Source organism: Telluria sp. RT2P19 (assembly GCF_059685725.1).
The window spans coordinates 259,018-372,133 of the sequence record NZ_JCASIL010000004.1 but is presented as its reverse complement, the minus strand read 5'-3'; the positions used below and the strand labels follow the sequence as shown (position 1 = coordinate 372,133).

Annotated in this window: 105 protein-coding genes and 1 riboswitch (1 of these 106 cut by a window edge); of the genes, 62 read left to right on the top strand and 43 right to left on the bottom strand. The window is 65.9% G+C overall.

All coding sequences use genetic code 11. The features are described from left to right. Together gatA and gatC are read right to left on the bottom strand one after the other, a co-directional pair. Positions 1-397, bottom strand: the 5' end (the start) of a protein-coding gene (gatA, locus tag AC56KW_RS07975) for an Asp-tRNA(Asn)/Glu-tRNA(Gln) amidotransferase subunit GatA (RefSeq protein ID WP_497170191.1). Its footprint begins 1,079 nt before the window's first position; only the first 397 of its 1,476 coding nucleotides appear in the window; it begins with the start codon at positions 395-397; its stop codon lies beyond the left edge, outside the window. Between the two features lie 43 nt (positions 398-440). Next, positions 441-740, bottom strand: a complete 300-nt coding sequence (gene gatC / locus AC56KW_RS07970) for an Asp-tRNA(Asn)/Glu-tRNA(Gln) amidotransferase subunit GatC (protein WP_497170190.1) — start codon at positions 738-740, stop codon at positions 441-443. A 315-nt stretch (positions 741-1,055) separates the two neighbouring features. Between gatC and AC56KW_RS07965 the strand changes: the two genes are divergently transcribed. The 7 genes from AC56KW_RS07965 to AC56KW_RS07935 all read left to right on the top strand — a co-directional run bounded on the left by AC56KW_RS07965 (position 1,056) and on the right by AC56KW_RS07935 (position 12,369). Then, positions 1,056-2,099, top strand: coding sequence for a rod shape-determining protein (locus AC56KW_RS07965; protein WP_005667820.1), 1,044 nt, complete (start codon positions 1,056-1,058; stop codon positions 2,097-2,099). Between the two features lie 100 nt (positions 2,100-2,199). Beyond that, positions 2,200-3,282 (top strand): rod shape-determining protein MreC, encoded by a 1,083-nt coding sequence (gene mreC, locus AC56KW_RS07960; RefSeq protein ID WP_497170189.1) that lies wholly within the window; start codon positions 2,200-2,202, stop codon positions 3,280-3,282. 6 nt (positions 3,283-3,288) lie between these two features. Continuing rightward, positions 3,289-3,807, top strand: a complete 519-nt coding sequence (mreD, locus tag AC56KW_RS07955; RefSeq protein ID WP_497170188.1) for a rod shape-determining protein MreD — start codon at positions 3,289-3,291, stop codon at positions 3,805-3,807. 15 nt (positions 3,808-3,822) lie between these two features. Further along, complete coding sequence (mrdA, locus tag AC56KW_RS07950; protein WP_497170187.1) at positions 3,823-5,808, top strand: penicillin-binding protein 2; 1,986 nt, start codon at positions 3,823-3,825, stop codon at positions 5,806-5,808. Between the two features lie 3 nt (positions 5,809-5,811). Continuing rightward, positions 5,812-6,930 carry a rod shape-determining protein RodA gene (gene rodA / locus AC56KW_RS07945; RefSeq protein ID WP_497170186.1) on the top strand — a complete coding sequence of 373 codons (1,119 nt, stop codon included), beginning with the start codon at positions 5,812-5,814 and terminating at the stop codon, positions 6,928-6,930. 19 nt (positions 6,931-6,949) lie between these two features. Further along, positions 6,950-7,981 (top strand): septal ring lytic transglycosylase RlpA family protein, encoded by a 1,032-nt coding sequence (locus tag AC56KW_RS07940; protein WP_497170185.1) that lies wholly within the window; start codon positions 6,950-6,952, stop codon positions 7,979-7,981. Between the two features lie 119 nt (positions 7,982-8,100). Continuing rightward, a complete protein-coding gene (locus AC56KW_RS07935; RefSeq protein WP_497170184.1) occupies positions 8,101-12,369 on the top strand; it encodes a DUF3857 domain-containing protein in 4,269 nt (1,422 codons plus the stop codon). A 189-nt stretch (positions 12,370-12,558) separates the two neighbouring features. Here the strand turns inward: AC56KW_RS07935 and AC56KW_RS07930 are convergent, their stop codons facing one another. From AC56KW_RS07930 to argS, 6 genes are read right to left on the bottom strand one after another with little or no spacing between them, the layout of a single operon-like run. After that, complete coding sequence (locus AC56KW_RS07930; RefSeq protein WP_497170183.1) at positions 12,559-13,284, bottom strand: SPOR domain-containing protein; 726 nt, start codon at positions 13,282-13,284, stop codon at positions 12,559-12,561. Further along, complete coding sequence (locus AC56KW_RS07925) at positions 13,278-14,021, bottom strand: type III pantothenate kinase (protein WP_497170182.1); 744 nt, start codon at positions 14,019-14,021, stop codon at positions 13,278-13,280. Before AC56KW_RS07925 ends, AC56KW_RS07930 begins: the two co-directional genes overlap by 7 nt. Beyond that, the gene (locus AC56KW_RS07920; RefSeq protein ID WP_497170181.1) at positions 14,018-14,782 is read right to left on the bottom strand and encodes a biotin--[acetyl-CoA-carboxylase] ligase; all 765 of its coding nucleotides are present in this window, start codon (positions 14,780-14,782) and stop codon (positions 14,018-14,020) included. The genes AC56KW_RS07925 and AC56KW_RS07920 overlap by 4 nt, the downstream gene beginning before the upstream one ends. After that, a complete protein-coding gene (locus AC56KW_RS07915) occupies positions 14,779-15,561 on the bottom strand; it encodes an SDR family oxidoreductase (RefSeq protein ID WP_497170180.1) in 783 nt (260 codons plus the stop codon). The genes AC56KW_RS07920 and AC56KW_RS07915 overlap by 4 nt, the downstream gene beginning before the upstream one ends. Before the next feature lie 7 nt (positions 15,562-15,568). Continuing rightward, complete coding sequence (locus tag AC56KW_RS07910) at positions 15,569-16,234, bottom strand: SPOR domain-containing protein (protein ID WP_497170179.1); 666 nt, start codon at positions 16,232-16,234, stop codon at positions 15,569-15,571. A 42-nt stretch (positions 16,235-16,276) separates the two neighbouring features. After that, positions 16,277-17,989, bottom strand: coding sequence for an arginine--tRNA ligase (argS, locus tag AC56KW_RS07905; RefSeq protein ID WP_497170178.1), 1,713 nt, complete (start codon positions 17,987-17,989; stop codon positions 16,277-16,279). A gap of 522 nt (positions 17,990-18,511) precedes the next feature. Here argS and rsmB point away from each other — a divergent pair. The 8 genes from rsmB to AC56KW_RS07865 all read left to right on the top strand — a co-directional run bounded on the left by rsmB (position 18,512) and on the right by AC56KW_RS07865 (position 26,657). After that, positions 18,512-19,861: a 16S rRNA (cytosine(967)-C(5))-methyltransferase RsmB gene (gene rsmB, locus AC56KW_RS07900; RefSeq protein ID WP_497170239.1), complete on the top strand. Its 1,350-nt coding sequence runs from the start codon at positions 18,512-18,514 to the stop codon at positions 19,859-19,861. Between the two features lie 43 nt (positions 19,862-19,904). Continuing rightward, positions 19,905-20,471, top strand: coding sequence for a DUF4390 domain-containing protein (locus tag AC56KW_RS07895; protein WP_497170177.1), 567 nt, complete (start codon positions 19,905-19,907; stop codon positions 20,469-20,471). Next, a complete protein-coding gene (locus AC56KW_RS07890; RefSeq protein WP_497170176.1) occupies positions 20,461-22,782 on the top strand; it encodes a sensor histidine kinase in 2,322 nt (773 codons plus the stop codon). Before AC56KW_RS07895 ends, AC56KW_RS07890 begins: the two co-directional genes overlap by 11 nt. A gap of 60 nt (positions 22,783-22,842) precedes the next feature. Beyond that, complete coding sequence (locus AC56KW_RS07885) at positions 22,843-23,613, top strand: response regulator (protein WP_497170175.1); 771 nt, start codon at positions 22,843-22,845, stop codon at positions 23,611-23,613. After that, positions 23,610-24,038 carry a GTPase gene (locus AC56KW_RS07880; RefSeq protein WP_497170174.1) on the top strand — a complete coding sequence of 143 codons (429 nt, stop codon included), beginning with the start codon at positions 23,610-23,612 and terminating at the stop codon, positions 24,036-24,038. The genes AC56KW_RS07885 and AC56KW_RS07880 overlap by 4 nt, the downstream gene beginning before the upstream one ends. A gap of 116 nt (positions 24,039-24,154) precedes the next feature. Then, the gene (locus AC56KW_RS07875; RefSeq protein ID WP_005667861.1) at positions 24,155-24,412 is read left to right on the top strand and encodes a BTH_I0359 family protein; all 258 of its coding nucleotides are present in this window, start codon (positions 24,155-24,157) and stop codon (positions 24,410-24,412) included. 71 nt (positions 24,413-24,483) lie between these two features. After that, positions 24,484-25,248 (top strand): class II glutamine amidotransferase, encoded by a 765-nt coding sequence (locus tag AC56KW_RS07870; RefSeq protein ID WP_497170173.1) that lies wholly within the window; start codon positions 24,484-24,486, stop codon positions 25,246-25,248. Between the two features lie 131 nt (positions 25,249-25,379). Beyond that, positions 25,380-26,657 carry an EAL and HDOD domain-containing protein gene (locus AC56KW_RS07865; protein WP_497170172.1) on the top strand — a complete coding sequence of 426 codons (1,278 nt, stop codon included), beginning with the start codon at positions 25,380-25,382 and terminating at the stop codon, positions 26,655-26,657. A 58-nt stretch (positions 26,658-26,715) separates the two neighbouring features. On the opposite strand, the gene metH is transcribed toward AC56KW_RS07865, so the two are convergent. Next, on the bottom strand, positions 26,716-30,483 hold the full coding sequence (gene metH, locus AC56KW_RS07860; protein WP_497170171.1) for a methionine synthase: 3,768 nt from the start codon (positions 30,481-30,483) through the stop codon (positions 26,716-26,718). A gap of 240 nt (positions 30,484-30,723) precedes the next feature. On the opposite strand from metH, the gene AC56KW_RS07855 reads away from it, so the two are divergent. Further along, a complete protein-coding gene (locus tag AC56KW_RS07855; protein ID WP_497170170.1) occupies positions 30,724-30,957 on the top strand; it encodes a BrnA antitoxin family protein in 234 nt (77 codons plus the stop codon). A 102-nt stretch (positions 30,958-31,059) separates the two neighbouring features. Here the strand turns inward: AC56KW_RS07855 and fmt are convergent, their stop codons facing one another. Both fmt and def read right to left on the bottom strand, forming a co-directional pair. Beyond that, a complete protein-coding gene (gene fmt, locus AC56KW_RS07850; protein WP_497170169.1) occupies positions 31,060-32,007 on the bottom strand; it encodes a methionyl-tRNA formyltransferase in 948 nt (315 codons plus the stop codon). Between the two features lie 5 nt (positions 32,008-32,012). Continuing rightward, entirely contained in the window at positions 32,013-32,552 is a 540-nt protein-coding gene (def, locus tag AC56KW_RS07845; RefSeq protein ID WP_497170168.1) for a peptide deformylase, read from the bottom strand. Positions 32,553-32,866: 314 nt separating this feature from the next. Between def and AC56KW_RS07840 the strand changes: the two genes are divergently transcribed. The 3 genes from AC56KW_RS07840 to AC56KW_RS07830 all read left to right on the top strand — a co-directional run bounded on the left by AC56KW_RS07840 (position 32,867) and on the right by AC56KW_RS07830 (position 35,807). Next, positions 32,867-33,991 carry a LysM peptidoglycan-binding domain-containing protein gene (locus tag AC56KW_RS07840; RefSeq protein WP_497170167.1) on the top strand — a complete coding sequence of 375 codons (1,125 nt, stop codon included), beginning with the start codon at positions 32,867-32,869 and terminating at the stop codon, positions 33,989-33,991. A gap of 8 nt (positions 33,992-33,999) precedes the next feature. After that, on the top strand, positions 34,000-35,136 hold the full coding sequence (dprA, locus tag AC56KW_RS07835) for a DNA-processing protein DprA (RefSeq protein ID WP_497170166.1): 1,137 nt from the start codon (positions 34,000-34,002) through the stop codon (positions 35,134-35,136). Between the two features lie 212 nt (positions 35,137-35,348). Then, entirely contained in the window at positions 35,349-35,807 is a 459-nt protein-coding gene (locus AC56KW_RS07830; protein ID WP_137171601.1) for a Smg family protein, read from the top strand. 47 nt (positions 35,808-35,854) lie between these two features. Here the strand turns inward: AC56KW_RS07830 and leuD are convergent, their stop codons facing one another. Both leuD and leuC read right to left on the bottom strand, forming a co-directional pair. Further along, positions 35,855-36,505, bottom strand: a complete 651-nt coding sequence (gene leuD, locus AC56KW_RS07825) for a 3-isopropylmalate dehydratase small subunit (protein WP_497170238.1) — start codon at positions 36,503-36,505, stop codon at positions 35,855-35,857. 2 nt (positions 36,506-36,507) lie between these two features. Beyond that, a complete protein-coding gene (gene leuC / locus AC56KW_RS07820; protein WP_497170165.1) occupies positions 36,508-37,944 on the bottom strand; it encodes a 3-isopropylmalate dehydratase large subunit in 1,437 nt (478 codons plus the stop codon). Positions 37,945-38,022: 78 nt separating this feature from the next. Between leuC and AC56KW_RS07815 the strand changes: the two genes are divergently transcribed. After that, positions 38,023-38,691 carry a TetR/AcrR family transcriptional regulator gene (locus tag AC56KW_RS07815; protein ID WP_497170164.1) on the top strand — a complete coding sequence of 223 codons (669 nt, stop codon included), beginning with the start codon at positions 38,023-38,025 and terminating at the stop codon, positions 38,689-38,691. A gap of 25 nt (positions 38,692-38,716) precedes the next feature. Here AC56KW_RS07815 and AC56KW_RS07810 read toward each other — a convergent pair whose 3' ends face one another. The 5 genes from AC56KW_RS07810 to AC56KW_RS07790 form a co-directional block, all read right to left on the bottom strand. Further along, entirely contained in the window at positions 38,717-40,081 is a 1,365-nt protein-coding gene (locus AC56KW_RS07810) for an MFS transporter (protein WP_497170163.1), read from the bottom strand. 22 nt (positions 40,082-40,103) lie between these two features. Beyond that, positions 40,104-41,213, bottom strand: a complete 1,110-nt coding sequence (locus AC56KW_RS07805; RefSeq protein WP_497170162.1) for a porin — start codon at positions 41,211-41,213, stop codon at positions 40,104-40,106. A 75-nt stretch (positions 41,214-41,288) separates the two neighbouring features. Then, entirely contained in the window at positions 41,289-42,491 is a 1,203-nt protein-coding gene (locus AC56KW_RS07800; protein ID WP_497170161.1) for an FAD-dependent oxidoreductase, read from the bottom strand. Further along, a complete protein-coding gene (gene gtdA, locus AC56KW_RS07795) occupies positions 42,488-43,546 on the bottom strand; it encodes a gentisate 1,2-dioxygenase (RefSeq protein WP_497170160.1) in 1,059 nt (352 codons plus the stop codon). Before gtdA ends, AC56KW_RS07800 begins: the two co-directional genes overlap by 4 nt. A gap of 8 nt (positions 43,547-43,554) precedes the next feature. After that, the gene (locus AC56KW_RS07790; RefSeq protein WP_497170159.1) at positions 43,555-44,430 is read right to left on the bottom strand and encodes a fumarylacetoacetate hydrolase family protein; all 876 of its coding nucleotides are present in this window, start codon (positions 44,428-44,430) and stop codon (positions 43,555-43,557) included. 345 nt (positions 44,431-44,775) lie between these two features. Between AC56KW_RS07790 and AC56KW_RS07785 the strand changes: the two genes are divergently transcribed. Then, entirely contained in the window at positions 44,776-47,433 is a 2,658-nt protein-coding gene (locus tag AC56KW_RS07785; RefSeq protein WP_497170158.1) for a DNA topoisomerase III, read from the top strand. 128 nt (positions 47,434-47,561) lie between these two features. On the opposite strand, the gene AC56KW_RS07780 is transcribed toward AC56KW_RS07785, so the two are convergent. The 3 genes from AC56KW_RS07780 to AC56KW_RS07770 are packed head-to-tail and all read right to left on the bottom strand — an operon-like array spanning position 47,562 to position 52,287. Beyond that, the gene (locus AC56KW_RS07780) at positions 47,562-47,768 is read right to left on the bottom strand and encodes an addiction module protein (RefSeq protein WP_497170157.1); all 207 of its coding nucleotides are present in this window, start codon (positions 47,766-47,768) and stop codon (positions 47,562-47,564) included. Between the two features lie 41 nt (positions 47,769-47,809). Beyond that, a complete protein-coding gene (locus AC56KW_RS07775; protein WP_497170156.1) occupies positions 47,810-51,391 on the bottom strand; it encodes an ABC transporter permease/M1 family aminopeptidase in 3,582 nt (1,193 codons plus the stop codon). Between the two features lie 2 nt (positions 51,392-51,393). Then, complete coding sequence (locus AC56KW_RS07770; protein ID WP_497170155.1) at positions 51,394-52,287, bottom strand: ABC transporter ATP-binding protein; 894 nt, start codon at positions 52,285-52,287, stop codon at positions 51,394-51,396. Between the two features lie 237 nt (positions 52,288-52,524). Here AC56KW_RS07770 and AC56KW_RS07765 point away from each other — a divergent pair, with 237 nt between their 5' ends. Together AC56KW_RS07765 and coq7 are read left to right on the top strand one after the other, a co-directional pair. Beyond that, positions 52,525-53,001 carry a hypothetical protein gene (locus tag AC56KW_RS07765; RefSeq protein ID WP_497170154.1) on the top strand — a complete coding sequence of 159 codons (477 nt, stop codon included), beginning with the start codon at positions 52,525-52,527 and terminating at the stop codon, positions 52,999-53,001. Positions 53,002-53,035: 34 nt separating this feature from the next. Beyond that, a complete protein-coding gene (coq7, locus tag AC56KW_RS07760) occupies positions 53,036-53,680 on the top strand; it encodes a 2-polyprenyl-3-methyl-6-methoxy-1,4-benzoquinone monooxygenase (RefSeq protein WP_497170153.1) in 645 nt (214 codons plus the stop codon). Positions 53,681-53,771: 91 nt separating this feature from the next. On the opposite strand, the gene AC56KW_RS07755 is transcribed toward coq7, so the two are convergent. The 4 genes from AC56KW_RS07755 to AC56KW_RS07740 all read right to left on the bottom strand — a co-directional run bounded on the left by AC56KW_RS07755 (position 53,772) and on the right by AC56KW_RS07740 (position 57,670). After that, positions 53,772-54,194, bottom strand: a complete 423-nt coding sequence (locus AC56KW_RS07755; protein ID WP_497170152.1) for an OsmC family protein — start codon at positions 54,192-54,194, stop codon at positions 53,772-53,774. 107 nt (positions 54,195-54,301) lie between these two features. Continuing rightward, positions 54,302-55,486 carry an ABC transporter permease gene (locus tag AC56KW_RS07750; RefSeq protein WP_497170151.1) on the bottom strand — a complete coding sequence of 395 codons (1,185 nt, stop codon included), beginning with the start codon at positions 55,484-55,486 and terminating at the stop codon, positions 54,302-54,304. Continuing rightward, positions 55,483-56,214, bottom strand: a complete 732-nt coding sequence (locus tag AC56KW_RS07745; protein ID WP_497170150.1) for an ABC transporter ATP-binding protein — start codon at positions 56,212-56,214, stop codon at positions 55,483-55,485. The genes AC56KW_RS07750 and AC56KW_RS07745 overlap by 4 nt, the downstream gene beginning before the upstream one ends. 13 nt (positions 56,215-56,227) lie before the next feature. Beyond that, complete coding sequence (locus tag AC56KW_RS07740; protein WP_497170149.1) at positions 56,228-57,670, bottom strand: alpha/beta fold hydrolase; 1,443 nt, start codon at positions 57,668-57,670, stop codon at positions 56,228-56,230. A 270-nt stretch (positions 57,671-57,940) separates the two neighbouring features. On the opposite strand from AC56KW_RS07740, the gene rplM reads away from it, so the two are divergent. From rplM to AC56KW_RS07700, 8 genes are all read left to right on the top strand, one after another. After that, positions 57,941-58,369 (top strand): 50S ribosomal protein L13, encoded by a 429-nt coding sequence (rplM, locus tag AC56KW_RS07735; protein WP_123069984.1) that lies wholly within the window; start codon positions 57,941-57,943, stop codon positions 58,367-58,369. A 9-nt stretch (positions 58,370-58,378) separates the two neighbouring features. Further along, on the top strand, positions 58,379-58,771 hold the full coding sequence (rpsI, locus tag AC56KW_RS07730; RefSeq protein WP_005667904.1) for a 30S ribosomal protein S9: 393 nt from the start codon (positions 58,379-58,381) through the stop codon (positions 58,769-58,771). Between the two features lie 205 nt (positions 58,772-58,976). Continuing rightward, positions 58,977-59,711, top strand: a complete 735-nt coding sequence (locus AC56KW_RS07725; protein WP_497170148.1) for a helix-turn-helix domain-containing protein — start codon at positions 58,977-58,979, stop codon at positions 59,709-59,711. A 112-nt stretch (positions 59,712-59,823) separates the two neighbouring features. After that, on the top strand, positions 59,824-60,861 hold the full coding sequence (argC, locus tag AC56KW_RS07720) for an N-acetyl-gamma-glutamyl-phosphate reductase (RefSeq protein WP_497170147.1): 1,038 nt from the start codon (positions 59,824-59,826) through the stop codon (positions 60,859-60,861). A 122-nt stretch (positions 60,862-60,983) separates the two neighbouring features. Beyond that, positions 60,984-61,385, top strand: a complete 402-nt coding sequence (locus AC56KW_RS07715; RefSeq protein ID WP_497170146.1) for a bactofilin family protein — start codon at positions 60,984-60,986, stop codon at positions 61,383-61,385. Positions 61,386-61,437: 52 nt separating this feature from the next. Next, a complete protein-coding gene (gene erpA / locus AC56KW_RS07710; RefSeq protein ID WP_137175602.1) occupies positions 61,438-61,806 on the top strand; it encodes an iron-sulfur cluster insertion protein ErpA in 369 nt (122 codons plus the stop codon). A gap of 124 nt (positions 61,807-61,930) precedes the next feature. Further along, on the top strand, positions 61,931-62,158 hold the full coding sequence (locus tag AC56KW_RS07705; protein ID WP_497170145.1) for a hypothetical protein: 228 nt from the start codon (positions 61,931-61,933) through the stop codon (positions 62,156-62,158). A 34-nt stretch (positions 62,159-62,192) separates the two neighbouring features. Next, positions 62,193-62,459 carry a hypothetical protein gene (locus AC56KW_RS07700; protein WP_497170144.1) on the top strand — a complete coding sequence of 89 codons (267 nt, stop codon included), beginning with the start codon at positions 62,193-62,195 and terminating at the stop codon, positions 62,457-62,459. A 76-nt stretch (positions 62,460-62,535) separates the two neighbouring features. Here AC56KW_RS07700 and AC56KW_RS07695 read toward each other — a convergent pair whose 3' ends face one another. From AC56KW_RS07695 to AC56KW_RS07685, 3 genes are all read right to left on the bottom strand, one after another. Further along, positions 62,536-63,669, bottom strand: coding sequence for an extracellular catalytic domain type 1 short-chain-length polyhydroxyalkanoate depolymerase (locus AC56KW_RS07695; RefSeq protein ID WP_497170143.1), 1,134 nt, complete (start codon positions 63,667-63,669; stop codon positions 62,536-62,538). 77 nt (positions 63,670-63,746) lie between these two features. Next, positions 63,747-64,844 (bottom strand): anhydro-N-acetylmuramic acid kinase, encoded by a 1,098-nt coding sequence (locus AC56KW_RS07690; RefSeq protein WP_497170142.1) that lies wholly within the window; start codon positions 64,842-64,844, stop codon positions 63,747-63,749. A 136-nt stretch (positions 64,845-64,980) separates the two neighbouring features. After that, a complete protein-coding gene (locus AC56KW_RS07685; protein WP_497170141.1) occupies positions 64,981-66,345 on the bottom strand; it encodes a M23 family metallopeptidase in 1,365 nt (454 codons plus the stop codon). Between the two features lie 147 nt (positions 66,346-66,492). Between AC56KW_RS07685 and tyrS the strand changes: the two genes are divergently transcribed. The 10 genes from tyrS (at position 66,493) to ruvB (ending at position 75,315) form a co-directional block, all read left to right on the top strand. Beyond that, positions 66,493-67,755: a tyrosine--tRNA ligase gene (gene tyrS / locus AC56KW_RS07680; protein ID WP_497170237.1), complete on the top strand. Its 1,263-nt coding sequence runs from the start codon at positions 66,493-66,495 to the stop codon at positions 67,753-67,755. After that, entirely contained in the window at positions 67,752-68,210 is a 459-nt protein-coding gene (gene dtd, locus AC56KW_RS07675; RefSeq protein WP_497170140.1) for a D-aminoacyl-tRNA deacylase, read from the top strand. Before tyrS ends, dtd begins: the two co-directional genes overlap by 4 nt. A gap of 47 nt (positions 68,211-68,257) precedes the next feature. Then, on the top strand, positions 68,258-68,923 hold the full coding sequence (locus AC56KW_RS07670; RefSeq protein WP_497170139.1) for a YbhB/YbcL family Raf kinase inhibitor-like protein: 666 nt from the start codon (positions 68,258-68,260) through the stop codon (positions 68,921-68,923). A gap of 73 nt (positions 68,924-68,996) precedes the next feature. Beyond that, complete coding sequence (locus AC56KW_RS07665; protein ID WP_497170138.1) at positions 68,997-69,662, top strand: histidine phosphatase family protein; 666 nt, start codon at positions 68,997-68,999, stop codon at positions 69,660-69,662. A 280-nt stretch (positions 69,663-69,942) separates the two neighbouring features. Next, complete coding sequence (gene dusB, locus AC56KW_RS07660) at positions 69,943-70,968, top strand: tRNA dihydrouridine synthase DusB (RefSeq protein ID WP_497170137.1); 1,026 nt, start codon at positions 69,943-69,945, stop codon at positions 70,966-70,968. A gap of 81 nt (positions 70,969-71,049) precedes the next feature. Beyond that, positions 71,050-71,283, top strand: a complete 234-nt coding sequence (locus AC56KW_RS07655) for a helix-turn-helix domain-containing protein (RefSeq protein ID WP_005667930.1) — start codon at positions 71,050-71,052, stop codon at positions 71,281-71,283. A 93-nt stretch (positions 71,284-71,376) separates the two neighbouring features. Beyond that, positions 71,377-72,963, top strand: coding sequence for a bifunctional phosphoribosylaminoimidazolecarboxamide formyltransferase/IMP cyclohydrolase (gene purH / locus AC56KW_RS07650; RefSeq protein WP_497170136.1), 1,587 nt, complete (start codon positions 71,377-71,379; stop codon positions 72,961-72,963). A 120-nt stretch (positions 72,964-73,083) separates the two neighbouring features. Then, complete coding sequence (gene ruvC / locus AC56KW_RS07645; protein ID WP_497170135.1) at positions 73,084-73,623, top strand: crossover junction endodeoxyribonuclease RuvC; 540 nt, start codon at positions 73,084-73,086, stop codon at positions 73,621-73,623. 18 nt (positions 73,624-73,641) lie between these two features. Then, positions 73,642-74,220, top strand: coding sequence for a Holliday junction branch migration protein RuvA (gene ruvA / locus AC56KW_RS07640; protein ID WP_497170134.1), 579 nt, complete (start codon positions 73,642-73,644; stop codon positions 74,218-74,220). Positions 74,221-74,247: 27 nt separating this feature from the next. Continuing rightward, a complete protein-coding gene (ruvB, locus tag AC56KW_RS07635) occupies positions 74,248-75,315 on the top strand; it encodes a Holliday junction branch migration DNA helicase RuvB (protein WP_497170133.1) in 1,068 nt (355 codons plus the stop codon). Between the two features lie 9 nt (positions 75,316-75,324). Here the strand turns inward: ruvB and AC56KW_RS07630 are convergent, their stop codons facing one another. Further along, positions 75,325-75,726 carry a hypothetical protein gene (locus AC56KW_RS07630; protein ID WP_497170132.1) on the bottom strand — a complete coding sequence of 134 codons (402 nt, stop codon included), beginning with the start codon at positions 75,724-75,726 and terminating at the stop codon, positions 75,325-75,327. A 228-nt stretch (positions 75,727-75,954) separates the two neighbouring features. Between AC56KW_RS07630 and AC56KW_RS07625 the strand changes: the two genes are divergently transcribed. The 3 genes from AC56KW_RS07625 to AC56KW_RS07615 are packed head-to-tail and all read left to right on the top strand — an operon-like array spanning position 75,955 to position 79,487. Further along, a complete protein-coding gene (locus AC56KW_RS07625) occupies positions 75,955-77,766 on the top strand; it encodes an amidohydrolase family protein (RefSeq protein ID WP_497170131.1) in 1,812 nt (603 codons plus the stop codon). 18 nt (positions 77,767-77,784) lie between these two features. After that, on the top strand, positions 77,785-78,885 hold the full coding sequence (locus AC56KW_RS07620; protein ID WP_497170130.1) for a sensor histidine kinase: 1,101 nt from the start codon (positions 77,785-77,787) through the stop codon (positions 78,883-78,885). Continuing rightward, positions 78,882-79,487 carry a response regulator transcription factor gene (locus tag AC56KW_RS07615; protein WP_497170129.1) on the top strand — a complete coding sequence of 202 codons (606 nt, stop codon included), beginning with the start codon at positions 78,882-78,884 and terminating at the stop codon, positions 79,485-79,487. The genes AC56KW_RS07620 and AC56KW_RS07615 overlap by 4 nt, the downstream gene beginning before the upstream one ends. Before the next feature lie 13 nt (positions 79,488-79,500). Here the strand turns inward: AC56KW_RS07615 and AC56KW_RS07610 are convergent, their stop codons facing one another. The 4 genes from AC56KW_RS07610 to AC56KW_RS07595 all read right to left on the bottom strand — a co-directional run bounded on the left by AC56KW_RS07610 (position 79,501) and on the right by AC56KW_RS07595 (position 81,282). After that, entirely contained in the window at positions 79,501-79,968 is a 468-nt protein-coding gene (locus AC56KW_RS07610; RefSeq protein ID WP_497170128.1) for a hypothetical protein, read from the bottom strand. A gap of 178 nt (positions 79,969-80,146) precedes the next feature. Next, the gene (locus tag AC56KW_RS07605) at positions 80,147-80,488 is read right to left on the bottom strand and encodes an SMR family transporter (RefSeq protein WP_147937361.1); all 342 of its coding nucleotides are present in this window, start codon (positions 80,486-80,488) and stop codon (positions 80,147-80,149) included. 39 nt (positions 80,489-80,527) lie between these two features. After that, positions 80,528-80,980: a DUF2147 domain-containing protein gene (locus AC56KW_RS07600; RefSeq protein WP_497170127.1), complete on the bottom strand. Its 453-nt coding sequence runs from the start codon at positions 80,978-80,980 to the stop codon at positions 80,528-80,530. Positions 80,981-81,084: 104 nt separating this feature from the next. Further along, complete coding sequence (locus tag AC56KW_RS07595; protein WP_497170126.1) at positions 81,085-81,282, bottom strand: hypothetical protein; 198 nt, start codon at positions 81,280-81,282, stop codon at positions 81,085-81,087. Positions 81,283-81,469: 187 nt separating this feature from the next. On the opposite strand from AC56KW_RS07595, the gene AC56KW_RS07590 reads away from it, so the two are divergent. After that, positions 81,470-82,957, top strand: a complete 1,488-nt coding sequence (locus tag AC56KW_RS07590) for an alanine/glycine:cation symporter family protein (protein ID WP_497170125.1) — start codon at positions 81,470-81,472, stop codon at positions 82,955-82,957. Between the two features lie 4 nt (positions 82,958-82,961). On the opposite strand, the gene AC56KW_RS07585 is transcribed toward AC56KW_RS07590, so the two are convergent. Genes AC56KW_RS07585 through AC56KW_RS07575 form a run of 3 tightly spaced genes read right to left on the bottom strand, consistent with a single transcriptional unit; the run spans position 82,962 to position 87,386 of the window. Continuing rightward, positions 82,962-85,370 (bottom strand): ABC transporter permease, encoded by a 2,409-nt coding sequence (locus AC56KW_RS07585; RefSeq protein ID WP_497170124.1) that lies wholly within the window; start codon positions 85,368-85,370, stop codon positions 82,962-82,964. A 10-nt stretch (positions 85,371-85,380) separates the two neighbouring features. Beyond that, the gene (locus AC56KW_RS07580) at positions 85,381-86,061 is read right to left on the bottom strand and encodes an ABC transporter ATP-binding protein (RefSeq protein WP_497170123.1); all 681 of its coding nucleotides are present in this window, start codon (positions 86,059-86,061) and stop codon (positions 85,381-85,383) included. A gap of 41 nt (positions 86,062-86,102) precedes the next feature. Continuing rightward, positions 86,103-87,386, bottom strand: coding sequence for an efflux RND transporter periplasmic adaptor subunit (locus AC56KW_RS07575; protein WP_497170122.1), 1,284 nt, complete (start codon positions 87,384-87,386; stop codon positions 86,103-86,105). 192 nt (positions 87,387-87,578) lie between these two features. On the opposite strand from AC56KW_RS07575, the gene AC56KW_RS07570 reads away from it, so the two are divergent. The 3 genes from AC56KW_RS07570 to AC56KW_RS07560 all read left to right on the top strand — a co-directional run bounded on the left by AC56KW_RS07570 (position 87,579) and on the right by AC56KW_RS07560 (position 90,760). Further along, a complete protein-coding gene (locus AC56KW_RS07570) occupies positions 87,579-88,937 on the top strand; it encodes a sigma-54-dependent transcriptional regulator (protein WP_497170121.1) in 1,359 nt (452 codons plus the stop codon). Then, positions 88,927-90,138 (top strand): sensor histidine kinase, encoded by a 1,212-nt coding sequence (locus AC56KW_RS07565; protein ID WP_497170120.1) that lies wholly within the window; start codon positions 88,927-88,929, stop codon positions 90,136-90,138. Before AC56KW_RS07570 ends, AC56KW_RS07565 begins: the two co-directional genes overlap by 11 nt. Positions 90,139-90,286: 148 nt before the next feature. Next, a complete protein-coding gene (locus tag AC56KW_RS07560) occupies positions 90,287-90,760 on the top strand; it encodes a hypothetical protein (protein WP_497170119.1) in 474 nt (157 codons plus the stop codon). 12 nt (positions 90,761-90,772) lie between these two features. On the opposite strand, the gene AC56KW_RS07555 is transcribed toward AC56KW_RS07560, so the two are convergent. Next, entirely contained in the window at positions 90,773-91,390 is a 618-nt protein-coding gene (locus AC56KW_RS07555) for a TetR/AcrR family transcriptional regulator (RefSeq protein WP_497170118.1), read from the bottom strand. A gap of 129 nt (positions 91,391-91,519) precedes the next feature. On the opposite strand from AC56KW_RS07555, the gene AC56KW_RS07550 reads away from it, so the two are divergent. After that, a complete protein-coding gene (locus AC56KW_RS07550; RefSeq protein ID WP_497170117.1) occupies positions 91,520-92,545 on the top strand; it encodes an MBL fold metallo-hydrolase in 1,026 nt (341 codons plus the stop codon). A gap of 147 nt (positions 92,546-92,692) precedes the next feature. Further along, on the top strand, positions 92,693-94,153 hold the full coding sequence (locus AC56KW_RS07545) for a cytochrome P450 (RefSeq protein ID WP_497170116.1): 1,461 nt from the start codon (positions 92,693-92,695) through the stop codon (positions 94,151-94,153). Positions 94,154-94,261: 108 nt separating this feature from the next. Here the strand turns inward: AC56KW_RS07545 and AC56KW_RS07540 are convergent, their stop codons facing one another. Continuing rightward, on the bottom strand, positions 94,262-97,060 hold the full coding sequence (locus AC56KW_RS07540; RefSeq protein ID WP_497170115.1) for a valine--tRNA ligase: 2,799 nt from the start codon (positions 97,058-97,060) through the stop codon (positions 94,262-94,264). Positions 97,061-97,367: 307 nt separating this feature from the next. On the opposite strand from AC56KW_RS07540, the gene AC56KW_RS07535 reads away from it, so the two are divergent. The 8 genes from AC56KW_RS07535 (at position 97,368) to AC56KW_RS07500 (ending at position 105,253) form a co-directional block, all read left to right on the top strand. Beyond that, positions 97,368-99,506: a hypothetical protein gene (locus tag AC56KW_RS07535; RefSeq protein ID WP_497170114.1), complete on the top strand. Its 2,139-nt coding sequence runs from the start codon at positions 97,368-97,370 to the stop codon at positions 99,504-99,506. Continuing rightward, positions 99,503-99,910 carry a hypothetical protein gene (locus AC56KW_RS07530; protein ID WP_497170113.1) on the top strand — a complete coding sequence of 136 codons (408 nt, stop codon included), beginning with the start codon at positions 99,503-99,505 and terminating at the stop codon, positions 99,908-99,910. Before AC56KW_RS07535 ends, AC56KW_RS07530 begins: the two co-directional genes overlap by 4 nt. 81 nt (positions 99,911-99,991) lie before the next feature. Next, a riboswitch (TPP riboswitch) is annotated at positions 99,992-100,097 on the top strand. Positions 100,098-100,171: 74 nt separating this feature from the next. Continuing rightward, positions 100,172-102,097, top strand: a complete 1,926-nt coding sequence (gene thiC / locus AC56KW_RS07525) for a phosphomethylpyrimidine synthase ThiC (protein WP_497170112.1) — start codon at positions 100,172-100,174, stop codon at positions 102,095-102,097. Further along, positions 102,098-102,301, top strand: a complete 204-nt coding sequence (thiS, locus tag AC56KW_RS07520) for a sulfur carrier protein ThiS (RefSeq protein ID WP_497170111.1) — start codon at positions 102,098-102,100, stop codon at positions 102,299-102,301. It abuts the gene before it with no gap. 13 nt (positions 102,302-102,314) lie between these two features. Then, on the top strand, positions 102,315-103,133 hold the full coding sequence (locus AC56KW_RS07515; protein ID WP_497170110.1) for a thiazole synthase: 819 nt from the start codon (positions 102,315-102,317) through the stop codon (positions 103,131-103,133). Beyond that, entirely contained in the window at positions 103,130-103,876 is a 747-nt protein-coding gene (gene thiD / locus AC56KW_RS07510; RefSeq protein ID WP_497170109.1) for a bifunctional hydroxymethylpyrimidine kinase/phosphomethylpyrimidine kinase, read from the top strand. The genes AC56KW_RS07515 and thiD overlap by 4 nt, the downstream gene beginning before the upstream one ends. A gap of 11 nt (positions 103,877-103,887) precedes the next feature. After that, complete coding sequence (gene thiE, locus AC56KW_RS07505; RefSeq protein WP_497170108.1) at positions 103,888-104,502, top strand: thiamine phosphate synthase; 615 nt, start codon at positions 103,888-103,890, stop codon at positions 104,500-104,502. Positions 104,503-104,539: 37 nt separating this feature from the next. Beyond that, positions 104,540-105,253, top strand: coding sequence for an ion channel (locus AC56KW_RS07500; RefSeq protein ID WP_497170107.1), 714 nt, complete (start codon positions 104,540-104,542; stop codon positions 105,251-105,253). Positions 105,254-105,291: 38 nt separating this feature from the next. Here AC56KW_RS07500 and AC56KW_RS07495 read toward each other — a convergent pair whose 3' ends face one another. Next, entirely contained in the window at positions 105,292-105,891 is a 600-nt protein-coding gene (locus AC56KW_RS07495; RefSeq protein ID WP_497170106.1) for a class I SAM-dependent methyltransferase, read from the bottom strand. Positions 105,892-105,923: 32 nt separating this feature from the next. After that, a complete protein-coding gene (locus AC56KW_RS07490) occupies positions 105,924-106,277 on the bottom strand; it encodes a nuclear transport factor 2 family protein (RefSeq protein WP_497170105.1) in 354 nt (117 codons plus the stop codon). 118 nt (positions 106,278-106,395) lie between these two features. Between AC56KW_RS07490 and AC56KW_RS07485 the strand changes: the two genes are divergently transcribed. Continuing rightward, positions 106,396-106,938 (top strand): GNAT family N-acetyltransferase, encoded by a 543-nt coding sequence (locus tag AC56KW_RS07485; RefSeq protein WP_497170104.1) that lies wholly within the window; start codon positions 106,396-106,398, stop codon positions 106,936-106,938. Here AC56KW_RS07485 and AC56KW_RS07480 read toward each other — a convergent pair. After that, positions 106,901-107,518 (bottom strand): hypothetical protein, encoded by a 618-nt coding sequence (locus AC56KW_RS07480; RefSeq protein WP_497170103.1) that lies wholly within the window; start codon positions 107,516-107,518, stop codon positions 106,901-106,903. The two genes, AC56KW_RS07485 and AC56KW_RS07480, sit on opposite strands and share 38 nt — an antisense overlap. 185 nt (positions 107,519-107,703) lie before the next feature. Here AC56KW_RS07480 and AC56KW_RS07475 point away from each other — a divergent pair, with 185 nt between their 5' ends. Both AC56KW_RS07475 and AC56KW_RS07470 read left to right on the top strand, forming a co-directional pair. Then, positions 107,704-108,810 (top strand): S-(hydroxymethyl)glutathione dehydrogenase/class III alcohol dehydrogenase, encoded by a 1,107-nt coding sequence (locus tag AC56KW_RS07475; RefSeq protein ID WP_497170102.1) that lies wholly within the window; start codon positions 107,704-107,706, stop codon positions 108,808-108,810. A gap of 203 nt (positions 108,811-109,013) precedes the next feature. Continuing rightward, positions 109,014-109,853 carry a hypothetical protein gene (locus tag AC56KW_RS07470; RefSeq protein ID WP_497170101.1) on the top strand — a complete coding sequence of 280 codons (840 nt, stop codon included), beginning with the start codon at positions 109,014-109,016 and terminating at the stop codon, positions 109,851-109,853. A 2-nt stretch (positions 109,854-109,855) separates the two neighbouring features. Here AC56KW_RS07470 and scpC read toward each other — a convergent pair whose 3' ends face one another. Both scpC and AC56KW_RS07460 read right to left on the bottom strand, forming a co-directional pair. Beyond that, positions 109,856-111,373: a succinyl-CoA:acetate CoA-transferase ScpC gene (gene scpC / locus AC56KW_RS07465; RefSeq protein WP_497170100.1), complete on the bottom strand. Its 1,518-nt coding sequence runs from the start codon at positions 111,371-111,373 to the stop codon at positions 109,856-109,858. Positions 111,374-111,432: 59 nt separating this feature from the next. Continuing rightward, positions 111,433-112,374 carry a bestrophin family protein gene (locus AC56KW_RS07460; protein WP_497170099.1) on the bottom strand — a complete coding sequence of 314 codons (942 nt, stop codon included), beginning with the start codon at positions 112,372-112,374 and terminating at the stop codon, positions 111,433-111,435. 147 nt (positions 112,375-112,521) lie between these two features. On the opposite strand from AC56KW_RS07460, the gene hpaR reads away from it, so the two are divergent. Then, positions 112,522-113,010 carry a homoprotocatechuate degradation operon regulator HpaR gene (gene hpaR / locus AC56KW_RS07455; protein WP_497170098.1) on the top strand — a complete coding sequence of 163 codons (489 nt, stop codon included), beginning with the start codon at positions 112,522-112,524 and terminating at the stop codon, positions 113,008-113,010. Positions 113,011-113,116: the final 106 nt, after the last annotated feature.

Below are 113,116 nucleotides of genomic sequence, written 5' to 3'. Positions count from 1 at the left end.
AGGCCGAGTTCTCGTTGGCCGAACCCATCGCGAATTCATCGAGGTTGACCTTGCCCAGGGTGACCATGCCGGCCGCCTGGAAGCGGTCGACGACGGTCGCGTCGAACGGGCTGACGTAACCGTCCAGCATCTTCGAGCCAGCCGTGGTGCGCCAGCCGCGGGTGACGAAAATGTCCTTGTGCGCGATCGGCACGCCGGTCAGCGGGCCGGCCGTGCCCTGTGCGAAGCGGGCGTCGGCTTGCGCGGCCTGGGCCAGCGTCAGTTCGTGGTCCACGTGCAGGAAGGCGTTATGCCCGCTCGCGTCGATGCGGCCGAGGTAGTGGCGCGCCAGTTCGGTCGCGGACACCTGTTTCGAGTGCAGGAGCGTGGACAGCTCCTTGATGGTCTTGTTATGCATGTGCGGTTCGATTCTTGAGCGATTCGTGAAAACGGCGGGCGGGTTACTCGATGACCTTCGGCACCAGGTACAGGCCATCCTGCGCCTTCGGCGCCGGCGCCTGGTAATCGTCGCGGCGGTTCTCTTCGGTGACCGCGTCGTCGCGCAGGCGCAGGGGCAGGGCCAGGATGGCCGACAGCGGCTGGGCCAGCGGCGCCACGCCAGTGGTGTCGACCGCCTGCATCTGCTCGGCCAGCGCGAAGATACCGTTCAGCTCCGCCAGCGCGGTTTCGGCATGGGCCTCGTCCATGTCGAGCTGGGCCAGGTTGGCAATGCGTTTTACGTCGGAAAGGGTCAGGGACATGGCAGTAGGGCGCGGCCAGGGCTACGCAAAAAATGATTCGACGAGTAATGAATGTTGGCAAGTTGTCAGTGAACGGCCGCTTAATGGCGATAAAACCATTCAAACACCGTCCAAATCGCTTGCAATTCGGTGGTCAAAACCACCTGTATTCAGCGTGTAAACGACAAATTATAAGGTAGAATGGCGGGCTAATGCGTTGTCGTGCCGAAAGCCTGGCACCGGCGTACACGAAGCCCGCGATGCCCTCGGTCGGCAGGCGCGGCACAGAATCCCCGATCAATGTTTAGGCGCACATTGATGCGCATCAGGACACCCATGTTTGGTTTTTTACGCAGCTACTTCTCGAATGACCTGGCGATCGACCTCGGCACCGCCAATACGCTGATCTACGTCCGCGGCCTGGGCATCGTCCTGGATGAGCCGTCGGTGGTCGCGATCCGCCAGGAAGGTGGCCCGAACGGCAAGAAGACCATCCAGGCAGTCGGCAAGGAAGCCAAGCAGATGCTGGGCAAAGTGCCCGGCAATATCGAAGCGATCCGCCCGATGAAGGATGGCGTGATCGCCGACTTCACCGTCACCGAGCAGATGCTCAAGCAGTTCATCCGCATGGTGCACGACTCGAAATTCTTCCGTCCGTCGCCGCGCATCATCATCTGCGTGCCGTGCGGCTCGACCCAGGTCGAGCGCCGCGCGATCCGCGAATCGGCGCTCGGCGCCGGCGCCTCGCAGGTGTACCTGATCGAAGAGCCGATGGCGGCCGCGATCGGCGCCGGCCTGCCGGTCTCGGAAGCGACCGGCTCGATGGTGGTCGACATCGGCGGCGGCACCACCGAAGTGGGCATCATCTCGCTGGGCGGCATGGTCTATAAAGGCTCGGTGCGCGTGGGCGGCGACAAGTTTGACGAAGCCATCGTCAACTACATCCGCCGCAACTACGGCATGCTGATCGGCGAACAGACCGCCGAAGCGATCAAGAAAGCCATCGGCTCGGCCTTCCCGGGTTCCGAAGTCAAGGAAATGGAAGTCAAGGGCCGCAACCTGTCGGAAGGCATCCCGCGTTCGTTCACCATCTCGAGCAACGAGATCCTGGAAGCGCTCACCGATCCGTTGAACCAGATCGTGTCGGCCGTGAAGAACGCGCTGGAACAGGCGCCGCCGGAACTGGGCGCCGACATCGCCGAAAAAGGCATGATGCTGACCGGCGGCGGCGCGCTGCTGCGCGACCTCGATCGTTTGCTGATGGAAGAAACCGGCCTGCCGGTTCTGGCAGCCGAAGACCCGCTGACCTGCGTGGTGCGCGGCTCGGGCATGGCTCTCGAGCGCATGGATAAACTTGGCTCGATTTTCTCGTACGAATAAGACGCGCGCGGTCAACCGGGGCGGGCAGGGCGTGCGGTCACAAGCCGCGCGCAACTGCCCGTCTTGGTATTGACCGCCCGCGTTATCACCAACGGACGTCATGGAATACAGTCCCCCGCCGCTGTTCAAACAGGGCGCCCCTGCACGAGTCAAGGCGATGGTCTGCGCGCTGATCGCCATCGTGCTGCTGTTCGTCGACGCCCGCATGGGATTACTGTCCGGGGTGCGCCAGGTGGCAGCCACGGTGCTCTATCCGATGCAGATGGCGGCCCTGATGCCACGCGAGGCGCTGGCCAATATGGGCAACTACTTCTCGTCGCTGTCGACGCTGCAGAAGGAAGTGCAAGCCCTCAAGCGCCAGGAGCTGGTACGTGCCCAGTTGCTGCAGCAAGCCCAGTTCCAGATGGCCGAGAATGCCCACCTGCGGCGCCTGATGGCCGGCAAGGAGCAGCTGCCGGTGCAGTCGCAGATGGCCGAGATCCTGTACGACGCGCGCGACCCGTCCACGCGCCGCATCGTGATCAACCGCGGTTCGCGCGACGACGTGACCCTCGGCCTGCCGGTGATCGACCATGCCGGCGTGGTCGGCCAGGTCACGCGCGTGTTCCCGTTCACCTCCGAAGTCACGCTCCTGACCGACAAGGACCAGGCGATCCCGGTGCAGGTGCTGCGCAGCGGCTTGCGCAGCATCGTCTATGGCCGGGGCAATACCGGCCTGCTCGACCTGCGCTTCGTGGCCCAGGATGCCGACATCCAGGTCGGCGACGTGCTGGTGACCTCGGGCCTGGACGGAATGTACCCGGCCGGCCTGGCGGTGGCGCGCGTGACCCAGGTCGAGAAGGCCACCGGTTCGTTCGGCCGCGTGGTCGGCCAGCCGCTGGCCGGCATCGACCGCAACCGCCAGGTGCTGGTCATCATGTCGCACAACGGATTGCCGCCACGCCCGGCGCCGGAACCGTCGCCCGAAGCCGGCCGGCGCAAGATGCCGGACATGGCCCCGGTGCCGCAACCGCCGCTGCCGGCGACGCCGCTGCCGGCGGCTGGCGCGCCCGCGCCGTCCAGCCAGCCAGCCGCCGCGCCAGCCATGCAGCCAGCCCAGGTGGCGCCGCGCGTCGCCGCGCCATCGACCACGCCACCCGCAACGACCGCGACCGCCCCCGCGCCGGCCGCCCGAACGGAGTAAGCCGCCATGCCCGGTAGCCGTCCGCATTACATCCTGCTGCCCGTCAGCCCGCTGTTCATCGCCTTCAGCCTGGTGTGCGCCTTCATGCTCAACCTGATGCCCTGGGGGCGTTGGGTCGGCGCCCCCGACTTCGTCGCGCTGGTGCTGGTGTTCTGGGGCATCCACCAGCCGCGAAAGGTCGGCATCGGCGTCGCCTTCTGCATGGGCCTGTTAATGGACGTGCACGACGCCAGCCTGCTGGGCGAGAACGCGTTGTCGTACACGCTGCTGTCCTACCTGGCCATCATGATCCATCGCCGCGTGCTGTGGTTCCCGGTGATGACCCAGGCCATGCATGTGTTCCCGCTGCTGCTGCTGGCCCAGGCCATCCAGCTGGTGGTTCATTTCGTGGTGTCCGGCCGCTTTCCTGGCCTGTTGCAGTTCGTCGAGAGCGTGGTGGCGGTGGCCATGTGGCCGGTGATCACCTGGCTTCTGCTGGCGCCGCAGCGCCGCGCCGTCGACCGCGACCACACCCGCCCGATCTGACAGGTTCGAGCCAGAATGACCGAATTCAAGGACAGCGACCGCGAGATCCACCAGTTCCGCATGCGCCTCACTGCGCTGGTGGGCCTCGTCTTCATCTGCTTCGGCCTCCTGGTCGCGCGCGTGGTCTGGCTGCAGGTGCTGCACCATGACCAGTACGCGGCCCAGGCCGAGGACAACCGCATCGCGCTGGTGCCGATCGTGCCCAACCGAGGCCTGATCGTCGACCGCAACGGCGTGGTCCTGGCGCGCAACTATTCCGCCTACACGCTCGAGATCACGCCTTCCAAGCTGCAGGCCAACATGGAATCGGTGATCGACGAGCTGGCCAAACTGGTCGAGATCGACGCGCGCGACCGGCGCCGTTTCAAGCGTCTGCGCGAAGAGTCGCGCAGCTTCGCCAGCATCCCGCTGCGCACCCGCTTGACCGACGACGAGGTGGCGCGCTTCACCGCCCAGCGTTTCCGATTCCCCGGTGTCGAAGTGCAGGCGCGCCTGTTCCGCCAGTATCCGATGGGCGAGGTGGCCTCGCACGTGATCGGCTACATCGGCCGCATCAACGCCAAGGAATCCGCCGCGCTCGAAGAGAGCGACGATGCCGCCAACTATAACGGCACGGACCATATCGGCAAGGAAGGCGTCGAGAAGCGCTACGAGCGCCAGCTGCACGGCGTGACCGGCTACGAGCAGGTCGAGCGCTCGGCCGGCGGCCGCGCGATCCGCACGCTCAAGCGTACGGCGCCGGTCCCGGGCAGCAACCTGATCCTGTCGATCGACATCGAGCTGCAAAAGGTGGCCGAGGAAGCCTTCGGCGACCATCGCGGCGCGCTGGTGGCGATCGAGCCGTCGACCGGCGACGTGCTGGCCTATGTCTCGCGCCCCGGCTTCGACCCCAATCTGTTCGTCGACGGCATCGACACCCAGAGCTGGAATGAACTCAATACCTCGCTTGATCGCCCGCTGATGAACCGGCCGCTGTCGGGCACCTATCCGCCCGGCTCGACCTTCAAGCCCTTCATGTCGCTGGCGGCGCTCGAGATGGGCTATCGTCGTCCGCAGGATGCGATCCGCGACCCTGGCTTCTTCATGCTGGGCGGGCACCGCTTCAACGACGACAAGCCGGGCGGCCACGGCATCGTCAACATGTACCACTCGATCGCCCACTCCTGCGACACCTATTACTACCAGCTCGGCAACGAGATGGGCATCGATAACATCTCGAAGTTCATGCGCGAATTCGGCTTCGGCCAGCCGACCGGAATCGACCTCGATCATGAAAAGGTCGGCGTGCTGCCGTCCAAGGAATGGAAGGCCGAGCGCTTCAAGCGCAACCGCGCGGCCCAGAAGTGGGTGGGCGGCGACACCATCTCGATCTCGATCGGCCAGGGCTTCAACCACTACACCATGCTGCAACTGGCGCATGCGACCGCGATCCTGGCCAATGACGGCGTGGTGATGAAGCCGCACCTGGTCAAGATGGTCGAGGATGGCGTCACCCGCGAGCGCACCCTGACCGTGCCCACGGAAACCCGGCGCCTGGCGATGAAGCAGGAGCACCTGAACTTCATCAAGGATGCGATGGCCGGCGTGATGCGCGAAGGCACCGGGCAGCGCGCCTTCTCCAGCGCCACGTATACGTCGGCCGGCAAGACCGGCACCGCGCAGGTGATCGGCCTGCGCGGCAAGAAGTACGATGCCAACGCGATCGACGAACGGCATCGCGACAACGCGCTGTTCACCGCCTTCGCGCCGGTCGAACAGCCGCGCATCGCGCTGGCGATGGTGGTCGAGAACGCCGGCTTCGGCGGCGTCGTGGCGGCGCCGATCGCGCGCAAGGTGCTCGACTACGCCCTGCTCGGCAAGCGCCCGGCGCCGCCGCCCGAGCCAAAGAACGGCGCCCGTCCCGTCACCGTCAAAACGGCGCCGCCGGCCGCGGCACCTGCGCCGGCCGCGGCGCCGGTCCAGGTGGCCAGCGCGCCCGCCACCGCCACCCGAACCGAATAAGCCATGGCCCATATTCCAGAACGGCGCTCGCTGCGCCGCCGCCTGCGCCCCTACTTCACGGTGTTCGACCTGCCGCTGACCCTGATCCTGGGCATCCTGGTCACGATCAGCATGGTCACCATGATGTCGGCCGGCGCCACCTTCCCGGACCGGGTCGAACACCAGATCCGCAACTTCCTGCTGTCCTTCGCCGTCATGTGGATCGCCGCGAACATCGCGCCCCAGACGCTGATGCGCCTGGCGGTGCCGGTCTACACGATCGGCGTCTCGCTATTGATCGCGGTGGCCCTGTTCGGCCTGATCAAGAAGGGCGCGCGGCGCTGGCTGCACATCGGCGTGATCGACATCCAGCCCTCCGAGATCATGAAGATCGGCTTGCCGCTGATGCTGGCCTGGTATTTCCAGACCCGGGCCCAGGTGGCCGAGTGGAAGCACTACATCATCGCGGCCGTGATCCTGTTCATCCCGGTCGCCTTCATCATGGAGCAGCCCGACCTTGGCACCTCGCTGCTGGTCGCGTCCTCGGGTCTGTACGTGATCTTCCTGGCAGGCCTGTCGTGGAAGGCGATCGCCGCGGTGGCGGCCAGCGTCCTGGCGTTCTTGCCGATCGGCTGGTCGATGATGCACGACTACCAGCGCGAGCGGGTGATGACGCTGATCGACCCTACCTCGGACCCGCTGGGAAAAGGCTTCCATATCATCCAGTCGGTCATCGCGATCGGCTCGGGCGGCGTGACCGGCAAGGGCTATATGCAGGGCACCCAGGGTTACCTCGAGTTCGTCCCGGAGCGCACCACAGACTTCGTGTTCTCGGTGTATTCCGAGGAATTTGGCCTGGTCGGCAACCTGTTCCTGCTGTTCGTCTACCTGTTGCTGATCGGGCGCGGCCTGATGATCGCGGCCAATGCGCCGAACGCCTTCGGCCGCTTGCTGGCCGGGTCGATCTCGATGATTTTCTTTACGTATGCTTTCGTCAACATGGGCATGGTGGCGGGCATCCTGCCCGTCGTCGGGGTGCCGCTGCCCTTCATGAGCTACGGCGGGACGGCCTTCATTACGCTCGGTCTTGGCGCCGGCATATTGATGAGTATTCAAAGACATCGTAAACTGGTGCAGACCTAGACTTCATAAAGGACAGCCAATGGGCGTTCGTACAAGCTTCCTGGCGGTCATACCGGTTGCCATTTTCGTATCGGCCTGCAGCAGCACGGGGGAACACAAGAAACTCAATCCATTCCCCTGGCCGCACAAGCCGGCCGCCAAGCACGGCAAGGCTCCCCAGCTGCCGCCGGCCAATTCGGGCCGCGGCGGCTACTACAAGGACGACGGCCCGGGCGACAATATCCCCGATGGCCTGCTCCAGGTGCCGGATGCCGTGGTCAAGACCGAGCCGTTCAACAAGTGGACCAGCCGTCCCTATACGGTGCTCGGCAAGACCTATACCCCGCTGGGCAACGATGAACCTTATACCGCGCGCGGCGTCAGCACCTGGTATGGCGTGAAATTCCACGGCCAGCGCACGGCCTCCGGTGAACTGTACGATATGTACAAGATGACGGCCGCCCATCCGACCCTGCCGATTCCGTCGTACGTCCGCGTGACGAGCCTCGACACCGGCAATTCTGTGGTGGTGCGCATCAATGACCGCGGCCCGTTCCATTCGAGCCGCGTGATCGACGTCTCGTACACGGCGGCGCTCAAGCTCGGCCTGCTGGGAAAGGGCAGCCACGAAGTCGAGATCGAGCGCCTGTTCCCGGGCGACCCGATCGTCCCGCCGGCGCGGATCGCGGCTGCGCGGCGCGAAGTCGCGTCGATCGCGCAGTCGGCGCCGCCCGAGATCGAGGCGCTGATGCTCGAAGACCGGATCCATTCCGACAGCGCGGCGCTGGTGAGCCAGGCCGAGCCTGTTCCCACGTTGACGCCCGCGCCGGCGCAGGCAGCGGATGGACGCTTCTTCATCCAGCTCGGCGCCTATGGCCGGCCCGGCACCGCCGAGGCGATGAGCGAAAAGATCGCCAATGCCGGCGTCGAACTGGGCAAGCTCGAAGTGGTGAAGGTGGGAACCCTGAACCGCCTGTATGGCGGTCCGTATGCGAGCCGCGCCGAGGCTACCGAGGCCATGCGCGCGCTGCCATCTGGCCTCGGTTTCAAGCCGATCGTCGTGCAGCGCTGAACGCGCCGCCGCGCGCAGCGGCGGTGTCATTTTTGCGACAAGCGCGCGTTGATCGGAGCGGCGTCCTTGCATGTCCGGATTTCCATCGCTACGCTGCATGCATTCTGGAAACTACGATCATGCTCATGCGTTACGCTCCCATCGCCCTCGCCACTTTGCTGGCATGCGCGCACGTCCCGGCGGTTGCCGCTTCCTCCGGGCCGGCCACCCCTGCGCAGGCGGGCAAGGCGGGCTGGCATCGCGCCGCCCCTTTGCCGGGCTGGGTCCAGCCGCTGGCCGAGATCCCGCGCAGCGAGCGCCTTGACGCCGTGGTTCTGCGCCTCGACGAGACGCAGGCCCTTGTTGGCGACCAGAGCGCCTACCTCGTCAACCGCGCGATCCAGGTCAACGACCGCAGCGCGCTGGCGGCGATCGGGCAGGTGAGCCTGAGCTATCAGGGAGACTACCAGACCTTGAGCCTGCACCGCGTCGCTATCCTGCGCGACGGCAAGGTGCTGGAGCGCACCGCGAGCGTCGACGTGCGCGTCCTGCAGCGCGAGGCGGCGCTTGGACAGGGCATGTATGGCGGCGCCAGCACCGTCCAGCTGTTGCTGGACGATGTGCGGGTGGGCGACACCTTGTGGCTGACCTATAGCGTGGCGGGCGCCAACCCGGTATTCGGGAAGCAGTGGTTCGACGAGTATGCGTGGGACCGCCTGTCTCCGGTCGAGCAGCGCCGCCTGACCGTGCTCTACCCCAAAGGGCGCAAGCCGGCCTGGCGCCAGCTGGGCGACTACCGCGCCGGCGCGATCACGCCGCGCAGCGCCCAGGCCGGGACCCATGAGATGCTGGTGTTCGAGGGCAGGGGCATCGATGCGATCGAGGCCGAGCCGGCCATCGCGCGCGACTACCTCGCGGCCAGGATGCTGCAGTTTTCCGAGTTTCCCGACTGGGCCTCGGTGGCGCGCTGGGCCAGCGGCCTGTTCCCACCGGCTGCCGCCAGTCCCGCCATCAAGGCGCTGGCCGAGGAGTTCCGCGGCCGCGGCGCGCCCGCCGCCCAGGCGACGGCGGCGCTGCACTGGGTGCAGGACGAGATCCGCTATTTTAGCGTCGCCATCGGCGAGAACTCACACAAGCCGCAGGAGCCCGCCACGGTGCTCCAGCGCCGCTTCGGGGACTGTAAGGACAAGAGCTACCTGCTGGTCACGCTGCTGCGCGAGCTGGGGATCAAGGCGCGGCAGGTGCTGCTGTCGGCCAGCGCGCCGTCGCTGCCGGCCAAGGGAGTGCCTTCGCCGGGCTGGTTCGACCACGTCATCGTCGAACTGCAGGTCGACGGCAAGCTCTATTACGTCGACCCGACCGCCACCGGCCAGCAGGCGCCGCTCGCGACGCTGTCGGCGCCATTCCCCGGCGCCGCCGCCCTGCCGGCCGATCCGGGCGCCACCGCGCTGATCGTGCTGCCGGAGCAGGACCGGCTGGCGCCCGACTACGAAGTCGTCGAAACCATGACGGTCGCCGATTATGGAGGAAAAGCGGCGCTGGCCACGCGCGAGATCTTCCGCGCCGGGATGGCCGAGCGCGCGCGCCCGGAATTTGGCGCGCTCTCGCCGCTGGAGCTGAAAAAAACCGCGCTCAGGGATTACGAGAAGCGCTATCCCGGCGTCGTCCTGCTCGAGGCGCCCGCGATCGTCGACGACAAACAAGCCAACCAGCTGGAGCTGCGCGCACGCTTTCGCCTGCCGAAGGCGGTCAAGGCGGTCGATGGCGGCCATGCGATCGATTACCGGGTGCGGCCGCTGGAAGGGGTGATGAACCTGCCCGACAACCTGGCGCGGCAATTCCCGCTCGAGATGCCGGCGGCGCGCTTCCATGGCCGCTATCGCCTGGACATCGTGTGGCCGGACGACGTGCGCGCCGCCCAGGCGCCCTGGACGCGCCAGATCGACAATCCCTACTTCCAGGCGCAGGAAAGCTATGTCTTTCGTGGCAACCACGTCAACCACATGGTCGATTATCGCGCCAGGGCCACAGCTGTCCCTGCTGCCGAGGTGCCGGCGCTGCATGCGCACGGCAAGCAGCTCGACGAGCTGGCCTATGGCCGCTACAGCCTGCGCGACACCGACAAGATCGGCAAGCAGGCACTCGGCTACAGCGCGCGCGACGTCGACCTGGTGCGCATGGCGGCGGATGCCGCCGCGCTGGCGCAAGCGATGGACCAGCGCGACGACGCCAGGATCGGCCGTGCCGATGCCTGCCTGCTGATCAAGGCTGCGCGTGACACCAGGGGCCTCCTGGATCAGCCCACCCTGGACGCGCTGGCCCGTGCCCAGCGCGTCGTCAAGAGTGATGCCCGCGACCCGGCCGCTCGCGCCTGCCGCGCGGGGTTGAGCTTCGAGGCCGGCGACCATGCGGCCAGCGTGCGCCTGTACCGCGAGCTCGGCGGCGAGCTGGCCGCCACGGACGTCACCGGCTTGCGCAACCTGGGCTGGGCGTTGTTGGAGGAGGGCGAGGTGGATGCGGCGCTGGCGGCCATGCAGCGCTACCTGGAGGCGCAGGCCAAGGCCGATCCATCCACCGGCGCCGAACTCGACATCATCGACCAGGTCGCGCTGCTGCAGCGCGGCCGGCGCCCGCTGCCGCCCGGCGCCGTGCAGCGCGCCGCGGCAGCGCCCGATGCGCCGTGGCCGCGACCGCTGCTGGCGATGCAGGCCGGCCTGATCGCCCAGAATGCGCTGCTGGCCCAGGTCGAGGTCTTGCCCGAGCAGGCGCGCGCCCATGCCCTGACCGAAGCGCTGTTCTATATCGGGCAGCAGCGGCTGGCGGCCGGCGACCAGGCCGGCGCGCTGGCGGCGTTCAGGCGGCTGGAAGAAGCGGGCATCCGCAGCTCGCGCCTTTATTTCCAGGCCATGGCCGCGCTGAGGAAGCAGTTCACTGCGACCAGCGCGGGGCAGGAGCCGCTGGGGGCCGCCATGCCCGACCTGCGCCATCTGGCCGAGCGCGCCGACCGTGGCAGTGTCGAGGCCCAGTCGAGGATGGGATGGGTGTATGAAAACGGCCGCGGCGTCGCCGCCGATCCGGCCCTGGCGGCGCAGTGGTACCGGAAGGCCGCCGACAACGGCGACGATCGGGCCGCCCTGGCGCTGTCCGAGTTGTACCGCCTCGGACAAGGGGTGCCGAAGGACGAGGCGAAGGCGGTGGCGCTGCTGCGTACCAGCGCGGAACGCGGCAATCCCTACGCGATGGCCCTGGTGGGCTGGCGCTACTTCGACGGCGAAGGCTATCCCAAAGATCCCGCCTATGCGATTTTCTGGTACCAGCGCGCGGCGGCGCGCGGTGTGGCCGACGCCAGCTATGCGCTGGGACGCGCGCTGTACGAGGGACGCGGCGTGGAGCGCGACCTGGCCAGGGCGGCGCAGCTGTACCGCGTCGCGGCGGAGCAGGGCAGCGCTTCCGCCCAGCTCGACCTCGGCTATATGTACGAGCACGGCGAGGGACTGGCCAAAGACATGAAACAGGCGGTGGCCTGGTATTGCAAGTCCGCCGAACAGGGCAATGCGATCGCCCAGCACAATATCGGCCTGCGCTACGAGTTTGGCGGCGGGGTCGCGGCGGACGAAAAGACCGCGATGACCTGGTATCGCAAGTCGGCGGAGCAGGGCCACCTCATGGCGATGACCAAGTACGGCTATATGCTGGAAAGCGCGAAGACGGTCGCGCGCGACCCCGTGCAGGCACATGGCTGGTACCTGAAGGCCGCGCAGATGGACGACCCCATCGCGTTCTACAACCTGGGCCAGCAGTACAAGCACGGGCGCGGCGTGAAGGCCGATCCGGCCGAGGCCTACAAGTGGTACCTGAAGGCGGCGCAGAAAGGCGACGTCGACGCGATGACCCAGGTCGCCACGGCCTTGCAGGACGGCGAGGGCGTGCCCAGGGATATGGAGGCGGCCGTGCGCTGGATGACCGCCGCGGCCGAGGGCGGCGAAGCCATCGGCATCCTGCGGCTCGGCATCATGTATTTCGAGGGCAGCGGCGTAGCGCGCGACTATGCGCGCGCCTACTCCCTGTTCGAGAAATCCGGCGTGGACGGTTCGGTGGCCGGCTACTACTGGCTCGGCCTGATGTACGAGGGCGGCCTTGGCCGCGAACGGGATGCGGCCAAGGCGCGCGCGCTGTACGCGCTGGCGCCGGACATCGAGGAAGCCAATATCCGCCTGGCCGTCCTGCGCGCCACCGGCAGCGGCGGTCCGCGCGACACCACGTATGCCAGGAGCTTGCTGGATCGCTGGGCGAACGAAAGCGAGACCCAGTGGCTGGAGCAGCTGGCGCGCGCCTTCGACGACGGCGTGGATGAGGCGCTGGCGCAGCAGGTGCGCGCCCGCCTGCGCCAGGCGGGCAAGCGCGGCTAGCGACCAGCGACCAGCGACCAGCGACCAGGAGTCTGCGCGGCAGAAGAAACAAAAATGCGAGCGGAAAATCGACCTCTCATGACGCCCCAGAAGCGATTCTTTCGAGGTCGACAAGGGGCCAAGGACCCCTGAAATCGTGCGTTTTTCAGTCACTCGGCTCCTGTCGCGCAGAGTCCTAGCGACTAGCGATTAGCGACAATCGCCCAGCCTCGCGCCCGCGTAGTTGTCGGCGATATCGGCCAGCCGCGTGCGCAGCGCCGGTTCGATCGCGCGGTACTGGAACGCCGTGCGCGTGCCCTGCGGTCCGCGCGGCAGCACCCGCACGCCGCGCACTCCCTGGCGCTGCAGCTGGTCGACCAGCTTCTGGGCCGCGCCATCGGTCTTGAATACGCCCAGCGAGATCGCATGGCGCAGCGGATTGTCGCCTTGCATGATGAAGAAGTTGTCGACGCCGCGTTCCTTCAGTTCGGCGGCGCGGCGCTGGGCGCCTTCGCGTCCGCCGTTCGGCGGCAGGTAGACCAGGCGGCTCGTCACTTCCTGGAACGGCACGTCGATGCGCGACTGGCGCGCGGCCAGGTCCAGGTTCGCGATGCGCGATTCGAAGCGGCGCGCGTCGGCCGTGCCGAAGGGGCCGGCCTGCACGCATGCGACCAGGTCAGACGCGGTCGGGACCGGCGCCGCGGGCGTAGCGGGCGCCTCGGCCGCTTGCGACTGCGTGGCTAGCTCGGCTTCGGCCGCATCGAGCGCGCGCTTGGCTTCGACCGCCGTCAGCTGCGTCAGGCGTCCGGGCGCCAGCTGGTTATTCAGCCGGCCTGGCTCGCGCTCGCCTTCCCCAGGCTGGCCCAGGATGCCCTGGCCATAGGCCAGCAGCGCCGCGTTGGCGGCCAGCAGCGTCCAGAAGACCAATTTCAGCACCGCTCCTCCCCCTTTGTCCAGGCGGCCGCCGCATGCAGGCCGACCAGCACGATATTATCGACCACCTCGTGCGCAACCTTGAGGGCGGGCGCGATAAAAGGCGCCGCGCCGCCCGAGACGATACAAGCCGTGGCGCGGTGTCCGGCCACGGCGCGCTCGATCGCGCCGGCTTGCGCCGACAGCACGCCGGACAGGATCGCATCAATCGTGTTGTCGCCAAACAGTGCGGGCAGGGCGCCAGGGGCGACCTGCGGCAACTGCGCCGTATTGCTGGCCAGGCTCGAGGCCATCAGCGCCAGGCCGGGCAGGATCATGCCGCCCACGAACAGGCCATCTGCGCTGACCGCATCGACCGTGGTCGCGGTGCCGCAGGTGGCGGCGATCAGATCCTGGCCGGGCGCCAGCGCGCGCGCACCGATGGCGGCGGCGAAGCGGTCGCAGCCCAGGCGGCCCGGCTCGCGGTAGCCGTTGCGCAGGCCAGCGCGTTCTGGCGCGGAAGCGAACCATTCGACCTCGATTCCGCCTGGCAGGGCCGCACCGAGCTTGGCGCGCAGCGCCGGGCCGGCCACGTTCGATACGATCGCCCGCGTCACGCCGGCCGCCGCCCATTCAGCCGCCAGATCGTCCAGCTGCGCGTGCAGCACAGCGCCGTGATAGCGCCACGCCCCAAGTGCGCAGCCTGCGTCGACCAGCGCCCATTTGACGCGGGTATTGCCCGCATCGACCAGCAGCATCATGTCTTCACGCGCAGCGACACGTCGCCGGCCATCACCGTGATCCGACCTTCGGCCGTGTCGAGCAGCAAGCGCCCACTATCGTCGACGCCGGCCGCGCGGCCCTCGTGCAGCACCGTTCCCTGGTCGAGCAAGACCACCGTCTCGCCCTGCCAGGCGTGGCGCAGGTTCCAGCGCGCGGCAAACGCCGCGAAGCCGCGCGCGGCGAATTCGCGCAAGCAGGCGGCCAGGCCGTCGAGCAGGGCCGCCATCAGCGTGTCGCGTGGCATGCGCGCCAGCCACGGCACGCCGGCGGCGCTGCGTCCCAGCTGCGCTTCCATCTCGTCCGGCATCAGGAGGTTGAGGCCAATGCCGATCACGGTCCAGGTGCCGCCGCTGGGCGCAGACTGGGTCTCGACCAGGATGCCGGCCAGCTTGGCGCCATCTTTGAGCAGGTCGTTCGGCCATTTCAGCTGGACTTGCTGGCCCAGCGCGCCAAGCGTCTCGGCCAGCGCGACACCGATCGCCAGCGGCAGGCCGGTCAAGGCCTGCGGGCCGCCGTCGAATTTCCAGGCCAGCGAGAAGGTCAGCGAGCCTTCAGGCGACGACAGCCAGCTGCGCCCGGCGCGGCCGCGGCCGGCGCTCTGGTGTTCGGCGACCAGCAGCAGCGGCGCGTCGAGCGATGCGGCGCGCGCCAGCAGGTCGGCGTTCGTCGAGCCGGTCTGCGCCACGATTTCGACGGCGACCCCGGCGACAGACAGGGTGCGGATGGCGTCGGCGTTCATGCTTCCCCCTGGCGCGCTTTCGCCGGTGCGCGCGCAAACAGGCGGTCGAACAGGAAGTTGGGCAACAGGCGCAGCAGCTTGGCGACGAAGCCCATCTGCCAGGGCAGGACGCGGTAGCTGTCGCCGCGCGCGATCACGGTGGCGGCCTGCGCGGCGAAGCGATCGGCCGGCATCAGGAAGGGCATGGGAAATCGGTTCTTGCTGGTCATGGGGGTGTCGATATAACCGGGAGCGATGGTCACCACCCGGATGTTGGAGCCGCGCAGCTCGAGCCGCAGCGCTTCGCAGTAGCTGTGCACGGCGGCCTTGCTGGCGCAGTAGGCGCCGGCGCCGCGCATGCCGCGAATGCCCGCCACGCTGCCGATGCCGACCAGGCGGCAAGGCGTCGCTTGCCGCTGCATGGTGGCGACGAATGGCGCGAAGGTGGCGACCGTGGCGTTCACATTGGTCGCGAAAACGGCGTCGAACACGGCCAGGTCGGCCGGGCGGTCGGTGAGCGTGCCGTGCGAGATGCCGGCGCTGGCGATGACGATGTCGGCGCCGCCACTGGCGGCCATGAAGTCGCGGGCGGCACACGCCAGCGCATCGCGATCGAGCACGTCGACCGGATACACGTGATGGCGTTCAGGGTTCGGCAGGGAAGCGGCGAGCAGTTCGAGCCGGTCGCGCCGGCGCGCCAGCAGGCCGAGCGTGACGCCACGCGCGGCGTATTCGCGCGCCAGGGCGGCGCCGATGCCGCTCGAGGCGCCGGTGATGAAGACGCGCTCCGGCCGCGTCATCGTCGGATCAGCGCTGGTTGCGCACGATGGCGACGTCGATGCCGCTGTCGAGCAGCTTGGCGCGCGCCTTGTTGACGGCTTCGACCTGCGTGTACGGGCCGACCCGCACCCGGTGCAGCACGCCGCTGTCGGTACTGCGGTCGGTGATCGCGGCCTCGAAGCCGAGCAGGGCCAGCTTGGCGCGGGTGTTCTCGGCATCGGACATTTCGCGGAAGGCGCCGGCCTGCAGGTAATAGATGTAGCCATCGGTCACGGCCGCCGCACCGGGGGCGGGAGCGGCGGTGTTGACCGGCGCGGCCGGCGCGGGCGCGGGCGTCGGCCGTGGCTCCTGCATGCCGGCGATGGCGGCGCCCAGCGGATCCGAATCGGGCTGCTGTTGCGGCGCCGACGGTGCGCTCGTCGGTGCGCTCGGCCGGGCCGGCGGCGGCGTCGGCACCTGCGGCACCGGCGCGCGGTTGCCATACATCGGCTTGTTGGGATCGGACGCCTGGCTCGGTTCGAGGTCGGCCGGGCGGCCCATCTTGTTGGAGCGGTCGGTGAAGGGCGAGGCGCCCTTGGTGATCACGAGCGCGACCGCCACCGCGATGCCCAGGCCGATGATCAGGCCGATGATGATGCCGGTCAGGGTGCTGCCGCGCTGGCTGCGCTGCGAGAAGGTACGGATGGCGGTCATGTCGCTTTCTGGTGAGTGCTGGTTAGGGCTTACATCCGGACGTTACATCTTGTCCGGCGCCGAGACGCCGATCAGTGCCAGGCCGTTGCGCAGTACCTGGCGGGTGGCGGCGGCCAGCGCCAGGCGCGCCAGCTTGAGTGCTTCATTGTCGTCGAGCAGCCACTTGTGCGCGAAGTAGTAGCTGTGCAGCTCCCCGGCCAGCTCGCGCAGGTAGAACGCGACCTGGTGCGGGCCGAGTTCTGCCTGCGCGCGCTGCAGCATCTCGGGGTAGGCCGCCAGCTTGGCCAGCAGGCTCGATTCGTGCGACTCGGTCAGCGGCGACAGATCGACGCCGGACAGGGTGGCGACGTCGCCGCCCCAGTTAGCCAGCGCCGAGCAGATGCGCGCGTGGGCGTACTGCACGTAGTAGACCGGATTCTCGTCGTTGGTCGCAAGAGCGACGTCGACGTCGAACACGAATTCGGTGTCGGCCTTGCGCGAGATCAGGAAGAAACGCACCGCATCGCGGCCGCGCGTCACGTCGCCATTGCCCGACCACTCGATCAGGTCGCGCACGGTGACGTAGGAACCGGCGCGCTTGGAGATCTTGACCTCTTCGCCGTTCTTCATCACGGTGACCATCTTGTGCAGCACGTAGTCGGGATAGCCCTGCGGGATGCCGATGTTCACCGCCTGCAGGCCGGCGCGCACGCGCGCGATGGTGCCATGGTGGTCGCTGCCCTGGATATTGATCGCCTGGTCGAAGCCGCGGCGGAATTTCTGGATATGGTAGGCGACGTCGGGCACGAAATAAGTATAGGTGCCGTCGGACTTGCGCATCACGCGGTCCTTGTCGTCGCCGTAGTCGGTGGTCTTGAGCCACAGGGCGCCGCCGTCTTCATAGGTCTTGCCGGCGTCGACCAGGGCCTGCACCGCCGTCTCGACCTTGCCGTCGGCGTACAGCGACGATTCGAGGTAATAATTGTCGAACTTGACGCCAAACGATTGCAGGTCCATGTCCTGTTCGTTGCGCAGGTAGGTCACGGCAAAGCGGCGGATCGATTCGATATCGTCGACGTCACCGCTGGCGGTGGCCGGGTCGCCATCGCTGGCCGACACGGTTTTCTGCGCCAGGAAGTCGGCCGCGATGTCGGCGATATAGTCGCCGTTATAGGCCGACTCGGGCCACTCGGCGTCGCCCGGCTTGAAGCCGCGCGCACGCGCCTGCACCGAGTTCGCCAGGGTGGCGATCTGGACGCCGGCGTCGTTGTAGTAGAACTCGCGGGTCACCTCGATGCCCTGCGATTCGAACAGCGACGACAGCGCATCGCCCAGCGCGGCCTGGCGGCCGTGGCCGACGTGCAGCGGGCCGGTCGGGTTGGCCGAGACGAATTCGATGATCGCATGGTGGCCGCTGGCGGCATCGGCACGGCCGAAGGCTTCGCCTTGCTCCAGCACGCTGCGCACCACCGACTGCTTGGCACTGGCGGCCACGCGCAGGTTGATGAAGCCGGGACCGGCGATGTCCGCCGATTCGATCAATCCCTGCGCACCCGGTTCGGCCAGCAGCGCGGCGACCAGGCGGGTGGCCAGTTCGCGCGGGTTGGTCTTGAGCGGCTTGGCCAACTGCATGGCGATATTGCAGGCGATATCGCCGTGCGATGGATCGCGCGGACGCTCCAGCACCACGTTCGGGCTGAGGTCGGTGCCGGCGACGATCGGGGCGAGGGCTGCCTGGAACAGGGCAACGATGTGTTGTTTTTGTTGGGCGAGCATGGGAATGGTCGAAAATAATAGGTGCTGCGGGTGGACGGCGCCTGCCTACCAGACGCTTAGCTGGAAGATGAGCAGGCAAACAGTGAGCATTATACTAGTTTGACGCCACGCTTTGGCTGGCCACGGCGTTCGCGCCTGGCGGCCAAGCCGTGTTCATGTCGTCATATTAAGCGTGGCCAAAGGCATAACCGTTACAATGGGAGCCCATTTTCGCAACATTTATTCGCCATGACTGACAAGCGTCCAACGCTCACCCTGAAACCCAAGGCCAGGCCCGCCGCCGACCGCCGCGCCACGGGCACGGCCGGGCGCGCGGTCGGCAAGAATCCGGCCCCGGCCGGCGCCGCGCCGAAGGGCCCGGCGCGGGGGCAGGGCGGTCATGGCAAACCCGCTCCAGGCGTATCCGGCCAGTTCCGTCCAGGTAACCCGGACAGCCGCCCGGTCGGCAAGCCGCCGCGGGTGGAGGGCGGCGACCTGCCCGGCCGCCAGGCGCGGGCGGTGCGCGAAGATGCCGCCCCACGCCTGCGCCAGAGCCATGAAGTAAAGGTCGCTCCACAGCGCGACTACCGTCCCGACCTCAAATCCGACTCGCTGGCCCTGGCGCTGGTGGGCGCGGCCAATGCCGTGGCGCGCGTGCGCGGCGGCAGCGCGCTGCCGCAGGCCCTGGCCACCGTGTTCGCATCCTATGACGCCACGCCCCAGGCGCGCGGCGCGATCCAGGACATCGCCTACCGCACCATGCGCCAGCTGGGCCGCAGCGAGACCCTGCTGGGCCTGATGACGAGTAAGGCGCCCGAACCGCCCATGCTGGGCGGCCTGTTGTGCGCGGCCCTCTCCCTGCTCGATCCGCCCGAAGGCACGGCGCCGCCCTACGAAGCCTTCACGGTCGTCGACCAGGCCGTCAACGCGGCCGCGGCCCACCCTGATTTCGCCCATGCCAAGGCCATGGTCAACGCCGTGCTGCGGCGCTTCCTGCGCGAGCGCGAGGCGCTGGTCGAGCAGGCCCTGCGCGAACCGCTGGCGCGCTTCAATTACCCGCAGTGGTGGATCGACACCATGCGCGCGGCCTATCCGCACGAATGGGAAGCCGTGCTCGCCGCCGGCAACGTCCATCCGCCCCTCACCTTGCGCGTCAACCGCCGCAAGACCGACGTCGCCGCCTATCTGAATACGCTGGCCGATGCCGGCCTGCAGGCCGAGCAGGTGGGCCCGCACGCGGTACGCCTGGCCCAGGCCGTCAACGTGGCCCAGATCCCGGGCTTCAGCGAAGGCGTGGTGTCGGTGCAGGATGCCGGCGCCCAGTTGGCCGCGCCGCTGCTCGACCTGAGGGATGGGATGCGCGTGCTGGACGCCTGCGCCGCCCCCGGCGGCAAGAGTGGCCACATCCTCGAGGCGGCCGATGTGCAGCTGACCTCGGTCGACGCCGATCCGGCGCGCCTGGCGCGCGTGGGCGACAACCTGGGCCGCCTGGGCCTGGCGGCCACATTGTTAAGCGCCGATGCCGGCAGCCCCGACTGGTGGGATGGCCGCCAGTACGACCGCATCCTGGCCGACGTGCCGTGCACCGCTTCCGGCATCGTGCGCCGCCACCCGGATATCCGCTGGTTGCGCCGCAAGTCGGATACATCCCAACTTGCAACACTTTCTTCCAAAATACTCGACAATCTTTGGCAGATGTTGCTGCCCGATGGTAAATTGCTGTTCGTGACATGTTCGCTCTGGCCCCAGGAATCGGAGGCGCAGGCAGCCGCTTTCGCGGCTCGCCATGACGCGGTCCGCCTCGACGCGCCAGGCCAACTCCTGCCGCTTGGCGGCGCCGGACAGGATCATGACGGTTTGTTCTACGCCCTGTTCCAGAAGAAAGCGGCGTAAGTTCTTTGACACTACGCGCATTTTTTAAGGCCCCGGCTCACCCGTGACGTTACGATTTTTACGCCTCCTCGCCTGTCAGCTGTTGCTGGCGATTGCGTGCGTTGCTCAGGCGCAGGCGGCCGACGGGATCGAGATCAGCCGGGCCGCCATCGAAGCGAGCGACGATGGCTATCGCCTCAACACGGTCTACGATTTTGAACTGAACAGCGGCCTGAGGGACGCGCTCCAGCACGGCGTGCAACTGCATTTCACCACCGAGATCGAACTGGTGCGGCCACGCTGGTATTGGCGCGACGAACGGGCGGTGTCCGCCAAGCGCACCATCCGCATTTCCTACGACGTGCTGACGCGCCAGTATTACGTGACGGTGGTCGGTTCCTTCCAGGAGCGCTTCCAGACCTTCGAGGACGCCATGTTCATGGTACGCCGGCCGACGCGCTGGCTGATCGCGCCCAAGGGCAAGCTCAAGCCGGGCGAGGAATATGAAGTCTCGCTGCGCATGTACATGGACCGCGAGTACCTGCAGAAGCCGCTGCAGGTCAACGCCTTCAACGATTCCGACTGGCGCCTGACCTCCAGCCGGAAGACCTTCACCTATCGTGCAGAGTAAGCCGGCCAACCAGGTCTTGCGCTTCGCGCTGGTCACGGGCGGCGCGGTGGTGTGCATCCTGCTGTTCCTGCTGGCCTCGGCGTCGGCCAATTCCGAATTCCTCGGCCGCTACTACGGCTGGCTGATCGGCCTGATCGGCACGGTGGCCTTCGTGCTGCTGGCCTTCGTCTCGGTCGCCCTCGGCCGGCTGTACGCGCGGCGCAAGGCCGGCAAGTTCGGCTCGCGCCTGATGGCGCGGCTGGTGCTGCTGTTCGCCGGCATCGGCATCCTGCCCGGGCTGGTCATCTTCATGGTCTCGGTGAACTTCGTCTCGCATTCGATCGATTCCTGGTTCGACGTCAAGATCGAGTCGGCCATCGAGTCGGGCCTGAACCTGGGCCGCGCGGCGCTCGACGAGTCGCTGGCCGAACTGGGCGCCACCGCGCAGACCGCCGCCGCGACCCTGGCCGGCCAGGGCGACATGAGCGCGCAGCCGGTGCTGGCGCGCCTCCTGGCCGACACCAGCGGCCTGCAAAGCGCGATGCTGGTCGACGAGAAGGGCGCCGTGCTGGCCGCGGCCCTCGAAGACCGCGGCGCCAACCTCGCGACCGACGCCCCCAACGAACGCATGCTGCGCAGCGCCGCCATGCCAGGCGGATATGCGCTGGCCGAAGGCGGCGTCGATCGCGACCTGAATGAAGAATCCGCGGACGGCGTCTCGAGCGCGCTGGATGCCGTCACGGGCCTGCGCCTGCGCGTGGTGCTGGCCGTGCCCGAGCCGCCCGGCGCGCCGCAGCGCTACCTGCAACTGCTGCAGTCGGTGCCGGTCAACCTGGCCTCGAACGCCGAGGTGCTGCGCTCGGCCTACAGCGAATACCGCCTGCGCCTGGAAGCGCGCACCGGCCTGCGCAAGATGTATATCGGGATGCTGACGCTGACGCTGCTGCTGGCGATCTTCGGCGCCGTCGGCAGCGCCTTCCTCATCGCCGGCAACCTGGCGCAGCCGCTGCTGGTGCTGGCCGAGGGCACGCAGGCGGTGGCCGAGGGCGACCTGTCACCCAGGCCGATCGTCGAGACCCGCGACGAACTGGGGACGCTGACGCAGTCGTTCAACGCGATGACCGGCCAGCTGTTCGAGGCGAGAAGCGCGGTCGAGCGCAACCGCGCCGCGCTGCAAAGCGCCAAGGCCCACCTGGAGTCGGTGCTGGCGAATATGTCGGCCGGCGTGATCGTGCTCGATGCCGAAGGCCTGGTGGTGAATTCGAACGACGCGGCCTATCGCATCCTGCAGGTCGAGCCGGGCGCGATGGCCGGGCCGCTGACGAAGATCCCGGGCCTCGAACACTTTTCGAACTGCATCACGCGCGCCTTCTCGGCCCAGAGCGCGCACTCGGCCGCCGAGCGGCGCAAGCGCGCGCACTGGCAGCAGCAGATCGAGATCCCGCGCGACGTGCACCGCAAATCGGGCGCCGACGAGCATGAGCACGACCTGGTCCTGCTGGCGCGCGGCTCGCGCCTGCCGGTGGGCGCCGACAGCGGCTTCATCGTCGTGTTCGACGATATCTCGGACGTGATCACGGCCCAGCGTTCTGTGGCCTGGGGTGAAGTTGCGCGGCGCCTCGCGCACGAGATCAAGAACCCGCTCACGCCGATCCAGCTGGCGGCCGAGCGCATGCAGATGAAGCTCGAGGACAGCCTGCCGCCGAAAGAGGCCGAGCTGCTCAAGCGCGGCACGACCACCATCGTCAACCAGGTCGACGCCATGAAGCGCATGGTCGACGACTTCCGCGACTACGCGCGCACCCCGCCGGCCACGCTCGACCAGCTCGACCTGAACGCCCTGATCGGCGAAATCCTGAACCTGTACCTGGCCGAGGACGGCCACGACATCATCCACGCCAGCCTGGCGCCGAACCTGCCGCGCGTGATGGGCGACGCCACCCAGCTGCGCCAGGTGATCCACAACCTGGTGCAAAATGCCCAGGACGCGCTGGTCGACCGCGGCCCGGACGCACCGCCGCCGCGCGTCGACGTCAGCACCGAGGCGATCCATTACACCGGCGCCGACGGCTTGCAGGGTGTGGCGGTACGCCTGGCGATCGTCGACAACGGTCCGGGCTTCGCCCCGCGCATCCTGGCGCGCGCCTTCGAGCCGTACATCACCACCAAGGCCCGCGGCACCGGACTCGGCCTGCCCATGGTCAAGAAAATAGTGGACGAGCACGGTGGCCGGATCGATGTCGGCAACCGCACTGATGGAACTGGCGCAGCGGTGGCGATTTTGCTGTTAAAGTTGGCCCCAGACTCGGCCCCATCAGCAAAGTTGGCTTAAGTGCAAAAAAACTTATAAAATTGCACACGTGACGGGTAGAAGATCAGGAAGGTAGAAACGATGGCGAACATACTCGTAGTTGACGATGAAATGGGGATCCGGGAACTCCTGTCGGAGATCCTCGGCGACGAAGGCCATGCCATCACGCTGGCGGAGAACGCGCAGCAGGCGCGCGAGGCGCGCGCGGCCGCGACGCCCGACCTGGTGCTGCTCGATATCTGGATGCCGGACACCGATGGCGTGACCCTGCTCAAGGAGTGGCAGCGCGACGGTCTGTTGAGCATGCCGGTCATCATGATGTCGGGTCATGCGACCATCGACACCGCGGTCGAGGCCACCCGCATCGGCGCACTTAATTTCCTTGAAAAACCCATTGCCCTGCAAAAGCTGCTCAAGGCGGTACAGCAGGGCCTGACCCGCGCGCAAGAAGTGGCGCGCGCGCCGATGGCGCCGCCGCGGCCGATCGCGCCGAGCGCGCCGCCGGTCATGGCCGACGCCGGCATCGTCCCCATCGCCCAGGCTGGCGCGCCGATGTTCGCGGCGCCGGGCGTGCAGCCCGGCATCGGCGCCGGCGTGGGCCTCAACAATGGTTCACGCATGGTGCATGCGGTGTCGCAGGGCGAGGGCACCGGCTACACGCTGTCCTTCGACCTGCCGCTGCGCGAAGCGCGCGACGCCTTCGAGCGCATGTACTTCGAGCACCACCTGGGCCGCGAAGGCGGCAGCATGACGCGCGTGGCCGAAAAAACCGGCCTTGAACGCACCCACCTGTACCGCAAGCTCAAGCAGCTGGGCGTCGAACCGGGCAAGCTCTCCAAGAAAGGAGGATGATGGCCCGCGCGGCCACCGTCCTCGTCCTAGGCGCCAGCGCGGCCGCACGCGAACAGGCGATCGCGAAGCTGCTGGGTGCAGCTGGTACCACCCCTCCCACCAACGTCCGCGCCGCACCTGTCCCTGCAGGTGTGGCGCGCGCTCCCGCACAAGCATTCGACGCCGTCATCCTGGAAGGCCTGGGCGTGGCCGCCACGCCCCTGGAGACCGGGCCTGGCCTGCAGGTAGTGCGCATCGCGGCCGGGTGCCTGTGCTGCGACGGCAATCTCGTTTTGCGTGTAACATTGAATCGACTGCTAAGACAGCGCCCGGAACGTCTGTTCATCGGCCTGGCGAGCAGCGAACACCTTGATCAGTTGCGATCGTGGCTTGCAGCGCCGCCATACGATCAGCTGTTGGCATTGGACCCGACCGTGCGTGCTTAACATGGCAGCCGGTCTTGAAATCGGTTCGGACAGCCCCACCTCTGAAGCGAAGTGAACAGCCTGCCGTACGCCGCCAAGCGGCAGGGTTGCACTAATTTCTGATCGAAGGAGTCATCATGAACATGATCTATAACAGCGAACAGTACAGCGTCGTCGAGTTCGGTGTCGACCGTGAACTCGAAGCGCTGCGATTCGGCGGCTTCGAGATCGTCGACAAGGCCGGCCGGCGCGAGGCCTTCATCGGCGGCCGCCTCGCGCAATCGTTCCGGCGCGACGTCAACAACCTGATTGCCAGCGAACCGACCATGGAAGAAATCGACGACTTCCTGGGTTCGTATGACACCCTCATGAGCCAGCCTGTCGTTCTGCACTAAGGTTCTGCAGCGCCATCGCCTTCAAGGCGGAGGCGCTGTCTTCCCCGCTACGGCATGGTAAGCTGCGCACCATGTGCCAGCTACTCGGAATGAACTGCAATGTCCCCACCGACATTGTCTTCTCTTTTACCGGCTTCGCCCACCGCGGCGGCCGCACCGACACCCACCACGACGGCTGGGGAATCGCTTTCTTCGAAGGCAGCGGCGTACGCCACTTCGTCGACCACCAGGCCGCCATCGCCTCGCCGATCGCCGAACTGATCAAGCGTTATCCGATCAAGTCCACCAACGTCATTGCCCATATCCGCAAGGCCACCGTCGGCCATGTGGCGCTGGAAAACTGCCATCCCTTCGTGCGCGAACTGTGGGGCCGCTACTGGGTGTTCGCCCATAACGGCGACCTCAAGGACTTCGCGCCGGCGCTGGACGGCGCCTTCCGTCCGGTCGGCACCACCGACAGCGAGCTGGCCTTTTGCTACCTGCTGCAAAGCATGCGCCGCGAGTTCGGCGACACGGCGCCGAGCCGCGAGGCCTTGCGCGCACTGCTTGAACGCATCATTCCCGGCATCGCCGCCCACGGCACCTTCAATATGATGCTGTCGGACGGCACTGCGCTGTTTACCCACTGCTCGACCAAGCTGTGCTACGTGGTGCGCAAGTATCCGTTCGTGACGGCCTGCCTGTCGGACGAAGACCTGTCGGTCGATTTCTCGCAGGTGACCACGCCCGACGACCGGGTCGCGATCATCGTCACCGAGCCGTTGACGACGAACGAAGCATGGACGCATTTCACACCGGGTGAGCTCAAGGTGTTCGTGGACGGTCTTCCTCAGTAAATGTTTTTGTATGTTATTGGTGACAGCTTCAATGCATCGACAATAACGATTCTCCAATAAATTAGTGCCCAGAAGACACACGCCGGATTGGATGCGGTACAGTAAGCTCTTGACGCGAGAGTGAGAACGAGATGACCGATACCGCCAGCCTCGACGAGGCTTCCCAGCCGCTACGCATGCGTAACTTCTACCTCGCGCGCCAGCCCGTGCTGGACCGCAATCAGGCCCTGTTCGGCTACGAACTGCTGTTCCGCGGCAGCGCCCAGGGCCCGGCCCATTTCGATTCCGGCCTGTCGGCCAGCGCCAGTGTCATCCACCACGCTTCCCAGCTCGGCCTGCCGCGCGCGATCGGTGACGCCAACGTTTTCATCAACGTCGACAAGGACGTCTTGATGAGCGATATGTTCGCCTTCCTGCCGCGCGAGCGCACGGTGCTCGAGATCGTCAGCTCGGTGGCGCCGGACGACGCCGTCATCGAGCGCATGCGCGTCCTGGGCGCCCACGGCTTCCGTTTCGCGGCCGAGGCCTCGGCGCACGGGCCTTCACTGGCGCGCCTGCTGCCGGTGATCGAGTTCGTCAAGATGGACTTGCGTGCGCTGCCGGCCGTCACCATGCTGTCGCTGGTGCCGCGCCTGCGCACCACCGGCAAGCGGCTGGTGGCCGAAAAGGTCGAGACCCATACCGAATACCGCACCTGCCTGGACGTCGGCTTCGACTACTTCCAGGGCTATTATTTCGCCAAGCCGTCGGTGATTGCCAGCCGCAAGCTGTCGCCATCGCAGCTCACGGTGCTCGACCTGATGACGCTGGTGACGTCGGACGCCGACAACGCCGAGATCGAGCGCGTGGTCAAGCGCGAGGTGACGATCGGCCTGAACCTGCTGCGCCTGGTGAATACGCCGGCGGTGGGGGCGGGACGGCGCATCGAATCGATCAGCCAGGCCTTGAGCCTGCTGGGACGACGCCAGCTGCAGCGCTGGCTGCAAATCCTGCTGTATGCCGAGCCGGACGTGCGCGGCCACAGCCAGAGCCCGCTCCTGCAACTGGCCACCACGCGCGCGCGCCTGATGGAACTGCTGGCCCAGCGCCTGCGTCCCGGCCAGAAGAATGTCGCCGACGTCGCCTTCACGGTCGGCATGATGTCGCTGATGGACACGCTGTTCTGCATGCCGATGATGGACATCGTGGAGCAGGTACCCGTGATCGACGAAGTGCGCGCCGCCCTGCTCAAGCGCACCGGCTTCTTCGGTGAGCTGCTCAAGCTGGCCGAATCGATCGAACGCATGGACGAGGAGGGCGACGAGCTGCTGGCGGGCCTGAAGACCCTGTCGATGGATGGCGACGACCTGGCCGAGCTCGAGGTGTCGGCGTTCGAGTGGAGCGACAAGGTGGTGCGGTACGCGATTTGATCGCCGCTCTGCATGCGAATAAAAAAACGCCGCGATATTCGCGGCGTTTTTTATCGGGTCACAGGTTCGGCGCCAGGTGGCGCTCGACTTCCGCCTTGTCCATCCCGCGCCGCTGCGCCATGTCCTCGACCTGGTCGTTGCCGATCTTCCCGACCACGAAATACTTCGATTCCGGGTGCGCGAAGTAGAAGCCCGAGACCGCGGCGCCCGGATACATGGCATACGATTCGGTCAGCTCCATGCCGATCTCCTCGGCCTGCAGGGTCGCGAACACGTCGGCCTTGACCGTGTGCTCGGGGCAGGCGGGATAGCCCGGCGCCGGGCGGATGCCCTGGTATTGCTCGGCGATCATCGCCTCGTTCGACAGGTTTTCGTTCGCCGCATAGCCCCACAGGTCGGTGCGCACGCGTTCGTGCATGTATTCGGCGAAGGCTTCGGCCAGGCGGTCGGCCAGCGATTTGAGCATGATCGACGAGTAGTCGTCGTGGGCCGCCTCGAAGCGCTGCTCGTGCTTCTCGATGCCGAGGCCCGCCGTTACGGCGAACATGCCGATATAGTCGGGAATGCCGCTGTCCTTCGGTGCGATGAAGTCGGCCAGGCACTGGTTGGGACGCTGCACGCCATCCACCACCGGCTTGACGCCCTGCTGGCGCAGGCCGTAATAGGTGAAGGCGACCTGCGCGCGCGATTCGTCGGTGTACACCTCGATATCGTCGTCGTTCACCGAATTGGCCGGCAGCAGGGCAATCGCGCCGTTGGCCGACAGCCAGCGGCCGTCGATGATCTTCTTGAGCATGGCCTGGCCTTCCGCATACACGCGGCTCGCGGCTTCGCCCACCACCTCATCGGTGAGGATGGCGGGGAAGGGGCCTGCCAGGTCCCAGGTCTGGAAGAACGGGCCCCAGTCGATGTAGCGCGCGATCAGGCCCAGGTCGACGTTCTTGAACACGCGGCGCCCGATGAACTTCGGCTTGACCGGCGCGTACGCGAGCTTCGCCTTGTTCGCCCGCGCCTGCTCGAGCGTGAGCATCGGCAGCGCCTTCTTGCCGGCGTGCTGGATGCGGATGCGTTCGTAGTCCTGGGCCAGCTCGATGATGTAGGCATCGCGCGTGTCGTCGGTGACCAGCGCCTGGCCGACCGAGACCGAGCGCGACGCGTCCGGCACATACACCACCGGGCCGTCGTAGTACGGTGCGATCTTGACCGCGGTGTGGGCGCGGCTGGTGGTGGCGCCGCCGATCAGCAGCGGCACCTGGCGCTCGCGGAACCACGGGTCGCGCTGCATCTCGCGCGCGACGTGGGCCATCTCCTCGAGTGACGGCGTGATCAGGCCCGACAGGCCGACCATGTCGGCGTTTTCTTCCTTGGCTTTCGCCAGGATGTCGGCGCAAGGCACCATCACGCCCATGTTCACGATCTCGAAGTTATTACACTGCAGGACCACCGAGACGATGTTCTTGCCGATGTCGTGCACGTCGCCCTTGACGGTGGCGATCACCATCTTGCCCTTCGGCTTGGCGACGATGCCGGTGCGCGCTTCTTCAAGCGCCTTTTCTTCTTCGATGAATGGCACCAGGTGCGCCACGGCCTGCTTCATCACGCGCGCCGATTTCACGACCTGCGGCAGGAACATCTTGCCCTGGCCGAACAGGTCGCCGACGATGTTCATGCCGTCCATCAGCGGGCCTTCGATCACGTGGATCGGGCGGCCGTTGGCCGCCAGCACCTGCTGGCGCATCTCTTCGGTGTCTTCGACGATCCACTGCGTGATGCCGTGCACCAGCGCGTGCGCCAGGCGCTTCTCGACCGGGCTGTTCCTCCACTCGAGGTTCTGTTCCTGCTTGTTGCCGCCGGCTTTCAGGGTGCCGGCGAACTCGATCATGCGCTCGGTGGCGTCCTTGCGGCGGTTCAGCACCACGTCCTCGACCCGCTCGCGCAATTCGGGATCGAGGTCGTCGTAGACGCCGACCATGCCGGCGTTGACGATGCCCATCGTGAGGCCGGCCTTGATCGCGTGGTACAGGAACACGGTGTGGATCGCCTCGCGCGCCGGGTCGTTGCCGCGGAAGCTGAACGAGACGTTCGACACGCCGCCCGAGATCTTCGCGTAGGGAAGATTGTCACGAATCCACGCGCACGCTTCGATGAAGTCGTTGGCGTAGTTGTCGTGCTCCTCGATGCCGGTGGCGATGGCGAAGATGTTCGGGTCGAAGATGATGTCTTCGGGCGGGAAGCCCACGCGTTCGGTCAGCACCTTGTAGGCGCGTTCGCAGATCTCGATCTTGCGCGCGAAGGTATCGGCCTGGCCCCGCTCGTCGAAGGCCATCACGATCACGGCGGCGCCGTAGCGGCGGCACAAAACAGCCTGGCGGATGAATTCATCGATGCCTTCCTTCATCGAGATCGAGTTGACGATGGCCTTGCCCTGCACGCACTTGAGGCCCGCCTCGATCACCGACCATTTCGACGAGTCGATCATCACCGGCACGCGCGAGATGTCGGGCTCGGAGGCGATCAGGTTCAAAAAGCGCGTCATGGCCGCCTGCGAATCGAGCATCGCCTCGTCCATATTGATGTCGATGACCTGGGCGCCGTTCTCGACCTGCTGGCGCGCCACCGACAGGGCCTCGTCGAACTGCTCGTTCAGGATCATGCGCGCGAACGCCTTCGAGCCGGTAACGTTGGTGCGTTCACCGACGTTGACGAACAGCGAAGACTCGTCGATGGTGAAAGGCTCGAGGCCCGACAGCCGCATCGCGACCGGCACTTCGGGCACCTGGCGCGGGGTTTGCGTCTCGAGGATCCTGGCGATCGCCGCGATATGCTCGGGCGTGGTGCCGCAGCAGCCGCCGGCGATGTTCACGAAACCGGCTTCGGCGAATTCGCGCAGCAGTGCGGACGTATCGGCCGGCAGCTCGTCGAAGCCGGTATCGCTCATCGGGTTGGGCAGGCCGGCGTTCGGGTAGATGCACACGAAGGTATCGGCGATTCTGGACAGCTCTTGCGCGTAGGGGCGCATCAACGCCGCGCCCAGCGCGCAATTGAGGCCGATCGTCAGCGGCTTGGCGTGGCGCACCGAGTTCCAGAAGGCCGGCACGGTCTGGCCCGACAGGATGCGGCCGGAGGCGTCGGTGACGGTGCCCGAGATCATCAGCGGCAGGCGCGGGGTCTCCGGGTGCTCGTCGAAATACTGGTCGATCGCGAACAGCGCCGCCTTGCAGTTCAGGGTATCGAAGATGGTCTCGACCAGCAGCAGGTCGGCGCCACCATCGACCAGGCCGCGCACCTGCTCGTGGTAGGAGGCGACCAGCTGGTCGAAAGTGATGTTGCGCGCCGCCGGGTCGTTGACGTCGGGCGAGATCGAGGCGGTCTTCGGGGTCGGCCCAAGGGCGCCGGCGACGAAGCGCGGCTTGTCCGGCGTGGAGTATTTGTCGCACGCCGCGCGCGCGAGCTTCGCCGCTTCGACGTTCATCTCGTAGGCCAGGTGGGCCATGTGGTAATCGTCCTGCGCCACGCCGGTGGCGCCGAAGGTGTTCGTCTCGAGCAGGTCGGCGCCGGCGGCGAGATAGCGTTCGTGGATTTCCTGGATGATCTGCGGCTGGGTGAGCGTCAGCAGCTCGTTATTCCCTTTCACGAACAGCTCGCGTGCGCCGCTGCCCTCGGGCGGGGTGAAATCGGCGAAACGCTCGCCGCGATACGCCGCTTCATCGAGCTTGTACTGCTGGATGATGGTGCCCATCGCGCCGTCCAGGATCATGATACGGCGCGCGAGGATGGCGCGCAGCTGGGTTTCGATCGGGGAGATGGCGGAGGTAACGGCGTTCATGGTGATGGATTTTCCAGGATGCGGCTTGACAGGCCGATTGACATTGGGCGGTCTACGATTATACGTCATGCCGCGTGATCGGCCCGACGGCGGGACTGTGTATGTATCCTTATGTATTCAAGTACGCATGCGTTACATAGCGTTACATTTGGTGGGGTGACTGCAATCTTTACGATACATGGCCAGACGACAATCAAGGTCCGCCTCCACGAGTGGCGAACGTAAAGATGGGATAACCGCATGAACAAAGAATACCAACCGGATTGGGATCAGAACATGGACCGCAACCCGGAGCCAGCAATGGCATCGAAGCCACAAGTCGCCAGCAGCAGTGGGGTGAAACAAATCGTCACGATCCGCCTGGATGTGGACATGCTTGAATGGTTCAAGGGCGCAGGTCCTGGTTACCAGACGCGCATCAACCAGGTGCTGCGTGAACACATGGACGCCCAGCGTACGGCGCAGGCGGAGTAAGCCCGATCGACTGGCGTCCTTGCGACGCCATTTTTCCTGCGCATGAACGCCGTCCCGCCGGGACTGCGTTCATGAAATCGACTTCAGAAGCGCCACGGGGCTTCAGGTGAATGTCGATCCCGCCAGCGGAAATCCTTTCAGGAATTCGACCGCTTTCAGGCGTTTGCCGCCCGGTTTCTGCAACTCGGTCACACGCAAGGCACCCTGGCCGCAAGCAACCACGATCCCATCCGCATCGGCCTGCAGCACCTGTCCCGGCGCGCCGCGGCCATCGACCGGCTCTGCGAACCAGAACTTTACCGCGACGTTCTCCACCAGCCCGTTCGCGCCAGGGAAGGGATTGAAGGCCCGCACCTTGCGCGCCAGGACCTCGGCCGGCAAGTTGAAATCGAGCTTCGCTTCTTCTTTTCCGATCTTGGCGGCATAGGTCACGCCTTCGTCGGGCTGCGGCACGGCCGTCAGTGCGCCGGCCTCCATCTTGCGCAGCGCCTCGACGATCATGCGACCGCCCAGCGCCGCCAGCTTGTCGTGCAGGCTGCCCGTGGTGTCGCTGGCATCGATCGGCAACTGTTCCATGGTCAGCATCGGCCCCGTATCGAGACCTTCTTCCATCTCCATGATGGTCACGCCGGTTTCCGGGTCGCCCGACTCGATCGCGCGGTGGATCGGCGCCGCGCCGCGCCAGCGTGGCAAAAGCGAACCGTGGATATTGATGCAGGGGCGGATGTCGAGGGTGCTGCGCGGCAGGATCAGGCCATAGGCCGCGACCACCATCACGTCGTAGTCGATCGACTGCAGCTGTTCGTGCGCGGCGACCGCCTGCGCAGCGCGCGCGGGATCCCGGGCATCCATGCGCAGCGACAGCGGCTGCGCCACCGCCATGCCGTGGGCCAGCGCGTACTGCTTGACGCTCGACGCCTGCAACTGCATGCCGCGCCCGGCGGGGCGGTCGGGCTGGGTCAGGACCAGGGGGATCTCGAAGCCGGCCTCGTGCAGGGCACGCAGGGCGATGGCGGCAAACTCGGGCGTACCGGCAAAGACGACTTTCATCGCGCTCAACGACGACCGGCGCGCTGGGCGGACTCACGCGCCATGCCGCGTTCTTCCTTCTGCAGCTTGGCCTTGATGCGGTTGCGCTTGAGCGGCGACAGGTATTCGACGAACACCTTGCCCATCAAATGGTCCATCTCATGCTGGATGCACACGGCCAGCAGGCCGTCGGCCTCGACGTCGAACGGCTTGCCGTCGACATCGAAGGCGCGCACCTTGACCTTGGCCGGGCGCTCGACGCCGTCATAGATGCCGGGCACCGACAGGCAGCCTTCGTCGTAGACCTGTTTTTCGTCGCTGGCCCAGGTGATCTCGGGGTTGATGAAGACCATCAGCTTCTCTTGGGCTTCGGTCACGTCGATGGTGACCACGCGCTCATGCACGTCCACCTGGGTGGCGGCCAGGCCGACGCCGGGGGCGTCATACATGGTTTCCGCCATGTCGGCCACCAGCTTGCGCAGGCGATCGGTACCGAATTCGGTGACCGGCTTGGCAATCTTGTGCAGGCGCGGGTCGGGGTAGCGGAGGATGTCGAGAAGGGCCATATCGGATCGGATGTCGGTGGAGTTGTCTAGGTTGAACGGGGTTTTATCTGGCAGACAAGACAGGACGCAATCCCGCCACACGCCCTGGCGCGCAGACCTCGGTTTGCTTGCTAGTTCAGGGATTTGTGTGCAGAATTTGATTCTATACAGCAACCCTTCCGTGAGCGGGGAGCGGTACGTCGTGCTATCTCTGGCTGCGGCCGGGCCGGATGACGGAGCGGTCTCTGATGCTCGGCTTCATGATCAGCATGGGATGCAGCTGCAATCTGGCGGCATCAAGTTCATATTCACGCCGCAATAAACGGACGTCTTCAATGAAAAATTTTAGCACAGTCGTGGCCCATGCTGCTGCGGCGACGTTGCTCGCATGCGCTGCCGGCGCCTCGGCCCAGCTCGCAAACTCCGCCGTGACAGGTAGTTGCAGCTTCCGCCAGGATGCGCCCGACAAGCATGTCGTGGTCAAGGGCGATACCCTTTGGGATATTTCCGGCACCTTCTTGCGCAACCCCTGGTGCTGGCCCCAGGTCTGGGGCATGAACCGCGACGAAATCCGCAACCCGCACTGGATCTATCCGGGCCAGACCATCTGGTTCGACCGCGAGCGCGGCCGCCTCAGCCTGTCGCGTCCCGGCAGCGGCCTGGGCGCGGACGACGGCCGTGGCGCGCCGCCACTGACCCGCCTGTCGCCGCAGGTGCGCAGCGAAGGCCTGGGGCGCGACGCCGTGCCGGCGATTCCGGCCGGCGCCATCGAGCCTTACCTGACCCAGCCGCTGGTGGTCGAGGCCGACGAGCTGGCCGGCGCACCGCGCATCGCCGCCTCGCAGGAAGGCCGCGTGTACCTGGGCGAGGGCGACCGCGTCTATGTCCACGGCGATATCCAGGACGGCAGCGTGTTCCAGGTCTTTCGTCCCGGCACCCCGCTGCGCGATCCGCAGACCGGCAAGCTGTTGGCGCATGAAGCCGCCTACCTGGGCACCGTCAAGCTGGTGAAGCCTGCGGTCCCCGGCGTCGACGTGCACACGTTCCAGGTCACCCATACGCTGCAAGAAATGGGCGTCGGCGACCTGCTGGTGCCGCAGCCGCCGACGCCGGTGCGCAACTACGTGCCGCATGCGCCGTCCCAAGCCATCGACAGCCGCATCATGTCGATCTATTCCGGCGTGACTTATGCAGGACAAAGCCAGGTCGTCACTGTCAACCGTGGTTCAGTTGACGGACTCGATGTCGGCGCCGTGCTGCAGCTCTATCATCTCGGGAAGACTGTGGCCGATCCACAAAGCCGGGGCTTCCTGGGCCTGGGCCGGCAGCAATTGAAACTGCCCGACGAGCAATACGGCAGCCTGTTCATCTTCCGCGTGTTCAAGAACGTCTCGTACGGCTTGGTCATGCAGGTGACGGCGCCAGTGCAAGTCGGCGACGTGGCCAAATCACCGGAGTAAATATCGCCGTGCAAGACACGGATTCCCATCTGAATGCCGCCGGGCGCGCCACCCTGATCGCCGACTGGCTGCGCCTGGGGCAGGCCGATGGCGTGGGGTGCCGCAGCGCGCACGCGTTATTGTCGGCCTTCGGCTCGCCCGGCGCCATCTTCAGGGCCGGGCCGGCGGCCCTGTCTTCCCATGTCTCATCGAGCCAGGCGCGGGCCTTGTGCGCGCCGGTCATGCCCGCGCTGACGGCCCAGGTCGAGGCGACCCTGGCCTGGCTGGCCCAGCCTGGCCACCACCTGATTACTTTCCACGACTCCTTTTACCCGGCTTCATTGGCCGAGATCCCCGACCCGCCGCTCTTGCTGTACGTGGCCGGCCGCATCGAGATGCTGGCGCGGCCGCTGGTGGCGGTGGTCGGCAGTCGCAATGCCAGCGCGCAGGGCAAGCTCGACGCCGCATCGTTTGCCGCGGCCCTGTCCGGCGCCGGTTTGTGCGTGGTCTCGGGGCTGGCGCTGGGCATCGATACCGCCGCCCACGAAGGCGCGCTGCGCGGGCCTGGCGCCACCATCGCCGTCGTGGGCACCGGCCTCGACCGGGTCTACCCGGCGCGCAACCGCGCGCTGGCCCACCGCATCGTCGAACACGGCTGCATCGTCAGCGAATACGCATTGGGCACGCCGCCGCTGGCCGCCAACTTCCCGCGCCGCAACCGCGTGATCAGCGGCCTGGCGGCCGGGGTGCTGGTGATCGAGGCGGCGGCCCAGTCCGGCTCATTGATCACGGCCCAGATGGCGGCGGAGCAGGGACGTGAGGTATTCGCCTTGCCCGGCTCGATCCATTCCGCGCTGGCGAAGGGGTGCCATCGTCTGATCCGCGATGGCGCGCAACTGGTCGAGACGGTGGACGAGGTGTTGCTGGCGATGAGCGTGTCGCCACTCACAACCTTGACGCAAATCAAAGAAAACGCATCCGAGACGGCGCCCGAGGCCGATGCCGGATTGCTCGATGCGCTGGGCCATGAACCGGTGGCGCTCGACGAGTTATTGAACCGCGTCGGTGGCGATGCAAGCGAGCTTGGCAGTCGCTTGCTGGACCTCGAGCTGGCGGGGGTGATCGCCCAATTGCCGGGAGGCAGAGTACAACGCATATGGCATTAACGTCTCTTGCCAATGGGCGAATCGGATGCGCGTTTGGTAGATTGCCTGTGCTTCGATAAAAGAATTTACGAATTGTATGTTCTTGTTTTTAATCGTTTTAAGTAAGCTGGTCGATCGAATAAGGCTTGGATACAACGTTTTTTCCACGAGGCGGCGCGCCAGGCGCGCTCTACTTGTGCCCGACAAAGTTTAGCTGCTACAGTAGCGTCACTATGTTCGACATCCTGGTCTATCTCTACGAGACGTACTACCGTCCCGACGCCTGCCCCGAGCCGGCAGCCCTGGCTCGCAAGCTGTCCGCCGTCGGCTTCGACGACATCGAAATCTCGGAAGCGCTGGACTGGCTGACGGGGTTGACCGATGCGCCGTTGCCCGAAACGATCGACGCTTCCACCGGTACCCGCTACTACGTGGACGAAGAATATATCGAACTCGGCAGCGCAGCGATCGGCTTCATCGCCTTCCTCGAAAGCGCCAAGGTGCTCGGCCCGATCCAGCGCGAAATCGTCATCGAGCGTGCGCTGGCCTGCGACGAGTCGCCGATCGCCTTGAGCAAGCTCAAGATCATCGTCCTCATGGTGCTCTGGAGCCAGGGCAAGGAACCGGATGCGTTGATGTTCGACGACCTGTTCAGCGACGATGACGAGCAGGAGCCGCGCCTCCTGCACTGACAGCACATCAACGGGGCACTGCCCCGTTGCTTGTTTTGGGACGGGCACTACAGCCGCAGCGGGTCCTTGAGCCAGGGATGCCGCGCATGGTGCCGGGCTTCGAATTGCCGCACTTCCCCCGCATGCCCGAGGCTCAGCCCGATGTCGTCGTTGCCTGCCAGTAGATTCGCCTTGATGAAAGGGGCGATATCGAAAGCGTAGGCGATTCCGCCATCGGTTCGCACCTGTTGACCGGCGAGGTCGATCGTCAGCTGCAGCGGCTCGGCTCGGTCCGCGATCCGGAACAGCGCTGCGATGGTCTCGTCGGGCAGGGTCAGGGCGAGGATGCCATTCTTGTAGCAGTTCCCCATAAAAATATCGGCAAAACTGGCGGCGATGATGACCCGGAACCCGGCCTGCAGCAGGGCCCAGGGCGCATGCTCGCGCGAGCTGCCGCAGCCGAAATTGCGGCGTGTCAGCAGGATCGCGGCGTCGCGGTAGCGCGGATCGTTGAGCACGAAATCCGGATCGAGCGGCCGTTTCGCATTGTCCATTCCCGGTTCCCCGACATCCAGGTAGCGCCAGGCGTCGAACAGGTTCGGTCCGAAACCGGTGCGCGCCACCGATTTCATGAACTGCTTGGGAATGATCGCATCCGTATCGACGTCGTCACGATCGAGCGGCGCCACGACGCCGCGCAGGGTCTTGAAGGGTTCCATGGTCATGCTCTTTCGCTATGGTATTCGATTGACGCGATATCAACGCAGTGTCCGGCCAGCGCCGCCGCCGCGGCCATGGCCGGGCTCATCAGGTGAGTGCGGCCGCCGGCGCCCTGGCGACCTTCGAAATTGCGGTTGGAGGTCGAGGCGCAGCGCTCGCCCGGCGCCAGTCGGTCCTCGTTCATTGCCAGGCACATCGAACAGCCGGGTTCGCGCCAGTCGAAGCCGGCATTGCGAAACACCTGGTCCAGTCCCTCCTGTTCGGCCTGGGCCTTGACCAGTCCCGAGCCCGGCACGACCAGCGCCAGCTTCACGCCCGGCGCCACCCGACCACCGAGTCGGCGCACGACGTCCGCAGCCTCGCGCAAGTCCTCGATCCGGCTATTGGTACACGAACCGATGAACACCTTGTCGAAGCCGAGCGCCGCCAGCGGCTGGCCAGGCTCGAGGCCCATGTAGTCGAGCGCACGCTGGAGGCTGGCGCGCTTGCCCGGATCGGCCTGCGCCGCGGGGTCGGGCACGTGCGTATCGATGTCGCCGCCCATGGCCGGCGTCGTGCCCCAGGTGATCTGCGGCCGCAGCGTCGTGCAGTCGATCGTGACGATCCGGTCGAATCGTGCGTCCGGGTCCGAACGCAAGGCGCGCCAGCACGCCAGCGCGGCGTCCCAGTCGGCGCCGACGGGAACGCAGGGCCGTCCGCGCAGGTAGGCGATGGTGCGCTCGTCCACCCCCACCAGGCCGGCGCGCGCGCCCATTTCGATCGCCATATTGCAGATCGTCATTCTTCCCTCCATCGACATCGCCTCGACCACCGGTCCCGCGAACTCGACCGTCATGCCGGTTCCGCCGTCCACGCCCAGGCAATGGATTGCATGCAAGATGACGTCCTTCGGTCCGCAGCCCGCGGGCAGGCTGCCTTCCAGGCGCAGCAGCAGGTTGCCGGACTTCTTGATCAACAGCGTCTGGGTGGCCAGTACGTGCTCGACTTCCGAGGTGCCGATGCCGAAGGCCAGGGCGCCGAAGGCGCCGTGGGTGCTGGTGTGCGAGTCGCCGCAGACGACGGTCATGCCTGGCAGGGTCGCTCCCTGTTCGGGGCCGATCACGTGGACGATGCCCTGGCGCTGGTCGTGCAGGGTGAATTGCGCGATGCCGTGGTGCGTGCAGTTGGCGGCCAGGGTATCGACCTGTAGACGCGACAGGGGATCGGCGATGCCCTGGGCGCGCCCGGAGGTCGGCACATTGTGGTCGCACACACCGAGGCTCGCTTGCGGACGCCAGACCGGCCGGCCGGCGATGTCCAGGCCGACGAACGCCTGCGGACTGGTGACCTCGTACAAGAGGTGACGGTCGATGTAGAGCTGGGCCGTGCCGTCCGGCTCGGTACGGACGACGTGGTCGTCCCACAATTTGTCGTACAAGGTGCGTGGCGCGTGAGTCATGTCGTGATTCTCCTGAAAAACCTGATCAAAATTGAGCGCACTCTATTTTTGGATGCTGACTGCCGTTATAATTTGTGCATGTCCGAAATTCTTCCCGATTCCCTACCCAAGCTGGGCCTGCGCGAGCGCGGCAAGCTCGAGAAGCGCCGTCGCATCAAGGGCGCGGCGCGCGCCGTGTTCCTCGAAAAAGGCTATGACGACGCCACCACGCGCGAGATCGCGCAGCGGGCCGATGTCGCCATCGGCACCTTGTTCGTGTATGCGAAGGACAAGCGTGACCTCCTGATGATGATCGTCAATGACGACCTGGACGCCGTAAACGCCGAGCTGGCGCGGACCGAGTGGCGCGGCCCGCTGATCGACCAGCTGGGCACCTTTTTCCGCCGCCGCTACGAATACTGGGCAAGCGAGCCGCGCATCGCGCGTCCGGCGGTGCAGGAGACCTTCGATTTCCTGTCGCGCAGCACCGGGCAGGGACCGGAGACCGCACGCTTCTACGCCCGCCGCAGCGCCATCAATGAACTGCTGACCAGCCTGATCGCCGCCAAGCAGGCACAGGGGGCGATCGCCTCGCGCCACGCGGCCGAGGACATCGCTTCGCTGTTCATGACCATCTACCTGACCGAAGTACGGCGCTGGCTGAGCCAGGACCAGCCCGAGGTCGCGCAAGGCATGGCACGGCTGCGCACGCTGATGGCGCTGGCGCTGCAGGGTGTCGATCCGGCCGACGGCGAGGCCGGCGCCTGAGGCCCGGCGGCGCCGGGCCAGGCTTTCAGTGCGAGCCGGCGACCACCGACAGGTCCTGGCCGCGGCGAATGGCTTCCTTGCGCAGGCGCAGCAGCATGAACGAGGAAATACAGCCCACCAGCATCGGCGTCGCGCCCCACAGGAAGATCTGGTGCAGGGGCAGGTTCATCGCGATCAGTACGCCACCCACGGCCGGACCCATGATCGATCCGATGCGGCCGACGCCCAGCGCCCAGCCGACGCCGGTCGAGCGGATGAAGGTCGGGTAGGAGCTGCCGGCCAGCGCATTCAGGCCGAACTGGGTGCCCACCACGAACAGCCCGGCGCCGAACACGATCACCTCGAGCATCGTCTCGCTATTGCTGAACATGCCGATCGCGGCGATCATCAGGGCCGCCATCGCGAAGAAGCCGACCAGTGGCACCAGGCTGCCCCGGTCGAGCAGGCGGCTGATGATGATGCCCCCGAGGGTGCCGCCCACCTGGAACAGCGAGGTCACGATCACGGCGCGCTGCAGCGGCACGCCGGTGCTCTCGATCACGGTCGGCAGCCAGTTCGCGATGAAGTGGAGCGTGACCAGGTTGGCGATGAAGCAAATCCACAGCAGCACCGTGAAGGGCGCGCGGCCTTCCTTGAACAGGTGGCCCAGCGAATAGCCGGGACGCACTTCCTCGTGCATGACGAGCTGGGTATCGGCCCCGATGCCGGCCTGCGGGAAGGCGGCCTGCAACTGGCGCCGCGCGGCGTCGGTCCTGCCGCCGCGCAGGAGCTGGAAGCGCACCGATTCGGGCAGGTATTTCGCGCACAGCAGCGCCACCACGAGCGGTGCGACACCGCCGGCGACGAACACCGATGGCCAGCCGAAGCGCGGGATCAGGATCGCGGCGGCCGCACCGCCAAGCGCGGCGCCGATCGTGTAGCCCAGGAACATTACCGTCACCATCGTCGCACGCAGGCGCTTCGGTGCGTATTCGGTGTTGAGCGCGATGGCGTTCGGCACGGCGCAGCCCAGGCCGATGCCGGCCAGGAAGCGCAGCGCCACCAGGGCGTTCAATCCGTTCGCCCACGCCATGAGCAGGGTGAACAGGCCAAACCAGACGACGCCGGCCAGTACGGTACGCTTGCGGCCGAGGCGGTCGCCCAGGGTGCCGCCCTGGGTGGCGCCGATCATCATGCCGACCAGGCCGGCCGAGAACGCGGTGCCGAAGGTTGCGCGGCTCAGGCCCCATTCCTTGATCAGGGAAGGGGCCACATAGCCGATCGCCTGCAGGTCGAAGCCGTCGACCACCATGATCAGGAACGACCAGACGATCAGGTTGATGTGGAATTTTTTGATATTGGCATTGTCGAGGAGTTCGACGACATCCAGTTTCTTGCGCATCGTATTCATTGTAGATTCCTGCCAGGTACTTTTAGAAGAGATGGTGGATGCCGATCCGGCTCACCATCTGCTTGTTCGTGCTCGACGGTGCCAGGCTGCTGATCACCGCCACCCCGTTGCGTGCGCGCTGATAGGCGAAGGCCGCGTACAGCGTGGTGCGTTTCGAGAACCGGTACATATTGATCACGTTGAACTGGTCCCAGCGCACATCGGCGAACTTCGACGTCGCCACCGACACGCCGAGCGTATCGTTGGGCGCGAGTGCGTAATCACTGCCGAGCTCGAAGTTTTGCTGGACTTCGGCGCCCACCCGGTTTTCCAGCTTAACCCGCGACACCATGGCATGCGGGGTGAAGCGTCCAATCGTGTAGCTGCCCGTGGCGCCGAAGCTGGCGACGCGGTCGGCGTTGAAGTTGGTGTAGGTGGCGTCGATGGCCGACGGGTCGGCCGACAGGGTCTGGCCCAGCACGCTGCCAAGGCCCAGGGTCGCACCGAGGTTGAGTGCGCGGTCGCGTGACACCGTGTAGGCGAGGTTCGCCTTCAGCGGCCCCCCGGCATACTGCGCGCCCAGGCTGTAGCTGCGGCTCCTGGCCGAAGACTCCGGCCGTTCCCCGGCGCCGTACATGGCGCCGGCCTTGAAACCGCGATAGGTGGGCGTCTCGTAGCGGATCGCATTATCGATCTGGAACTGGTTGGCCTGGTTGTCCAGGTTGCCCGGATGGAAAAAATAGGCCGAACCCATGATGCCGTTGCTCTGGAAGCGCAGGTAGTCATACATGAAGTCGGGCATGTGCCCAAGGCTGAAGGTGCCGATCGGGCCGCTCACGCCGACGAAGGCGCGGCGCTGGAACAGCTTGCTGGGGTTCTTCTGGGTGCCGGTATCGAGATTGAAACCGCTCTCGATGCCGAACAGCGCCTTGTAGCCGCCCCCCAGGTCTTCGCTGCCGCGCAGGCCGAAGCGGTCGGGCGAGCGGTTGCCGCTGTCCACCATCGTCATGCCTTCGCCGCGGGCGTTGTTCACGTAGCTCACGCCGGCGTCGACGCTGCCGTACAGTTCGACGCGCGTCTGCGCGGCGGCGGCGCCAGCCGCGACGGCGCAGGCAGCGCCGACGGCAAGCACCAGGATGCTCTTGCATTGCATTTGCGGATCTCCTCCAAGTTGTGCATCTTGCCTGCCGGACGCTCGGGCGTCTCTTGTGGCAGGCGGTCGGTCCTGCTATTCGATCTCGCTGGCGCGTCGCACGCTGTTGATCATCGACGAGTTGAGCAGGTATTGGCGTGCCTTGACCGGATCGGCGGCGGCCTCGCGCATCTCGTCGAGATGCTGGCGGCGTACGTCAGGATCGCGTTCCTCGAGCAGGCGCTTGTTGCGGATCGTGATCGCCTGCACGTATTCGATATTGGTGAGGCGGCGCTGGCGCACGTAGCGGTCGAGCAGCTCGAGTGGCGCGCCTTCGAACACCGCGCCGAGTTTCCCGGCCAGGTTCACGGCGTCGTGGATGCCGCTGTTCAGGCCCATGCCCCCGAGCGGATTGTTGACGTGCGCCGCATCACCCGCGATCAGCACACGTCCCTCGCGAAAGTCGCTGGCCACGCGCTGGTGCACCCGGTACACGCTGCGGTAGGCAATCTCGTACTCGCGGTCCGGCGCCAGGAAGCCCTGGATCCGGCTTTGCACGAAGCCGTCCGACAGGATCTCTTCCTCGCTCATCTCGGGATCGGTCGGGAAGGCGATACGCCAGATGCCCGGCGGCCCCTTGTGCGGCTGGATGAAGATCGCGCACCACTCGTCCGGATCGGCGATGTAGGCATTGCCGGTGAAGCCCTGCTCGCGCAGGTCGTACGGGGTCGCGAACACCAGGAAGCGCTCGGGCCAGGTGAAGCCTTCGAACTCGACCTTCATCGCCTTGCGCACCGTGCTGCGGGCGCCGTCCGTGCCGACCAGGAAGCTGGCGCGGATCTCGTCCTCGCCGCCAGGCGAGGCCACCGCCACCGTGACGCCCTCGGCGTCCTGGGTGAAGCCGGTGCAGCGGTGGCCGAACAGCAGGCGCACGTTCGGCATGGCGGCCAGGGCGCGCGCGGCGATGGTCGACAGCTTGTGCTGTTCGCAGTGCAGCCTGAAAGGGTGCGGCGTCACGTCGGCCAGCAGGCCCAGGTCGAACTGGGCGACCAGGCCGCTGCGGCGGTCGCGGATCTGCCATTCGGGCACCTTGATGCCCTGTTCGAGCAGGGCCTGGCCCAGGCCGAGGGCGTCCAGCATTTCCACCGTCGGCGGATGGAAGGTGCCGGCGCGCAGGTCTTGCGGGATCGCTTGTTCCGCTTCGAGGACGATCACCTCGATGCCCTGGCGCGCCAGCGCGAGGGCGGTCACCAGCCCGACCGGGCCGGCGCCCGAGATCACTACGGGATGTTTTTTCATGATGCCGTTTCCATGATTGCAGTGCGCTGTTCGCGCCACAGGCCGAGTGCTTCCTGCACCGGCCGATCGGAAAAACTGAAGACCGTCGTCTCGCCGTGCGCCGTGAAGCGGTGCTCGGCCCAGCTCGGGACCACGAACACGTCGTTCGGCTGCGCCGTGAAGCGCAGGTCGCCGATCGCCACGTCGAGCGCGCCGTCGATCACGGCGAACACGGTGCCGGACGAGCAGCGGTAGCCGGCGCCGGAGAAACCGGCCGGCAGCAGCTGGATGAAGGCGCCGATGGTCGGCACCGGATAGCCGCCGGTGACCGGGTTGGCGTAACGCAGCTTGTGCCCATGGCAGGCATCGGGCTCGCCGCCCGCGGCGATGGTGCGCAATGCGGCAAGCGTTTCCGCATAGGGGTAACGAAACAGCGGCGAGGCCGGCGTCGGCGCCACATGGTCGACCGGCAGCAGGTTGCTGCCGAAGCGCGCCTTGCTGTCGCCGCCGCTCTTGCTGAGCGCCGGCGCCAGCTCGGCGTTCTCGGCGAAGCTGGCGTCGAGCAGCGCCACCAGCGGCACGTCCAGGCCGTCGAGCCAGACCATCGGCGCGTCGGTCTCGTTGCCGTGCTCGTGCCAGTGCCAGGCCGGGGTGATGACGAAGTCGCCGCGCTGCATCAGGGTCTTTTCGCCGTCCACGGCGGTGTAGGCGCCTTCGCCTTCCAGGATCAGGCGGATCGCGGCCTGGGTATGGCGGTGCGGCGGCGCGATTTCTCCCGGCAGGATCATCTGCAGGCCGGCGTAGAGCGAGGTCGTGGCCGCGGCCTGGCCGCGCAGGCCGGGATTCTCGAGGATCAGCACGCGGCGGACCGCTTCCTCGGCCGTGATCAGGCGCCCGGCATCGCCCAGGTGCTCGCGCACGGTGCGGTACGACCAGTGCACCGGGCGGCATGCCGACGCCGGGGTCGGCGTCACCAGGCTATGCAGCTGTTCCCACAGCGGCGCCAGGTGCTCGGCGTCGATCCGGGCGTAGAACGCCTGGCGCTCGGCCTGCATCGGGGTAGTGATGGCATCCATGCTCGCCCTCAGTCGCGCACCGCGACGGTCATGGCGCCCAGGCCGGCGATTTCGGCATGCATCACGTCGCCGCCCACGATGGTGTTCACGCCTTCCGGGGTGCCGGTATAGATGATGTCGCCCGGGTACAGCGTATAGGCACGCGAGGCGACTTCGATCAGCTCGGCCACGTCCGAGATCAGGTCGCGGGTATTGGCCTTCTGGCGCGGTTCGCCGTTGACGGTGATCGAAAAGTCGAGCGCGTCCGGATCGGCGATCTCGTCGCGGGTGGTCAGCCATGGACCGAGCACCGAATAGGTGTCGGCCGACTTGCGGTAGCTGCGGTCCTCGGGGCCGCGCACGGTCATGTCCAGGCCGATCGCGTAGCCGGCGATGACGCTGAACGCGTCTTCGCGGCCGACATCCTTGCACGCGCGGCCGATGACGACGGCCAGCTCGACTTCATGGTCGTTGCGGCGGCCCGGGTAGGCGATGCGCACGCCTTCTCCGGCGCCGACGATCGACGACGGCGCCTTCAGGAACACACCGAACTTGGCCACCGGTGAAGCGAAGCCCTCGTAGCCCGGCAGGTGCACGCCGTTGTGGATCTGGCTGTCGGCAGCCGATTCGGCCACGTGCAGCTGGTAGTTCAGCGGGGCCGCGATGATCTTCGAGGGATTGGCCACGGGGCTGAGGAGGGTGACGCTGGACAGCGGCACCGGGGTGGCCGTCGCGCGCGCGGCGCGCAGGGCGTCGGCGAGCCGGTCCAGGTTGGCGATCAGGAGGTCGCCGGGCGCGATCGGCCAGCGCTGGGCCGGCAGTTCCTCGGTGATGGCGGTGACGTCGAACACCTGGTCGCCTTCGACCAGGCCCACACGGTTGTCATTGAATCGACAGATCTTCATTTGCTGCGCTCCTCGCAATCTCGGTTCGGTAATTTGAAGTGCGCTATATTTTCATAACGCGCTCATTTTTGAGTGAAGTCATTATTGTGCCGGGAATTGTGAAAGTCAACGGGAATTTGCGCGACCTGGATCGATCGCGAGAGGTACGACTGGCTGGCGCTGGAGAGGAGGACGGGGCAATCCGGTAAAGACGTGCACTTGCGGTGGGCGCGCCATCGCGCTTATCATTGGCCGCTTGATCGAGACTGTTACTAATCAGACACTACGGCTGGAATTCCACCGGCCCGCCTGTGAGCATGTATGATGCGCAGGCCAAACTATATAGATAGCACCACGAGAAACAATATGACCAAATCCCTCATCATCGCCGAGAAACCGTCGGTCGCGAACGATATCGCGAAGACGCTGGGCGGCTTCACCAAGCACGATGAGTACTTCGAATCGGACGAATACGTCCTCTCGTCCGCCGTCGGCCACCTGCTCGAGATCGCGGTGCCCGAAGAGCACGATGTCAAGCGCGGCAAGTGGAGCTTCACCCACCTGCCGATGATCCCGCCTTATTTCGCGTTGAATCCGATCGCCAAGACCGAGTCGCGTCTCAAGGTGCTCAACAAGCTGATCAAGCGCAAGGACGTCACCACCCTGATCAACGCATGTGACGCGGGCCGCGAAGGAGAACTCATCTTCCGTCTGATCGCCCAGAACGCCAAGGCCAAGCAACCGGTCAAGCGCCTGTGGTTGCAGTCGATGACGGCCAATGCGATCCGCGAAGGCTTCCGCAACCTGCGCAGCGACGACGAAATGCTGCCGCTGGCCGACGCTGCGCGCTGCCGCTCCGAAGCTGATTGGTTGATCGGCATCAATGGTACGCGTGCCATGACCGCCTTCAACTCGAAAGAAGGCGGCTTCTACCTGACGACGGTGGGCAGGGTGCAGACGCCGACCCTGTCGATCGTGGTCGAGCGCGAAGAGAAGATCAAGAAGTTCGTGCCGCGCGACTACTGGGAAGTGCGCGCCGAGTTCGTGTGCGCCGCCGGCGTCTACGAAGGCCGCTGGCTCGACCAGAAATTCAAGAAGGACGAGAACGATCCCGAGAAGCGCGCCGAGCGCCTGTGGAGCAAGGCGGCGGCCGACTCGATCGCCGCCGCCTGCCGCGGCAAGCAGGGCGATGTCACTGAAGAGTCCAAGCCGACGACCTCGATGGCGCCGGCCCTGTTCGACCTGACGAGCCTGCAGCGCGAGGCCAACGGCCGCTTCGGCTTCTCGGCCAAGAATACGCTGGGCCTGGCCCAGGCGCTGTACGAAAAGCACAAGGTGCTGACCTACCCGCGTACCGATTCGCGCCATCTGCCCGAAGACTACATCGGCACCGTGAAGTCGACCATGGAAGCGCTGGCCGAGACCAATAACTACAACCAGTTCGCCAAGCAGGTCTCCAAGAACGGTTGGGTCAAGCCGAACAAGCGCATCTTCGACAACACCAAGATCTCGGACCACTTCGCCATCATCCCGACCGGCGTCGTGCCGAAGAACCTGTCCGAGCCGGAGCAGAAACTGTACGACCTGGTCACGCGCCGCTTCCTGGCGGTGTTCTTCCCGGCAGCCGAGTTCCTGGTCACCACCCGCTATACCGAAGTCTCGGGCCACCAGTTCAAGACCGAGGGCAAGGTCATGACCAATCCCGGCTGGCTGGCGGTGTACGGCAAGGACCTGGGCGACGACAAGGACGGCGCCAACCTGGTGCCGGTGGCCAAGGGCGAGAAAGTACTCACCGACAAGATCACGGCCAACGGCCTGGTCACCAAGCCGCCGGCGCGCTACAACGAAGCGACGCTGCTGTCGGCGATGGAAGGCGCGGGCAAGCTGGTCGACTCCGACGAGCTGCGCGATGCGATGGCCGGCAAGGGCCTGGGAACGCCGGCCACGCGCGCGGCCATCATCGAGGGCCTCTTGACCGAGAAATACCTGCTGCGGGAGGGGCGTGAACTGATGCCGACCGCGAAGGCGTTCCAGCTGATGACCCTGCTGCGCGGCCTCGGCGTGAACGAACTCACGGCGCCGGAGCTGACCGGCGAATGGGAGTTCAAGCTGTCGCAAATGGAGAAGGGCAAGATCTCGCGTGAAGAATTCATGCGCGAGATCCAGCAGATGACCCAGATCATCGTCAAGCGCGCCAAGGAATACGACAACGACACGATTCCCGGCGAGTACGCGACCCTGGTCAACCCGTGCCCGAACTGCGCCGGGGTGGTCAAGGAAAACTACCGCCGTTTCGCCTGCACCAAGTGCGACTTCTCCATGAGCAAGACCCCGGGCAGCCGCCAGTTCGAGATCGAGGAAGTCGAAGAGCTCCTCAAGAACCGCACCATCGGACCACTGCAAGGCTTCCGCTCGAAGATGGGGCGTCCGTTTGCCGCCATCCTGCGCATCGTACGTGACGAAGAGATCAAGAACTTCAAGCTCGAGTTTGACTTCGGTCAGGATGAAGAAGGCGAAGAAGGCGAAGGCGTCGACTTCAGCGGCCAGACCCCGGTCGGTCCTTGCCCGAAGTGCACGGGTGGCGTGTACGAGATGCCGCTTGCCTATGTTTGCGAGCACAGCGTGGCCAAACCGAAGACGTGTGACTTCCGCAGCGGACGCATCATCCTGCAGCAGGAAATCGCGCCTGAACAAATGGCCAAGCTCCTCAACGACGGCAAGACCGACCTGCTGCCGGGCTTTGTTTCGCAGCGTACGCGACGCGCCTTCAAGGCATTCCTGGTGCGCGGCAAGGACAACAAGATCAGCTTCGAGTTCGAGGAGCGCAAGGCCAAGCCGGGCGCGAAAGGCAAGGCGGGCGCCGATGAGGCAGGTGCAGGCGTCGACGGCGCCGACGGCGCGGCAGCGCCGGTGAAGGCGGCCGCGCGCAAGGCGCCGGCCAAAGCGGCAGCCAAGCCGGCGGCGAAGAAAGCGCTTGCGAAGAAGGCCCCTGCCAAGAAAGCGAGCGTGGCGGCGAAGAAATAAGCGGCGCAGGCGTGGATGGTTCCGCCATCCACGCCACGTTGCAGATGCTCGAACGAATAGCTCGAACGCATAAAAAAACCGCGGCGCGCCGCGGTTTTTTTTATGCGAACATCACTGATGCAGGATGCTTATTCTTGCCATTCCTTGAGCGCGCTGATCGCAGCCTCGCCGTTGCGAATCGCTTTCACACGGCGCACCACTTCATTGCGCCATGCCTCATCGGCATCCTCTTCGGGGCCGTCGATATCCTGCAGCAGCAATTGCATTATTTCCTGTTTTTCAGCCGGACTCAGGAATTTGAGTCGTTCGGCGATTTCCGCTACGGCGTCAGACATAGTGTTCTCTCCGTTAATTTGTGCTGATAATAACGCGAGAATTATTGATTGTCGACTGGCAGCATATTGTCATTTGGTCTCCGATCGATCAATTTATTGTCAGGATCGATGCCGGCGCGGCCCGGCATGGCATCCACCACCAGCGTGAGCTGCTGGCCGGCCTGGGTCACCAACCGCCGCTCGCGCGCCAGGGGATTGCCGTTGCGGTCATCCACGCCGAATTCGATGTAATCGTGCAGCGGCATCGGCTGTTCCTCGCCCTGCTCGGTCAACTTGAGCTTGCCGGCATGGGCATCGATCGTGACTTCGAACCTGCCGTCGGGCCGGCGCCGCGCGACGGCGCCGGCCGCCCGGTTTTCATAGAACACGACCGACTCGAACAGGTCGTCGATCAGATAGGCCTTGTCCTTGGGCGCGACCGCCCGCAGGCCGTCGACCAGGCTCGAGGCGGTCGGGTAGGGCGCCCCCTGGTAGGCATGCCGCTGCAGCAGGCCGCGCAGCACGCCATTGATCACGTCTTCGCCCAGCATGTCCTGCAGCAGGTGCATCGCGAGGGCGCCCTTGCGGTAGTGGATGTAGCGCTGGTTGTCGTTGTGCGCCAGCGGCAGTTCCTTGTCCTGCTCCTGGGGGCGGCCCATCAGGTAGGCGTCCAGGTCATAGCGCAGGAAGCGGCGCATCTTGTCCGGCCCGAAGGCGCGCTTCATGACCATCAGCGCCGTGTATTCGGACAGGCTTTCCGACAGCAGCGTCGAACCGCGCGTGTCGGCGCCGACCAGCTGGTGGCCCCACCACTGGTGCGCGGTCTCGTGGGCGCTGATGTAGAACGGGTAGTCGATGTCCTTGGTCGAGCCGGGATCGACGCGCGCGATGAAGCCGGCGCTTTCCGAGAACGGGATCAGGCCCGGGAAGGCTTGCGCATAGCGGCCATAGCGCGGGAACTCGACGATGCGCAGTTCGCGCAGCGGATAGCGCCCATAGTTGCGCGCGCCGTAGTCCAGGCCCGCTTGGGCGCCGCGGACCATGCGCTCGACGTTGAACTCGTGGCCCGGCTGGTAATAGACATCGATCGTCACGTCCTGCCAGCGGTCGTGGCGCACCTCGTAGCGCGCCGACTGGAAGGCGTAGAAGTTCAGCATCGGCCGGTCCATCTTGTACCTGAAATGGCGCCGTCCGCCCTCACTCCATTCGCGCACCAGCGTGCCGGGCGCGATCGCGACCTGGTCGAGGCTGGTGCTGACGGTGGCTTCGAAGCCGATCCAGTCGGCGTCGACCCCCAGTGCATGGTTGGCGCGGCCGGCCGGGTCGTCGCGCGGCGGCAGCGGCGCGCGCGGCGCCAGGTCGTGGCGGCGGCGGTCGCGCGCGTCGCGCAGTTCGACCCACGGCTGGTAGCCGATGCGCGGCATGACCTCGTTGGTGAAGAAGGTGCCGTTGCCGACCACCGGCGTGTCGCTGCCCAGGCCCAGCAGGCCGCGCGGCGCGTAGCCGACCGTGAAGTCGAGATCCAGGCGCGCGCCCGGGGCCAGCGGCGTGGCCAGGCGGTAGTGATGGAAGCCGAGGTCGGGTTCGCACGCGACGCTTGTCGCCGGCTGGCCGAAGCGCGTGGTGAGCGCCGCGCCGCGCTGCTGGTACAGCACGATGTCGCGGATCGGCGCGCCGCTGCGGTTCTCGAGCACGTAGCGGCCCTTGACCTGCAGGACGCGCTGCTCGGGACGGATGGCCGCATCGAGCTTCACGTCGACGATGCGTGGCTGCGCCAGTCTGGCGAAGCCGTGGTAGCGCTTCTCGTATTCGGCGCGCAGCGCCTCGCTGCGCCAGTTGGTCAGGTAGCCGCCCTGGACCAGTTCCCAGGCCAGGAAGGCGCCAGTGCCCGCGAATACCGCCAGCCCCAGGCCGAAACAGGCCAGCACGGCCGGGGTCAGGTTGCGGCGCGCCAGGCGCAGGCGCTCGCGCCAGGTATCGTCGACGCCGCGCGGCCATAGTGCGCGCGCCAGCGCCAGCAGCATCAGGGCCGCGCCGCTCCAGTACAGCAGGTAGAAACGGTCACGCAACAGGTAGTGGCCGAAGCCGTTCAGCGCCGAGTAGGTCAGCTCGGGCGAGACCGCGTACAGCAGCAGCGGATGGTTCTGGCCCGTTCCGGTCAACAGGATCGCCGCCACGACCAGGGTGGTCATCAGGAAGTTGGCCAGGTATTTGTGGTTGACGATGACCTGCACCGCGATCGCCAGCACCGCGATCAGCGCGTAGTTCGGCAGCAGGATGGTCAACAGCGTATGCAGGTAGAGGCCGGGCTCGAGCTGGAAATAGCCCTTGAACAGCTGGATCAGCATGCCGGTGACCATGGCCAGCAGCAGCAGCAGCGCCTGCAGGCCCACCAGGGCCAGGGTCTTGCCGGCCAGCGGCAGCCAGCTCGGCACCGGCAGCGCATCGAACATCTGGGCCACGCGCGTCTCGCGCTCGCGCCAGACCAGTTCACCGGCATAGAAGATCGTGGTGGCCAGCATGAACAGCCCGAAGACTTCGCGGATCAGTTCGAGCATCATGTAGGTCACCGGATAGGTGGCGGTGCCGTAGATCGCATCGAGGTCGAGCGCGCTGGCGCCGAGAGCCAGCACGGCGGCGGTGGCCAGCGCCAGGAAGTAGACGTTGCGGGTCATTTCGCGCAGCTCGCCCCTGGCCGACTTGAGCAGCAGCAGGGTCAGGCTGCGCGCCGCGAAATCGGGCGCCGCGGTGGTGTCGCGCGCCGCCTGCGACAGTTCGACCGGGGTCTCGGCCGGGCCCTTGCGACGGGAACGCGCCTGCACCTCGGCCTCGCCGATGAAATGGAAGCGCCAGTAGCCGAGCAGCAGCGCCAGCAGCGCGAGGCCGCACCATAGCAGGCGGTTGATCAGGTATACGTCCTGCAGGTCGACCGGGTTCAGGTTGCGCTCGGCCAGCGGCCAGTATTCGGTCAGCAGCAGCAGGGCGGTGGTGCCGAAGGGATCGATCAGCGAGGCCAGGGTCTTGAAATCGAGGTCGCGCGCCAGCGAAGGCGCGACGGTATAGCCGATGGTCATGACCACGCTGGCCACATACACCGGCAGCATGCGCCGCGTCAGCGCGGCCAGTACGAAGAAGATCGCGCCGAAGATGAACAGGTTGGGCAGCAGCGTGAACAGGTAGGGCTTGATCCAGGCCGACAGCGGCGCGCCACCGAGGCGGTCGGGCGCGATGCCGGGAATGAAGGTGCCGAGCCACAGTCCCAGCACGATGCTGGAAAAGATCACCGCCAGCGTCGCGAAGGCGCCGAGGAAGCGGCCGAACACGTAGTCGGCCTTGCTCAATGGGGCGCTGAAGAAGAAGTGCTGCATGCCGTGCTCGAAATCCTGCTGCACCGCGCGACCCATCACCGCCGCCGCGACCACCACCCCCAGGCTGCCGAGCAGCGCCACGGCGATCGCGATCTGGCGCGGCGCGTCGATCAGGACCCGGCTGCCGAAGCTGACCGTCAGGTCGCGGAACACCCCGCCCGAGGCGGCCATCCAGGTCATGCCGAGCGCCAGGAACAGGGCGAAATACACCCAGGTCGACAGCCGCCTGAGACGCTGGCTCGCCTCGAAGCGGGCGATGACGAACAGCGCGCGCACCGTCAGCAGTTCCCGGCGGCCGGGTTGTGGCGGCCGGCGATGGTGGCGAAATACACATCTTCCAGGCTGGCGCGGGCCGGTTCGAAGCCGTCGCCCGGGTCGTCCTCGGAATACACATGGATCAGGGTGCGCCCGCTGAGCAGGCGGGTCGAGATCACGCTGTAGCGCGATTGGTAAGCGGGCAGTTCGGCCTTGGTGACGAAACGGGCCCAGATGAAGTCCTCGATCCCGTAGATCAGCTCTTGCGGCTCGCCGCACAGCAGCACCTGCCCTTTGTTGATAATCGCCATATTCGCGCACAGGTCGGCCACGTCGGACACGATATGGGTCGACAGCAGCACGGTGCGCTCTTCGCCGATGTCCGACAGCAGATTATGGAAGCGCACCCGTTCCTGCGGGTCGAGGCCGGCGGTGGGCTCGTCGACGATGATCAGGCTCGGGTCGCCCAGGAGGGCCTGGGCGATGCCGAAGCGCTGGCGCATGCCGCCCGAGAAGCCGCCCAGGCGCTGGTCGCGCACTTCCCACAGGTTCGTTTGCTGCAGCAGACCATCGACTACTTCCTGGCGGCGCGCCTTGTGCGACAGGCCCTTGAGCTGGGCGAAATGGTCAAGCAGTTCGTGCGCGGTCACCTTCGGGTAGACGCCGAAATCCTGCGGCAGGTAGCCCAGCATGCGGCGCACCGCATCCTTTTCGTCGAGCACGTCGATATCGTCCAGGAACACCGAGCCGGAATCGCATTCCTGCAAGGTGGCCAGGATCCGCATCAACGTCGATTTGCCCGCGCCATTGGGGCCGAGCAGCCCGAACATCCCGGCTGGGATGTTGAGCGTGACACGGTCCAGCGCGACCACGCCATTGGCATAGGTCTTGGACAAATTGCGGATCTTTAATTGCATGACGACTCCTGGCTGCAGCCCCGTACGTCTTTACGTCGGGCAAAAACACTTTTTCACACTGGCATTGTATTCAATCGGCACGGCCGCGACGGGCACGGTGCGACACACGGTCCAAACAGGGACCCAGGCTGCATTATCCGGTGACAGGATGCATGATGGTTTTCTTTCTATAAATTTCTTGCAACAGTGGGGACATACCTGCGGCCCACGCCGGCGCAAAGCATGGATAATGGGCGCATGGACCCAGTCACCCAAGAAAAACTCCTGATCCTGATGCGCGAGGCGCGCAGTCGCGCCGAATCGACCGACTGGTTTCGCGTCGCGCTGGGCCTGGTCTACCTGGCCGGCCTGATGACCAAGGAAACGATCGATTTCAAGACCGTCGACCGCGAGTTCAACCGCTTCATCTATCACACGCTGGGCAAGGGCCACACCATCACCAGCGTGCTGCAGTTCATGAGCGGCGCGAAGGTGATGCCGACGGTGGAGTCGGAACGTTTCCTCGATGCATTCAAACGCCACTGCCCGGGCGTGCCCCTGGTCTCGGTGCCTTTCCTGCTCGAGCTGAACCTGGGCGTGGCCAAGAACATCTCGGGACTGGAACCGGAAGGCCCGCTGGCCGAATGGATCGCGCGCAAAAAGAAAGAGCAGGGCCAGAAGCAAGAGGGGGCCACGGGGCAGGCGCACTCTGGGGCGCAGGCCGAAGGCATATAATGGACGCTTCAGCGACCACCAGATCGAGCACACCATGATTGCGAACCGTTTCATCAGCCCCCTGGACCAACTGATCGTCGGCGTCGACAAGGCCTTGCGCGTCGTGGGCGGCGTGGCCGCCATGTCGCGTCCGAACCCGGGCGCGCACGCCATCGACAGTGAATTGAGCGACGCCGAGCGCCGCCACAGCGCGGGCCTGATGCGGGTGAACCACGTGGGCGAGGTGTGCGCGCAGGCGCTCTACGATTCGCAGGCCAATTTCGCGCACACGCAAGAAGTGCGCACCCAGTTCGAGCACGCTGCGCGCGAAGAAGAAGACCACCTGGCCTGGTGCGCGCAGCGCCTGACCGAACTCGGATCGCAGCCGAGCGTATTGAATCCGCTGTGGTATGCCGGCGCCTATGTGATGGGCAGCGTGGCGGCCCGGATCGGCGATCCGGTCAGCCTGGGCTTCGTGGTCGAGACCGAGCGCCAGGTCGAGGCGCACCTGAACAGCCACCTCGAGCTGCTGCCACAGCAGGATGCCAAGTCGCGCGCCATCGTCGACCAGATGCGTGTCGACGAGATCGCGCACGCCAATGCGGCGCAGGCCGCGGGCGCGGCGCCGCTGCCGCTGCCGGTCAGGGTGGCGATGCGGGCGATGGCGAAGGTCATGACCACCACCGCGTACCGGATCTGATTGATTTATCCGCGCTCGGCCGGCCTGTACGCGGCACATCGCCCGCCAGCCATCACCGCGTGGACGGCATGGCCGTCCACGCCACCCATTGTCAGACCTCGACGATCTCGAACGAGTGCGTGATCTCGGCCGTCTTGGCCAGCATGATCGACGCCGAGCAGTACTTGTCGTGCGACAGGTTGACCGCGCGCTCCACCGCCGCCTGCTTGAGGTTGCGGCCGCTGACGGTGAAGTGGAAGTTGATCTTGGTGAACACCTTGGGATCGGTGTCGGCGCGTTCAGCCTGCAAGGTCACGTCGCAGCCACGCACGTCCTCGCGGCTGCGCTTGAGGATCAGGACCACGTCGTAGGCGGTGCAGCCGCCGGTGCCGACCAGGACCATCTCCATCGGACGCGGCGCCAGGTTATGGCCGCCGCCGTCCGGCGCACCATCCATCGCCACCATGTGGCCGCTGCCCGTCTCGGCCCGGAAACTCATGCCCGATGGGCCGTTCCAGCTGACTTTCACTTCCATGCGATTCTCCGTGTTGCGCTGAGGCGTAATTAAGGTCTTCGATTGTACGGCAGCCGCCGCCTTCGCGTGCAAGGCAGCGGCTGCATCGCCCGCATCCGGGATCTGCCTCACACGCCCAGCACGTACTTCTCGCTCTTCATGCGCCAGCTCGCGAACGCCACGACCAGCAGCGCCGGGATCAGGGAGCACAGGAAGGTCAGCACGAAGGGAGCAGCGCCGATGTCGCCGGTCTTGGCCAGTTCCTTGACCAGGGTCTGGTTCGACAGCATCGGCACCAGGTACATCCACTGCGCCGTCTTGAGTTCCATGAACGAGACCACGAAGCCCGGGATCAGGGGAGCGATCATGACCAGGCTGATCGTGGTCTGCGCTTCCTTGAACGTCTTGGCGTTCATCGCCAGCGCCACGTACAGGGCGGCAGAGAGCAGCGACAGCGGCACGCTGGCCAGGCACACCAGCACCAGGCCGCCCCAGCCCAGGTTCCACGACATGCCGATTTCTTCCAGCGGCAGCCACTTGAGCACCGCATGGCCCAGCATCAGCACGACGGTGACGCCGACCACGGCCAGGATGCTGGAGGCGAGCCATTTTCCGCCCACCAGCTCCCAGCTGTGCGCCGGCTGCGCCATCAGCACCTCGAGCGAGCGCCGTTCGCGTTCGCCGGCGGTGCTGTCGACGGCCGACGACATGTTGAGGATGAAGGCCGGGAAGAACAGGAAGCCGATCAGGCCGCCGATGAACATGGCCGAGCGCGAGGCGTTGGTGCCGGTGTCCCAGCGCTGCAGCTGGATCGGCGCCAGCGTGGCGGGCGACACGCCATGCGCCAGCAGGCGCGCGCTGGCGATGTTGTTGCCATACGCCTGCAGGATCTCGTCAATCTCACGCCGTTGCGGCCCGCTTTCGGCCGACGAATCGAACCACATCTCGATGCGCGCCGGCCGCATCGCCTGGTAGTTGTCGGTGAAGTCGTCCGACAGGCGCAGCACCGCCGAGATCTTCTTGCCGCGCAGGACTTCGGCGATGGCGTCCTCGGTCATCGGCCCGGACTCGTTGACCGTCACGTTGCGCTCGCGCAGCTGGGCGACCAGGGTCGGCGCCTTGGCCGCGCCGATCACGGTCAGGTGGATGCCTTCGCGCTCGGTGCGGGTGCTCTTGTCGATCACCTGCTGCAAGGTGAGGCCGATCAGGAAGGGATAGAACAGCACCATCAGCACCAGGAAGCCGAAAGTGCGTTTTTCGCGCAGGGTCTCGCGCAGCTCTTTCAGGAATACGACACGGATCTTGGACTTCATGCGATACCTTCCTCGGTGCCGACCAGGCTCACGAAAGCGTCTTCCAGGTCGGCGATGCCGGTGCGCCGGCACAGCTCCTGGGGCGAACCCTGGGCCACGGTATGGCCCTTGGCGATGACGATCACGTCTTCGCACAGGTGGATCACTTCCTGCATCACGTGGGTGGCCATGATCACGCAGCAGCCATCCGCGCGCAGGGCGTTCAGTGCGGTGCGCAGCGCGCGCGTGCTCATCACGTCCAGGCCGCGGCTCGGTTCGTCGAGCAGCAGGTGGCGCGGGCGGTGCAGCAGGGTGCGCGCCAGCGCCACCTTGATGCGCTGGCCCTGCGAAAAGCCCTTGGTCTGGCGCTCGAGGATGTCGTCCATGCCGAGCAGGTCGGACACCTCACCGATGCGGGTGCGCAGGCCAGCGCTGTCCATGCCGTTCAATTCGCCGAAATAATTCAGGTATTCGCGCGTCGTGAGGCGCTCGTACAGCCCGAACTGGTCGGTCAGAAAACCGATATTGCGGCGCACCGCCAGCGGGTCCTTCTCGGGATCGACGCCGCCGATCGAGATGGTGCCGTGGTCGCGCCTGAGCAGGCCGACCAGGGTGCGCAGCAGCGTGGTCTTGCCGGCGCCGTTGGGCCCCAGCAGCGCGGTGATCTGGCCGTCGCGCGCGGTGAAGGAAACGCCGCCCAGCGCCTGGACGGCGCCGAACTGCTTGCGTACATCGTGGACTTCGATCATGGTGTTTCCAGATTCAGGGTTGCGGCCCGGCGCTGCCGAGCTGGAAGGTGGGAGCCGGCACCTCGGCCATGCAGGCGGCATCGAGCTTGTCCTGCGGGCGGTCGAGGAAGGTGCGCAGCAGGCGCGGCGCGCAGCCGAGCTGCGAGACGCCGTGGCCGGCATTGGCCACCACGACGTGCTGTGCGCGCGCCATCGACTTGGCCGCGGTCTCGGCGCGGTGCGGCGGCGTGACCGGATCGAGGGCGCCCGACAGCAGCAGGGCTGGCGCCTCGATGCGCGAAGGCGCTACGTACGGCACCGCCGGCACCTTGATGTCCTGGCACAGCTTCGGGATCATCTCGGCCAGCGGCTTGGCGATCACGGCGGCGTCGGACTGCATCAGCGCCGGCGTGAAGCGCGGCACGTCTTCGGCGCACACGACGGCAAAGTGCAGCAGCATCGACATGCTGGCGTCGTTGCCGAAGTCGCCGGCCAGGTTCTGGCGTGCGACGAAAGGCTGCCAGCGGCCGCGGCTCGCGCTGTGGATCAGGAAGGGCAGGCGGCGCGCGTCGGCCGGCGAATACAGGATGTTGTGTACGGTGCCCAGGAAGCGCTGCGAACTCATGATGAATTCGGTCTGCTCGGCGGTGCGCGGATTCGGCAGCGACAGGCGCACATCGCCCGCTTCGACCTTCGTGACCAGCGCATCGAATTCGGCGCGCAGGTTCGGATACGCCTTGCTGCAGCCGGCGTCCCTGGCGCAGGCGGCGAACAGGCCGTCGAGCGCGGCCTGGCCGTCGCGGCCGCCGGCCGGGATCACCTGGTCGGGCGCGGCCACGCCGTCCAGCACCAGGCTGCGCACGCTGTTCGGATAGGCGCGCGCATAGGCCTGGCCCAGGCGCGTGCCATACGAGCCGCCCCACAGGTTCACCTGCTGGTAGCCCAGCGCGCGCCGCACCTGTTCCAGGTCGCGCGCGGCGGCTGCCGTGGTGAAGGCGGCGAGCGGCTGCTTGTTGGCGGCGATGCAGGCGCGCAGCTCGGCCATGAGCTCCTGGTCGGTCATGCGCTCATGTTCAGGTTTGCTCTCGCAATCGAGCTTTCCCGACAGGCCTGTGCCGCGCTGGTCGATGAAGACGATGTCGCGGGTGGCGCGCACGCGCTCGAAAGCCGCCTTGAGCAGAAGCAGCACGTCGCTGCCGGCCTGGCCGGGGCCGCCGGCCAGCACGAACAAGGGATCGCTGCGCGTGCCCTGGCGGTAGGCCGGGGCGACCGTCACGTGCAGTTTGAGGGGCGCGCCTTGCGGCTTGGCGTAGTCGAGCGGGACGTCGACGATAACGCAGCGCAGGGCTTCGACCACGCCGGGCAAATGGCAGCTGCGTTCGGACTTGCTTGGTGCTGGGGTTGTGGCGGCGGGCTGGGCGCTGGCGAGGCCGGCAGCCAGGAACAGGATTGCGGACAGCATCTTGGATCTCTTCACAACTTCTCCTCAGGTTGCAACGATGATAAGTTCGCGCTGTTTCCCTGGTCAACTGATTGTTTCAACTACGCATCAAGGCATGCGGCCTGGGTAGTTGCGCGGATACAGGATTGCGCAAGTAAGGGAGCGAGATCGATGGGGATTGACGCCGGTGGCGAAGGTGCAGTATGATTGCCGGCTTTCCGTTTGCTCAGGAAAGACAATAAGGACGAGTCCGCTGAAGCTTTGTGCGGAACCACCATTTGAGCAATTTTTTCTTTTGGATTAAACATGAAAACTTTTTCCGCTAAGGGCCACGAAGTCCAGCGCGACTGGTTTGTCATCGACGCGACGGACCTGGTCCTCGGACGTGTTGCCAGCGAAGTGGCACTCCGACTGCGCGGCAAGCACAAGCCAGAGTTCACCCCGCACGTTGACACCGGTGACTTCATCGTCGTGATCAACGCCGGCAAACTGCGCGTGACCGGCACCAAGGCCACCGCGAAAACGTACTACCGTCACTCGGGCTACCCAGGCGGTATCTACGAAACCAACTTCCTGAAAATGCAACAGCGTTTCCCAGGTCGCGCACTCGAGAAGGCTGTCAAGGGCATGCTGCCTAAGGGCCCACTCGGCTACGCCATGATCAAGAAGCTGAAAGTGTACGCGGAAGGTTCGCACCCGCACGCTGCTCAGCAACCACAAGCACTGACCCTCTAAGGAACTGACATGATCGGTAACTACAACTACGGCACCGGCCGTCGCAAGAGTGCAGTCGCTCGCGTGTTCATCAAAGCTGGCACCGGCCAGATCATCGTGAACGGTAAACCGGCATCGGAATACTTCTCGCGTGAAACCGGCCTGATGGTGATCCGTCAGCCGCTGGAACTGACCGGCAACGTCGAGCGTTTCGACATCAAGGTCAACGTGCACGGCGGCGGTGAGTCGGGCCAGGCTGGCGCCGTCCGTCACGGCATCACCCGCGCACTGATCGACTACGACGCAGGCCTCAAGGGCGACCTGGCACGTGCCGGTTTCGTCACCCGTGACGCCCGTGAAGTCGAGCGTAAGAAAGTTGGTCTGCGCAAAGCACGTCGCGCAAAGCAATTCTCGAAGCGTTAATCGTCTTCCCCAGTGCCTTCGGGCACTGTCCGGAAAAGCCGTCCGCCGCAAGGTTGGGCGGCTTTTTTGCGTTTTGCGCGGATGGCGTGGTGATCTGTTGCAGGTTCTGAAAAATATTCAGCGTTATTCGCGCCTATTCATCTTCCAAGTCGTGCATGAATGTCCAAGAATACGAGCAATCTCTTGATAAACAGGAAAGGTTGCCATGAATTTTGGAGAACGTCTGAAGCAGGTCAGGACCGAGAAAGGGTTGACCCAGCCGCAGTTTGCCCAGATGGCGGGCGTCGAACAGTCGTATCTGTCCAAACTGGAAAACGATAAGTCGGTTCCGTCCGCCGACATGTTTACGACCATCCTGGCCGGCCTGGAAATGGACGAGGCAGCCTTTCTGAAACCGCTGGACCGGGAGGTGCTGACAGCGACGCTCAACCACATTCCCGCCGTGACGCGGTATACGGCGCAAGCGGCGCGCGTGCAGTCGATGCGATCGAAACGGTGGATCTATGGTTCGGCGTTGGCCTGGATCCTCTGCTTTGCGATGATGCTGGCCGCCGATAGCGGCATCTTCTTGTCGAACTCGCACTACACCTACCGCTCGCCGGGCGTGATCCGGGCCGGCGAGGCCGAGAACGTATTCGACAATCACGCCAACATTCTCGGCCTGAAGGTAGGGGCCGGTATCATCACCGTCCAGGAAATGTCGAAGCAGCTTGCCGAGTTCCAGGCCACGCGCGTTCGGCCGCAGACCATCGTGCTTGCGGACCATCGCGGTGGGGCCTATGTCGAAGCGGTGGACGGCGGCCAGCGCCGCTTTACGCTCGAGCAAACCAAGCGGGTCGACGCGATGGGTAATCGCATCCTGCAATTCCTTGGTGCGGTTGTCATCATGTCCGGCTTCGTGGGGTTGTTCCTCGAGTGGCGGCTGCGCCCTCTCGCATGACCCTGTCGCCGGCAACAGGCCCTGACCGGCGGGCGGTGCGCGTCGATCTGGTCAGGCTGTTAAAATTGCGGCTTCATCCTGCGGGACACTTATCTTTTTAGAAGGAACAGACATGATCAAAGTTGGCATCGTCGGCGGAACCGGATACACGGGCGTGGAATTGCTGCGGCTGTTGGCCGTTCACCCGGATGTGCAACTGACCGCGATCACCTCGCGCAAGGAAGACGGCCTGCCGGTGGCCGATATGTTTCCTTCGCTGCGCGGCCGCGTCGACCTGGCTTTCTCGAGCCCCGATAAAGCCGACCTGAAACAGTGCGATGTCGTGTTCTTCGCTACCCCGCACGGCGTGGCGATGGCACAGGCGCCCGAGCTGCTGGCGGCGGGCGTCAAGGTGATCGACCTGGCGGCCGACTTCCGCATCAAGGACCGCGCCGTCTTCGAAAAATGGTACAAGATCGAGCACACCGCGCCCGAGCTGCTCGAGGAAGCCGTCTATGGCTTGCCGGAACTGAACCGCGACGATATCAAGGGTGCGCGCCTGATCGCCAACCCGGGCTGCTACCCGACCACGATGCAGCTGGGCTTCTATCCACTGCTCAAGGCCGGCCTGATCGACGCCGGCAGCCTGATCGCCGACTGCAAATCGGGCGTTTCCGGCGCCGGCCGCAAGGCCGAGATCGGCACGCTGTTCTCGGAATCGAGCGACAATTTCAAGGCCTACGGCGTGCATGGTCACCGCCACACCCCGGAAACCTCGGCCCAGCTGGCGCGCTACACCGACCAGAAGATCGGCCTGGTCTTCACCCCGCACCTGGTGCCGATGATCCGGGGCATGCACGCGACCCTGTATGCGCGCCTGACGCAGGAAATCGACAACGCCGCACTGCAGGCGCTTTTCGAAGAGCAATACAAGGACAGCGAATTCGTCGACGTCATGCCGTTCGGTGCGCACCCGGAGACGCGCTCGACGCGCGGCTCGAACATGCTGCGCCTGGCGCTGCACCGTCCGGAAGGCAGCGACATGGTCGTGATCCTCGTGGTGCAGGACAATCTGGTCAAGGGCGCCTCGGGCCAGGCCGTGCAGTGCATGAACCTGATGTTCGGCCTGGATGAAAACAAGGGTCTGCAACAGATCGCGCTGTTGCCTTGATCGCCACCGTGGCCGCCACCCTTGATCTGCGACCCGACGCAGATCAAGGCGATGACCTTTGAGCCGGGTAAATTGACTGTTGGACACGTTCAATCAACGGTCAATTTCGTCAAAGGTGAGCCATGTTCGGTCGACGAGTAAAAAGCGAGATAGACAGCCTGGTCGGGATCTCGGCCCGCATCAAGGGCGACCTGTGCTTCACCGGCGGGCTGCGCATCGACGGTGAAGTCCACGGCAACGTGGTGGCGCTGGATGGCGCCGACAGCATGCTGATCGTTTCCGAGCACGCGCACATCGAAGGCGAGGTGCGCTGCGCCAGCCTGGTGGTCAATGGTTTCATCGCCGGTGCGGTTTATTCGTCCGAACTCCTTGAATTACAAGCAAAAGGCCGCATTCTTGGGGATGTACACTACCGGCTGCTCGAGATGCACGGCGGTGCGCTCGTCACCGGCAAACTCACCCACCAACCCGTCAGCGAGCCGGTGTTTCATCTAGCCGACGCTGTCGAAGGGTCGGCAGCATGACTTCCGCCAACCGTCTATAATGGACGGTGTTTGATTATTCAGGAGCTTTCCCATGACCGCAGTCGCCGAAGTAGTAGATTTCGACACGATCCCCGTACCAATCAACTTCACCGATAGCGCCGCTCAGAAAGTTGCTCAGCTGATCGATGAAGAAGGCAACCCAGACCTGAAACTGCGCGTCTTCGTGCAGGGTGGCGGTTGCTCGGGCTTCCAATATGGTTTCACCTTCGACGAGATCGTCAATGAAGACGATACGACGATGGAAAAGAACGGCGTCCAGCTGCTGATCGACTCGATGAGCTACCAGTACCTGGTCGGCGCCGAGATCGACTACAAGGACGACCTCGAAGGCGCCCAGTTCGTGATCAAGAACCCGAACGCCACCTCGACCTGCGGCTGCGGTTCGTCGTTCTCGGCGTAATCGTTGCCAAGCTGTCCAGACCGTGTTCTGGATGATTGACGGCCCGCTTGCGCGGGCCGTTTGTGTTTACCGCCGGGCCGGGCCGCGGTGGTAGCATGACGCTTTTCTTACGATAGAGACCGCAATGACCGTATTCGCGATGCCCGTCTTCGACGCCACCGTTATGTATGAGGGCAAGGAATTGTTCAAGGGGCAGGGAGCCGCAAAGGGCTGGGCCGAGAAGCTCGCCAAAGAAATCGAGAGCAGCGTCACGGTGGAAAAAATCGGCACCGGCTGGGCCCTGTGCGCGGAAGTCGACGGCGTCCGGCGCCAGTGGGGCATCCTCGGACAGCGCCTCAAGCGTCTCGACTGAGCCACAAGATAGTAATCCAACATCAAGGGAAGCAATGGACAAGACCAACCTCGCAAAATACGATGCGAAGAAGCTGATGAACAATATGGGCCCCAAGGGCACCGTCGTCGGCAAGGCCGGGGCCGCAGTCGCCCCGGACCGCCGCGAACAACGTGAACGCGACCGCGCGCTCGGACTGGTGCCGTTCGCCGTCAAGCTCAACGGCGACCTGGTGCAGCAGCTGCAGGCGCACAGCAAGGAGCAGGGCGTCGACATGAACGAACTGGTAGCGCAGTTGCTGCAAAAAGGGCTGGCCGCCTGAGTACAGGCATCTGTCCGGATACACGACGGCCCGCTTGTGCGGGCCGTTTGCGTTTGGTGGTCGTCATTGCTCCGGTTCAGCGGCGAGCGCCAGCCTGGCGCCGGTGCCTGCCGAAAAAGTCCAGCATCATGCGGCTCGCATCAGGCCCACCGCCAGCATTGAACTTCAGCGCCGGGTCGCCGCCGCTCCATGCATGGCCGAGGCCTGCGATGCGGGCCACGCGCAGTACGACCTTGCGGCCAACCAGGTAATCGTGGATTTCGTGCGCACGCCTTCCACCGCGCAGGGCCGCGGCCTTGACGGTAACCCGGCTCGCCGGCCCGACCGGCAAGCCGTTCAACTGCAGCCATTGGTGCGCCAGCAACTGCTGGTTGAGCGGATTGACCACTCGGTCGTTGGCTCCCTGGATCAGGATCGCCGGCATCGGCGGCATCGGTGCGGCCGTCGCGGGAAAGGCTTGCCGCGAGCGGCGCTCGAGCAAGCTGGCGATCGCCGCATCGGCCTGTACCGGAGCGCCATGGCGCATGACCTGCAATGCGGCGAACGGACCATGACCGGCGCCGAATACGGGGCTTGAATGCAGGCCGACCGCGGCAATCAGTTCCGGGTGATTGAGCGCCAGCACGGCCGCCATGCCGGCGCCGGCGGACAGGCCGCAGGCATAAATGCGCCGGCAGTCGATCGGATGCTGTTCGCACACCTTGCCGATCAGTTGCGCCAGTACCGTCGTTTCCCCGCCACCTTGCTCGATGGCGCGGTCGTACCAGCGCCAGCATCGCTGCGGCTGAACACTGAGCAGTTGCTGTGGATAGAGCACGGCATAGCCCTTGTCCTGCGCCAGGCGGTTCATGCGCGTGCCTTCGGCGAATTGGGTGGCGTTTTGCTGGCAGCCGTGGAGCATGACGACCAGGGGCCAGCCATGCTGCGCGACCGTGTCCGGCATGCACGACGGTACATACAGCCAGTACAGCATGTGCAGGCCCGGCGTCGAGGGCAGGGCATGCTGCGCCACCAGCCATGTGCCGGGCGGCGGCGTGGCGGTGGGGCTCAGCCTGGGCCTGGGCGGCGGCTTCGGCGTCTTGGGGACGCTTGGTGGCTTGGAGGGTGTCGGCGTCGCCGCGGCCAGCAGCTTGGCCGTCCGTTTCTGATGCAACTTCGCTGCGCGGGTCAGGCTGCGCAGCAATTTGACGCCCGGAGCAAGCTTGGCCATATTCCTCCCACATGCGATATTGCACTGCAATATAACACTGGCGACAGGCTGAAAGGCTGGTCCGGGTTGTCAAGTCCTCATGCCGGGTACAGCGCGCCGAGGATGCGCGGGCCGCGCGCGCCGGTGACAGCCGGCAGATTGCCTGGTTCGCGGTTCACGAAGCGCCAGCCCAGCCAGGCGAAGGCCAGGGCCTCGACCCGGTTCGGCGCAATGCCGAGGGCCGCCGTCGAATCCACGTTCACGCCACCGAGTTCGGCGCCGATCGCGCGCAGCAGGGCGCCGTTGTAGGCACCGCCGCCGCAGATATACACGGCATCCGGCGTCGCGCCTTCGTCGACAATGGCGCGCGCGATCGTGACCGCCGTCAGTTGCGCCAGCGTCGCCTGCACGTCGGCTGGAGCGACGTCACCAAATGGTGCGAGCTTGGCATCCAGCCATGGCCCGTGGAACAAGTCGCGGCCGGTGCTCTTGGGCGCCGGCTGGCGGAAATAGGGTTCATCGAGCAGGCTGTCCAGCAAGGGTCGATGGACCGTGCCGCTGGCGCCCCAGGCGCCGTCCTCGTCATAGGCGCGGCCCTGGTGGCGTGCGATCCACAGGTCGAGCAACACATTGCCGGGACCGGTATCGAAGCCGGTCACGCGGCCGTCGCCGTGCAGCACGCTGATATTGCCGATGCCGCCGATATTCACCACCACGCGCGCCGTTCCCGGCTTGCCGAAGGCGGCCTCATGGAAGGCCGGCACCAGCGGAGCTCCCTGTCCGCCGGCGGCGATGTCGCGGCTGCGGAAGTCGGCGACCACGTCAAGTCCGGTAAGTTCCGCCAGCAGGGCCGGGTTATTGGTCTGGCGCGTGAAACCCAGTTCCGGACGGTGGCGGATGGTCTGGCCATGGACGGCAACGGCCGCCACCGGGCCTGGACTGGACGGGAGCAGCGCGCGCACGCAGTCGGCATAGGCCAGGGCCAGGCCGTTGGCAGCCAGCGCCTCGCGCTCGAGTTCATTGTCGCTGGCGGCTTGCAGGTCCATCAGCTCGCTGCGCAGTTCGGCCGGGAAGGGCGTGAAGGCGGCGGCCAGCGTCCGGATGGCGCTGTTGGAGAAATCGGCCAGCACGCCGTCGACGCCGTCGAGGCTGGTGCCGGACATCAGGCCGATGAAGAGGGAAGGGGTCTCGGTCATAGTTCTTTGATGGTGGGCGCGCGGAGTAGAGTCGGCGCCGGTTGAACGCGTCGGCGGCAAAGCCGCCAACCCTACAAAGAAAACGCCCTCCGGCATCGAGATGCAACGGAGGGCGTTCTGATGAAACTGGCTTGGCTTAGCGGGCTGCCATCGACGAGCCGCTTGGCGCCATCAGCGAGAAGCGGTGGTTCATCTCGGCGGCCGCCATGCGGAAGCGCGCCAGTTCGGCCTGGGTCAGCGGTTGCTGGGCCAACGATTTGAACTTGTTCGGATCCTTGGCCACGCCTGCGACGCGGAACTCATAGTGCAGGTGCGGGCCGGTCGACCAGCCGGTCGAGCCGACGTAGCCGATCACCTGGCCCTGGCTGATCTTGCTGCCCTTGCGCATGCCTGGCGCGATGCGGCTCATGTGGGCATAGGCGGTGCTGTAGTTCGACCAGTGTTTCAGGACGACCATATTGCCATAGCCATTGCCATTGCCTGCGAAGTCGACGGTGGCGTCGGCCACGGCGCGGATCGGGGTGCCGGTGGCGGCAGCGAAGTCGACGCCCTTGTGTGCTTTGAACTTGCCCGAGATCGGGTGCACGCGCATCGAGAAGCCCGACGAGACGCGCGAGTATTGCAGCGGAGACTTGAGGAAGGCTTTCTTGAGCGACTTGCCGTCCAGCGAGTAGTAACCACCCTGCTTGGATACCGGATCTTCGTACCAGACCGACTGGTAGCTGGTGCCGCGGTTGACGAATTCGCCAGCCAGGATGCGACCGGTCTTGACCTGCTCGCCGTCGAGCCAGAAGGTCTCATACACGACGTTGAAACGGTCGCCGCGCTTGACGTCGCTGCGGAAGTCGATATTGGTCGAGAACATCTCGATGATCTGGCCAACGATCGAATCCGGAATGCTGCCGCCGTCGACGTTGGCGTCGGTGGCTGCGTACAGCGAGCTGGAGATTTCGCGCGAACGCATTTCGACGCGACGCTCGAGTTTGGCCGGCGCTTCGATGGCGACGAATTCCTCGCCCTTGCGCTCGACGCTGATCGTGCGTGCTTCGCCGTTCTTGCCGTCGGTGACGGTGGCGCGCATCGACAGCAGCAGGCCGTTCTCGTCGGTCTCGGCCTGGATGCGCTTGCCGGTCTGGAGCGACAGCAGGCGTTTGGCGAGTTTGTCGGAACGAACGAACTTTTGTGCTTGCGCGTCCTCGATGCCGAGGCGGGTGAAGAGCGAGCCGAGCGAATCGCCGCGGCGGATGCGTTCTTCGTGGATGAATTGCTGCTCGTCTTGCTGGAGCGCGGCGATCTGGTCGGCCAGGTTCGGCAGTTCCAGGTCTTGCGCAACGGAGGTAACGGGCAGGTCGGAAGGATCGGGAGCGATCGGGGCTACACCTACAGCGCCGAAGGCGCACACGCTCAGGAAGACGGCGCCGGCGCTCAGGACGCGGGCTTTGCGGGTCTTCGGCAGCAGCGCTAGCAGGCTTTTACCAGTGATTTTCTGTATAGGGTTCATGCAATCAGTTAAAATTTGCGGCTGAACTTTCAAGGGCCATGTTCATCGTTTCGGAAAAAGTTTTCTCTGGGAAACTAAAACAGGATCGTGAATTATACCAAAAGATGTGGTCCTACAACCGCTTTAGCTTATTTCCTACACGAATTTATGACTTTACATGCAGCCGGTGATGGTACCTCGGCAACTTCCAATAAGCCTTTGCCACTGAACGATAAGGTTCTTGAATCACTTGCCATCGCCAAGCGCGGCGTCGATGAGCTGCTGATCGAAGGCGACTTTGCGCAAAAACTGGCGCGGTCGGATCAAACCGGCAAGCCCTTGCGTATCAAGCTGGGCCTGGACCCGACGGCGCCGGATTTGCATCTTGGACACACTGTTGTGCTGAATAAGTTGCGTCAACTGCAAGACCTTGGCCATCAGGTCATTTTCTTGATCGGCGACTTTACGTCGATGATTGGCGACCCGTCGGGCCGCAACGCCACCCGTCCACCGCTCACCCGCGAGCAGGTGGAGGAAAACGCGATGACGTATTTCCGCCAGGCCTCTCTGGTGCTGGACGCCAGCCGCACGGAAATCCGCTACAACTCCGAATGGTGCGATCCATTGGGCGCGCGCGGCATGATCCAGCTTGCCTCGCGCTACACCGTGGCGCGCATGATGGAACGCGACGACTTCACCAAGCGCTACAAGAGTGGGACTCCGATTGCCGTGCATGAGTTCCTGTATCCGCTGATGCAGGGCTACGATTCGGTCGCTTTGCAGTCCGACCTTGAGCTGGGTGGAACGGATCAGAAATTCAACTTGCTGGTGGGCCGCGAGCTGCAGAAGGACTACGGCCAGGAGCCGCAGTGCATTCTCACCATGCCGCTGCTCGAGGGCCTGGACGGCGTCGAGAAGATGTCCAAGTCCAAGAACAACTATATTGGTATTACCGAAGCCCCGAACAGCATGTTCGGCAAGCTGATGAGCATCTCGGACGAGATGATGTGGAAGTATTTCAATTTGCTGTCGTTCCGTTCGCTGGCCGATATCGCCGCGCTGAAGGCGACCATCGACGGCGGCGCCAATCCGCGCGATGCGAAAGTGGCGTTGGGTAAAGAGATCGTCACCCGCTTCCACTCGGCCCAGGCGGCCGACGACGCATTGGCCGACTTCGTCAACCGCTCCAAGGGTGGTATTCCCGACGACGTGCCAGAAATGGCATTGTCCGGCGCCCCGCTGGGCTTGCCGCAACTGCTGAAGGCGGCCGGCCTGTGCGCCTCGACCTCGGAAGCCATGCGCATGGTCGACCAGGGCGGCGTGCGTATCGACGGCGCCGTGGTCAGCGACAAGGGCCTGCAAGTGGTCGCCGGCACCGTCGTGGTGCAGGTCGGCAAGCGCAAGTTCGCCCGCGTGACATTGTCCGCATGATCGGTCTGCTGCAACGCGTGAGCGAAGCGGCGGTGCGCGTCGACGGCCAGACCGTCGGCGCCATCGGGCCCGGCCTGATGGTGCTGGTATGCGCCGAAAAAGGCGATACCGAACGCGAGGCCGACCTGCTGCTGAGCAAACTGCTGGGCTACCGCGTGTTCTCGGACGAGGCCGGCAAGATGAACCGCAGCGTGGCCGACATCGGGGGCGGCTTGCTGCTGGTGCCGCAATTCACCCTGGCGGCCGACACCAAATCGGGCACGCGTCCTTCGTTTTCTCCGGCCGCCGCGCCGGAAGACGGGCGGCGCCTGTTCGAGCATGCCGTGCGCCAGGCGCGCGAACGTCATGGCATTGTCGAGACCGGCGTGTTTGGTGCAGACATGAAAGTGTCTCTCATCAACGATGGTCCGGTTACATTCTGGCTGCGTATTGATCCTGTCGGAGCGGCGCGCTAAAACCCGAGGCCTGGCGCCGCGGTCCAACGTACAGCCTGGGAGGTCATATGCGAATCTGGAGCGACTCATTCACCGACGGGGCCGATATCCCTGCCGCCTGCGCGTTTGCGGTCAGCGATCCCGCGACCCACGTCAAGCTGTCGAGCAACCGCAATCCGCATATCGCCTGGGACGACGTGCCGGCCGGCACCCAGTCGCTGGTGCTGATCTGCCACGATCCCGACGTGCCGTCCGACGGCAGCGACGTCAACAAAGAAGGACGTAGCGTGCCTGCCGGCTTGCCCCGTGTCGACTTCTTTCACTGGACGCTGGCCGATATCCCGGTCTGCCTCAAGTCGCTGGCAGAGGGCATGTTGTCCAGCATGGTCACGCCGCACGGCAAGCCCGGCCCTGAAGTCGCCTTCACCATCAAGAACGGCACCGAGCACGCGTTGCGCCATGGGGTCAACGACTATACGGGCTGGTTCGCGAGCGACCCCGATATGGCGGGCGAGTTTTATGGTTATGACGGTCCATGTCCCCCATGGAACGACGAGCGCGTGCACCACTATGTATTTACCTTGTATGCGCTCGATATCCCGCGCCTGCCACTTGAAGGACGGTTCACGGGCCAAGAGGCGCGCATGGCGATCCAGGGACATATCCTCGACGAGGCGCGCATCTTCGGCACGTATTCGCTGAATCCCCGCGTCACGGCCGAGCTGTCCACATAATCCTTATACACATGCACCGAGGTTCGGGTGCAAGAACCTCATGACCTTGAATAATGTCGCTGTGGGCACGACCATGCTCCTCCTGATTCGCCATGGCGAAACCGCCTGGAATGCCGAGCGCCGCTTGCAGGGCCATCTCGATATCGCACTCAATGCCGAAGGTGAGCGCCAGGCGGCGGCGCTGGGTGCAGCGCTGGCGGGCGAACATATCGACCTGATCATTTCCAGTGACTTGGCACGGGCGCGCCAGACGGCCGAAGCGGTTCAGCGCGCACGTGGCCCGCTCGGCGCGGACGGGCTTGCTGGCGCGGCCGGCGTGCAACTCGATCCGCAGTTGCGCGAACGTTGCTATGGCGGCTTCGAGAGCTTGTTGTACAGCGAAATCGCGGCCCGCTTCCCGCTCGAGTTCGCAGCCTGGCAGGCGCGCAATGTCGACGCCGTCCTGCCACCGGGTAAAAACCAGGGCGAAACGTTCCGCGGTTTTTTCGAGCGGTCGACGGCGGCAATCCTGGGCCATGCGGCCCGTCATCCCGGCCAGACGCTGGCGCTGGTGGCGCATGGCGGCGTGCTCGAGTGCGCGTACCGGGCGGCACTCGAGCTGCCGCTCGAAACGCCACGCGACTTCAAGGTGCACAATGCCAGCATCAATCGTTTCGTGGTCGGGCAGGGCAGGCTCCAGCTCGTGAGCTGGGGGGAAATCGACCATCTGCGCCAGGTGGCGCTGGACGACTTGCCCTGAAGACAAGCCGTCATCTGCAGGGAATTCAGCCAGGCGCAGGATGGACGGCTGCGCCGTCCACGCGTTCAAACCAGGCCCGCCCCAGGGCGGCGCGAGCGCGTGCTGGATGGCTGGGGCGGGAATCCGACCACGCTGGGCCCGGGCGGCATGGCAGGTCCAACGCCAGTTTCACCGACTTGCCAATATCGCGCGCGCAACAATCAAACACATTTTGCTGATAATTTGAGCAGCGCTTGGGGTAAAATAGCAGGTTCCCAAGAAACTTCTGAGTCTTTCTGCTGTGCAAATCGGTCCATATCACCTGCGTAATAACGTTTTTGTCGCCCCGATGGCCGGAGTGACGGATCGTCCGTTCCGGCAGCTGTGCAAGCAGCTCGGCGCGGGCTATGCGGTGTCCGAAATGGCGGCGTCGAACCCGCGCCTGTGGGCCAGCGAGAAAACCTCGCGTCGTACCGACCATACGGGCGAGATGGAGCCGAAGGCAGTGCAAATCGCCGGCGCCGATCCTAAAGACCTCGCCGATTGCGCGAAGTTCAACGTCGAGCGCGGCGCGCAAATCATCGACATCAACATGGGATGCCCGGTCAAGAAGGTGTGCAATAGCTGGTGCGGTTCGGCCCTGTTGCAGCACGAGGACCTGGTCGAGCGCATCCTGCACGCCGTGGTCGAGGCGGTCGACGTGCCGGTCACGCTGAAATTCCGCACCGGCTGGGACCGCGAGAACAAGAACGCGCTGCATATCGCGCGCCTGGCCGAGCAGGCCGGCATCCAGATGCTGACCCTGCACGGCCGCACCCGCGCCGACGGCTACAAGGGCGATGCCGAGTACGACACCATCCGCGCCGTGAAAGAGGCGGTGGGCATTCCGCTGGTGGCCAATGGCGACATCACGACGCCCGAGAAGGCGAAGTTCGTGCTCGACTACACCGGCGCCGACGCCGTCATGATCGGCCGCGCGGCCCAGGGCCGGCCATGGATCTGCCGCGAGATCGACCATTACCTGCGCACCGGCGAACACTTGCCGGCGCCGCTGGTGGACGAAGTGCGCGAATTGATGAACGAGCACTTGCCGGCCCATTACGCCTTCTATGGTGAATACGTCGGCGTGCGCACCGCGCGCAAGCACATCGGCTGGTATGTACAAGACCTGCCTGGCGGCGAGGAATTCCGGCAACGGATGAACCTGCTGGAATCGACTGCCGAGCAATTGGCGGCGGTCGATCACTTTTTCAAATCGCAGCACCGGCATGGCGAGCGGTTACAATACCGCCCCTCGCATCCGGATGTCGACGCGATCGCGGCATAAGCACCACACCACAAGAAGAACACGGGGACGCGCTGTGCGTGAGCGCAGCAATCATTAAACCAGGATGAAGCAGCAGAAGACATGAGCAAAGAAAGTATCCAGGAAGTCGTCCAGAAGAGTCTCGAAGACTATTTCAACGATCTGGGCGAACAAAAGCCGACCAACATCTACGACATGATGGTGTTGACCGTCGAAAAGCCCGTCCTCGAAGTCGTCATGTCGCGCGCCGACGGCAACCAGTCGCACGCCGCGCAGATGCTGGGCATCAACCGGAACACTTTGCGCAAGAAACTGCAGGAGCACGGGCTGCTCTGAGCGTGACCCACGTGGCCGCGCCTGGCGTGCGGCCATGACCGGATCCTCGATCCGCCCGCCCGCCGCCAGGAATTCTCAACCATAGGCCACACCATGATCAAACAAGCTCTCATTTCCGTATCCGACAAGACCGGCGTGCTCGATTTCGCGCGCGCGCTGTCTGCACTCGGCGTCAACATCCTGTCCACCGGCGGCACCGCCAAGCTGCTGCAGGATAACGGCGTGCCGGTGACGGAAGTCGCCGACTACACGGGTTTCCCGGAAATGCTGGATGGCCGCGTCAAGACCCTGCACCCGAAAGTGCACGGCGGCATCCTGGCGCGTCGCGATTTTCCTGAGCACGTCGCCAAGCTGGAAGAACACAACATCCCGCAAATCGACATGGTCGTGGTCAACCTGTATCCGTTCCAGCAGACCGTCGCCAAAGAAGAATGCTCGCTGGAAGACGCGATCGAGAACATCGACATCGGCGGCCCGACCATGCTGCGCTCGGCAGCCAAGAACCACCGCGACGTGGTCGTGATCGTCGACCCGCTTGACTACGGCGTGGTACTGGCTGAAATGAAGGGCCAGGGCGAAGCCACCGGCCCGGTCAGCTATGAAACCAAGTTCCGCCTGGCCAAGAAAGTGTTCGCGCATACCGCGCAATACGACGGCGCGATCACCAACTACCTGACCAGCCTGGGCGAAGACCGCGCACACGCGACCCGTTCGAGCTTCCCGCAGACCCTGAACATGGGCTTCGAAAAAGTCCAGGACATGCGCTACGGCGAAAACCCGCACCAGGGCGCCGCCTTCTACCGTGACATCGTCACCATCGATGGCGCACTGGCCAACTACACCCAGCTGCAGGGCAAGGAACTGTCGTACAACAACATCGCCGATGCCGACGCGGCCTGGGAATGCGTCAAGTCGCTGGGCGGCCTGGGCCAGAGCGCCGGCTGCGTGATCGTCAAGCACGCCAACCCGTGCGGCGTGGCCATCGGCCTTGACGCGCTGGACGCCTACTCGCGCGCGCTGCAGACCGACCCGACCTCGGCCTTCGGCGGCATCATCGCCTTCAACGTCGAAGTCGACGGCAAGGCGGCCGAGGCCCTGGCCAAGCTGTTCGTCGAAGTGCTGATCGCGCCGTCGTTCACGGCCGAGGCGCGCCAGATCATGGCGGCCAAGCAGAATGTGCGCCTGCTCGAGATCGCCCTTGGCGCCGGCCAGAACGCCTATGACGTCAAGCGCGTCGGCGGCGGCCTGCTGGTGCAGTCGCCCGATGCCAGGAACGTGGGCCTGGGCGAACTGCGCGTGGTCACCAAGAAGCACCCGACCCAGCAGCAGCTGCAAGACCTGATGTTCGCGTGGCGCGTGGCCAAGTTCGTCAAGTCGAACGCGATCGTATTCTGCGCGGGCGGCATGACGCTGGGCGTCGGCGCCGGCCAGATGAGCCGCATCGACTCGGCCCGCATCGCCTCGATCAAGGCCCAGAACGCCGGCCTGTCGCTGGCCAATTCGGCCGTGGCGTCGGATGCCTTCTTCCCGTTCCGTGATGGCTTGGACGTGGTCGTTGATGCGGGCGCGACCTGCGTGATCCATCCGGGCGGTTCGATGCGTGACCAGGAAGTGATCGATGCGGCCGATGAGCGCGGCGTGGTGATGCTGTACACCGGCACCCGCCATTTCCGTCACTGATCCAACGACGCCACCGGGCCGGCGGAACTTGCCGGCCCGCTGCGATCAAATCGTGGTGAACCTGTGTTTTTGCACAGTATTTTTTCCCACGAACACCCCCAGCCGGGGTAACATTCCACCATGATTATTCTCGGCATCGACCCGGGCCTGCGCACGACGGGGTTCGGCGTCATTGAAAAACACGGCGCCAAGCTGCGCTATATCGCCTCGGGCACCATCAAGACCGGGCTGGAAGGCGCTTTGCCGCCACGCCTCAAGGTCATCCTGCACGGCGTGAGCGAAATCATCGCCACCTATCGCCCCGCCTGTTCGGCCATCGAAAAAGTCTTCGTCAACGTGAACCCGCAATCGACCCTGCTGCTGGGCCAGGCGCGCGGGGCGGCGATCACGGCCCTCGTCGGTGCCGACCTCGACGTCGCCGAATACACCGCGGTGCAGGTCAAGCAGGCCGTGGTCGGCACCGGCAAGGCGGCCAAGCCGCAGGTGCAGGACATGGTCGCGCGCCTGCTCAAGCTGCCGGGGCTGCCGGGCACCGACGCCGCCGACGCCCTCGGCGTGGCCATCTGCCACGCCCACAGCATCGACACGCTGGCGTTGCTGGGCACATTGTCGCCCGATATGCGGGCGCTGCGCATGAAGAACAGCCGCCTGGTTTCATAAAATATTCAAGGAAAACCGATGATCGGTCGCCTCTCTGGAATCCTGCTCGAAAAAGCGCCGCCGCACGTGCTGGTCGATTGCAATGGCGTCGGCTATGAAGTCGACGTGCCGATGAGCACCTTCTACAACCTGCCGCACACCGGTGAAAAAGTCGTGCTGTTTACCCATTTGGTGGTGCGCGAGGATGCGCACCTGTTATTCGGCTTCGGCTCGGCGTCCGAGCGCGCCCTGTTTCGCCAGTTGATCAAGATCACCGGCATCGGCGCGCGCATGGCGCTGGCGATCCTGTCGGGCATGACCGTGGCCGAGCTGTCGCAGGCTGTGACCTTGCAAGAGACTGGCCGCCTCGTGAAGGTGCCTGGCATCGGCAAGAAGACCGCAGAACGCCTGCTGCTCGAACTGAAGGGCAAGCTCGGCGCCGATATCGGCATGGTCGCGGGCGCGACCCGTGACGACGCGCAGGCGGACGTGCTCAATGCGCTGGCCGCGCTCGGGTATTCTGACAAGGAAGCGCTCCTCGCCATCAAGAACATGCCGGCCGGCTCGAGTGTCTCGGACGGCATCAAGTTCGCCCTGAAGGCGCTGTCCAAAGGCTAACCCAGTAATCTGAACGATGAGCGCGTAATGAGCATCCAGACCGACAGTTTCACCGAACACCGCGTGATCGACGCCGCCCCGGCGTCGCCCAACGAAGAGGCGATCGAACGCGCCTTGCGGCCCAAGCAGCTGGACGAATACGTCGGCCAGGAAAAGATCCGCGACCAGCTCGAGATCTTCATCAGCGCCGCGCGCAAGCGGCGCGAGGCGCTCGACCACACGCTGTTGTTCGGCCCCCCGGGTCTCGGTAAAACGACGCTGGCCCACATCATCGCGCGCGAGATGGGCGTCAACCTGCGCCAGACCTCGGGCCCGGTGCTCGAGCGGCCCGGCGACCTGGCCGCACTCTTGACCAATCTCGAGCCGAACGACGTGCTGTTCATCGACGAGATCCACCGCCTGTCGCCGGTGGTCGAAGAGATCCTGTATCCGGCGCTCGAGGACTACCAGATCGACATCATGATCGGCGAAGGCCCGGCCGCGCGCTCGGTCAAGCTCGACCTGCAGCCATTCACGCTGGTCGGGGCCACCACCCGCGCCGGCATGCTGACCAATCCGCTGCGCGACCGTTTCGGCATTGTGGCGCGCCTCGAGTTCTATAACGTTCCCGAGCTGACCAAGATCGTGCTGCGCAGCGCCGCGCTGCTGGGCGCGCCGATCGACGAGGACGGCGCGTACGAAGTGGCCAAGCGCGCGCGCGGCACGCCGCGTATCGCCAACCGCCTGCTGCGCCGGGTGCGCGACTACGCCGAAGTGAAGGGCAATGGCGACATCACGCGCGAGATGGCCGACCGCGCCCTGAAAATGCTCGACGTCGACACCGTCGGCTTCGACGTCATGGACCGCAAGCTGCTGGAAGCGGTGCTGTTCAAGTTCGCCGGCGGCCCGGTGGGCATCGGCAACCTGGCGGCGGCGATCGGCGAGGCCGCCGACACGATCGAGGACGTGCTCGAACCGTATCTGATCCAGCAGGGCTACCTGCAGCGCACTCCGCGTGGACGGATCGCGACGCCGCTGGCCTACCAGCATTTCGGCGTCACCGCGCCGCGCATCAGCCCGACCGGCGATCTGTGGGACAGCCTGCCGCCCGGCTGAACGGCAGACTCAGGAACCCGGTGTGGAAAGACGGCGCCGCCAGTGCGCCAGTGCCGCCAGGGCAGGCACCGGCCGATACACGAGCGTCAGGTACAAGAGCGTGGTCAGGCCGATGATGGCCCCGGCCAGCCACAACACCGCCGGCGAGCTGCCGCGCCACAGCAGCGCGGCGCTGGCCACCGTCGGTACGCCCAGCAGGATCGCCGCCAGCGCGCGCAGCCGGGCCGAGCGGCGCAGGCGCTGGCCGGCCATTCCCACCATGATGAAGCCGCTCGACGCCAGCACCACGCAGGCCAGCGCCGCGCCGGCCCTGCCGGCATCGGGCGGCATGCCGCCGACGCCGATCAGGATCGCCGGTGCGAACAGCACCAGTATGCCGGCCACCAGGCTGGCGAGGCGGAGGAAGATCATGGCAAATCCTTGTGTCGCGTGGAGCGTCCTGCCTGCTCGGCAGTGAAACCAAGATAGCACACAGGTATAGCGACTTGGCGTGATTGTTTCTTCGTGCGCGAAGGCGGCGTCACATGTTCCGGTAAGCCGCCCGGGTGACATTTGTCAGGCGCGATTGGTGGCAAGCGATTCTACCGGCTTGGCGTGGGCATCGACATACTGGCCTCATACCAACCCCGTGAGGAAACCATGTCCACTCCCGTACTGAAAGCAATCGCCGCCGTCGCCGGTTTGTCGCTGTCCTCCCTGGCCCTGGGCGCCGCGACCCTGGTCCAGGACGTGCGCGTCTTCGATGGCAAGGCCGTGCACGAACGGCGCTCGGTGCTGTTCGATGGCGGCGTCATCGTCGACGCCGATTTCCGCGGCGCGCCGCCCGCCGACGCGCGGGTCGTGGCTGGCGGCGGCCGCACCTTGCTGCCGGGGCTGATCGACGCCCACACCCACGCCTATCGCCAGAGCGAGGCGCCTTTGCTGTTCGGCGTGACGACCCAGATCGATATGTTCACGCCCGTGCCCTTGATGCAGGAGCTCAAGCGCGCAATGGCGGCCGGACAGAATACGCAGCGCGCCGACATGTTCTCGGCCGGCACCCTGGCGACGGCGCCGAAAGGCCATGGCACCCAGTACGGCATGGCGATCCCGACCCTGACCCGGCCAGGCGAAGCGCAGGCCTTCGTCGACGCCCGCATCGCCGAAGGCTCGGACTTCATCAAGATCGTCTTGATCGGCGGTGGCGCCAAGGCGGGTGGCATGAATACGCTCGACCTGCCCACCGCGAAGGCGCTGGTCGAGGCGGCCCATCGGCGCGGCAAGATGGCCGTGGTCCACGTCAGCAACGAGGCGGACGCACGCGCCATGCTGGAGGCTGGCGTCGATGGGCTGGTCCACCTGTTCCTGGGTGCGCCGCCCGACGCGGCCAGGGTCGAGAGCCTGGCGCAGCTGGCCAAACGTAAAAACGCATTCGTGATCCCGACCTTCACCGTGCTGGAAAGCGAGGCCGCTGCGCCGGGCGAGGATTTGCTGGGCAACGCGAAGTTGGCGGCCCTGGTCGACCGCGAGAGCGCCGCGACGCTCAAGGCGAACTTCGGGCTGAAGCCGCGCCGGCAAGCGCTGGCGCTGCCGCAAGCCGTCACCGCCGCGCTGCGCCGCCACGGGGTGCCGGTGCTGGCCGGCAGCGATGCGGGCAATCCCGGCACCCACTTCGGCATCAGCATGCACCGCGAGATGGCGGCCCTGGTCGAAGCCGGATTGACGCCGGTCGAGGCCCTGGCCGCCGCGACCAGCGTGCCCGCCGCCGCCTTCAAGCTGGGCCGGCGCGGCTGCATCGCCGCGGGCTGCAAGGCCGACCTGCTGCTGGTCGAAGGTAATCCTGCCGTCGACATCAAGGCCACGCGCGACATCGTCGACGTATGGAAGGACGGACACAGCGTCGCGCCCCTGCGCACCGCCAAGCTCGAACAGGTGGCCATGGAACGCAGCGGCAAGGCGCGCGTCGCGCTGCCGGCCGATGGCCGCATCAGCCAGTTCGGCAAGGACAGCCTGGCCAGCCCGTTCGGCGCCGGCTGGATTGCGTCGACCGACGAATTTGCCGGCGGCAAGTCGACCATCAAGCTCGATGTGTTGCCGGCGCTGCCCGACGGCCAGGTGCCGCTGGGGGTGCAGGCGACGGTGGCGCCGGGACTGCCGTTCGCCTGGTCCAGCGTGGCTTTCATGCCGGGCGCCCAGCCCATGCAGCCGGCGGACCTGAGCGCGGCGAAGATATTGCGCTTCAAGGTGCGCGGCGATGGCAAGACCTATCGCGTGATGATGATGGGGGCGGGCGACCGCACGCCGCGTACGGTGCCGTTCACCGCCAGGGCCGAATGGGAAGAAATCAGCATGCCGCTGAGCGCCTTCGCCGGCATCGATCCGGCCGCCGTCGCCATGCTAGCATTCAGTGCCGGACCGCAGCCGGGCGACTACCGTTTCGAACTCGCCGACGTGCGCCTGCTGGAACAATAAGAATCGATGGAGCCGATCATGACGACGACCACCCTCGGGCAAGCGCTGGCGCGGCCCTGGATCCCGCCCGAATACGGCAGGCTGCAATACATCTGGCTGCTGTCGCTGGGCTATCTGTTCTGGAAGTTCGCCTATGTGGCGCCGGACGCAATGGAGCTGATACTGCTGGCGCTGACCCTGGCCATCTTCATCCCGCTGTATTGCGCCAGCTTCTGGGCGCGCGGCTGGCAGGTGGCCGCCTGCGTGGCGGCCGGCTGCCTGCTCGGCACGGCATGGGCGCGCTGGAACCCGGGCGCCGCGTCCTTCTTCATCTTCGCCTGCGCCATGTGCGCCCGGATCCCCGGCACCGGTCGCGCCGTCGGCGCGATGGCGGGCGTGATCGCCTGGGGTGCCGCGGCATCGTTCCTGGCCGGACGGATGCAACTCATCGTGTTGATGCCGATCCTGATGGCCGGCCTGCCGGTCGGGCTGTCCTGCATCATGGATGCGCGCCAGCGCAGCGCCCGAGCGCAGCTGATGCGCAAGCAGGAAGAAGTCGAGCACATGGCGCGCATCGCCGAACGCGAACGCATCTCGCGCGACCTGCATGACCTGCTCGGCCATTCGCTGTCGCTGATCGCCCTCAAGGCCGAGCTGGCGCGCAAGCTGGCGGGACGCGACCCCGAGGCCTGCGCGCGCGAAATCGCCGATATCGAGGACAGCGCGCGCACCGCCCTGGCCGAGGTGCGCACGGCGGTCACCGGTTACCGCGAGAGCGGCCTGGCCCAGGCCCTGGCCAGCGCGCGCGCCAGCCTGCTGGCGGCCGACGTGGTGCTGGACGAACGGGTCGAGCGCATCGAACTGGCGCCGGCCGCCGAACACGTGGTGGCGCTGGCGGTGCGCGAAGCGGTGACGAATATCGTGCGCCATGCGCGGGCGTCGCGCTGCACGCTGTCCCTCTGCCGCGAAGAAGGCCTTGCCGTCCTGCGCGTGCATGACGACGGCCGCCTGCGCAATACGGACGAACTGCGGCACGGTAACGGCCTGGCCGGCATGCAGGAGCGGGTGGCGGCGCTCGGCGGACGGCTGTCGCTGCGGGCCGGAGATGGCCTGGCGCTCGAGCTGCAGGTGCCGGCATGATCCGGGTCCTGATCGCCGAAGACCAGAAGCTGGTGCTGGGGGCCTTGAGCGCCTTGCTGCGGCTGGAACCCGATGTCGAGGTGGTGGCCGGCGCCTGCGATGGCCGCGAGGCGCTGGCCTTGTGCGAGCGCTTCACGCCCGACATCGTGCTGACCGATATCGAGATGCCGCACATGACCGGCATCGAACTGGCGCAGGCGCTGGGCGAGCGCAAGCTGCCTTGCCGCGTGGTGGTGGTGACGACCTTCGCCCGTAGCGGCTACCTGCGGCGCGCCATGGAGGCCGGCGTGCGCGGCTACCTGCTCAAGGACGCGCCGGTCGACGCGCTGGCCGACGCCATCCGCGTCGTGCACGGCGGCGGGCGCGCGATTGCGCCCGAGCTGGCGCTGGAAAGCTGGAACGGCGGCAGCGATCCGCTGACCGAACGCGAACGGCAGGTGCTGCGCCTGGCCGGCGAGGGCCGCTCCAGTGGCGAGATCGCGCGCCAGGTGCACCTGTCCGAGGGGACGGTGCGCAACTACCTGTCGGAGGCGATCAGCAAGCTGGGGGCTGGAAATCGCGTGGAAGCGTACAGGATGGCGCGCGACGCGGGCTGGTTGTGACGGATGGTGTTGACTAGAACGGCTGGGTCGAACGGCGCTCGCGCTGTGCATTGCGGCGCAGCGGCACCCACTCGATAGGCTTCGGTGCGCGCCTGGAGGGGTGCTTCGGTACGATCGGCTGCTGCGGCACATGGGTCAGTGGATAGATGAAGCTGAAGTAGAGCAGGATCGTCAGCATCAGCAAAAAGGTGCACAGGTAGACCATCAGCATATTGCTGGCATGCCAGATCACGATGCCGCTGGCGCCGAAGGGCACCATCAGGAGCAGCGCCGCGAACGAGCGCAGCATGGCGTCGCGGTTCATGCGGTGGCCGGCCATCGCCACCAGGAAGAAGCCGCCCGAGCCGAGCGCCAGGCCGACCAGCACGATATACGGTTCGATCCAGTCCGGGATGCCGTGCGCGGTCGAGGCCAGCAGCGCGGCCGGCAACAGGATGCCGAATACGCCCCCGGCCAGGCTGAGCAGGCGTATGACGCGCATGGCCCGTCCGCGGAAGACGGGGCGTGCGGCACGTGCTACGGAAGTCGGTTTCATGGCGCCAGTGGTCGGTAGTGGGGCTGGATGTAACGTCCGGAGCCACGCCGCGGTTGACGTGGTCTTGCCGATAGCATAGCCGACATTGCCTGACGCGTGAACCGCGGGCGTACCGGACGGGATCCTAGTGGCCGACGCTCTTCGAGAACAGGTTAATCACCAGCACGCCGGCGATGATCAGGCCCAGGCCGGCGATGGCCGCCAGGTCCAGGCTTTGCTTGAAATACAACCAGCTGACCAGCGAAATCAGCACGATGCCGACGCCGGACCAGATCGCGTAGGCGATGCCGGTGGGGAGCACGCGCAGGCTGAAGGTGAGCAGGTAGAACGACAGGGCGTAGCAGCCGACCGTGATCAGGCTTGGCACCGGGCGGGTAAAGCTGTCGGAGGCCTTGAGGGCAGTGGTGCCGATCACTTCGGCGACGATGGCAAAGCCGAGGAAGATATACGCTTGATTCAGGGTCATCAGGAAGAAAAACGGCCCGTCGCCGGGCCGTGCTGAAAGTTATTGTTCGCGTTGCCAGGTCTGCGTGCGACCGAACATGGGCGCGCCGACATAGCCGCGCACTTCGAGCTTGCTGCCGTTGTCGGCCAGGCTGGCCTTGCTCTTGTAGGTCTTGCCGGCGGCTGGATCGAGGATCTCGCCGCCGGTGTATTCATTGCCATCCTTCTTGAGGCCCGACAGGATGGTCATGCCGATGATCGGCTGGTCCTTGCGCGCGTCGCTGCACTTGACGCATTTCGGGTTCTGGTCTTCGGACGCGTCGCGGTACAGCTTCTCGATCTTGCCGGTCAGGACGCCGCCTTCCTCGCTGATGCGCACCAGCGCCTTCGGCTTGCCGGTCTTGTCGTCGATGGTTTTCCAGGCGCCGACCGGCGAAGCGTTCTGCGCCAGTGCGGTGGTGGGCACGGCGAGCACGGCGGCGGCGATCAGGCCAGCTTGGATCAGGTGTCGCATGGGTATCTCCAGTGTTGTTGTTGGTATGGCAGAGTGTAGCAAAGCCGCCTGGAGACGGGATGGCGCGGAATCAGAGGATTCCTTCCAAAACCGGTGTCGGGCCGCTAGGGCGCGTTGCGCACGTCTTCCGGCGTGACCTGGTGGCGCCGCTCGGCGGGACGGGTGAGCACGCGCATCGTCACCTCGAGCGGCACCCCGAGCTCGGCGAGCTGGCGTGCGGCGCTGGTGCGCTGTTCCAGGGGCGCCTCGTGGAGCACGGCGTCGATGCGCAGGGCGGTCTTGTAGTCGCTTCGTCGGTCCATGCGGCGATCCTACCATGTCTTGACGAGTGGATAATAATCATTATGCTAAGGTGAGCGGTCACGCATGCAGCCGCCGCGGCGGACCGGTCTATATTTTTTCGATGCAAATTTCCCATTGATTGCTGTATCTTGTGGCATCTTTGCCAAAGGCAAATCTTTAACCTCCACCATGCCACAAGGACTTTGAATGAACGAATTGGTTACCGCCATCAACGGCATCATCTGGAGCCCGGCGCTGATCGCGCTGTGCCTGGGTGTGGGGCTGTATTTTTCGCTCCGCTCGCGCTTCCTGCAAGTGCGCCACGTACGGGAAATGATCCGCCTGATGCTCGAGGGTAAGAGCTCGGCGCAGGGTGTATCGTCATTCCAGGCACTGACCATGACCCTGGCCGGCCGGGTCGGTACCGGCAATATCGCCGGCGTCGCCACCGCCATCACCTTCGGCGGCCCCGGCGCGGTATTCTGGATGTGGGTGGTGGCCTTCCTGGGCGCCAGCTCGGCCTTCGTCGAATCGACCCTCGGCCAGGTGTACAAGGAACAGATCGGCAAGCAGTACCGCGGCGGCCCCGCCTTCTACATCGAGAAGGGCCTGGGCGTGAAATGGTATGCCTGGACCTTCGCCATTGCGACCGTGTTCGCCACCGGGTTGCTGCTGCCGGGCGTGCAGGCCAATTCGATCGCCGAAGGCCTGAAGACAGCCGCCGGCATCGATCCGAACGTCACCGCCGCGGTGCTGGCCATCGCGCTGGCCTTCATCATCTTCGGTGGTGTCAAGCGCATCGCGAGTTTCGCCGAACTGGTCGTGCCCTTCATGGCGCTGGGCTATATTGTGGTGGCCTGCGTCATCGTCTTCCTGCACATCGAGCAGCTGCCGGGCGTGATCTCGCTGATCGTCAGTTCGGCCTTCGGCCTGGACGCCGGTTTCGGCGCCATCATCGGCATGGCCATCATGTGGGGCGTCAAGCGCGGCGTCTACTCCAACGAGGCGGGGCAGGGCACCGGCCCGCACGCATCGTCGGCCGCCGAAGTCAGCCACCCGGCCAAGCAGGGCCTGGTACAGGGCTTCTCGGTCTATATCGACACGCTGTTCGTGTGCTCGGCCACCGCCTTCATGCTCCTGATCACCGGCCAGTACAACGTCGAGGCGCCGGATGGCACCCATATGTTCATCGGGGTGCAGGGCGTGGCGGCCGGGCCCGGCTATGTGCAGACCGCGCTCGAGAACGTGATGCCTGGCTTCGGCGCCCTGTTCGTGGCGATCGCCCTGCTGTTCTTCGCCTTCACCACGATCGTGGCTTACTACTACATCGCCGAGACCAATATCGCCTACATGGACCGCCACGCGCGCCGTCCATGGCTCAATTTCGGGCTCAAGATCGCGATCGTGGCCGCCACCGTGTACGGCGCCGTCAAGACCGCCGACGTCGCCTGGGCGCTGGGTGACATGGGTGTCGGCCTGATGGCCTGGCTGAACATCATCGCGATCGTCCTGCTGCGCAACGTCGCCTTCAAGTGCCTGCGCGACTACGAGGCGCAGAAGGCGGCCGGCAAGGATCCCACCTTCGATCCGGCGGCGCTCGGGATCAAGAACGCCCACTACTGGGAACAGCGCAACGGCGCCCAGGTGGCGGACGACGGCGCGCCCGGGAAAGCGCCGCTCAAGACCCCGGTCTGAGGCCTCACTCGCGCAGCGCCTGCGCCGGCCGCAGGCGCATCGCCGCCAGCGCGTGGCGCATGGTCGCTCCCGCTGTCACCACGCAGGCCAGCAGCAATCCCAGCGCCAGGGTCCAGCCGCCGATCGGCGCCCGGGTGGCGAAACCACCCAGGTAGTGCTGGATCGCGATCCAGGCCAGCGGCAGGCCGATCACCGCGCCGGCGCCCACCAGCAGGCCGATCTCGCGCGCCACCAGATGGCCGATCGCGCCGCTGCTGGCGCCATACAGCTTGCGCAGCACGATCTCCTTCTCGCGCCGCTGCACGCTGTAGGCGGCCAGCACATAGATGCCGAAGGCGGCGATGGCGCTGGCGATGACGCTCGCTGCCGCCAGCAATCGCGCCAGGCGCAGGTCGTCGGCGTAGAACAGGTCCGAAGTCACCTTCTGCATGCGCATCACGCCCAGGGTCTCGTTCGGAAAATGGCGTGGCCATAGCGCCTCGATGGCGCGCGCGGTCGCGTCGGGATTGGCGCGGGTGCGCACGGTGAACATGCCGACGCGGTCGTTCAGGATGTAGGCGGCCGGGGACTGCTCGTCGCGCGCCGAGCGATGGCGGATGTCGGGCGCGACGCCGACGATCCGCAGCGGGTCCTTGCCTGCCGCGGGTTTGAGGAGGGTCTTGCCGACCGCGTCGTGCGGACTGGCGAAACCGAGCCGGCGCGCGGCGCTGGCATTGATCACGACCCGGTCGGGCTGCTTCGGCTTGTCCAGCGCCGCATCGAACAGGCGACCCGCCAGCGGCTTGACGCCGAATACGTCAAAGAATTCCGGGCTGACGGCATAGTTTTGCACATCGATCACGTCGCCGCCCTCACGCCGCAAACTGGTGATGTTATGCCCGACGGAGAACGGCATATGCGACAGGGCCACTCCCGCCACGTCCGGCAGGCGCGCGATCTCGTCGCGCAGGGCCCGGATGCGCGCATCGCGTGCATCGTTAATCGCCGGGAACATCAGCAGGGGCGCCATGTCGAAACCAGGATCGAGCGTGCTGGCATGGCGTGTCTGCCAGCTCACCGCCAGCGTCGTCGCCGTCAAGCCCATGGCGGTCGCCAGCTGCACCACGGTCAGCGCGCGGCGCAGCCACAGGCCGCGCGCGGTCTCGCCGGCGCCACGCCCGGCAAGCGCCGCGCCCGGACGCACGCGCAGCGCCGACCAGGTCGGATAGGCGCCGGCAGCCAGGCCGAGCAGCAACCCGAGCGCCAGCGTGGCGCCCAGCGCAGCAGGGCTGAACATGGCGTCGAACTCGCGCTGCACCAGGTCGGCAAATACCGGGAGCAACAGCCAGGCCAGTAGCAGACCTAGCAGGGTAGCGACCAGGCAGATCAGCACCGACTCGGCCAGGAACTGGCGCGCCACCGCGCTCGCCGACGCGCCCAGGACCTTGCGCATCGCGATCTCGCGCTGGCGCGCCAGCGTGCGCACGGTGGCCAGGTTGATGTAGTTGGTCGCTGCCAGCAACAGGATCAGTCCGGCCACCATGGCCAGCCCCAGCATGCCCTGGCGGTTGCCATGCACGACCATCGCGCCATCCACGTCGGGCGCCAGGTAGGCGTCTTCCAGCCTGTCGAGCCGGTAGTCGATCAGGTCCCGTCCGTCCAGGGCCGCCACCTGTTCGGCGAAATGGCGCCGCACCAGGCTCGACTCGCGCAGCTGGCGCCGGATGTGGTCGAGCACGCGATCCGGATCGGCGCCGTCCAGCAGTTTCAGATACACCACCCCGCCGCTGAAGCCCCACGAACTCTCCAGTTCGCGGCGCACCTCGCGGGGCAGGAAGGGCCCATCGAAGCCGGCCAGCGCTTCGTACGGCGTCGTCGTGGCCGCGGGCTGGTCTTCCAGCACCGCCGCCACGCTATAGGTGGCGCCATCTCCCTGCAGCGTGGCGCCGATCACGTCGATGCGGCCGAACAGCTTGACCGCCGTGGCGCGGCTCAGCGCCAGCGCCCCGGGCCTGGCGAGGGCGGCCTGCAAGTCGCCGGCCAGCACCGTGGGCGAAAAAATTTGCTGGAACGCCGGGTCGACCAGGGTCAGGTTGAAAGCCCGCACCTGGTTGCCGACGCGCGCATCCAGGGGCCGCGACACGAAGGCGGTGGCGAGCACCGGCTGGCCGCTTGCCAGCGCGGCGTCGCGCGCGGGCAGGCTGGACATGGGATCCCATCTGGTTCCGAGCAGCTCCAGGTTCCACCGTTGCAGCAGCCGGAACACCTGTTCGTGCTGCGGCACGTGGCGGTCGTACGAAAACGCGTGGCGCACCAGGCCAAGCAGCAGGAAGCAGGCGGCGATGCCGGTCGCCAGCCCGAGGATCACGACCGCCGAATACGGGCGGTCCTTGGCCAGCAGTCGCCAGCCGATACGAAAGTCGCGCAGCAGCATACCGGTCTCCTCAAGCCGCCTGCAGTGCGTCGACCACGATGCGCCCGTCCAGCAGGCGCACGGTGCGCGAGGCCTGGGCCGCGTGCGCGGGCGAGTGGGTGACCATGACCACGGTCGTGCCCTCGGCGTTGATGGTGCGCAGCAGGCGCATCACCTCGTCGCCATGAGCGGTATCGAGGTTGCCGGTCGGTTCGTCGGCCAGCAATACCGCCGGCCCGGCCACCAGCGCGCGCGCGATCGCCACCCGCTGCTGCTGGCCGCCCGACAACTGCGACGGGCGGTGCCGGCTGCGGTGGGCCACGCCCAGGCGTTCGAGCATTGCCTGCACGCGGCGGCGCCGCTCGGCGCCCGGCACGCCGGTGTATTCGAGCGCCAGTTCGACGTTCTCGAACACGCTCAATTCCTCGATCAGGTTGAAGCTCTGGAAGATGAAGCCGACCATGCCGCGCCGCAGTCCGTTCAGGCGCGCTTCGCTCCAGCCGGCGACGTCGTGGCCGTCGAACAGGAAGGTGCCGGAGCTCGGCACGTCGAGCAGGCCGAGCAGGCCAAGGAGGGTGGACTTGCCGCAGCCCGACGGGCCGGTGATGGCGACGTATTCGCCGGCGCCGATCTCGAGGTCGATGCGGTCGAGGGCCGTGGTGCGGACGTCGCCCGCCACGTGGATCTTGCTGACGCCTGAAAGCTTGAGCATGGATGTGTTCCTGTTTGATGTGATGATGATAAACCGCCGGGTCAATCCGTCAGCCGCAGCCGCGCGGCCTTGCCGAAGGCGGTATAGCCGGACACGATGACTTGCTCGCCCGCGGCCAGGCCGGAAAGCACTTCGACCTGGGTGGTGCTGCGCCGTCCGAGCCTGACATCGCGCTTGTCGGCGTGGCTGCCGTCGCCGGTGACGACGAACACCCAGGCGCCGCCGCCATCGTTGGCGAAGGCGCCGTTCGGCAGCAGCAGGGCCTGGGCCGACTGGCCGAGCGTGAGCTGCACGTCCATGCCCTGCCCGGGGCTGATCACCTTCGGCTGGCGTTCGGTGAACACCAGTTCGGCGCTGAAGCGGCCTTCCCTGATCTGCGGGTAGACGGCGCTCACCCGCAGCGCATGGGTCTGGCCGTCCTGCGTAATGCGGCCCTGGCGACCGGGCGTAACGCGGCTCAGGTAGAACTCGTCGACCTGGGCGCTGAGCTTGAAGCGCTGCGGGTCGTCGATGCGGCCGATCGTCTGGTCCTGGCGCACCGCCTGGCCGACCAGCAGCCGGAAGTCGGTCAGCACGCCGTCGCCCGGTGCGCGCACCGCCAGCGCGTCGACCGTGGCGGCCACCAGTTCCAGGCCCGAGGCCAGGCCGCGGATCGCCTGGTCCATCTGGTTCAGTGAGCGCTGCCTGACGCCCTGTTCGAGCGTCATGCCGCGCCGCTCGTCAGTCAGCGTGCGGCGCGCCTGGAGTAACCTGTCCTGCGATTCTTCCAGCGCCACCGCCGAGATGAAGCCGTCCTGCGCCAGCCGCGTGTTGCGGGCGTGCTGCTTGGCCGCTTGCGCGTGGGCGAACTCCAGCTCGCCCAGGCGGCGCTGGTGATCGGTGCGCACCGCCTGCTGCGCCACCTGCAGGTTGGCCAGGTTCGAGATCTGCTGCGCGTGTTCCGCCTGGCGCGCCAGCAGCTCCAGGTTGCGCTGCGGGTTCGACAGGCGAAACAGCAGGTCGCCTTTCTTCACCAGTTGTCCATCGCGGGCGAACACTTCCTCGACGCGCCCAGATTCGACCGCGTCGAGCATGATCGAATCGAGCGGCTCGGCCAGCGCGCGCACGACGATCTCGTCGCGGAACGTGCCTGGCGTGACGCTGGCGATGCGCACGTCGCGCAGCTCGACCTCGAGGCCTCGAGGCAGCAGCTGCCACAGCAGCGCGCTGCCTGCGGCGAGGGCGGCGAAGGTCAGCGCAAGCTGCGCGACGCGGCGCCCGCGCCTTGGCGGCAGCGTCACGTCCATGGCGGCGCCGGTGACGGCGGATGGGGATATCTGGTCCATGTCCGCATGATTGCAAGCGCCGTGCCAGGCGGTTTTCATGGCCGGCGGCCGGTGTTTCGGCCCCAGCCTGTCCGATTCCGGACAGGTCGGGTGTGCGGAAACGGACAGGTGACCGGGCGAGTGCGCACGGCGCCGTTTATGTTGCAAGATCGCGCTGCTAGAATGCCCGCTGACCTGTCCATCATGACCTCCATGCCCCATTCCGCCGCGCGCCTTCTGATCCTCGACGACGACCCCGACGTCGCCTGCGCCGCGCAGATGCTGCTGCGGCGGCGCCACGGCGCGGTGGCCACGCTGGACGATCCGGCGCGGCTCGCATCCGCACTCGATGCGGGCGTGCCGGACGTGGTCCTGCTCGACCTGAACTTCACGCCCGGGCGCATCGATGGCGCCGAGGGCCTCGCGGTGCTCGACCGCCTGTGCGCCTTGGCCGCCGCCCCTGCGGTGATCGTGCTGACCGCCTATGCCGACGTGCCGCTGGCGGTGGAAGCGCTCAAGCGCGGCGCGGACGACTTCATCACCAAGCCCTGGGACAATGCGCGTTTGCTGGCGGCGGTCGACGCCGCGCTGGTGCGCCGCGGCGCCAGGGGAGCCAGCGCGGCCAACGTCGACGCCAGCCTGATGGGCGACTCGCCCGCCATGCAGGCAGTCAAGGCGATGATCGCCAGCGTGGCCCCGACCATGGCCAATGTGATGGTGCTGGGCGAAAACGGCGTGGGCAAGGAACTGGTGGCGCGCGCCATCCACGCCGCGTCGGCGCGCGCCCACGCCGCCTTCCTGGCGGTCGACATGGGCGCCGTGCCGGAAGCGACCTTCGAAAGCGAGATGTTCGGCCACCGGCGCGGTGCGTTCACCGACGCCAGGACCGACCGCGCGGGCCGCTTCCAGGCCGCGCAGGGCGGCACCCTGTTTCTCGACGAGATCGGCAACCTGCCGCTCGCTGCGCAGGCCAAGCTCCTGACGGTGCTGGAGCGGCGCCAGGTGACGCCGGTCGGGGCGGATCGCGCCGAGCCGGTCGACGTGCGCATCGTCAGCGCCACCAACCTCGACGAAGCGCGCCTGTTCGATGCCGCGGTGTTCCGCACCGACCTGCTGTTCCGGCTGAACACGATCGTGATCCGCGTGCCGCCGCTGCGCGAACGGCGGGGCGATATCCCGGCGCTGCTGCATCATTACCTGTCGCTCCATGAAAGCCAGTACGGCCGGCCGGTGCGCGAGCTTGCTCCCGGCGCGCTGGAGCGTTTGTGCGCCTGGGACTGGCCCGGCAATGTGCGCGCGCTGCGCCATGCCTGCGAGCGTGCGGTCATCCTCGGCACGCGTCCGGACTACCATGCCGGCGACTTCGGCCTGGCGGCGGCGTCGCCGGTCGCGGTGCCCGCGCCCGCCCCTGCGCCTGCGCCGGCTGGGGAAGCATTCAAGCTCGGCGCGCTGGAGCGCGACACGATTGCCGCCGCCATGGAGCAAGCGCGGGGCAATATCAGCCTGGCCGCGCGCCTGTTGGGCCTTAGTCGCGCGGCGCTGTACCGCAAGCTGGGCAAGCATGGGATCTAGGGCCGGCATCTGGCTGGCCCTGGCCGGCATGCTGGCGCTGGCGTTCGGCGCCGGCATGCTGGGCGACTCGCCGCGCCTGCAGGTGACGTGCGCGCTGGCGGCATTGCCGCTGCTGGCGCTGCTGTGGTGGTGCGTGGGGCGGCTGGCGCAGGCGCGCCAGGCGCCGGCCGCCGTACAGGATGCCGGCATCGAGCAGCGCGCGCTGCTCGACAATGCGCTGGCTGTCGAGGCGCGGCTCGAACACGCGCCCATCGCCCTGTTCCGGATCGACTCCGCCGACAGCGTGGCGCCGCTCAACGCCAGCGCGCGCAAGCTGGTGGCGCCGGGCCGCGCCGTCGATCCCGATGCGTTGTATCGCCAGTTGCTCAGTCGGTTGCTTACGCAGGCGGGACAACGGCGGCTGATCGAATTCGACACCGAGCGCGGCGTCGAACGGGCTTTGGTCGCGGTATCGATGCTGACCCTGCACGGCGCGCCGCAGCGCCTCGCCGCCCTGATGCCGGTCGAGAGCGAGCTCGAAGCCGAGGCCCTCAAATCCTGGCGCCAGCTGGTGCACGTGCTGACCCACGAGATCATGAATTCGCTGACCCCGGTCGCCTCGCTGTCGCGCACCGCGCGCGACCTGCTCGACGAATTCGAGGCCGGACTGCCGCCGGACGTCGGCGCCGACCTGAAGACGGCACTGGATGCGATCAATCGCCGCGCCGACAGCCTGGTCGACTTCGTCGCCAGCTACCGCAGCCTGTCGAACGTGCCGCCCGCGCGGCCCGAGCGCGTGGTGCTGGCCGAACTGTTCGAGCGGGTCGATGCGCTGGTGGGGCCCGGCTGGCGCGCCCGTGGCGGCAGCCTGGCGTTCGTGGTCGAACCGGCCTCGCTCGAGTTGATGGCCGATCCCGGCCAGATCGAGCAGGCGCTGATCAACCTGCTCAAGAACGCCTCCGAGGCCACGCAGCCGGGTGGTTGCGCCCGCGTCGATGCGCGCCTGGTGCGCGGCAGCCGCCTGCGCATCGAGGTTGCCGACGACGGGGCGGGCATTCCGGAGTCGTCGATTCCCCACATCTTCACGCCGTTCTACACGACCAAGAAGCAGGGCGGGGGTATCGGACTGGCGATGGTGCGCCACCTGGTGCACGAAAACGGCGGTACGGTGCGCTACGCCAGGTCGGTGGGCAAGGGCGCGCGCTTCGTGATCAGCTTCTAGCCGGCGTCCGGATCGTTTGCGCCGGCGTATATGGTCATGCCAATATGGATGCAAGGAGCGATCGGTGGCGATAGTGAAAGCGCATGACGTGGAATGACGGCGCCAGGAATGTGAAGTTGGCGGCTGGTCGACGTGCATCGAAATGCTCATGCATGCCAAATACGGGAATATCCATGGGCCGGATCGGACTGCCCATGCCGGCTTCGCCATCGAAGAGCGCATGAAAAACCAGGGCGCTCCCATAGCGCTGCATGCCGACGACTACGGCATGGTCGCCAACGGAACCCTCGCACTGCATGAGGAGCTGGCGTGCTGGGAAGCCGCGCTCGGGCATGGGCCGGTGCTCGCGACCGGCACATTCGGCGGCGCGATGACCGGCGCCGGCGAGCATGTCATCCTGATCGTGAACATCAGCGCAACAGGCGAGCTGGCGTATGTCGACCCGGTCGTCTCCAGCGTCGTCGCCGGCCAATCCAGGCACCTGTTGACCATGTCGCCAAGACAGTGCCGTCGACTGGCAAGCGTCACGGGACGTGGACCGTTCCGGCAGGTGAGGGAAGATGCCGAGGCCAGCAGCCACGAATCGTGGCGGGCCTATTCGGCCTACTGCAGGGGCGAATAAGCGAGCCGAGGCCTATTGTCCATCCTGCGCAAAATAGGACAGGAACATCGACACCGCCGCATCGATGACGCGTTCCTGTTCGGCGGGCGCGAGTGGCGCGGCGCCCATCGCGATCTGCGGCCAGAAGGCGAAGGTCTTGACCTGCCCCTGCAACAGGGTCGCGGCGAACACGGGGTCGCCGGCCTTGAGCTTGCCGTCGGCCTGGGCCGCGCGGATCCATGCCGTGACGCCTTCCTCGCGTTCGCCGAGGCGGGCGATGACGGGCAGCGTGCGCTCGGGCGAATGGATCGCTTCGCCGATCGCCACCCGCGCCAGCGCCAGGAACTCTGGATCGGCCAAAGTGCGCATTTTGAGCGTCAATAACTCGACGAGCTGCTCGCGCAGGCTGCGTTGGCTCTGGTAGCCCAGTTCGAGCTGGCCAGCGCTGCTCTCGAACATTTGCATCACCGTCTCGCCGAACAGGTCTTCCTTGCTGGCGAAATGGTTATAGACGGTGCGCTTCGACACTTGTGCAAGCGCCGCGATGGCATCCATGCTGGCGGTCTCATAACCGTGGACGCGAAACTGCTCGGCGGCGGCAGCCAGGATGGCGCTGCGTTTTCGGTCGGTCAGGCGGGTGGGCGTGTGCATACGCAAATTTTACACTCGGTAGTTTACTTTCTCAAATGTCGATACTACACTGTGTAGTGTAATTTATGACTATCCATCGACATCATGCGACGACTAATTGGCACCATTCTACTTGGAGCAACCGCTATCATGGCTTCCTGCACCTCTACCGCCAACACCGCCACCGCGCCGGTTTCGCCGCAATTCCAGGACGGCAAATACCGCAACCCGGTCGAGATGCACAAGATGGGCTTTGGCGAGATGGCCAAGCTCTGGTGGATCTTCCTGTTCGACAAGCCGAAAGGTACGATCCCCGAGCAGGCGGTGCCGGTGCGCGCCCTGAGCCAGGCCGCGCTGCTGGCCGCGCCCGACAATACCCTGTACCGCCTCGGCCACTCGACCATGCTGATCAAGCTCGGCGGCGCGTTCTATCTCACCGATCCGGTGTTTTCCGAACGCGCTTCACCCGTGCAATGGGCCGGCCCGGCACGCTTTCACGCGCCGCCGATCTCGATCGACGAACTGCCGCCGATCAAGGCCGTGATCCTGTCGCACGACCATTACGACCATCTCGACCACGCCTCGGTGAAGGCGCTCGCCGCGAAGACCTCGGTATTCCTGACGCCGCTGGGCGTCGGCGACCGGCTGATCGACTGGGGCGTCGACCGCGCCAAGGTGCGCCAGTTCGACTGGTGGCAGGGTACGCAAGTAGGCGGGGTGCGCATCACCGCCACCCCGGCCCAGCATTTCTCGGGCCGCGGCCTGCACGACGCCGGCAAGACCCTGTGGGCCTCGTGGGTGATCCAGCACGACGACCTGCGCGTCTTCTTCAGCGGCGACACCGGCTACTTCAAGGGCTTCAAGGAGATCGGCGCCAGGTTCGGTCCGTTCGACATGGCGCTGCTGGAAACCGGCGCCTACGATAAACGCTGGCCCGACGTCCACATGCAGCCGGAAGAAACCATGCAGGCCTTCCAGGACTTGAACGCACGCTGGCTGTTCCCGGTGCATAACGGGACCTTTGACCTGGGGATGCATCGCTGGCAGGATCCGTTCGACCGTATCGCCAGGCTGGCGGCTGAACAAGGTGTCAAGCTGACCACGCCGGAAATGGGCGAAGCAGTCGACCTGCGGCAGCCTCAGCCCGGGCGCGCCTGGTGGCGCGATATCAAGTAAGGGAGGACCTGCCCCTGAGCACGCGCGTGGCGTCCAGCGTCGTGCGTCGCCATTGCTGTTCTTGTCGTAAAGTCCACATGGCGAACTGGACTGCCAGGCATCCGCCCGGGCCGTCCCCGTTTGCGAAGATCATGGAGAAAAGCTGACATGAACAAACGCAATCAAAGCTTGTTGCTTGCCGGCGCGCTCGGCTTGGCCGGCGCCTACGTGGCAGGTAAATTGATATCCCAGTCTTCCCGCAGGGAAGGCGCGGCAAGGCCCGGTGGCCTGGCCAGGGCCGGCGTGATCGACATGGCGGCCCTGGCCGTGGATGTACTGGCCCCGACATTTGCCAAGGGTGTGATCGTGCGCCGCCCCAAGATGGTGGCGCTGGCGGAGCGTCTTGGGCTGGATGGGCGCGCGGTGCGCCGGATGCAGAAGCTGCGCGACAGGTATGGAGACGGGCCGCTGATGCTGCCGCTGCCGATCCGCAGGCAGGCCGTCCTGCTGGCGCCTGAACACGTGCGTCGGGTGCTGGACGAGTCGCCGGAGCCATTCAGCGCCGCCAGCAGCGAAAAGCGCGCCGCGCTGTCGCATTTCGAGCCCAAGGGGGCCTTGATCTCCTGCGGTCGCGAGCGCGCCGAGCGGCGCCGCTTCAACGAGGACGTGCTCGAGCATGAACGCGCGGTGCATCACATGGTGGGCAAGTTCCTGCCGGCGGTCGACGATGAGGCCGGGCGCATCCTGGGCGGCGCGCGTCGCAGGGGCGAACTCGACTGGGATAGCTTCAACGCCGGCTGGACCCGTCTGGTGCGGCGGATCGTCTTCGGCGACGCCGCTGCCGGCGACCAGGAAATCAGCGACATGATCATCGCGTTGCGCAAGGCGGCGAACTGGGCGTTCATGCGTCCGAAGAAGACCGGCATGCGCGAACGCTTCCTGGCGCGCATCCAGGACTACCTCGACCGCGCCGAACCAGGCAGCCTGGCGGCAGTGGCGGCGAGCATCCCCAAGACCGCTGATATGGCGCCGCACCAGCAGGTGCCCCAATGGCTGTTCGCCTTCGACGCCGCCGGTATGGCGACCTTCCGCGCGCTGGCGCTGCTGGCCGCGCATCCGGAGCAGGCGGCGCGTGCGCGTGAAGAACTGCGCAGCCATCCCGGCATGGAGCGGCAGTATCTGCCTTTCCTGCGCGCCACGGTGCTGGAATCGCTGCGCCTGTGGCCCACGACGCCGGCGATCCTGCGCCAGACGACGCGTGACACCGACTGGGGCGGGGACACGATGCCGGCAGGGACCGGCATACTGGTATTCACGCCGTTCTTCCACCGGGATGACCAGCGCATGGCGTGCGCCAACCGGTTCGCGCCAGAGCTTTGGTTGAAGGACGACAAGGTCAGGGATGCGCAGGATCGTGACTGGCCGCTGATTCCGTTCAGCAGCGGGCCGGTGACCTGCCCGGCGCGTAACCTGGTGCTGATGCTGACCAGCGTGATGCTGGGCGCCTTGATCGACGAGGGCGCCGATGGGAAGGTATTGCGGCTGTTGCCGCAAGGGCGGCTGGACCCGGCGCAGTTGCCGGGGACGCTGGACAATTATGGCTTGCGTTTCGCGCTTGGTGCAAGCTGATTGACATGACGGCAGGGTGGATGGCGAGCCGACTGCCGGTCCCGGTCCACCCTGCGTCCCAACGAAAAACGCGGCCGAAGCCGCGTTCACAACCGGACTGAATGTCGGTCAAGCGGTCGGCAACTTCGCCAGCTGCTCCTGCATCTTGGCCAGCGTGGCCGAGAAGTTCGCCACGCGTTCCTGCTCCTGCGCCACGACCGCGGCCGGTGCACGGGCGACGAAGCTTTCGTTCGACAGCTTGCCATTGGCCTTGGCGATCTCGCCGGAGACGCGGGCGATCTCTTTCGACAGGCGCTCGCGCTCGGCGGCGACGTCGATCTCGACCTTCAGCATCAACTTGGTGGTGCCGACGATCGACACCGCGGCCGGCGATTCCGGCAGCGCGTCGACGATCTGCACCTCGGCCAGTTTGCCCAGCAGCTGGATGTACGGCGCGAACACCGCCATCCTGGCACGGTCGGCCTCATTGCCTGGTTCGACGATCAGGGGCACGCGCACCGACGGCGACAGCGACATCTCGCCGCGCAGGTTGCGGGTGGCGTCGGTCAGCGCCTTGAACTGCTCCATCCAGGCTTCGGCTTCTTCGTCGATCAGCGACGTATCGGCCAGCGGATACGGCTGCAGCATGATGGTTTCGCCCGTCTTGCCGGCCAGCGGCGCAATGCTCTGCCACAGCGCTTCGGTCACGAACGGGATGATCGGATGCGCCAGGCGCAGGATCACTTCCAGCACGCGCAGCAAGGTGTGGCGGGTGGCGCGCTGTTGCGCCTCGGTGCCTTGCTGGACGCGGACCTTGGCCACCTCGAGGTACCAGTCGCAGTACTCGTCCCACACGAACTTGTAGATGCTGCTGGCGATATTGTCGAAGCGGTAGTCGGCGAAGCCTTTCGCGACATCGAGTTCGACGCGGTTCATCAGCGAGATGATCCAACGGTCGGCCGGCGACAGATCTTCTGCGGCCGGCGCACCGCAATCCTTGCCCTCGGTGTTCATCATGACGAAGCGGGTCGCGTTCCACAGCTTGTTGCAGAAGTTGCGGTAGCCTTCGGCGCGGCCCAGGTCGAAGTTGATGTTGCGGCCCAGCGAGGCATAGCTCGCCATGGTGAAGCGCACGGCGTCGGTGCCGAAAGCGGCGATCCCGTCCGGGAATTCCTTGCGGGTGGCCTTGGCGATCTTGTCGAGAGCGCGCGGGTCCATCAGGCCACTGGTGCGCTTGGCCACCAGGGTCTCGACGTCGATGCCGTCGATCAGGTCGATCGGGTCGAGCGTATTGCCCTTCGACTTCGACATCTTCTGGCCCTGCGAATCGCGCACCAGGCCGTGCACGTACACCGTTTCGAACGGCACCTTGCCGGTGAAGTGGGCGGTCATCATGACCATGCGCGCCACCCAGAAGAAGATGATGTCGAAGCCGGTAACCAGCACCGACGACGGCAGGAACATCTTCATGTCGGGGGTTTCTTCGGGCCAGCCCATGGTCGAGAAGGGCACCAGCGCCGACGAGAACCAGGTATCGAGCACGTCGTCATCACGACGCAGCGCGCCGGCGATGCCTTGCGCCGCGGCCTTGGCCTGGGCTTCCTGTTCATCACGCGCAACGATGATGGAACCATCCTCGGCGAACCAGGCCGGGATCCGGTGGCCCCACCACAGCTGGCGCGAGATGCACCAGTCCTGGATGTTGCCGAGCCACTGGTTGTAGGTGGTGCTCCAGTTCTCGGGCACGAACTTGATCTCGCCGCTGGCGACTTTTTCCAGCGCCACGTCGGTGATCGACTTGCCCGGATTGAAAGTGCCTTCCGGCGCCGGCTTGGTCATGGCGACGAACCACTGGTCGGTCAGCATCGGCTCGATCACGACATTCGTGCGGTCGCCGCGCGGCACCATCAGCTTGTGCGGCTTGATCTGCTCCATCAGGCCCAGTGCTTCCAGGTCGGCGACGATCTGCTTGCGTGCGGCGAAGCGGTCGAGGCCGCGATATTGCTCCGGCGCGTTCTCGTTGATCTTCGCGTCCAGCGTGAAGATGTTGATCGGCTCGAGGCCGGCGCGCTGGCCGACGGCGTAGTCGTTGAAATCGTGGGCCGGCGTGATCTTGACGCAGCCGGTGCCGAATTCCTTGTCGACGTAGCTGTCGGCGATGATCGGGATCTCGCGATCCGACAGCGGCAGCTTGATCAGCTTGCCGTGCAGATGCGTATAACGCTCGTCGGTCGGGTCGACCGCAACGGCGACGTCGCCCAGCATGGTCTCGGGACGGGTGGTGGCGACCGTCAGGTGGCCGCTGCCGTCCGCGAGTGGATACTTGAGGTACCACATCGAGCCGTCTTCTTCCTGCGAATCGACCTCGAGGTCGGAAACAGCCGTGCCCAGCACCGGGTCCCAGTTGACCAGGCGCTTGCCGCGGTAGATCAGGCCTTGCTCGTACAGGCGCACGAAGACTTCGACCACCGACTTCGAGCGGGTCTCGTCCATCGTGAAGTATTCGCGCTGCCAGTCGGCCGAGGCGCCCAGGCGGCGCATCTGGCCGGTGATGGTATTGCCCGATTTTTCTTTCCACTCCCAGACTTTTTCCAGGAACGCGTCACGGCCGAGGTCGTGGCGCGAGACCTTCTGGGCGTCGAGCTGGCGCTCGACCACGATCTGGGTCGCGATGCCGGCGTGGTCGGTGCCCGGCACCCAGGCGGTGTTGTAGCCGCGCATGCGGTAGTAGCGACTCAGGCCATCCATGATCGTCTGGTTGAACGCGTGGCCCATGTGCAGCGTGCCGGTCACGTTCGGCGGCGGCAGCTGGATGCTGAAGGACGGCTTGCCCTCGTCCATGGTGGCGGTGAAGTAACCGCGCTTTTCCCACTCGGCGCGCCAGAACTGTTCAATATCGGCTGGCTCGAAAGACTTGGCTAATTCCATGATGTGGTAAGTGATTTTTTTGGCGAAAGAACCATTATAGGTCACCTTCCATCGCCAGCCTATCCCGGCGGCATCGTTCGAAACCGGTCCTCGCACCGTTCCCGCTCCTGTCCTGAAGCTCCTTTGATTTGCCTCTAGATGCGAACCCGATTGCGCCGAATGTCGGCGGACTGGACGAATCGCGCGCCGCATCCCGATGGTCCAAGCAGCACCTCCGCTTTTTCACGGGGGGATCAGTTTGCCACACCAGGACGTGGCCGGGATCGCCTGGCCGCACGCAATGCCTATTGCATCGAGGAGAAAAACCATGTCACAAGATCCAACCGGGATTGACAACGCCGGCGAAGAGGCGCTGCTCGAAAACGACAGCCAGATGAGCTACGAAGAGGTTTCCGGGCTGACCAATGGCGAACTGGGGCTCGGCGAGCCCTATGCCGCCGCCCCGACCGGCGCCTTGCCCGAAGTGCCGCCGCCGGTGTCGCATCTGCCGCATGCCCCACCCATCCCCATCCCCACATTCCCGCTTCCGCCGATCCCGCTGCCGATCAAGAAGGCGGTCAGCGGCTGCTACGCCGGGGTGCTGGGCGCCTTCCAGGTCGAGTTGCGGGTCGACGTCGACCGCAGCCGTCCCATGAAACGGGTGAGCGGCGACTTCTACCAGACCGTCGGCAAGACCACCTCGTACTTCGGCTCCTTTGTGGTCGACAGCCCCGTGGTCACGGTCTCCAGCGCCAAGGTCGTCGTCAAGGGCAAGGGCCGCTTCACCTTCGCGGCCGGGGCCCCCGTGGTGCAGGTCACCATCCCGCGCGTCAATCTCCTGCAGCCGCAGGCGGCCGCGACCCTGCAATTTCTTACCGTCACCAATTCACCGGGCGCCTTGTATCACTGTCCGTTCTCGTCGCTGCATTTCCGCACGGTGCGGATCGAAACCGACCGGGTGTCCGACCTCGTCGGCCCGGCGTTCGCCAGTTATAACACCGGTTCGCTGCCGTCGGGCGGCAGCGCGCGCAGTCTGAGCGTGGCCAGCGCCTTCGGCGAGGCCGGGATCGGCATGGTCCCGACCGCCGGCAACAACGTCATCGACATCTCGGCGGCGGGTGTGGGCGCCACCTGGAGCAATGCCGAGCTGCACGCCTCGATGCAGACCCATTTCACACTCTGGAACGATGTGCAGCAGTGGTGCGTCTGGCAGTTGGCCGCCCAGCAACACGACTATGGGGATGGACTGTACGGCATCATGTTCGACCAGCAGGGCCGGCAACGCCAGGGTTGCGCCGTATTCCACAAGGGGATCGGCGGCGCCACGGCAGAGCAGCTGCGCCTGCAGCTGTACACCTATGTGCACGAGCTCGGCCACTGCTTCAACCTGCTGCACTCCTGGCAGAAATCGCTGGCGTCGCCGCCCAAGCCGGACCGGCCCGAGTCGCTGTCGTGGATGAACTATCCGTGGAACTACCCGAAAGGCGGTCCGGCCGGCTTCTGGAGCGGTTTCGACTTCCGCTTCGATGACGATGAACTGGTCCACCTGCGCCATGGCTTCCGCAACGATGTCATCATGGGCGGCAACAACTTCATCGTCGGTTCGTCGCTGGGGCGCGAGGTGCTGGCCGATCCGATCTCGGACGAGTCGGGGCTGGTGCTGGCGATCTCGACCCACCAGCGCAGCTTCGCGCTGGGCGAACCGGTCGTGCTTGAACTCGAGCTCAAGGCCACCACCACCCTCGGGCGCCGCGCCCACACCTGGCTGCACCCCGATTTCGGCATGGTCAGGATCGTCATCAGCAAGCCTGGCGGCCAGCTGGTCGCCTACGAGCCAATGATCGACCACCTGGTGGGCGTGCGCGAGACCAAGCTCGGGGTAAACGACGCGGCGCGCGACAGCGCCTATATCGGCTACGGCAAGGGCGGCTTCTATTTCGACCAGCCGGGGCAGTACCGGGTGCGCGCGGCCTATGCGGCGCTCGACGGCTCGCAGGTGTTGTCGGATATCCTGACGATCCGGGTGCGCTATCCGGTCACCGCAGACGAAGACACGCTGGCCGAACTCTTCCTGGGCGACGACCAGGGCGTGCTGCTCTACCTGCAGGGTTCGGACAATCCGTCCCTGCGTTCCGGCAACAACGCTTTCGACGAGGTGATCGACCGCTTCGGCGCGCATCCGATGGCCACCTATGCACGCATGGTCAAGGGCATCAATGCCGGACGGATGTTCAAGACCGTCAACGCGGGCCAGGGCAGGCCGGTGACCGTGCGCGCCGCGAACAAGGAGGAAAGCATCGCCTTGCTCTCGGGCGCTACCGAAACGCACGTGCTCGATCCGGTCTCGCAAGACGAAGTGCGCTACAGCCTTGCCTGCATCCAGAAGGAGAGCGGAGACGACAGTGGCGCGCAAGACACGCTGAGCCAGATCACGACCCGGGTCTTCGGGAGGCCTGACGACGAATGATGCGCCAGGCCTGGATTGCAGTCATGCTGGTGCTGGGATGGTCCGGACAGGCTTGCACAGGGCGCGGCCTGTCCGGCAAGCCCGCATCGACACTCGAAGAGGGGAAGGTCATGACATTACGCGTGAGGCTGGGCGAAGGCTTCCAGAACAATACCGTGAGCGTACGGATCGACGGCGCCCAGGTGTACGGGCGCTCCGGCGTCAGCACCGACTGGACGATCGCGCGCGCCGATGCGGTCGACATCAAGACCGGCGCCGACAGCGTGCAGCTCGAAGTGTCGGTCGATGGCGGGCCGCCCGCGGTGCGCGCCATCGAACCGGCGCGCACGCCGTTCGTCGAGGTGCGCTTCATGAACGGCGAGCTGCAGTTGCATGCGCTGGAACAGGAGCCGCCGATGATGTAACAAACCCCATTGATTTTCTGCCCATCCAAAAACGATTGGGCTATAATCGGCCGATGCTGTGGGAGCCCAGGCTTTCACGGCAGCAAACGCTAGGGGTCCTGCGCGTCGTACAACGGCACGTGGGTGAGAAATACCCTCCGAACCTGATCTGGATAATGCCAGCGAAGGGAAGCAGCCGAATCGATGCAGGTGCGCACACATCCGTGTTCGCCTTGCCGTATCCGGCACCTCCTTTGCTGGCTCCGCAAGCAAGGGAGCCACATGAACGCACCTCTGAAGTCATCCCGGATATTCGACGCCGCCACCGCCACGGTGGACAATGCGGCCGTCAATCCCCTACCCAACTCCCGCAAGGTCTATGTCGAAGGCAGCCGGCCCGATATCCGCGTGCCGATGCGTGCGATCAGCCAGTCGCCCACGCCGGACAGTTTCGGCGGCGAGCCCAATCCGCCCCTGTTCGTCTATGACACCTCCGGCCCGTATACCGAGCCGGCCGCGGCCATCGACATCCGCAGCGGCCTGGCGCCGATGCGCCAGGGCTGGATCGCCGAACGGGGCGATACCGAGCAGCTGGATGGTCCAAGCTCGCGCTATGGCCAGGCGCGGCTGAACGATCCGCAGCTTGCCGCGCTGCGCTTCGACCTGCAGCGCGCGCCGCGCCGCGCCCGCAGCGGCGCCAACGTGAGCCAGATGCACTATGCGCGCCAGGGGATCATTACGCCCGAGATGGAATTCATCGCCCTGCGCGAAAACATGCAGCGCAAGCAATACATCGCTTCGCTGGAGTCCTCGGGCCCGATGGGCCAGCGCGTGGCCGCGCTGCTGGGCCGCCAGCATCCGGGCCAATCCTTCGGCGCCAGCATCCCGGCCGAGATCACGCCCGAATTCGTGCGCTCGGAAGTCGCGCGCGGCCGCGCCGTCATCCCCGCCAACATCAACCACCCGGAGCTCGAGCCGATGATCATCGGCCGCAATTTCCTGGTGAAGGTCAACGCCAATATCGGCAATTCGGCCGTGACCTCGTCGATCGGCGAGGAAGTGGAAAAGATGACCTGGGCCATCCGCTGGGGCGCCGACACGGTGATGGACCTCTCGACCGGCAAGCATATCCACGAGACGCGCGAGTGGATCCTCCGTAACAGCCCGGTGCCGATCGGTACGGTGCCGATCTACCAGGCGCTGGAAAAAGTCAACGGCAAGGCCGAGGACCTGACGTGGGAAATCTTCCGCGACACGCTGATCGAACAGGCCGAGCAGGGCGTGGACTACTTCACCATCCACGCCGGCGTGCTGCTGCGCTATGTGCCGATGACGGCGAATCGCTTGACGGGAATTGTCTCGCGCGGCGGCTCGATCATGGCCAAGTGGTGCCTGGCCCACCACCGCGAATCATTCCTGTATACGCATTTCGAAGACATCTGCGACATCATGAAGGCGTATGACGTCTCGTTCAGCCTGGGCGACGGCCTGCGTCCCGGCTCGATCTACGACGCCAACGATGAAGCCCAGCTGGCCGAACTGAAGACCCTGGGCGAGCTGACCCAGATCGCCTGGAAGCACGATGTACAAACCATCATCGAGGGCCCCGGCCACGTGCCGCTGCACCTGATCAAGGAAAACATGGACTTGCAGCTGGAACAGTGCCACGAGGCGCCGTTCTATACGCTGGGACCGCTCACCACCGACATCGCCCCGGGCTACGACCACATCACCTCGGGTATCGGCGCCGCCAATATCGGCTGGTACGGCACCGCGATGCTGTGCTACGTGACGCCGAAGGAGCACCTGGGCCTGCCCGACAAGAACGACGTCAAGGACGGGATCATCACCTACAAGATCGCCGCGCACGCCGCCGACCTCGCCAAAGGCCATCCGGGCGCCCAGCTGCGCGATAACGCCCTGTCGAAAGCGCGCTTCGAGTTCCGCTGGGAAGACCAGTTCAACCTGGGCCTGGATCCCGACAAGGCGCGCGAATTCCACGACGAGACCCTGCCCAAGGATTCGGCCAAGGTCGCCCACTTCTGCTCGATGTGCGGCCCGCATTTCTGCTCGATGAAGATCACCCAGGAAGTGCGCGAATACGCCGCCGCCAGGGGTGTGCAGGGAGATTCGGCATTGGCCCATGGCATGCAGGAAAAGGCCATCGAATTCGTGAAGAACGGCGCCCAACTGTACCGGGAGGTATGAATGACGCCGATCGAAGTGAACGGGGCGCCGTGCAGGGTGCCGCCGGGCCAGACCCTGTGCGGCCTGCTGGAGCAGCTGGGCTTGACGGGGCAGGGGATGGCGCTCGCGGTCAACCGCGAAGTGGTGCCGCGCCAGCAATGGCTGCACCGGCGCCTGCAGGAAAAGGATCGGGTGGACATCGTGCGCGCCATCGGTGGCGGCTGACAGGAGACAAGACATGAATGCATTGAACGACATGAACGCCAGGCTGGAGAACGACGACGTGCTGACCATCGCCGGCCGCGCCTACCGATCGCGCCTGCTGGTCGGCAGCGGCAAGTACCGCGACCTGGAGCAGACCCGCGAGGCGACCCTGGCCGCGGGCGCCGAGATCATCACGGTGGCGATCCGCCGCGTGAACATCGGGCAGGATCCGAACGCACCGAGCCTGCTGGACGTGCTGCCCCCGAGCGAATTCACCATCCTGCCGAATACGGCCGGCTGCTACAACGCGAAGGACGCGATCTACACGCTGCAGATGGCGCGCGAGCTGCTGGGTGGCCACAAGCTGGTCAAGCTCGAGGTGCTGGGCGACCAGCAGACCCTGTTCCCGCACATGCCCGAGACCCTGGTGGCGGCAAAAGCGCTGGTGAAGGACGGATTCGACGTCATGGTCTACTGCAGCGACGACCCGATCCAGGCCCGCATCCTGCAGGAAATCGGCTGCGTGGCCGTGATGCCGCTGGCGTCGCTGATCGGCTCCGGCATGGGCATCGTCAACCCGTGGAACCTGTCGCTGATCATCGAACAGGCCACGGTGCCGGTGCTGGTCGACGCCGGCGTCGGCACCGCGTCGGACGCCGCCATCGCGATGGAGCTGGGCTGCGACGGGGTGTTGATGAACACCGCGATCGCCGCCGCGGGCGATCCGGTGCGCATGGCGCGCGCCATGAAGCACGCGGTGCTGGCCGGCCGCGACGCCTACCTGGCCGGCCGCATGCCCAAGCGCTTCGCGGCTTCGCCCTCGTCGCCGGTCGAAGGGAAGATCACCGGATGACGGCCTGCGTGCTGGTGTTCGCCGGGCTCGACCCCGGCGGCGGCGCGGGCCTGGCGGCCGATATCCTGGCGATCGCGGCCCAGGGCGCGCACCCGCTGCCGGTGGCGACCACCCTCACCGCCCAGGACAATAACCGCGTCCATGCGGCGAGCCCGGTCGACGCCGCCTGGATCGCGCACCAGGCCGCGCCGCTGCTGGCGGCGTTCGAGGTCAGGGCCGTCAAGCTCGGCATCCCGGGCAGCGCCGCCAACGCGCAAGCGATCGCGGACATCATCCGCGCCCTGCGCGCGCGCCGGCCGACGCTGCCGGTCGTGCTCGACCCGGTGCTGGCCAGCGGCCATGGCGACGCGCTCGGGCAGGGCGATGCCGTCAAGGCGCTGGGCGAACTGCTGGCGCTGGCGACGATCGTCTTGCCCAACCTGCCCGAAAGCGCGGCGCTCGGCGTCGAGGCCAGCCGCCAGATGCTGGTCACCGGCGGCCATGCCGCGGGCGACACCGTCGTCAACCGCTGGCTGGTCGATGGCAGCGAGGCGCGCGCCTGGCATTGGCCGCGCCTGCCGCACGCCTACCATGGCAGCGGCTGCACCCTGGCCGCGGCGCTGGCGGCGCGGCTGGCGCTGGGCGACGCCATGGAAGCGGCGCTCGACGCCGCCCAGACCTATACCCACCACGCGCTGGCGCAGTCGTATGCGCTGGCGCCGGGGCAGCGCATCCCGCGCCGCCTGCTGCAATCAATCAGCTGAAAGGAGTCCGTATGCGCGGCTTGTACCTCGTCACCCCGAACTGGGACGATACCGAACGACTGATCGCCGTCACCGACGCCGCCCTCGGCGCCGGCGCCGCGCTGGTCCAGTACCGCCACAAGGAAGCCGTTCCCGACCTGCGCCATGAGCAGGCGACGGCGCTGCTGGCGCTGTGCCGCCGCCATGGCCGGCCGCTCGTCATCAACGACCACATCGACCTGTGCCAGGCGATCGATGCCGACGGCGTGCACCTGGGGCATACCGACGGCGGCGTTCGCGAAGCCCGCACGCTGTTGGGCAAGGACAAGATCGTCGGCGCCTCGTGCTATGGCGAGCTGGCGCTGGCGCGCGCGGCGGTCGAGGCCGGCGCCAGCTACGTCGCCTTCGGCGGCTTCTATCCGTCGGCGGTCAAGAAGTACACCTTCGTCACGCCGCCCGAGCTGCTGGACCAGGCGCGCGCCGAGTTCAGCGTGCCGATCGTGATCATCGGCGGCATGACCCCGGCCAATGCGGCGCCACTGGTCGCGCGCGGAATCGACCTGGTGGCGGCGATCACCAGCGTGTACGGCGCGCGCGCGCCGGCCGAGGCCGCGCGCGCTTTCGGCGCGCTGTTTACTTCCACCTGAACCTACAATGGGCGCATCGCGATTACTGTCGTCAGCCATGCGCCCATTGCTCCTGTTCGCCCACACCCGCCGCCACCCGTCCGCCATCCTGCTGCTGGTGCAGCTGGTCGGCATGCTCGCCTATCCCTTCATCGAGGGCACGCCGGCCGGCCGGGTAGCCTTCAATGTGTTCGGCATCGTGGTGCTGGCCTTCACCATCCGCATGGTGCGGCGCACGCCGGGCGAGGTGCGGGTGAGCTGGGCGCTGGCGGTGCCGATCATCGGCCTGCTGCTGGCGCAGATCCTGTTCGGCCTTGAGCACTTGCTGGCCTGGTCGTCCGGCCTCGAGGCCCTGTTCTATTTCTACGCGGCGGGCAGCCTGATCGCCTACATGATGGACGACGAGCTGGCCACCACCGACGAACTGTTCGCGGCCGGCGCCACCTTCACCCTGCTGGCGTGGGCGTTCACCCACATGTACGTGCTGCTGCAGGAAGTCCATCCGGGTACCTTCGCGGCCGCCGTCAATGCCGGCGCGCCCCGCACCTGGACCGAGCTGAACTACCTGAGCTTCGCGCTGCTGTCGAGTACCGGCATCGGCGACGTGATTCCGCTGACCGTGCATGCACGCGCGCTGGCCAGCGTCGAGATGTTGATCGGCTTGATGTACCTGGCGGTGGTCGTCGCGCGGCTGATCGCGTTTACCACGCGTAACCGGATCGCGGTGGGGCGGGCGCGCAAGCGCCGCATGGAGGAATGGGAGAGGGACTAGGGGACGCGGGCGCCGAAGCGGTATGCCCAGCGCCTCATTCAATCGCGTTCGGCCTGGTCCGACCAGCGGGCTGCGTCGAAATAATGATTGTCACCCTCGTCCATGTATGTAGTCATGAGCCGCATGCCTGCCCCGGCAAGTAGCCGCCGGTATGCGTTCTCACCAAGCGACAGGGAATGCTGTCCTGTTTGCATGTCTTTCCATTCGCACGGTTGACGCGGCGCGCTGAACAAGAAACGCCCGCCTGGTTTCAGCGCATTTCCAACTTTAGAAATCAGCTTGCCTTGCTCATCTTCTGGCAGCAGGAACATCAGCCCGACTGCCACGACACCGTCGAAGGTCCGACCGAAAAAAGCACTGTCCTGCACGGTCTCACACACTGCACGCGCACCGCCAAGTCGTTGGCGGAATAGGGACACCAGCGTTGGAGACGCATCGATTCCAAACACCGTCAGACCCTCGGCCACGAGCGTTGAGGCAATCGGCACACCCGATCCGCAGCCGAGATCCAGGAGATCCCCGCCTGGAGGCAGACCTTTTGCCCATTGCCTCGCGACATCGCTACCGATGTCGGAACGGGCGGCGGCAAATGCCATGGCCACGTTTTCCCAGCCATCGATCCGATCCTCGGTCAACATCTACTCTTGTCAAATGACGGTGATGCAGACGATCACTGATGAACAGGCACGACGAAGGCGCGCAACTCGGCCATCTTGCCGTCACGAAAGCGCCAGACATCGCTGTAGGCGTTCTGTACCGGTCTTCCTTGCTCGTCCTTCGATTCGATGTCGCCGATCGCCACGACTAGGTCGCCCTCGGCGACCAGTTCGCGCAGCGTGAACCTGGGCGGCTCGGCATACCCGTCCACCATCCAGGCGCGCACCGCTTCCTTGCCGTGCAGGGTCTCGCCACCGACCGTCGACCAGACGAGGTCGTCGGTGCAGTACGACAGGAATTGTTCATTGTCGCCGCGGCTCACCGCTGCGTTGGCCTGCCGCAGGACATTCTTGTTGAGTTCGGACATATCAGCTCCTCTCGGCTAACAAGTTCGAGTGTACCCATGGTTGTCAATACAGGGCGCTCGGCAGTTGGCGCCCCGCTGCCTGCTAAAATCGTCTTCCGACAATAAACAGGATCCAACCATGGCCCGCCTTGCCCCAGGTGTCACCGTCAGGCCATTCCTGGCCGAAGAATGGCGGGCCTACCGTGCGCTTCGCCTGCGCGCGCTGGCCGATGCGCCGGATGCCTTTGGCAGCACGCTGGCGGCCGAAGAGGCGCTGGCGCCCGATACCTGGGCCGCGCGGCTGGCGCGCTCGACCACGTCGGGCGTCGACCGTGCGCTGGCAGCCGAGGTGAATGGCGAGCTCATCGGCCTGGCCTGGGCCAAGGAAGACGCCGGCGATCCCGGAATCGTCAACCTGTTCCAGATGTGGGTGGCGCCAGAGGCGCGCGGGCAGGGCGTGGCCGGCGCCCTGCTCGACGAGGCGGTGCGCTGGGCCACCCGGCGCGGCGCCCAGGCGGTCCAGCTGGGCGTCACCTGCACCAATGCCGGCGCCCTGCGCCTGTATGAGCGCGCCGGTTTCGTCGACGCCGGCGTGCGCGAACCCTTGCGGCGAGGCGCCGAACTGGTCGAGCAGCGTATGCGCCTTACGCTTCCCGGCCCAGTGCGCGAAGAAGGGCCATGACGCGCTTGCCCGGATAGTCCGTCAGCGGCGGGGGAGCGCCCCAGAACCGGTAGCTAATGGTCCGCCGCTCGATCGTGTCGAGGTAGCGCGGATTCTCGCGCACGAAGGCGGCAAGCGCCGCCCGTATCCCGGGCGCGAATCCCGGCAGCGCCGTCTCGATGCGCTGCACGATCTCGATCACGTACTCACCCACCAGATGCACGATGAATGGCGCCATGAAGCCTTGCGGCGCGGCCAGCATCCGGGCCAGGCATGCCTCGCGCAGGTAGCCATCGTGGTGGCGCGTCCCGAGGCACCATGCGATGCCGCGCGCGGTGGCGTCACGGCCGGCATCGTCCAACGGCAGGCCAGGCGCGACGTAGAGGCGTGAAGGGATCGTCAGCGTCTCGCCGCCAAGTACGACCTGGTAGGTGGTGTGACGAGATTCGGTATGCCAGGCAGCGGCCCCGGTCAGGGCGGCCGCCGCGGGCCGCAGCGCGGCGGGAAAGGCGAGGGTCAGGTCGAGCGCGGGATGCCCCGGCAAGGGCGTGGGCGTCGCGGCGTCGTGGTGCGCAGCGCGCACCTTCGCGGGATCGGGCATGGTGTTCTCCGGCAGGCCCTGCAAAGGTGCAGGGATCGATGCTAACCGATCGGATGCCGCAGCGCCAGCGTCCGGTTGACAGACGATTACGGATCACTGCCGCACGTGATTTCACAAGCTTGGTATCATGTCACCTTTGCGGCGCGCTCATGGACGCGCTTTTCTTCAAGCAACGGGAATACGACATGAAAACTAAGGCAGCAATCGCATGGAAGGCGGGCCATCCGCTCACGATCGAAGAGGTCGAACTCGAAGGTCCGAAGGCCGGCGAGGTGCTGGTCGAGGTCAAGGCCACCGGCATCTGCCACACCGACTACTACACCCTGTCGGGCGCCGATCCCGAAGGCATCTTCCCGGCCATCCTGGGCCATGAAGGCGCGGGCGTGGTGGTCGATGTCGGTCCCGGCGTGACGAGCCTGCGCAAGGACGACCACGTAATCCCGCTGTACACGCCGGAATGCCGCCAGTGCAAATTCTGCCTGTCGCAGAAGACCAACCTGTGCCAGGCGATCCGCTCGACACAGGGCCGCGGCCTGATGCCGGATGCGACGTCCCGTTTTTCGCTGGACGGCCAGCCGATCTACCACTACATGGGCACCTCGACCTTCTCGAACTACATCGTGGTTCCCGAGATCGCCCTGGCCAAGGTGCGCAGTGACGCGCCGTTCGACAAGATCTGCTACATCGGTTGCGGCGTCACCACCGGCATCGGCGCCGTGATCTTCACCGCCAAGGTCGAAGCGGGCGCCAACGTGGTCGTGTTCGGCCTGGGCGGCATTGGCCTGAACGTGATCCAGGCGGCAAAAATGGTGGGCGCCGACAAGATCATCGGCGTCGACCTCAACCCTGAACGCGAAGCCATGGCGCGCAAGTTCGGCATGACCCATTTCATCAACCCGACCAAGGTCGAGAACGTGGTCGACACGATCATCGGGCTGACCGACGGCGGCGCCGACTACAGCTTCGAATGCGTGGGCAACGTCAACACCATGCGCCAGGCGCTGGAGTGCTGCCACAAGGGGTGGGGCCAGTCGATCATCATCGGCGTGGCGGCGGCGGGCCAGGAGATTTCGACCCGTCCGTTCCAGCTGGTGACCGGCCGCGAGTGGAAGGGTTCGGCCTTCGGCGGCGCGCGTGGCCGGACCGACGTGCCGAAGATCGTCGACTGGTATATGGAAAACAAGATCAATATCGACGACCTGATCACCCACCACCTGCCGCTGGACCGCATCAACGAAGGCTTCGACCTGATGAAGTCGGGCGAGTCGATCCGTTCGGTCGTGGTGTACTAAGTCGTTCTCTCGGCGGGCCCGCCCGGCCTGCCGCATATGCACATCCTGCGCGGCCTTCGGGCCGCGCTGTCGCATCAAACGGCGTCTTTACCGCCTGTTCCGCGATTTCGACCGTCTGTCGCAGCGCGCTGGGCGCCGTTTGCCACATTGCCTACAGTGCTTGCATCGCCGGCCGCGTCCGGCTTATCACTGGAGACAAGCCCATGTCACGCACCACATCGTCCCACTGGAAGCTGGCGCTTCCGTTTCTCTGCCTGGCCGCCCTGGCCACCTTCGCCGTGCCGACCCAGGCGGCGGCCGATGGCAAGGCGCGCGTGGTGCGGGTGGCGGCCGCCGACGAGCCATACGCCCTGGTGCGCGGCGCCTCCGGCAGCTTCGACATCAGCGGCAGCAGCGACGACTGGGACGATGTGCGCGCCGCCCAGCGCGCCATCGACGGCGAATTCATCTGGTTCCGCGACGGCGGCCGCAGCTACGTGATCCAGGATCCGGACACGCTCAAGCGGGCGCGCGCCGCCTGGGCGCCGCTCGACCGGCTGGGCGAGATGATGAAGGTCCACGGCAAGGAAATGGAACAGCACGGCAAGAAAATGGAAGCGCTCGGCCGGGACATGGAGCGCGCCGTGGCCAAGCCAGCCTTTACCCCGAGCAAGCGCGATATGCGCGAGGTCGATGCGGGGATGCAGGCGCTGAGCAAGCATATGGACCTGCTGAGCCAGCAGATGGCGGCGGCGCGCGACGATGCCGAACGCCGGATTATCCAGCAGAAGATGGCCGAGACCGGCAAGCGCATGTCCGACGCCGGCGAGCGCATCGGCGAAGCCTATGACGGCCCGCAGGCACGCCAGCAGCGCGCCTCGATGGAAGACATCGGCCGCCAGATGGAATTCGCCAACCAGCCGATGGAAAAGCTGGGCAAGCGCATGGGCGAATTGGGCAAGGAAATGGAGCGCGAGAGCAAGGCGGCCGACAGGACGGTACGCGCCCTGATCAGGGACGCGCACGCGAAAGGACTGGCCAGGACCGTGCCGACGGCGGGCTGAGCTTACTTCGCGCCCGGCAACATCGAGCCGGTTTCGCGATACCGCACATGCCATGAATAGGCTTTTTCCAGCACGTGCGGCGTCTGGCCGCCGCCCTTGCTGGCTTCTTCGACGTAGTCGCGCAGCATCTGCTTGTAGGGCTCGGCCACGCAGTTCTCGATGATGCGCTGGGCGCGTTCGCGCGGGGCCAGGCCGCGCAGGTCGGCCAGGCCGACATCGGTCACCACGACATCGACATCGTGTTCCGGATGGTCGACGTGCGAGACCATCGGCACGATGCTCGAGATCTTGCCGCCCTTGGCCGTGGCCTTGGTCGCGAACACCGACAGATAGGCATTGCGCGCGAAGTCGCCCGAGCCGCCGATCCCGTTCATCATGTGGGTGCCGCCGACGTGGGTCGAGTTGATATTGCCGTAGATGTCGAACTCGAGCGCCGTGTTGATGGCGATCAGCCCCAGGCGGCGGATGACCTCCGGATGGTTGCTCACTTCCTGCGGGCGCAGGATCAGGCGGTCCTTGTACTTCTCGAGGTCGGCGAACACCTGGCGCGCCTTCTGTTCGGACAGGGTGATCGAGGAACCGGAGGCGAAGTCGAGCTTGCCGGCGTCGAACAGGTCGAAGGTCGAATCCTGCAGCACTTCCGAGTACATGGTCAGGCCCTTGAACGGGCCGTCGATCATGCCGGCCAGCACGGCGTTGGCGATGGTGCCGATGCCGGCCTGGATCGGCATCAGGCTTTCGGTCAGGCGGCCGGCGGCGATTTCGGCATTGAAGAAACCGGTCAGGTGGCCGGCGATGGCGGCGGTGTCCGCGTCCGGCGGCTGGACCGTGGATGCACTGTCGAGCTTCTCGGTCATGACGATGGCCACGATTTTCTCGGGCGGGATCGCGATCGCGGTCGCGCCGATGCGGTCGCTCACGGTCATCACGGGCATCGGCTCGCGCTGCGGACGATGCTTGGGGATGAAGATGTCGTGCAGGCCTTCCAGCGCCGGCGACTGGGAGAGGTTGATCTCGACGATCACCTTGTCGGCCAGGATCGCGAAACTGGCGCTGTTGCCGACCGAGGTGGTCGGGATGATGGCGCCGTCTTCGGTGATCGCGATGGCCTCGATGATGGCGACATCGACCGGCGCGATCTGGCGCGTGCGCAGCAGCTCGACCGTCTCGGACAGGTGCTGGTCGATGAACATGACCTCGCCGCGGTTGATCGCGGCGCGCAGCTTGGGATCGGTCTGGAATGGCATGCGGCGCGCCAGCGCGCCGGCGGCGGCCAGTTCGGCGTCAGTGTCGCCGCCGAGCGAGGCGCCGGTGATCAGGGTAATCGCCAGCGGCGTCCTGCGCGCACGTTCGGCCAGCGCCAGCGGCACCGCCTTGGCGTCGCCGGCGCGGGTAAAACCGCTGGTGCCGACGGTCATGCCGTCGTGGATCCATTTGGCCGCCTCGGCGGCGCTGGTGATGCGCTCACGCAGCTGCGGCATGCGGACGCGGTCGTGGGCAAGGTGGTGATCGTGATGCATGGATTCTCCTCAGGGTCGGCTGGTTCGGACGTGGTAAGGCTTTGCTTTTCTTATTCGTATCAGGTGAGGCAGTAGTCGACCAGCGGCAGCGGCGCCGGCATATCGGCATCGCGCAGGTAGGTGCGCAGGTCGATCTCGATGGCGCGGCAGATGCTGTCCAGGGGCAGGTCGTTGGGTTCGATGCCGAACGGTTCTTCCAGTTCGTCGCCCAGCGCATCCAGGCCAAAGAAGGTATAGGCCACGATGGCGACCACGAACGGCGTCATGAAGCCGATCGAATCGACCAGGCCGAAAGGCAGCAGGAAGCAGTAGATATAAGCGGTACGGTGCAGCAGCAGCGTGTACGAATACGGAATGGGGGTATTCTTGATGCGCTCGCACGAGGCCGAGGCGGCGGTCAGCGCCGACATGGTGTGGTCGATATTGACGGCCAGGCAGGGGGCGATACGGCCTTCCTTGATGCAGCGCTGCAGGTCGTCGCCCATATAGCGCATCAGGCTGTCGGGCTTGTTGCTGGCGCGCGCCATGTCGTCGTACTCATCCGGCTGCAGCAGACTGGCCAGTTTTGGCGAACTCGGCTGGTCGCGCAGGTGGTCGCGCAGGGTGTGGACGAAGGCAATCGCGCGATAGATGATGCGGACCCGTGTATCCTGCAAACCATTACTTGCTAGGGCAGGGTGGGGATAGTCGATCAGGCTGCCGGTCTGGCGCGCCAGGTTACGGCAGCGCAGCACCAGTTCTCCCCACAGCTTGCGGCCTTCCCAGAAGCGGTCATAGGCCGAGTTGTTGCGAAAGCCGAGGAAGATCGCAATCGGCAGGCCGATCAGCGTGAAGGGAATCGTGGTCAGCGTGATCTTGAGATCCCACAGGTCGCCATGGGACCAGGTGACGAAGGTCGCCACTGCAATATTGACCAGGAGGGTGGGCAGGATTCGCGGGAGGACCGAGCCGCGCAGGAGGAGGAACAGCTTGAGCCCGGAGGGGCGCTCTCGGATAATCACGGAAGGGACCGCATTCGCAGAAAATAAACAGAGTCAAAAAAACTCACTAATATATGCGCAGTTAATCACTAATATCTTAGTAAGTCAAGTGCCTGCGTTCGCGCAATCGTCCCTTGATGTCGACAAATTCTTAACCCGGAGCACGCATTGACCCGTCGTATCACTCACCGCAACCTGCCCCAGCTTTTCCTGAAAGCGCGCGAATCGCTGATGTCGCATTTTCGTCCCGTCCTCAACCACTTCGGCGTCACCGAGCAGCAATGGCGTATCCTGCGCGTGCTGGACGAGCACGAACAGCTGGAGCCGCGCGAGATGTGCGAGATGTGCCAGATCCTGAGTCCGAGCATGACCGGCGTGCTGTCGCGCATGGAAGAACTGGGCCTGGTCGAGCGCCAGCGCGTGGCGGCCGACCAGCGCCGTATCTGGGTCCGGCTGGCGCCGAAGGGGGACAGGCTGATCGACGAGATCGCGCCGCTGATCGAGCAGCAATACAAATTGATCGAGGCCGCGTATGGCAGCGGTGTCGTCGATGACCTGTCGCGGGCGTTGGAGGGATTCATTGCGGCGCAGGCGACGCCGGTGGAGAGAGTGGAGTTACCGGCGACGACGAAGGCGATAAACAGCCGTCGGCCGTGAAGAGGCGGCGCTGTCGTGGGGGGGGGGGGGGCGGCCCCCCCCCACCGGGGAGGGCGGCGGGGAAAGGGGGGGGGGGTTGCCCCCGCCGCCCCCCCCCGCGGGGGCC

Bases quoted from the DNA above. Each gene is read 5' to 3' on its own strand.
- gatC (WP_497170190.1), bottom strand. From the start codon at position 740: ATGTCCCTGACCCTTTCCGACGTAAAACGCATTGCCAACCTGGCCCAG.
- AC56KW_RS07965 (WP_005667820.1), top strand. From the start codon at position 1,056: ATGTTTGGTTTTTTACGCAGCTACTTCTCGAATGACCTGGCGATCGAC.
- mreC (WP_497170189.1), top strand. From the start codon at position 2,200: ATGGAATACAGTCCCCCGCCGCTGTTCAAACAGGGCGCCCCTGCACGA.
- mreD (WP_497170188.1), top strand. From the start codon at position 3,289: ATGCCCGGTAGCCGTCCGCATTACATCCTGCTGCCCGTCAGCCCGCTG.
- mrdA (WP_497170187.1), top strand. From the start codon at position 3,823: ATGACCGAATTCAAGGACAGCGACCGCGAGATCCACCAGTTCCGCATG.
- rodA (WP_497170186.1), top strand. From the start codon at position 5,812: ATGGCCCATATTCCAGAACGGCGCTCGCTGCGCCGCCGCCTGCGCCCC.
- AC56KW_RS07940 (WP_497170185.1), top strand. From the start codon at position 6,950: ATGGGCGTTCGTACAAGCTTCCTGGCGGTCATACCGGTTGCCATTTTC.
- AC56KW_RS07935 (WP_497170184.1), top strand. From the start codon at position 8,101: ATGCTCATGCGTTACGCTCCCATCGCCCTCGCCACTTTGCTGGCATGC.
- AC56KW_RS07925 (WP_497170182.1), bottom strand. From the start codon at position 14,021: ATGATGCTGCTGGTCGATGCGGGCAATACCCGCGTCAAATGGGCGCTG.
- AC56KW_RS07920 (WP_497170181.1), bottom strand. From the start codon at position 14,782: ATGAACGCCGACGCCATCCGCACCCTGTCTGTCGCCGGGGTCGCCGTC.
- AC56KW_RS07915 (WP_497170180.1), bottom strand. From the start codon at position 15,561: ATGACGCGGCCGGAGCGCGTCTTCATCACCGGCGCCTCGAGCGGCATC.
- AC56KW_RS07910 (WP_497170179.1), bottom strand. From the start codon at position 16,234: ATGACCGCCATCCGTACCTTCTCGCAGCGCAGCCAGCGCGGCAGCACC.
- argS (WP_497170178.1), bottom strand. From the start codon at position 17,989: ATGCTCGCCCAACAAAAACAACACATCGTTGCCCTGTTCCAGGCAGCC.
- AC56KW_RS07885 (WP_497170175.1), top strand. From the start codon at position 22,843: ATGGCGAACATACTCGTAGTTGACGATGAAATGGGGATCCGGGAACTC.
- AC56KW_RS07880 (WP_497170174.1), top strand. From the start codon at position 23,610: ATGATGGCCCGCGCGGCCACCGTCCTCGTCCTAGGCGCCAGCGCGGCC.
- AC56KW_RS07875 (WP_005667861.1), top strand. From the start codon at position 24,155: ATGAACATGATCTATAACAGCGAACAGTACAGCGTCGTCGAGTTCGGT.
- AC56KW_RS07870 (WP_497170173.1), top strand. From the start codon at position 24,484: ATGTGCCAGCTACTCGGAATGAACTGCAATGTCCCCACCGACATTGTC.
- AC56KW_RS07865 (WP_497170172.1), top strand. From the start codon at position 25,380: ATGACCGATACCGCCAGCCTCGACGAGGCTTCCCAGCCGCTACGCATG.
- metH (WP_497170171.1), bottom strand. From the start codon at position 30,483: ATGAACGCCGTTACCTCCGCCATCTCCCCGATCGAAACCCAGCTGCGC.
- AC56KW_RS07855 (WP_497170170.1), top strand. From the start codon at position 30,724: ATGAACAAAGAATACCAACCGGATTGGGATCAGAACATGGACCGCAAC.
- fmt (WP_497170169.1), bottom strand. From the start codon at position 32,007: ATGAAAGTCGTCTTTGCCGGTACGCCCGAGTTTGCCGCCATCGCCCTG.
- def (WP_497170168.1), bottom strand. From the start codon at position 32,552: ATGGCCCTTCTCGACATCCTCCGCTACCCCGACCCGCGCCTGCACAAG.
- AC56KW_RS07840 (WP_497170167.1), top strand. From the start codon at position 32,867: ATGAAAAATTTTAGCACAGTCGTGGCCCATGCTGCTGCGGCGACGTTG.
- AC56KW_RS07830 (WP_137171601.1), top strand. From the start codon at position 35,349: ATGTTCGACATCCTGGTCTATCTCTACGAGACGTACTACCGTCCCGAC.
- leuD (WP_497170238.1), bottom strand. From the start codon at position 36,505: ATGGAACCCTTCAAGACCCTGCGCGGCGTCGTGGCGCCGCTCGATCGT.
- leuC (WP_497170165.1), bottom strand. From the start codon at position 37,944: ATGACTCACGCGCCACGCACCTTGTACGACAAATTGTGGGACGACCAC.
- AC56KW_RS07815 (WP_497170164.1), top strand. From the start codon at position 38,023: ATGTCCGAAATTCTTCCCGATTCCCTACCCAAGCTGGGCCTGCGCGAG.
- AC56KW_RS07810 (WP_497170163.1), bottom strand. From the start codon at position 40,081: ATGAATACGATGCGCAAGAAACTGGATGTCGTCGAACTCCTCGACAAT.
- AC56KW_RS07805 (WP_497170162.1), bottom strand. From the start codon at position 41,213: ATGCAATGCAAGAGCATCCTGGTGCTTGCCGTCGGCGCTGCCTGCGCC.
- AC56KW_RS07800 (WP_497170161.1), bottom strand. From the start codon at position 42,491: ATGAAAAAACATCCCGTAGTGATCTCGGGCGCCGGCCCGGTCGGGCTG.
- gtdA (WP_497170160.1), bottom strand. From the start codon at position 43,546: ATGGATGCCATCACTACCCCGATGCAGGCCGAGCGCCAGGCGTTCTAC.
- AC56KW_RS07790 (WP_497170159.1), bottom strand. From the start codon at position 44,430: ATGAAGATCTGTCGATTCAATGACAACCGTGTGGGCCTGGTCGAAGGC.
- AC56KW_RS07785 (WP_497170158.1), top strand. From the start codon at position 44,776: ATGACCAAATCCCTCATCATCGCCGAGAAACCGTCGGTCGCGAACGAT.
- AC56KW_RS07780 (WP_497170157.1), bottom strand. From the start codon at position 47,768: ATGTCTGACGCCGTAGCGGAAATCGCCGAACGACTCAAATTCCTGAGT.
- AC56KW_RS07770 (WP_497170155.1), bottom strand. From the start codon at position 52,287: ATGCAATTAAAGATCCGCAATTTGTCCAAGACCTATGCCAATGGCGTG.
- AC56KW_RS07765 (WP_497170154.1), top strand. From the start codon at position 52,525: ATGGACCCAGTCACCCAAGAAAAACTCCTGATCCTGATGCGCGAGGCG.
- coq7 (WP_497170153.1), top strand. From the start codon at position 53,036: ATGATTGCGAACCGTTTCATCAGCCCCCTGGACCAACTGATCGTCGGC.
- AC56KW_RS07755 (WP_497170152.1), bottom strand. From the start codon at position 54,194: ATGGAAGTGAAAGTCAGCTGGAACGGCCCATCGGGCATGAGTTTCCGG.
- AC56KW_RS07750 (WP_497170151.1), bottom strand. From the start codon at position 55,486: ATGAAGTCCAAGATCCGTGTCGTATTCCTGAAAGAGCTGCGCGAGACC.
- AC56KW_RS07745 (WP_497170150.1), bottom strand. From the start codon at position 56,214: ATGATCGAAGTCCACGATGTACGCAAGCAGTTCGGCGCCGTCCAGGCG.
- rplM (WP_123069984.1), top strand. From the start codon at position 57,941: ATGAAAACTTTTTCCGCTAAGGGCCACGAAGTCCAGCGCGACTGGTTT.
- rpsI (WP_005667904.1), top strand. From the start codon at position 58,379: ATGATCGGTAACTACAACTACGGCACCGGCCGTCGCAAGAGTGCAGTC.
- AC56KW_RS07725 (WP_497170148.1), top strand. From the start codon at position 58,977: ATGAATTTTGGAGAACGTCTGAAGCAGGTCAGGACCGAGAAAGGGTTG.
- argC (WP_497170147.1), top strand. From the start codon at position 59,824: ATGATCAAAGTTGGCATCGTCGGCGGAACCGGATACACGGGCGTGGAA.
- AC56KW_RS07715 (WP_497170146.1), top strand. From the start codon at position 60,984: ATGTTCGGTCGACGAGTAAAAAGCGAGATAGACAGCCTGGTCGGGATC.
- erpA (WP_137175602.1), top strand. From the start codon at position 61,438: ATGACCGCAGTCGCCGAAGTAGTAGATTTCGACACGATCCCCGTACCA.
- AC56KW_RS07705 (WP_497170145.1), top strand. From the start codon at position 61,931: ATGACCGTATTCGCGATGCCCGTCTTCGACGCCACCGTTATGTATGAG.
- AC56KW_RS07700 (WP_497170144.1), top strand. From the start codon at position 62,193: ATGGACAAGACCAACCTCGCAAAATACGATGCGAAGAAGCTGATGAAC.
- AC56KW_RS07695 (WP_497170143.1), bottom strand. From the start codon at position 63,669: ATGGCCAAGCTTGCTCCGGGCGTCAAATTGCTGCGCAGCCTGACCCGC.
- AC56KW_RS07690 (WP_497170142.1), bottom strand. From the start codon at position 64,844: ATGACCGAGACCCCTTCCCTCTTCATCGGCCTGATGTCCGGCACCAGC.
- AC56KW_RS07685 (WP_497170141.1), bottom strand. From the start codon at position 66,345: ATGAACCCTATACAGAAAATCACTGGTAAAAGCCTGCTAGCGCTGCTG.
- tyrS (WP_497170237.1), top strand. From the start codon at position 66,493: ATGACTTTACATGCAGCCGGTGATGGTACCTCGGCAACTTCCAATAAG.
- dtd (WP_497170140.1), top strand. From the start codon at position 67,752: ATGATCGGTCTGCTGCAACGCGTGAGCGAAGCGGCGGTGCGCGTCGAC.
- AC56KW_RS07670 (WP_497170139.1), top strand. From the start codon at position 68,258: ATGCGAATCTGGAGCGACTCATTCACCGACGGGGCCGATATCCCTGCC.
- AC56KW_RS07665 (WP_497170138.1), top strand. From the start codon at position 68,997: ATGCTCCTCCTGATTCGCCATGGCGAAACCGCCTGGAATGCCGAGCGC.
- AC56KW_RS07655 (WP_005667930.1), top strand. From the start codon at position 71,050: ATGAGCAAAGAAAGTATCCAGGAAGTCGTCCAGAAGAGTCTCGAAGAC.
- purH (WP_497170136.1), top strand. From the start codon at position 71,377: ATGATCAAACAAGCTCTCATTTCCGTATCCGACAAGACCGGCGTGCTC.
- ruvC (WP_497170135.1), top strand. From the start codon at position 73,084: ATGATTATTCTCGGCATCGACCCGGGCCTGCGCACGACGGGGTTCGGC.
- ruvA (WP_497170134.1), top strand. From the start codon at position 73,642: ATGATCGGTCGCCTCTCTGGAATCCTGCTCGAAAAAGCGCCGCCGCAC.
- ruvB (WP_497170133.1), top strand. From the start codon at position 74,248: ATGAGCATCCAGACCGACAGTTTCACCGAACACCGCGTGATCGACGCC.
- AC56KW_RS07630 (WP_497170132.1), bottom strand. From the start codon at position 75,726: ATGATCTTCCTCCGCCTCGCCAGCCTGGTGGCCGGCATACTGGTGCTG.
- AC56KW_RS07625 (WP_497170131.1), top strand. From the start codon at position 75,955: ATGTCCACTCCCGTACTGAAAGCAATCGCCGCCGTCGCCGGTTTGTCG.
- AC56KW_RS07620 (WP_497170130.1), top strand. From the start codon at position 77,785: ATGACGACGACCACCCTCGGGCAAGCGCTGGCGCGGCCCTGGATCCCG.
- AC56KW_RS07615 (WP_497170129.1), top strand. From the start codon at position 78,882: ATGATCCGGGTCCTGATCGCCGAAGACCAGAAGCTGGTGCTGGGGGCC.
- AC56KW_RS07610 (WP_497170128.1), bottom strand. From the start codon at position 79,968: ATGCGCGTCATACGCCTGCTCAGCCTGGCCGGGGGCGTATTCGGCATC.
- AC56KW_RS07605 (WP_147937361.1), bottom strand. From the start codon at position 80,488: ATGACCCTGAATCAAGCGTATATCTTCCTCGGCTTTGCCATCGTCGCC.
- AC56KW_RS07600 (WP_497170127.1), bottom strand. From the start codon at position 80,980: ATGCGACACCTGATCCAAGCTGGCCTGATCGCCGCCGCCGTGCTCGCC.
- AC56KW_RS07595 (WP_497170126.1), bottom strand. From the start codon at position 81,282: ATGGACCGACGAAGCGACTACAAGACCGCCCTGCGCATCGACGCCGTG.
- AC56KW_RS07590 (WP_497170125.1), top strand. From the start codon at position 81,470: ATGAACGAATTGGTTACCGCCATCAACGGCATCATCTGGAGCCCGGCG.
- AC56KW_RS07585 (WP_497170124.1), bottom strand. From the start codon at position 85,370: ATGCTGCTGCGCGACTTTCGTATCGGCTGGCGACTGCTGGCCAAGGAC.
- AC56KW_RS07580 (WP_497170123.1), bottom strand. From the start codon at position 86,061: ATGCTCAAGCTTTCAGGCGTCAGCAAGATCCACGTGGCGGGCGACGTC.
- AC56KW_RS07575 (WP_497170122.1), bottom strand. From the start codon at position 87,386: ATGGACCAGATATCCCCATCCGCCGTCACCGGCGCCGCCATGGACGTG.
- AC56KW_RS07570 (WP_497170121.1), top strand. From the start codon at position 87,579: ATGCCCCATTCCGCCGCGCGCCTTCTGATCCTCGACGACGACCCCGAC.
- AC56KW_RS07565 (WP_497170120.1), top strand. From the start codon at position 88,927: ATGGGATCTAGGGCCGGCATCTGGCTGGCCCTGGCCGGCATGCTGGCG.
- AC56KW_RS07560 (WP_497170119.1), top strand. From the start codon at position 90,287: ATGCATGCCAAATACGGGAATATCCATGGGCCGGATCGGACTGCCCAT.
- AC56KW_RS07555 (WP_497170118.1), bottom strand. From the start codon at position 91,390: ATGCACACGCCCACCCGCCTGACCGACCGAAAACGCAGCGCCATCCTG.
- AC56KW_RS07550 (WP_497170117.1), top strand. From the start codon at position 91,520: ATGGCTTCCTGCACCTCTACCGCCAACACCGCCACCGCGCCGGTTTCG.
- AC56KW_RS07545 (WP_497170116.1), top strand. From the start codon at position 92,693: ATGAACAAACGCAATCAAAGCTTGTTGCTTGCCGGCGCGCTCGGCTTG.
- AC56KW_RS07540 (WP_497170115.1), bottom strand. From the start codon at position 97,060: ATGGAATTAGCCAAGTCTTTCGAGCCAGCCGATATTGAACAGTTCTGG.
- AC56KW_RS07535 (WP_497170114.1), top strand. From the start codon at position 97,368: ATGTCACAAGATCCAACCGGGATTGACAACGCCGGCGAAGAGGCGCTG.
- AC56KW_RS07530 (WP_497170113.1), top strand. From the start codon at position 99,503: ATGATGCGCCAGGCCTGGATTGCAGTCATGCTGGTGCTGGGATGGTCC.
- thiC (WP_497170112.1), top strand. From the start codon at position 100,172: ATGAACGCACCTCTGAAGTCATCCCGGATATTCGACGCCGCCACCGCC.
- thiS (WP_497170111.1), top strand. From the start codon at position 102,098: ATGACGCCGATCGAAGTGAACGGGGCGCCGTGCAGGGTGCCGCCGGGC.
- AC56KW_RS07515 (WP_497170110.1), top strand. From the start codon at position 102,315: ATGAATGCATTGAACGACATGAACGCCAGGCTGGAGAACGACGACGTG.
- thiD (WP_497170109.1), top strand. From the start codon at position 103,130: ATGACGGCCTGCGTGCTGGTGTTCGCCGGGCTCGACCCCGGCGGCGGC.
- thiE (WP_497170108.1), top strand. From the start codon at position 103,888: ATGCGCGGCTTGTACCTCGTCACCCCGAACTGGGACGATACCGAACGA.
- AC56KW_RS07500 (WP_497170107.1), top strand. From the start codon at position 104,540: ATGCGCCCATTGCTCCTGTTCGCCCACACCCGCCGCCACCCGTCCGCC.
- AC56KW_RS07495 (WP_497170106.1), bottom strand. From the start codon at position 105,891: ATGTTGACCGAGGATCGGATCGATGGCTGGGAAAACGTGGCCATGGCA.
- AC56KW_RS07490 (WP_497170105.1), bottom strand. From the start codon at position 106,277: ATGTCCGAACTCAACAAGAATGTCCTGCGGCAGGCCAACGCAGCGGTG.
- AC56KW_RS07485 (WP_497170104.1), top strand. From the start codon at position 106,396: ATGGCCCGCCTTGCCCCAGGTGTCACCGTCAGGCCATTCCTGGCCGAA.
- AC56KW_RS07480 (WP_497170103.1), bottom strand. From the start codon at position 107,518: ATGCCCGATCCCGCGAAGGTGCGCGCTGCGCACCACGACGCCGCGACG.
- AC56KW_RS07475 (WP_497170102.1), top strand. From the start codon at position 107,704: ATGAAAACTAAGGCAGCAATCGCATGGAAGGCGGGCCATCCGCTCACG.
- AC56KW_RS07470 (WP_497170101.1), top strand. From the start codon at position 109,014: ATGTCACGCACCACATCGTCCCACTGGAAGCTGGCGCTTCCGTTTCTC.
- scpC (WP_497170100.1), bottom strand. From the start codon at position 111,373: ATGCATCACGATCACCACCTTGCCCACGACCGCGTCCGCATGCCGCAG.